The sequence below is a fragment of the Anaerotruncus massiliensis (ex Togo et al. 2026) genome, from assembly GCF_030825285.1.
Lineage (GTDB): Bacteria > Bacillota > Clostridia > Oscillospirales > Ruminococcaceae > Anaerotruncus > Anaerotruncus massiliensis.
Genome location: NZ_JAPJQF010000004.1, coordinates 1 through 113,052, shown reverse-complemented (window position 1 = coordinate 113,052; position 113,052 = coordinate 1). Strand labels below are relative to the sequence as shown.

Sequence of the window (113,052 nt, the reverse complement as noted above, 5' to 3'; positions counted from 1 at the left end):
CGCGGGAGGGAGCCGAGGGCGGAAAATCCCGTTCCGTCCTCCCCCGCGTAATCCGGGGACGCCGCTCCACAAAGCCTCCCTCTGAAATACAATGTCCTTTGTAGAAACACAACAAATGCAAACGTCTGAAATCCCCCGCCACCGGCAAAATGCAGCAAAAAAATATTTATTCATTTTTCCCGCGATTTTATGCAGGATTTCCTGCACGAAGCGGGCCCGGGACGGCTCTGCAAAGGACTTTTCCAAGCGGGCTTCGCGCCGCTCTGATCAGATGGGTATAAGTCGTACCATACGTTAAATTATTCAGTTTTCGGCCGCATCTATTCAAAATTTATTAACATCTTTCACAAAGATTTCACCACTTTTCCTAAAATTATCCCCCCTTGCCGATTGGGTTTTGTTGACATGTGAAGAAAATAAGGGTAAAATATAAATTGACCCGGCAAACATTTTTCTGCATGGACCCAAACGATTTATCCAGAATGAGAAAGGAAGAAAAAAATGAAAAAGTATTTTTCCCTATTCCTCGCGCTGGCTCTGGTTCTAATGATGTTTGCAGGCTGCGGCGGTTCCCCCGAGCCCGCTGCACCGGCCGCCCCTGCGGAGACCCCCGCGGACGGCAGCACCGCTCCCGCTGAAACCCCGGCGCCCGCCGGTGAAAAGCTGAAGGTCGCCAACGTCGTCAACGGCAACCTCGGCGACAAATCCTTCTTCGACTCCTGCGAGGCCGGCCTCTCCCAGCTCGCGGCGGACGGAATCATCGAGTACAAGACCTTTGAGCTCGGCCCGACCGACGCCGACCAGCCCAAATGGCTCTCCACCCTCGAGGAGCTCTCCGCCGACGGCTCCTACGACCTGATCGTCTGCGGCACCTATCAGATGCCCGACTACCTGACCCAGGTCGCGACCAACTACCCCGACCAGAAATACCTGATCTATGACTCCGCCGTCGATCTGCCCAACGTCGTCTGCGTCAACTACAAGCAGAACGACATGGGGTACCTCGTCGGCACCGCGGCCGCGCTGGCCACCTCCTCCGACCTGCCGAACATGAACCCCGAGAAGGTCATCGGCTTTGTCGGCGGCGAGAACGGCCCGGTCATCAACGACTTCCTCGTCGGCTATATCCAGGGCGCGCAGGCCGCCGACCCGGACGTCAAGATCGACACCCAGTATGTCGGCAACTTCTATGACACCGGCGCCGCCAAGGAGCTGGCCAACGTCATGATCGGCCAGAACAAGTGCGACATCGTCTGGGGCGTCGCGGGCGGAGCCGGAAACGGCGCCGCCGAGGCGGCCAACGAGCTGAAGGCCTGGTTCATCGGCGTCGACTCCGACCAGGAGGCCACCTTCTCGATCGCGCAGCCCGAGCTTGCCGCGGTCACCCTCTTCTCCGGGCTCAAGAACATCGGCGATTCCATCATCTGGGTCATCAATGAGCAGCTCGCCGGCAACACCCACTATGGCGAGACCCTGAACCTCGGTATCTCCGAGGGCGGCGTCAGCCTGGCCACCGGCGGCAACTTCCAGACCCTGCCCGACGACATCAAGAAGGCCGTCGAGGACGCCACCACCAAGATCACCTCCGGCGAGATCGTGGTCGACACCGCGTTCGGCGACAACGCCGCCGACGTCGAGGCCATCCGCGAGGGCGCCCGTCCGTAAATAAACCGTTGTCCGCTTCGCGCGGATGAAATCTGCAAAGGGGGAGCTTCCGCTCCCCCTTTGCAGTAATTTCCGGCAGGAATCCGTCCGTCCACCCACCACGTCCCAGGTTCCCGGACGCCGCGGCGCGTCCGACTGTATAGAGGGGAGGCAGGTATCCTACTATGGAGGATCGAAGCGAAGTTGTCCGGATGAAGGGCATCACAAAGGTCTATCCAAACGGTATTGCGGCAAACCAGAGCGTGGACTTTTCGGTCCGCAAGGGGGAAATTCACGCGCTGATGGGCGAAAACGGCGCGGGCAAATCCACGCTGATGAAAATCCTCTTCGGTCTCGAGCAGCCCGAGGAGGGGGAAATCGTGATCAACGGCGAGAAGGTCGTGCTCTCCTCGCCGAACGCCGCCATCGCGAAGGGAATCGGCATGGTGCACCAGCACTTCATGCTGGTCCCCTCCCTCACCGTGGCGGAAAACATCGTGCTGGGCATGGAGCCCCGCAAGCGCGGCATGTTCCTCGACTATGCAAAGGCGGTCTCCCTCACCGAGGAGTACGCCGAACGGTACAACCTCCAGGTCGACCCCCATGCCAAGGTCATGGACATTCCGGTCGGCATGAAACAGAAGGTGGAAATCCTCAAGGCGCTCGTGCGGGGCGCGCAGATCCTCATCCTCGACGAGCCCACCGCCGTTCTGACAACACAGGAAACGACCGAGCTCTTCCGCGAGCTCATTCATTTTAAAGAGCAGGGCCACACGATCATCTTCATCTCCCACAAGCTCAAGGAGATCAAGCAGATCACCGACCGGCTCACCATCATGCGCGCGGGCAAGTCGATGGGCGTCTTCGACACCGCCGACGTGTCCGAGCAGGATATCTCCCGCCTCATGGTGGGGCGCGACGTGGTGCTCAAGGTCGAAAAGGAGCCGCCCTCCCCCACCGACACGGTGCTTTCCGTCACCGACGTGCACTACCAGAACGAGTACGGCAAGCAGATGCTAGGCGGCGTCTCCTTCAGCGTGCGCAAGGGGGAGATCCTCGGCATCGCGGGCGTCGAGGGCAACGGCCAGCGGGAGCTGGTGGAGATGCTCTTCGACATGAATCAGCCCGATTCCGGCGCGATCGGGGTCGAGGGCCGCCCGGTCGCCGGGAAGGGGCAGGGCTACATACGGGGGCTGGGCGTCTCCCACATCCCCGAGGACCGGATGCTCTACGGCGTGGCCGCCGCCGGCACGATCGAGGAAAACCTCATCGCCGACCGCTTCCAGAAGCCGCGGTTCAACAAGGGGCCGCTCTTCAAGATGGACGCCATCCACGAGGAGAGCGACCGGCTGATCGAGGACTACCAGATCCTCTGCCGGTCGGGCGGCCAGCAGGTCAAGATGCTCTCGGGCGGCAACATCCAGAAGGTCGTCGTGGCGCGCGAATTCTCCTGCGCGCCCAAGCTGATCATCGCCGACCAGCCCACCCGCGGCATCGACGTCGGCGCGACCGAGTTCATCCGGCGCAAGCTCGTCGAGCTCAGCCGGGAGGGGGCCGCCGTGCTGCTCGTCTCCGCCGACTTAAACGAGATCATCGAGCTCTCCGACAGCCTGATCGTCTTTTACGGCGGCGAGATCGTCGCGTACTTTGAGGACACCTCCACCCTGACCGACCTTGAGATGGGCGAATACATGCTCGGCCTCAAGCGCCAGTCCCCCGAGGAGATAAGGAGGGTTATCCATGCGTAAAAGCCTCAAATTTGAGATCATCCGCGGGGCGGCGGCCATCCTCGTGGCGCTCGCGGTGGCGATGGTGTTCATCTTCATCATCAGCGACGTGCCCTTCCAGGCGCTCTACAACCTCATCGTCGCGCCCTTCATGCGGATGCGCTACATCTGGATCATCCTCGAGCGCATGATCCCGATCATCTTCACCGGACTTGCCACCTGCGTCATGTTCAACGCCAACCAGTTCAACCTCGCGGGCGAGGGCGCCGTCTTCTTCGGCGGGCTGGTCGCGGGCGCCTGCGCCATCTACCTGCGTCTGCCGCCCGTGCTGCACGCCGCCGCCTGCATCGCGGCCGCGATGCTCGTCTGCGGGCTGACCATGCTAATCCCCGCCCTGCTCAAAACAAAGCTCGGCGCGAGCGAGATGGTCTCCTCCCTGATGCTCAACTACATCCTTTTGCAGCTGGGCGTCTACATCCTCAGCTACCACCTCGCCGACCGCACCCAGGGCGCCACGATGTCCCACAAGTTCCTCGACACCGCGATCATCCCCACCCTCGTCCCCAAGACCAATCTGAGCTGGGGCATCGTGATCGCGCTTGTGGCCACCGTGCTCGTCTCGATCTTCATGTACCGCACCCGCTGGGGCTACGCCATCCGCATGATCGGCATCAACCAGAGCTTTTCCAAGTACTCCGGCATGAAGGTGGCCGCCACGGTCGTCATGTGCCAGGTCGTCGGCGGCATGCTCGCCGGCATGGGCGGCGCGGTTGAAATCCTCGGCTACTACGACCGCTTCAAATGGCGCCAGCTTCCCGGCTACGGCTGGGACGGCATCACGATCGCCATCCTTGCCAAAAACAACCCCATCTTCATCCCGCTGGCCGCCTTCTTCATGGCCTACCTGCGGCGCGGCTGTGATTTGATGCAGCTCAACACCGACGTGCCCGCCGAGATGCTCAGCATCATCCAGGCGGTCATCTTCCTCTTCTTCGCGGCGGAGCAGTTCCTCTCCAAATACCGCCACAAGCTGGTGGTCAGGGACGCCAAGGACGAGATCGCCGGGAAAGCCGCCGAGAAGGAAGCGAAAGGAGTGGAAGCCTGATGCTGGAAAACATTCTAGGCATTATCTTCTCCATCCCCTTCGCCTTTTCCATCCTGCGCATCACCACCCCGATCCTCTTCGCCGCGCTGGCCGCCGTCGTGGCCGACCGCGCGGGCGTCACCAACATCGGCCTCGAGGGCATCATGATGATCTCCGCCCTCACCGGCGTCATCTTCTCCGCCTGGACCCAGAGCGCCGGCGTCGGCCTGCTCTGCGCGATGGTCATCGGCATGCTCGTCGCGCTGATGATCGGCTTCTTCGCCCTCATTCTCAAGACCGACATCATCCTCGCCGGTATCGCCGTCAACATGCTCGGCAGCGGCGGCACCATCCTCTTCATGTACCTCGCCAGCGGCGACCGCGGCTACTCCGCCAACCTCGCCAGCAAGGTCATGCCGTCAATCGACATCCCGCTCATCAAGGACATCCCCGTGCTCGGGCAGATCCTTTCGGGGCACAACGTCCTGACCTACGTGGCGCTGCTCTGCGTCTTCCTCGTGTGGGTGCTGCTCTACAAGACCCCCCTCGGGCTTCAGATCCGCTCGGTCGGCGAAAACCCCAACGCGGCCGATTCGGTCGGCGTCAGCGTCAACCGCATCAGCTTCATCGCGCTGGGCATCTCCGGCGTGCTCGCGGGGCTGGGCGGCGCGTTCATGTCGATGGGCTACATGTCGAGCTTCAACACCAATATGACAGCCGGGCGCGGCTTCATCGCGCTGGCGGCCGAGGCGATGGGGCGCGGCGAGCCGCTCGGCACCTTCCTGACCTCCCTGCTCTTCGGCTTCGCCGACGCGCTGGCCAACAACCTGCAGAGCCTCGGCTTCCCCGCCGAGCTGGTCAAGATGACCCCCTATGTCTTCACCATCGTCGGCCTGGCGGTCTACGCGGCCAGCACGATGAACAAGGCGAAAAAGATCCGGCACCACAGCAAAGCCAAAAAAGCGGGCGCCGCGCAGGCGGGCGCGTAACTGAAAAATCCGGGCCGGGGAGAGGCGACGCTCCCTCCCCTTTCCCGCACAGGAGGGACTGCCATGAAAAAAATCCCCATCATCCTCGACGGCGACCCCGGGCATGACGACGCGATCGCGTGGATGCTCGCCAACGCGTCGCCCCTGCTGGACATCCGCGCCGTCACCTCGGTCTGCGGCAACCAGACGATTGAAAAGACCACCTACAACGCGCTGCGCATCATGACCCTCATCGGGCTGCGCGCGCCGATGGCGCGCGGGCGCACCGGGCCGCTCGTCTCCGAGCCGATCGTCGCGCCGACCGTGCACGGCAAGTCGGGGCTCGACGGGCCCGACCTGCCCGAGCCCGCCTTTGAGCCGCTGGAGATGAGCGCCGTTGAGCTGATGGCCAAGGTGCTCTCCGAAAGCGCGGAGCCGGTCACGCTGGTGCCCACCGGCCCGCTCACCAACGTCGCGGCCCTGCTACTGGCGCACCCCGAGCTGAAATCCAAAATCAGGGAGATCTCCCTGATGGGCGGCGGCATCCACCACGGCAACTGGACCCCCGCCGCGGAATTCAACATCCTTGTCGACCCCGAGGCGGCCGACCTCGTCTTCCGTTCGGGCATCCCGATCATCATGGCCGGGCTCGACGTCACCGAGCAGGCGCTCGTCTTCCCCGAGGATTTCGAGCGCATCCGCGCCCTCGGCAACCCCGTCGCGACGGTGGTCGCCGAATGGCTCGACTTCTTCTACGGCTTCCACCGCGCCAAGGGCTATCCCGGCGCGCCGGTGCACGACGCGGTGGCAGTCGCCGCCCTGATCGCGCCCGAGATTCTCACGATCGAGGAGCTGTACGTCGAGGTGGAGACGCAGGGCGACTACTGCCGCGGCGCGACCGTCGCCGACTACTACCGCCTGCACGACCATAAGCCGAACGCGCGCGTCATCCTCGGCATCGACCGCGCCGCCTTCGTCGACCTGCTGGCAGAGGCCGCGAAATCCTATGGGGAGGTATCGGCATGAACAGACGGCCCATCATCATCGACTGCGACCCCGGCGTCGACGACGCCATCGCCATCCTGCTGGCGCTGCGCGCGCCCGAATTCGACCTGCGCGCGCTCACGCCGGTCGCCGGCAACGTCCCGCTCGACCGCACCGCGCCGAACGCCCTGAGCATCCTCGAACTGGCAGGCGCGCGGGTGCCCGTCTACCGCGGCGCGGAAAAGCCGATGTTCTGCGAGCTGCACACCGCCGCCGAGATTCACGGGGCGGACGGCCTGCACGGGTTCACCCTGCCGGAGCCGAAAACCGCCTACGCCGAAGGGCACGCGTGGGACGCCATCTACCGCGAGGCGCGCGCCCTGGGGGGCGAACTCGAGATCATCGCGGTCGGGCCGCTCACCAACCTCGGCATCGCGTTTTCCAAATATCCCGACCTGCCCCGGTATCTCAAAAAGATCACCATCATGGGGGGCGCGGTCGCCTACGGCAACACGACCTCCGCGGCGGAGTTCAACATCTACGCCGACCCCGAGGCCGCCGAGATGGTCTTCCGCGCGGGCGTGCCCATCGCGATGTGCGGGCTTGACGTGACCCACCAGTCCTGCCTCCTGCCCGAAGAGATCGACGAGATCGCCGCCCTGCCCTCCCCGCAGGCGCGGTACGCGGCCAAGCTGCTCGGCTACACGCTCAGCTGGAAGGACCGCTACCACAGCATCGGCGCGGTGCTGCACGACCCCTGCGCGCTGATCTACGCGCTCGACCCGTCGATGTTCGAGTCGAAGCGCTGCTGGATCGGCGTCGAGACGAAGGGTCCCGTCACACGCGGCAAAACGGTGACCGACTGCTACAGCGACGCCAAAAAGGAACCGAACGCCGACCTCGTCACCGGGGTCGACCGGGCGCGTTTCGCCGCGAAGGTCCGCGAGCTGCTCGCGGCCTACTGACCGCATAGAAGCATAAAAAGCCGGCAGGCACGAAAGTGCCTGCCGGCTTTTTCTTTGGGTTCCGGGCGCGTCAGCCCTCGGGGGGCGTGACGACCCACTTAATGCAGTTGTCGAGATGGTGCTCAAAGACGCGGTAGCCCTCCATGATCCCGTTGAGAGGGCCCCGGTGGGTGATGAGCAGCGAGGTGTCGATCCGGCCCGCTTCGATCAGGCGCATCAGCTCGGGGCCGTGGCAGGCGTCCGCGCCGCCCGTCTTGAAGATGAGGTTTTTGCCGTACATCTCGGGCAGCGGAAGCACCTGCGCCTCCTCGTAGAGCGCGACAAGCGAGACGACCGCGTTGGGCCGCGCGATCTTCCACGCGGTCTGGAAGGTGTTCTTTCCGCCCGCGGCCTCGATGACCGCGTCGGCGCCCCGGCCCCCGGTCAGCGCGCGCACCGCCTCCTCGACGTCGGTTTCGGCGGGATTGACGAGGTCGTCGGCAAGGCCGCGCTCCTTCGCGAGATTCAGGCGGAAGGGGTTGACGTCAATCAGGACGGTCCGCCCCGCTCCGAACAGCCGCACGCACTCGGCGGCGCAGAGGCCCACCGGCCCCGCGCCGAGGATGGCGACCGTGTCGCCGAGGCGGATATCCGCGAGCTCCGCGCCGAAATAGCCGGTCGCGAGGATGTCACCCAGGAAGAGCGCGTCCTCATCCGAGACGGAATCTGGAATTTTCACAAGCCCCCGGTCGGCGAAGGGCACCCGCACATACTCCGCCTGGCCGCCGTCGATGCGGCAGCCGAGCTCCCAGCCGCCCTTTTCGCAGTTGTTGATGTAGCCGCGCCGGCAGAAGAAGCAGTCGCCGCAGAAGGTCTCGCAGGTGGCGGCCACCCGGTCGCCGGACCGGAGGTTCCCGACCCCCTCCCCCACCTCGGCGATCTCGCCGACAAACTCGTGCCCGAGGATGACCCCCGTCTTCGCGCGCGGGATGAAGCCGTCGCGGATGTGCAGGTCGCTCGTGCAGATGGTCGAGCGGGTTACCCGCACGATCGCGTCGCGCGGGTCCCGGAGTTTCGGAACGGGGCGCTCCTCCAGGCCGATCTCGTGGTTTCCGCGGTAGACAAGCGCCAGCATGGACTCTTTCATACTTGACCCCTCTTTCGTCCGGAATGGTTTCTGACAGTCAAATTATACCACGGACAGGTGCGCTCCGCCAGTCTTTACAGAAAGGAAATAAATATATTTCCAATATACATTGACAGGCGAGGTAGATTGTGTTTTAATATAACTAAAGTTTCAGGAAGGGAGTGGATGCTTTGTCCATCACATCCGATCTGATCCGCGGCAACACCGACACGATCATCCTCGCGCAGCTGCGGCTCGGGGACAGTTACGGCTATAAAATCAACAAAGCCATCCAGAGGAAGACCCGCAGCCAGTATGAGCTGAAGGAAGCCACCCTCTACACCGCATTCCGGCGGCTGGAGGAAAACGGATATATCTCCTCCTACTGGGGGGACGAGAGCACCGGGGCGCGCCGGAGGTACTACACGATCACCAACGAGGGCAGGCAGGCCCTCGAGCGTCTCAAAGCCGAATGGCAGACCGCCAAGGCGCTGATCGACGCGCTGATTACTGATGAGGAGGAAACGGACCATGCAGGATAAACTTCGCGCTTTCATCGACACCCTCTTTGAGGACGCGCCCGCCGGGAAAAAGGTGGTCGAGCTCAAGGAGGAGATGCTCCAAAACCTGAACGACAAATACAGCGACCTGCTCTCCGAAGGGAAAAGCGAGGAGGCCGCCTACAATCTCGCGGTGGCGAGCGTCGGGGACGTGAGCGAGCTGCTCCGCTACCTCAGGCGGGAGGAGGGGGACTCCACCCGCGAGCAGGAGGAGCTGATGCGTTACAGGCGGCGTTCCGCGGTGGTCGTTCCCATCGCCGTGATCCTCTACATCCTTTCGGTCATCCCCGTGATGCTGATCGACCGCCAGATCGGCGTCGTCTCGATGTTCGCCATGATCGCCGCCGCGACCGGCCTGCTCATCTGGAACAGCATGTCGAAGCCGGTCTATGTCAGGCGGGACGACACCGTCGTCGAGGAGTTCAAGGAGTGGAAGATGCAGAGCGGACACCGCAGGCAGGCGTTCCGTTCGATTTCCGGCGCGATCTGGTCCGCCGCCCTGGCGGTCTACTTCATCCTCAGCTTCATCACGATGGCCTGGCACATCACCTGGGTCATCTTCCTGATCACCGCGGCGGTCAATTCGATCATCAAGGCGATCTTCGATTTGAAGGAGTAAGGATATGAAAACGTCAGCAGTCATCCGGATCATTCTCTGGTCGATGGTCGTCGTGCTTTTGACCTGCATCCTCGCCGTCGGGCTTTCGGGCGGCGAACTTTTGGGCCGCCCCCTGCCGTTCGGCTTTTCCGGCGTCGGCTTTTCGGGCAGCGGCTTTTCCTACCCGGACGCCGGGCGCTATACCGCCGGAGGCGGCAGCTTCCCCGCCGACCAGGTCGACAGCATCGAAATCAACTGGGTCTCGGGCGGGGTGACCGTCCGGTCCTACGAGGGCAGCGAGCTCGCCTTCGACGAAACCATCCGCGGGCAGGTCGACGACAGCATGCGGATGCGCCACTATCTCAAGGACCGCACCCTCGTCATCCAGTTCTGCGCACCCCGCCAAAGCGTCTTCCGCTCCGCCAATTCCCCCGTCAAAACCCTGGAGGTTTTGGTCCCGGAATCCCTCGCGGCGCGGATGGATGAGGCGGAAATCTCCGTCGCCTCCGCCTCCATCCAGGTCTCCGGGATCACCGCCGACAAGCTCGAGATCGACAGCGTCTCCGGAAGCACCGATATCACCGACACCAGCTGCCGCAGCTTTGAGCTCGACACCGTCAGCGGGAGCGTCCGCTCCTCCGGCCTCACCGCCGGCAGCACGGAGACCGACAGCGTCAGCGGCCCGGTGCAGCTTGAAGGCTCCTTTGGCAAGATTCAGTACGACACCATCTCCGGCTCCTTCCGGGCCGGCTCGGCGATCTGCCCCGAGCGGATCGAAGGCTCCTCGGTCAGCGGGAGCGTCCACATCACGATCCCCGAAAACGACGGCTTCACCGCCGATTACGACCGGGTCAGCGGAGACTTTTCCTCCGACTTCCCGACGACCGGCGACAAGGGCCGCCGCGTCTACAAGGACGGCGGCGCCCGCTTCTCCTTCGATACCATCAGCGGCGACATCTCCATCCTCCGCGGATGACCACGGCAAAACGCCCGGCGCGCATAACTGCGCGCCGGGCGTTTTTTTGTTTTCAAAAAGGCCATCCATCGAGGGAGCCGGACGAAAGCCCCGCCGCCGTCAGTGCTTCCAGACCGGAAGCGCGCGCACCGCGGGCGCGCCGATGTATCCGCACCGGCGGAAATAGTTCAGGTAGCTTTTGAGCAGGGCGGCGTCGACCGGCGGGCAGGAGACGCCGGTCCCCCGCAGCATCCGGTCGGCGTTGTCCGTCCGGAAGCGCGGCTGGCGCTTCCCGAACCGGTCGACGAGGCTCTCCCCCTCGGCGCGCCGGTCGGTGAAGAGGCAGGAGAGAATCCGCAGCGCGTTCTCCTCCGCCGGGCAGGCGGCCAGCCGGACACACCACTCGTCGTACGGGAGGGTCTCGACCCGGTAGCCGGCCCTGCGCATCAGCCGGCCCACCTGGTTCATCGGCATGAGGTTTTGATTGATGATGTTGTACGCCCTGCCGTCGGAGCCGCTCTGGAAGGCGATCGCCACGACCGCGTCGCTGACGTAGTCCACCGGCGTCAGGTGGAGGTTCACGTCGATGTCGGGGACCGCGCCCATCTGGATGCAGCCGACGATCGACCGGCTGATCATGTCCTCCAGCTTCCAGACGCCGTCCCGGAGCGTCCCAGTGATGTCGCCGGGGCGGTAGACGGCGGCGCGCAGACCCCTTTCGCGCGCGATGCCCACGAGCTTTTCCGCGACCCATTTCGTCTCGGAATAGCCGAGGAAATACCCCTCGGGCGAAAGGAGCGGATCGTCCTCCGCCACGGTTTTCCCGAACTGGCCGGGCGTGTCGTAGACGCTGTAGGAGGAGATGTAGTGGAAGTACTTCGGCCTGCCCGTACAGGCGAACCGCAGGCATTCCGCCGTTCCGGTGACGTTCGTCCGCTTCATCTGCCGGTAGGGATAGACGAAGTTCAGCAGCGCCCCGTTGTGGATCACCAGTTCGATTTCATCCGCGAGCCGCCGGTAGGTGAATTTATCCAGCCCGAGGTTGGGCAGGTTCAAATCCCCCGTGACCGGGACGATGTGGTCGCGGTAGTCCTCCTTCCAGCAGCAGAAATCCTTCATGTTGGCGGCGATCCGCTCCAGCCCGGCGGCAGGGTCCTTCGCCCGCACATGGCAGTAGACGACCGGGTCGCTCCCCGCCCGCCGCTCTAGGATCGAGCGGATGAGGTACGCGCCGAGAAAGCCCGTCGAACCGGTCAGGAAGATGCTGCGGCATTCCTCCGGAGGCGTCGTGTAGGGGGCCTCGGGGCGGATCGATTCGTCCAGCGCGCACTCCTTTCGCAGGTCGGGCTTCTCCCCCGGCCCCTCGCCCGTGCGCACCCGGCGGAGGTAACCGGCGATGCCCGCCACCGTCGGGGCGGCGGCCATCTCGCGCAGGTCGATGGAGATGCCGAGATCCCGCTCGAGCCCGCAGAGCAGCTCCATCATCTGGAGCGAGTCGCCGCCGATCTCGAGGAAGCTGTCCTCGTCGGAAAACCCGACGCCCGGCGCCGCGCGGCGGAAGGCCGCGCGCACCACCGTCCGCAGCTCCTCCTCCGACGCGTCCGCAGAAGCAGCCTTCGGCCGGTGCGCGGGCGGTTCCTGCTCTGCGCCGCTCCGGCGGGTGCTGTAAAGGATTTTCAGCCCGCCCGCCTCATACGCCTCCTTGATGGCGTGGGTCTTGATCTTGCGGTTGTCGGTGCGCGGGAGGGAGCCCGCCTCCACAAACACCGTGTCGTGGAAGGAGAACCCGAACGACCCGGCCACGGCGCGGTTGATCTCTGCCGCGAGGGAACGGAAGTCCGCCTCCCCGCCGCATTCCGTGCAGAGCACCGGCCGCTCGCCGCCCTCCGACTCCACCGAAAAGACGCCCACCGCGTCGACGGCGGGGGCGAGCCCCTGCTCGTGCAGCAGCAGCGTGATGTCGCTGGGGTAGATGTTCTTCCCGCTGACCACGATCATCTCCTTGATGCGGCCGGTCAGGTAGAGCTGCCCGTCGTAGAGCGCGCCCATGTCCCCCGTCCGGTAAAAGCGGCCCGGGTACCCGGGGATCTCCGCTTCAAACCGCTTTGTCTCCTCCGGGTTTTTCCAGTAGCCGCCGCAGACGTTTTCCCCGCTCAGGCAGATTTCGCCGATCTCGTCCGGCCCGCAGGGGGACCCGTCCGCGCGCACCGCGACGATCCGCATCCCGGAGGGCACGCGCCCCACGCCGACGATCGCCTTTCCATCCGACGGCACCGGGGCAAAGCGTCCCTTTGCGTACCCCTCCCGGTCGATCTCCACCGACCGGAATTCGCCGCTCGCCAGCGTGGCGATGCAGACGCACTCCGACAGCCCGTAACCGGGCGCGAAGGCGTCGGGGCTGATGCGGAAGAGGCCGCAGAACTTTTCGACCGTGCGCAGGTTGACGAACTCGGAGCCGTTGACGAGGTGGGTGACGTGGGAGAGGTCGTAGTTTTTCGCGTCCTCTTCACCGATCAGCCGGGTGCAGACGTCATAGGCGGAGTTGGGTGCCGCCGTGATGTTGACCCGGAAGTCGGAGAGCACCTTCAGCCAGACGGTCGGTTTCGCCAGAAACTGCAGCGTCGGAATCAGGTAGGAGACTCCGTGGTCGGGGATCAGCGGGATGAAGAGGGCGGCGATCAGCCCGATGTTGTGGTAGAAGGGCACCCAGGAGGCAATGTTGTGGTTGCCCACGGTGAAGTCGAAGAGCTCCCGGCACTGGTCAATGCAGGCGGTCAGGTTCCCGTAGGAGACCATCACGCCCTTTGGCTCGGAGGTGGACCCGGAGGTGTACTGCAGATAGACGAGATCGTCCGCGCCGTAGCCGCAGAAGATCTCGGGGCCCTCGTACCGCTCCGTCCGGTCGGTATAGACGCGTCTGAGGGCCACCGCCTGGAAGAAGGCCTTCCGCAGCAGCGGGGCCGTCACCTTCGTGTCGGAGGATCGCTCCATCCCCTCGTTGGAGATGAGAAAGCGCGGCCCGCACGACTTGAGCACCGAGACGAAGCGCGCGAACTTGCCCGCGTCGATGGGCGGCGGAATCACCGTGAACACCACGCCCGCCAGCATGCAGCCAAAGATCGCGTAGACTGTCCCCGCGTCCTGCATCGACAGGATGATCGCGCGGTCCCCCCGCTTCGCGCCCTTGCGCTTGAGGTCGGCGGCGATGTCCGTGGCGCGGGCATGGAGCTGTCCCATCGTCACAACGTTCTGCCCGAACGGCTCGGTTTCGCAGTCCAAAAAATTGTAGACGGCGCGGTTGGGGTTTTCCCGCGCGTCACGCCGCAGTTTTTCCAGGATTCCCTGCATAGGCATTTCCTTTCCACTATCGGGATGTCCGTATTTTTGCCTCACGCAAACAGGGGCCCGCTCATCAGACCCCTGTTTGCGGCGCTCGTCAGCGCTGGGCTATGGAAGTGTCGGGTTGAACGATGAATCAGCCGAGAAGCTCAAACAGACGTTCCTCAACGTAGGGTCCCCACCACTCGAGGTAGCCCTTCTTGGTGGGATGGATGGCGTCGCTCATGTAGGAGCGCCAGAGGGTGTCGCCCGTCACGACGTTCTCATACATGACGTCGTTGTGCCACAGGTCGAGGACGGAGAATTCGTCTCCCCACTTTTCGTCGAGCTCGTGGCACCGCTCGATCATCAGCTGGTAGATGTCCTTGTTCTGTCCGCCGGAGTAGGTCATTTCATCCTCGAACTGGGTGCCGGTGATGACCAGGACGGGCGCGCCCCACGTCTCCTTGGAGTAGGCGGTGATGGCTTCCAGCGCGCCGACCGTTGTGGTGAGCTCAAAGTCGTCCATGTCGAAGCTCGCGCTGACCTCGCCCGTCTCGCACTGGCCCTTGGAGTCGTTGGTGGAGAGCTGGACCACCACGAGGTCCACGACCGGGTCGGTCTCCGCGGTGTGGTTCATCAGACGGGGCAGGTAGGAATCGGACGAGGAGACGCTGCCGAGCCCGCTGCCGATCGAGGCCTCCACGCCGGCGAGCAGGGTGCCGCCCTTGACCTCGACGATCGAGTTGGTGCCGTCGATCGCGTCGATCCACGCGGCGGGAGAGGTCTTGCCCGCGCCGAAGCCCTGGAACACGGAGGAACCGAGCCACAGGAGAGTCTTGCCCTTGATGGGGCTGTCGGGGTTGGCGGCCTGCACCTCGGGGGCGTACTTGTCGCTGTTGCCCTCGTTCTTCATGCCGGTGACGGTGACAAGCTGCTGCACCGTGCTGGCGCCGACCACGATCAGGATCGCCAGGATCACCGCGAGAACGCGGAGCACGATCTTTTTGACGCGCCTGCCGTTGACCTTCTTTTTGAGCGCCTCCCCGGAGAGCGCGCCGCTCTTCTTGGGCGCGGGCACCGCCTTGCCGGTCAGGACGCAGGCCAGCGCGGCCTCAACGGTGGGGGTCATCGCCTGATAGCCCTTCTTGGTGGGATGGATCTGATCGTTGCGGCAGCTGCCCTTTTTGCAGAGCTCTGAAATCTCGCCGTCGTTCCAGAAGTCGATCACGGAGATCTCCCATTTTCCAGCGATCTCCTTCAGCGCGGAGACCATCGCGGCGTATTTCTCATCGGCGTAGAAGGGATTGGTGTAGAAGACGACCGGGCAGTCCCAGGTCTCCTTCGCATAGGCGATGATGTACTCGATCGCGCCATAGACGGTCTTCGTGTCGAAGTCCGCCAGCCCGGTGCCCGCGGAAAGTTTGCCGAGCGGCAGCTTTTTGGTCGCGTCGTTGGTGGAAAGCTGGCAAACGAACACGTCGCAGGGGGTCTTGGCGTCGATGGTTTTCAGGCGGCTTATGTAGGATTTGGGGCCGTTGTCGACCAGCGTCGTGCCGGAGACGGCCTCCTTGACGCAGACGGCGCCGTTGCGGGCGGCGACCATATCCACGAAGGACTTCCCAAAGGACGCGAAGCCCTTGGTCACGGAAGAGCCGAGGAAGATGAACCGCTTGCCCTTGAGGGGGCTGTTTTTGACCTGGTCCATGTTTCCGGGGTTATACTTCGGGAGGTTGCCGGGGTTGAGCAGGCCGAACAGCCGGATCAGGACGATCGCGGCGATCACGATCAAAACGATGATCGTGAATTGCAGGCCGTACATCATGACGCCGCTGGTGCAGTACTCCTTGCAGACCTGCGGGGTCACGCCCAGCGCGGTCGCGACGGCTTTAAAGACCGGGGCAAGCAAATCCGAATAGAAAATCGCGCGCCAAAAGTTTAACATGATATCCTCCTCCTGTTGCTGTTTCTGACAGCAGCCGCTGTTTTGAAATGATGAAATCTCCTGCGAAGCAGCCGGGTCCTTCAGGGACCCGGCGTCGGCTCACACAGCCCCTTTCGTTCGTTCCATTCCTCCAAAATCCTGCACAGGTTTTCCTCGATCACCGGAGTCCACCACTCCAAATAGCCGGCCTTGGTGGGGTGGACGCCATCGTTCATGTAGAATTTATAATCATCCGGGCTGACCCGGTTCATTTCGCGGTTGTGCCACAGGTCGATCACTTCGATCCCCCACTTGTCCCGCAGCTCGAGCAGCAGATTGACCAGCCGGTGGTAGCGGGGGTTGTCGTACTTCGTCCCGGTGAAAAAGACGACCGGGCAGTCCCAGGTCTTTTTCGCGAAGGCGATGATGTATTCCATCGCGCCGACCGTCGTCCCGGTGTCGAACGACGCGATGTCGAAGGAATCGCTCACGTCCCCGGGGTCGCTTTTGAAGGTGGCGTCGTTGGTCGACAGCTGGCAGAGGAAGCAGTCGATCCCGCGGTTTACCGCGGGATGGCGCTCAAGGCGCGCGATGTACGACCGCCGGCCGCGGCCCGCCAGCGTCGAGGCGGACACCGCCTCCTTGATGAAATTGCAGCCGCTGCGGCGGGCGATATAGTCCGCGAAGGAGACGTTCCCGGCCGCCAGTCCGCGGGTCACCGACGAACCGAGGCAGAGGACGGTCCTGTCCGTCAGCGCGTTGGGCGTTCCCCGCTTTACCCCGCCGAGGCTGTACCTGCGGTGGTTCCCGGCCCGGAAGGGCCCGGCCAGGCGAATCCAGACAACCGCTCCGATCACCAGTCCCAGGATGAGAATTCCAACCAGCAGCTTCATTTTCCCATCTCCTATTTTACGGCCCAAAATCGATTGCATCGTTTTGAAATCATGGTATAATGAAATCGGAATAAAATTTATTTGTTGACTAACCAACCAATCTATTTTATATTATAAGCACACCGTTTGAGGAATGTCAATAAAAAAATCTCTGATTTATAAAAAAATTTAGGGGAGTAGTCCATGGGAAGACAATCAATCGCCGAGCAGCGCCGCATCCAGATCGGGCGCGCGCTGCAGGCCTGCATGCTGGAAAAGGGTTCCTACGAATCCACCTCCGTCAAGGACATCGCGCAGCGCGCCGACATGGCGGCCGGGCTGATCCACCACTATTTCAAGAGCAAGGACGAAATCCTCATGCTGGTGGCGCGCATGCTCTTCGAATCCATCCGCAATGATATCGACGAGCTCTACCTCGCGCGGGACGAGGCGGGAAAGCGGGAGCAGCTGCACGAGCTGGTCGGCAGCTGCGACCGGAACCGCTTCGTCATGATGCTCTATTCCCTCTCCCTCTCGATGCCCGAGGTTAAGGAGCTGGTCGCCGAGGAGCGCGCGCTGCTTTTTAATGCGCTGGCCTCCCGCCTGAAGCGGGGCGCCAAAGCCGTCCCGAACCCGGAAAAATCGGCCGCGAGCCTCCTCTTTTTCTTTGAGAGCGCCATCATGCAGTCGGCGCTTTTCGACCAGGCGCCCGCCGAGGACCTGCTGATGGAGGTCCTGGTGGACCAATTTTTAAGCCTCTGAGACGCAGAAAGGCCGCCGGCGGAAGTTCCGCCGGCGGTCTTTTCCCGGTATCAGGCATCATTTGCGGTCAGCCCGGCCGCTTCGCGTAGATCTCCGCGATCTTCATGAGCAGCTCCACGTTGCGCTCGAGCGACTGGACGGTGATGTGCTCGTACCGCCCGTGGAAGCACTGCCCGCCCGTGCCGAGGTTCGGGCAGGGCAGCCCCATGTAGGAGAGCCGCGCCCCGTCGGTGCCGCCGCGGATGGGGATCACGTTCGGCTCGATCCCCACCTCCTCCATTGCGCGGCGCGCGTTGTCGATCAGGTGGAAATGGGGCAGGATCTGCTCCTTCATGTTGCGGTACTCGTCGACCAGCTCGACCGAAACGAGCTTTTTCCCGTATTTCCCATTGATGAACTCGCCCGCCGCGCACATCACGCGCTTTTTCTCCTCCAGCTTTTCGGCGTCGTGGTCACGCAGGATGTATGCGAGCCTTGCTTCCTCCACCCCGCCGTCAAACCGCATCAGGTGGATGAAGCCCTCGTATCCCTCGGTGTTCTCGGGCGTCTGGCGCTCGGGCAGCATCGACTGGAACTCGACCGCCACCCGGCTGGCGTTGATCATCCGGTCCTTCGCGTCGCCCGGGTGGATGCCCTGCCCCGTCACCGTTACCTTCGCGGTCGCGGCGTTGAAGTTTTCAAATTCCAGCTCCCCCACCGGGCCGCCGTCGACGGTGTAGGCGTAGTCCGCGCCGAACGCCGCCACGTCGAAGTGGTCGGCCCCCCGGCCGACCTCCTCGTCGGGGGTGAAGCCGAGGCGGATGGTCCCGTGCGGACGGCCCGGGTCCGCGAGCAGCCGCTCGGCGGCGGTCATAATCTCCGCCACGCCCGCCTTGTCGTCCGCACCGAGCAGCGTGTTTCCGTCGGTCACGATAAGGTCCTCCCCCACCGCGTCGCGGAGCATCCCGAACTCGGACACCTTCATCACGATCCCGCGCTCGGCGTCGAGCGGGATGTCCGAGCCGTCGTAGCCCTCGATGACGCGCGGCTTCACATCCGTGCCGGTAAGCGCGGGCGACGTATCATAATGGGCGATCAGCCCGAGCACCGGCGCGTCCGGCGCATTGCCCGGAACCGTGCCCGTCACGATGCCGTTTCCATCGACCGCCGCGTCGGTGATCCCCATCTCCCGCATCTCCCGCACGAGCTCGTTGGCCAGCACAAGCTGCTTTTCCGTGCTCGGCGCGGCGAGGTTGTCGTCGTCCGACTGGGTGTCATAAGAGACATATTTCAAAAACCGATCCTTGACCTGCATTTGTGATTCCTCCTGTCAGTACTTCCCAACAAGGATAACACAAAAGCGCCCGGGATTCAATTCCCGGGCCCAGAGACGCTCCCGCGCAAATTGCATTTTCGCCGCCCATCGGCTATAATAAGCGCAGACAATTGGCGTTCCAAGGCATGAAACAGGATGGGAAAGAGGGGTTCTTATGAGACATCAGATTGAAAACGGCAGTTTGACCCTTGAAGCCGACACACACGGCGCGGAGCTCTGCTCGCTGCGCAAGGCGGGCGGGCCCGGCGAGCTGCTGTGGAGCGCGGACCCGGCGGTCTGGGGGCGGCACGCGCCGCTCTGCTTCCCCTGGTGCGGCCGCATGCGGGACAACTATTTCGAGGAGGGCGGCCGCCGCTATGAGGCGGGGTCCCACGGCTTCGCCCGCGACATGGAGCATATGCTGTCCGCCTCGGGGCCGGATTTCCTCACCTTCCGCCTCGGCTGGAACGGAGAGACCCTCGCCCTCTGGCCGTGGAAGTTTTCGCTCGAGACCACCCACCGGCTGGAGGGGGATTCGGTCGTGACCGTCTGCCGCGTCCAGAACGAGGACAGCCGCCCGATGCCCTTCCAGCTCGGCTTCCACACCGCGCTGCGCTGCCCCTTCACGCCGGGAAAGGCCGCGACCGGCTACCTCGTGCGCTTTGAGCGGGAGGAATCCCCCCTGCGGGTCCGCTGCGACGAAAACGGGCTTGCCACCGGCGAGGAGACCCCCGTCTTCCCCGGGCAGTCCGCCGTCCCGCTCACACCCGGGCTCTTCGACGACGACAGCATCTGCATGAAGGGCCTGCGCTCCTCCTGGGTCCAGCTCGAGGAAGCGGAAACGGGCCGGTATCTGCGCATTTCCTGCGAGGGGTACCCCTATACGCTGCTCTGGAGCAAGCCGGGCATCCCGGGCTTCCTCTGCATCGAGCCGTGGCACGGCCTGCCCGGGCGGGCCGACCTGGGGCACGCGTTCTCCGAACGCCCCTGCCTCACCACCCTCGCGCCCGGCGAAAGCTGGTCGTGCACCCACATCCTCACCGCCGGCGTGTGACCGGCCGGAGGCCCCTGTGAAAGAAGAGCCGCGTGGACGGATTCGTCTGCGCGGCTCTTCTCGATTCAGTCCTGGTCGTCCTTCAGGAAAACGCCGAATTCGACCGGTTTCAGCGGGAAACGTGCGGTGTCGGGCAGTGGATTTTCCCCGCCGTTCGCCTCCTTGAGCATCCGGGAGATTATTTTCGAACAGGTACGCCCCTGGCAGAGGCCCATCCCGGCGCGGGTCCGGCGCTTGACCGCGGAGACGGTGGCGGCGCCCTCCGCGATGGCGCGGCGGATTTCCCCTTTGGTCACTTCCTCGCAGCGGCAGACGATCACATCGTCGTCATCCGTGACCGGACAAACGGCGGGACGTTTTGCAGCAGCGTTTTCCGGTTCGTCCTCCCGCCGCCTCATCCCCCGCACCACGTCCGCGAACTCCACTGGGACAGCCACCATCACCACGGGAGTGTGATCGTTCGCCGGAGGATTCGTCACGCGGATCACTTCGGCTTTGCAGACGTTCTCACCGTCCCGACCGACCGCTGTGACCTTCTGCCCCTTCCGGGGCAGGGGAAGGTATTCGTGTGGAAAGCTCACGGCCGCCCGGTCCGCGCTGAAAGTCTTATCGACCACAAAGATCGCAAGCCCCGAGCAGTGCGCGATACAGGTCCCACATCCCACGCATTTATCAAAGTCCAGCCGGGGAAGGTTGGTGATCGGCTCCCCAATCGTAATGGCCCCAAAAGGGCAGCATGCTTCGCAGGGGTTGCAGGGGATGTGCTCCACGCATTCGATGATTGCTACCGGGCCTTTCTGAAACCGCTCGTCTGACGGGACCTGTCTGCTGTTTTTCAGTTCCTCCCACGACGGGAAGCCTTCCGTTCTAATTCCACAGCTCATAAGACACCTCGCGCATGATCTGTTCTTTCGCCTGCAGCCGTTTTTCGCCGAACGGACCCAGCCGCAGCGCACGCAGCCGATCGCGGATTTCCCGCTTCCTAGCGTCGGCTTCTGCCGAGGTCAGGCGGCCCAGTGATTCCGCGATCGCGATCCCGGCCAGCCTTCCCTCGTCCATGGCCGTATTGGCCTCCTCCACGCCGGCCAGATCGCCTGCCACATAGAAGCCTCTGGCCGGGGACTCCATGTTTTCATCATGAATGGGCAGCCACCCGCCCAGCGCGGGCACAAAATCCATGCGCAACCCGCACATCTGAGCGAGCTTTGACGAAGGCGAAAGGCCGACCGCCAGACAGATCGTATCTACCTCCAGGATTATTTCGCTGCCGGGAAGAGCCCGGCCGTCCGGGCCGAGTTTCCCAATGACCGCCCGCTCGACGCCCTGGCCGGCCCCCTCTGCGCGTATGATCGTATGGCTCAAGTAAATCGGAACCCCGGCCCGCCGGATCTTGGCCGCGTGCACACCGTACCCGCCGATATGATCCGCCGCCTCTACGATGCCCACCACGTCAGCCCCAGCCTGCATAAGCTGATAGCTGACGATCAGCCCGACGTTTCCCGAACCGACGATGAGTGCCCGCCTGCCGGGAAGCACCCGGTTCACATTGATCATCGTCTGCGCGCATCCCGCGCCCATCACGCCCGGCATCGTCCAACCCTGAAAGGGAATTGACGACTCCTGCCCCCCGGTCGCCAGGAGAATCCGCTCGGCCGAAACCGTCCGGAGGCTTTTGCCGGACGCGTCCTCCCGCACGATGTGAATCCGCTTGTCCGAAAGGATACCGGCCACCGTGCTTCTGAGCCACACCTCGACGCCCGCCGCCTCCGTCTGTTCCAGCAGCTCCTTGCCGATGTCGATCCCCCGGATACCCGCCCGGTGATTCCGGGAGCCAAAGAATTTGTGGATCTGCTTAAAGAGCTGCCCGCCAGGCCGCGCATTTTCATCGACCAGCAGGGTCTTTGCGCCGGCACGCCCCGTTTCAATCGCTGCGGCCAGACCCGCCGGACCGCCGCCGATGATCACGACCTCATAATTTTCAGTCATCCGCTATTCCTCCCGCGCGCGCCGAACGCTGCGTCCTGATAACCATTCCCTCCCGAACGGGCGTGATGCAGGTCCGGACGTTGGGTTTTCCGTCCACGACCATGACGCAGTCCGTGCACTGCCCGATCCCACAGTAGATTCCACGGCTTTCATGCCGCTCGGAGGTATAGCGGTTTACCCGGATTCCCTCCGCCAGCAGCGCCGCGGCGATCATCCTGCCCTCCGGCACCCATAGTTCTCGGTCGTCCACCGTGATGCGGACCGTCCTGCCTTCCTCTTCCGCCCCCAGAATGGGATGCTCTTTCACATACATGGCCGTCACCTCCCGTCCTTTTGCCCACTCTGTGCAAACCGGTCGAGAGAAAACAGGTTTTCCTCAAAATCGACCGGTTTGCCGCAGATCAGGTCGTCCATGAATTTTCCGGTTGCCAGACTCAGCGTGATGCCTGCACCTTCATGCCCCGCCGCCACATACAGCCCCTCCGTTCCCGTCCGGGATAGGAAAGGCATCTGGTCCGCCGTATAGGGACGCAGCCCCGCATAGGAACGGATCATGTTGATGTCGCGCAGGACGGGGAAAAACCGACAGGTGCGCCGCGCCATCTCACGGATCACCTGATAGTCGTTTTGTACGTCGTATCCGGCGAACCGTCTGCTGCTTCCGATCAGCAGGTTTCTCCCGTGGCGCGGCTCTACCAGCATTGCAATGCCATTTTTCTCCACTGCTTCCGGTACGCTGCGCCGATATTCGCTCCCCGCGTACTTGGCCATGATATATCCGAACTCGGTCGTGGGATAGCGAACGACGTCTGATACGTTCTCGCTCACAAGCAGCTGTCCCTGCCGGGGCTTTATTGGGATATCCAGCCCGACCAGCCTGCCGATGAAGGGCGACCACACACCCGCGGCGATCACGACGTTCGCCGCCCGGAAGGCGTCCTCCGCGGCCTTTACCACAAAGCCTCCCTGCTGCCTTACGATCTCTGACACCTCATGGAAGGGGAAAATCTCAGCTCCACGCTGTCTCGCCTTTTCCGCCAGGGCGAAGGTCAAAAGCATCGGATCGACCTGTGCGTCGCTCATTGTGTGGATTCCACCGACGATGTCCTCCGCCAGGTTCGGCTCCAGCTGGTGCGCTTCGTAGGTATCCAGCTGTTTCAGCTCGATGCCCAGCGCCCGCTTTTCCAGGACCAGCTTCTTGCCTGCCTGAGCCTCCGCGTCCGTCTCAAAGACGAAGAGGCTGCCGCTCACCTCGTATTTCACATCGCAATCCAGATCCCGGACCACGCCGGGAAACATCGCCATGCTCGCGCCGGAAAAGGCGGTGGCCAATCCGGGCTTGCTGTCCACATTCTGCACGTCGCCGTCACACTTGCCCGAGGAACCGGACGCCAGAGTGTTCCGCTCCAGCACGGCCACCCTTTGCCCGCTTTTCGTCAGGAAGTACGCAATGGAAACGCCGATGACCCCGCCGCCGACAATGATCGTGTCATACCCGAATTTCATGCTGCTTTGCTCCCTCAGTTACTATTTCTTGAAACAACGGCTCCATCTCCCACTGTTCCGCGGAAATCCGTTCGTACAGGTACCGCCAATCCAGCTGTGCTGCGATGCTGTCTGCGGATTCAATCGAAATTCCCGAAAAAAGAATTCCCATCTCCACCGCGCTTCCCAGCGGCGTTTCCGCCCATCGCACCTCGTCTCCCTGCTTGCAGAAGGGCAGGCCGAGACTGAGCCCGCATAGAATTCCCGCTAGCCCGGCGTCTCCCGCTCCCGCTGTGCTGCGGATTTCCGGGACGGACAGCGCCTCCTGCCATTGGATGCGTCCTTCCTCCGCCGTAAGGCTGCCCAGCTTGCCAAGCGTCATCCAGATTTTTGTTTCGGGCCATTTGCGCGCCAGCTTCTCCAGGCAGCGCCTACCCGCTTCAACCGTAGGGATTCCCTCCACCCCACAGAGCGCCGCCGCCTCGTCGATATTGATCGCCAGCAGGTCGCAGAAGGAGAAGCCCCCCTCGCGGATAAACCGCTGCGCGTCCGCGCTGGGGACCGTCGTGACGCAGAAGCCGCCCGCTTCCCGTCCCAGCTTTAAAAGCAGCTGCCTGGCCTCAAACGGCACCTCCGGCAGTGCTACGGCCGCGAACGGTTCCCGCAGATCGAGGCCGGCAAACACCCGTTCGATATATGTCGTGTCCACCTGATTGCAGGCGCTGTTCTCCGCCGTCACGTTGCATCCGGCGTTATCGGGATAGATCAGGCACATGCTCTGCATGGTCGGCGCCGAATCCGACCGTTTGATGCAGCCGGTGTGGATGCCCGCCCGCTCCATCATCGCAATGCAGCTATCTCCTGCCTCGTCCTCTCCCACGATGGACGCCGCGACGATCTTTGCGGCAGGGGAAAGCATTTTCCCAAGATAGTGGAACACGATGTGAAGTTTGCAGTAGTCCCTGACGTCCGTCAGGCTGGCAAGCCTCGATTCGTTGCGGCCCAGCGTGCGGTTGCTGCCGGAACGGAAAACTAGCCCTGTCCCCACGCCGCCCGTTCCCACAATCGTCCGAAACCGGGAGGCCATCATTTGGATACCCCCGGGAAATCCCACTCTGGATGCAGGCTGATCGGATGCTCTGCCGTCTCCTCAGTGGCGGTCAGCAGCGCGTCCGGATGCTCCTGCAGCAACGTGATGGGATATTCCGGCGTCGGTTCGGAGAAAAGCGCCACGCGGAGGGCCGTCTGCTTCCATGCGCCCGTATCGCTGTAGAGCCGCACCTTTTTGGCCGACAGGCATTCTTTGACGCCGAGCGTCACCGACATGGGCGGCGCGAACTGGTAGGCTACTCCCAGCACCCGGTGCGCCAGTGCGATCACGGTGTCCGGGTTGTTGTACTGGATGCGGACGGTCGCGCTGCGCAATTCGTCCAGACCGACCTGGCTGTACGGTTCCCGGCGCGACTGGTTGTAGGCGATGTGCCCATCCTGACCCCAGCCGCCGAGCGTGTAATCGATGGGCACCTCCGCGATCCTATCGGCGACCTCATACATGTTTTTCGGCGACAGGAACACACGATTCTCCGGCAGGACCTCCAACTCCGGGTCGATCCCCTCGTAAAAATGCTTTTTCATGAACGCCGCGAAGTTGTACGGATGCGTTTCAGGCAGTTCGCGCCCCTGCCAATCGAGACATTCATCCATATGAAAAACCACCATGTGCCGCAGGGAAATCCTGCGCAGGTTCACCTGGCGCACGAAGGGCTCGTACCAACAATTGGGGCCGCAGGGGACGATAGCGCGAAACACGCCTCCCTCCTTTCCCGCCCTTTCGATCTCCTCGATGAAGTCTCGCGCCATCACCTCGCCCATTTCGGCCGAATCGGTCACAAGTCTCAGCGGCACCCGCCTGCCTGGATGCTTAGGCAGATCCTCTTTTTTGATCCGGCACCATTCGTACAGTTTTTGGTTGTTCATCGTATTCTCCTCGTTTTTAAGCGTTACATCACCGTTTTGTACACTTCCTGCAGGGCCAGACTGATGGCCCCGAACAGGTTCGCGTCCTTCCCGAGCAGGGAGGCAGTGACCCGCGGCAGATAGGGCACGTGCGCCCCGATGATCTCCAGCAGTTCCTCACGGTAGGACTCCATGAGCTTGCCGCCCGTGCCACCGGAAACGATCACGATTTCTGGGTCCACGACGCAGATTGAGTTGATCATGGCGCTGGCGTAGTAGCGCAGGATCCGCCCAACCGCCCGCCGTGCCGCCCGTCCGCCTTCCTCGCAGAGCTGGAAGAGCTTCTGCATCGAGCCGTCCGTTCCGGGCACCCGTGCGCACTCCTCCCCGATCATCTGTTCGAGCAATCCCTCATCGCTGTATTTTTTGCGCATTCGGCCAGCGTTCGCCACCGAATAGCCGATCTCCCCCGCCGCGCCGTTGGTACCGTAGTAGAGCTCGTTGTTCAGGATGGCAGCGCTGCCGATGCCGACGCCGATATCCATATAGAGAATGTTGTTGTAGCCCTGCGCTGCACCGCGCCATTTTTCCCCGATCGCGCCCATGTTGATGTTGTTCTCGATCAGCACCGGCATCCCGAGGGCCTGCCTCATCGTCTCGGCCGGGTCGACTTCCTCCCAGCCGTCTACGAAGGGGGCGAGGCGAACCGTCCCGCATCTCGCGTCGATGATCCCGGGAATCCCCATCGCCGCGCAGAGCAGGTCCCCCTTCCTAAGAGACACCTCCTCCAGCAGGGTGTCGACCGCCGCGGTGACTTCCCCCATCAGCTGTTTTGCCGAAAGACCGGAGTAGGGCCTGGTCGTGTACCGCCCAAGGGGATGCCCCGACAGGTCGGCCACCAGCGTGGAGGTTTTGGAGCGCCCCAGGTTAACGCCCAGGACATACCCGCGCGTGTCATTATACTTGAGCAGCGTGGATTTCCGCCCCAGGACGTTTTCGCCCGAACCGACCTCCGTGATGATGTTTGCCTGTAACAGGCTCTTCACGTTTGCCGAAACACATGGGAAGCTCAGGTCAAGCCTGCGCGTGAGCTGCGCCCGCGACAGCGGTCCCTCGCTGCGCAGCAGCTCCAAGATCAATATCTTGTTGATCTCCTTTAATAGCCCCGGCTTTCCGCCGCGGGTCACGCCCCGCACGTAATCCATATGATTATCCAAGCAAAAATCCCTCTGCGAACGGGTCGTCCGGGTCCAGCATCAAGGTGGACATCCCCATGATGTAGCTCTTACCCGTCACCTCCGGAATCACCGCCGGCAGAGAGCCGACCGTGGCCGTATCTACGACCTGGCAGCTGTACCGGCTGCCGATGATGCTCTCGTGGATGAATGGCTCCCCGAGTTTGATCTCGCCCTTTTGAAAGAGAAGCGCGCTCCGGGCGCATGTGCCGGTTCCACAGGGGGAGCGGTCGATGCCGCCGGGTGTGCAGACCACCGCGTTTTGGGAATGGGCATCCGGGGATTTTGCCGGTCCGGTGAATTCGATGTGGCTCACGCCCCGGATGTTTTCATTTTCGGGGTGCACCACGGTGAACTGCTCGTTGATGTAGGGCTTGATAATATCTCCTGCCGCAATCAACGCGTGGTAGTTTTCGGGGCAGATGTCCAGATCGACCGCGCTTACGGGGATGATCGCGTAGAAATTGCCGCCGTAACTGACGCTGAAACGGATGTCCCCGTATTCCTTTGTCCTGACGATCCCGTCCTCAAGTGCTACAAAGGCCGGCGCGTTCGTAAAGCTGACCTCGACCGCTTTCCCGTTCACCACATGGATTTTCAGGCTGACGACGCCCGCGGGTGTGTCGAGCTTCGCGTATGTATAAGGCTCCTCTACCTTGATCATGCCCGTTTCCACGAGCAAAGTACCCATGCCGATGGTGTCGTGCCCGCACATGGGAAGCCAGCCGTTTGGCTCGAAATAGAGCACGCCCACGTCCGTCCCCGGTGTGCAGGGCGCGGTCAACAACGTTGCGGCCGCCACCCGGCTGCCGCGGGGCTCAAAGGTCACGAACCGCCTGATCCAGTCATGATGTTCCTTCATGTAGAGCATCTTTTCCATCATTGTCCCGCCGGGAACCGCGGGGATCCCTCCCACGACATGCCTTGTCGGGGCGCCGACCGTATGTGTGTCAACGGTCTGCAGGGTACGGCGAATCTCCATAGTATCCTCCCATTTCCGGGGTCACGGCGCCGCGGCGGTTTTGCCGCGGTGCCGTGCCGCGTGTGTAATCCGGTTATCCGATCAGCGTATAAACGCCGTCAATCACCTTGAGTATGTAGGTCTTGGCCTTTACATTCTCTCCCTTATCATCGAACTTGATGCCGCCGGTTGGGCCGGTGTAATCCGTATTCTCCCGCATCCAATCCATCAGATTATCCTTTGTCGCGCCTCCTTCATAGGCCTGCGCGATGGCGTTGATCGTCTCGTAGGACCAGGCGGCCACGTCGTTAGGGTTGATGCTGAACTTTTCGGAATATTCCTTGACAAAATTCTGCACCCCTTCGTCCGGGTTCGTGGGGTCGAAGGCGCTGGTGCACATGATTCCCTCCGCCGAATCCCCCGCCAGCTCGATCAGCGCGGGGTTGGACACGCCGCCGAGTCCAAGTAGCGCGACCTTGACGCCGGCGTTGTCCAACTGCTTGGCCAGCAGCGCCGCGGGCGAATACTCGCAGGACATCAGCACGATGTCCGCGTCGGCCGCCTTCATCTGCGCGATGTGCGAAGAGAAGTCGCGGTCGGTGTCTGGCGCGAAAGTCGAGCTTCCCGCCACGTCGATCCCGTGCTCACTCTTGAGATAGTCGGTCATGATCTCAAACGCGCTCACTTCGTTCGCGCCGTTCTGGTAGAAGATGAAGGGCCGCTCATAACCCTCGGCGGCGGCGTAGTCGACCATGGCCATGATCGCGTGGAGATCCGCCGGGCAGAGGCGCGCGTAGTTGCTCCAGCCCTGTTCGGTCAGGTCGGTGCGGCTGTTGCCGGGGCCGAACACGGAGATGTTCTCCTTGACATAGGTCGGCATCGCCGCCATGGTGCAGCCGGAAAAGATGGGGGCGAGCACAAATTCGATCGAGTCGTCCGCGACGATCTTTTCCGCGACGATCGTCGCCTGGTTGGGATTGCCCATGTCGTCCATGGCGACCAGCTCGAGCAGTTTCCCGTTGACGCCGCCCGCGGCGTTGATCTTATCGACCGCCATCTGGGCGCCGTTCACCTCCTGGAAGCCCTGTTCCGCCATGTCGCCGGTCAGGGGGCTGCTCACCGCAAAACGGATCGTCCCGCCGCTCTCTTCCGAGGGTACCGCGGCGTCATCCGCCGAGGCCGCCGGCGCGGCGGGTGCCGAGGACGCAGGCGCCGCCGGGTTGGAACCACAGGCCGTAAATACCAGAAAAACCGCCAAAACCATCAATACGGACAGCGCCCGAAGCAAACTCTTTTTCATTTTTATCCTCCTTTATTCTCAGGTGTACCGTCGTTTCCGCCCCGCACGGCGGTCCGTGCATACGCACTCCATTCCCGCCGCTATGCACCTCCCAGATACGCTTTTTTGACCGCCTCGCTTTTCAGCAGGTTTTCTGCTCTGTCAGAGATCGTAACCTTCCCGATCTCAATGATATACCCCATATCCGCCACCTTGAGCGCCTGCCGGGCGTTCTGCTCGATCAGCAGGATCGTCGTCCCGTCCTCCTTCACCCTTTTGATGATCTCGAACACCTCCTGTACGATCAGCGGCGCGAGACCCATGGAGGGCTCGTCCAGCATCAGCAGCTTGGGCCGCGACATCAGCGCACGGCAGATCACCAGCATCTGCTGTTCCCCACCTGAGAGAAAACCCGCCTTCTGATTCCTGCGCTCCCTGAGGATGGGGAACCACTCGTAGTAGCGCTCGATGTCCTTTTCCACCTCGTTGTCCCGCCTCGTATACGCGCCGATTTTAAGATTTTCATATACCGTCTGACGCGGGAGCACCTTCCGGCCCTCGGGGCACTGGGAGATTCCCCGCTTGACGATTTCGTCGCTCGGCAGCCGGGTGATCTCCTTCCCCAGAAAGATGATCTCTCCGGAAGCCGGCTGCATCAAACCGGAGATCGTTTTGAGCAGGGTGGATTTGCCCGATCCGTTCGCACCGATGATCGTCGTCAGCTTTCCTGTCTCCACCGTCATGGAGATCCCCTTCAGCGCGGATATCTGGCCGTACTTAACATCGAGGTTTTTGATTTCAAGCATTGCTCTCCTCCTCCCTGCCAAGGTAGGCCTCGATCACGGCGGTGTTCCTCTGGATGCTTTCGGGGGAGCCCACCGCCAGCAGTTCGCCGAAATTCAAGACCGCGATCCTGTGGGAGAGGTCCATCATGAATTTGATGTTGTGCTCGATCACGAGAACCGCCGGGCCCTGCCTGTGGATGTCCGCGATCAGCTCCATGAGCTCAAACGTCTCCTGCGGGTTCATGCCGGCCGTCGGTTCGTCGAGCAGCAGCAGCTTCGGATCGCTGGCCAGCGCACGGGCGATCTCCACCTTCCTCTGCTTGCCATAAGGGAGGCTGCTCGCCATGCTGTGCGCGTCCCCCGCGATCCCCAGAAAATCGAGAATCTCCATCGACCGCTCCACCGACCGCTTCTCCTCCTCCCGGTTCCTGCGGGTGTGAAGCAGGATGTCGGCCAGGTTGGAGCGCATATTCTTGTGCATGCCGACCATGGTGTTCTTCAGTACGCTCATTTCCCCGAACACCCGGATATTCTGGAAGGTCCGCGCGATCCCCTTGAGGCAGAAGGCCGTCGTGTTCTGCCCCGTCAGATCTTCCCCGTTGAAGATCACCCGGCCCGCCGTGGGGGTGTCGAAGCCGGTGATCGTGTTGAAGAGCGTCGTCTTCCCCGCCCCGTTCGGCCCGATGATCCCAAAGACCTCGTCGTCATGGATAGTCAGGCTGATGTTGTCCAGCGCCTTGAGCCCGGCGAAAGATTTGGACAGCCCTTCGATCCGCATGATTTCAGCCATCCTTTTCACCCGCCTTCCTCCGGAGCCCGGAAAACCCGACAACTTTTTCGCCGATTCCGTTCTTGCCGAGAATCCCGTTGGGCGCAAAGAACATGAGCACCACCATCAGAACACCCATGATGAGCAGGCGATAGTCGTACACCGTGCGCGAGACCTCTGGCGCGATGATCAGGATGGCCGCGCCTAAAATGCAGCCCGGCAGGCTGCCCAGCCCGCCCAGGATCGCCATCTGCATCATGATGAGCGATTCGTCGATGGTGAAGTTGTAGGGGGAGGCGTAGTTGGTGTAGCTCACCATAGCCGCGCCCGCGATCCCGGTAAAAAAGGAGGCCAGCGAAAAGCAGAGCGCCTTGAATTTGGGCACGTTGACGGCCGAGTAGGCGGCTGCAATCCCGTCGTCCCGGATGGCCTCAAAGGCGCGCCCATAGTGGGAGCGGGTGATCCGGAAGATCAGAAGGTAACAGGCCGCGAGCAGGGCGAGGGCGAAATAATAAAACCGGGTGTGGGTATTGAACTGGAACCCAAAAAGGCTGGGGGACGGCACACCCATGATGCCGATGCCGCCGCCCGTGACCAGCTGCCAGTTCAAAAAGATGATCCGCACGATCTCGTTGACGCCCAGTGTGATGAGCGTCAGGTAATCGAACGCCGTTTTCTGGCAGAGGAGTCCGAGCAGCCAGCCAACTGCGGCGGCAAAGAGCCCCGCGCCGAGAAACGCGGCGAAAAACGGGACCCTTGCAAACCGTGTCAGCGTAATCGCCAGGAAGTAGGTACCCAGGCCCACGAAGGCCGACCGACCGAAATCGAGCAGCCCGCAGAATCCGACGATCAGGTTGATCGACAGCGCGACAATGGAATAGAGCATCACATTGTTGACGACCTTCAACATATAGGAGTTGGTCACCACGAGTGGGAGCAGAAGCAGGCAGACGCAGCAGGCGGCCAGCAGAAAGCCCTTCAGAGGATGGCCTTTTACAGTTTTCATTCCTGACACCTACACTTTCTCGGCTATCTGCGCCGGGAACATCCCTTTGGGACGGATGAGGATGAACACAATGAAGATCGCCCAGACGACTGCGTCCTTGTAGGCCGAGGATATGTAGGCCGAGATGAACGTTTCGCTGAGTCCCATGACGATCGCGCCGATGACAGCGCCCTTGAGGCCCCCGATCCCGCCGATGATCGTCGCCTGCCACGCCTTCATCGTGCCAAACATGAAGCCGATGCCCATGTAGATGAATTCGTAGTAGCTGCAGAAGAGCAGCCCGCCCACGACGCCCAGCGCCGCGCCGAGGCCGTACACCAGCGCAATGATGCGGTTCACCTTGATGCCCATCATGGCGGCGGTGGGAATGCTCTGGGAGATCGCGGTAATCGCCTGGCCGATCCTGGTCTTTTTCAGCACAAGCGTGATGGCCAGCATCAGCAGGATCGCGATCAGCAGGATATAGATCTGCAGCGTCCCAATAATCGTATCGCCGACGACAAAGTTCTTTTTCTGGAAGATGCCCAGATCGAACATAAACGTCTGGGGGCCCCATACCAGCTGTACGACATTGCGCATGATGTAGGCAATGCCCACGGCGGAAATGGTTGGGGCAATGCGGTTCGCGCCCTTTTTACGCAGGGGGCGGTAGGCGAACCGCTCGACCCCAAGGTTGATGAGGCAGCCTGCCGCCATACCCAGAAGAATGCAGAGAAAAGGGTTGATGCCCGCGAGCAGACCCGAAAAGGTGATAAAGCAGCCGACTGTATACACATCTCCGTGGGCGAAATTCAACTGTTCCAAGATGCCGTAAACCAGGTTGTAGCCAATGGCGATCAACGCGTAGACGCTGCCAACGCTTAGACCGTTGATCAGGATTTGAACCAGCAAAGCATTCACTTCCTTATCCTTGCGGTAGTCGGTTCCGGTTGGTGGCTTTTTCGTTCGGCCGGGAGCGGTATTCAGTCATGCCGCCCCTATTTCTCGACGCCGTGCTTTTTTAGGATTTCCCTGATCTTTTCCATATCCCCGTCGGAAACGCTGGTCATCGGATGCGCCATCCAGCGGCCGCAAATGCCGAAGAGTTCGAGGACCGCCTTGATTTGGGGGGTCAGCGAGGGATAGGGCAGCGAAAAATAGAGGTCGTACAGGAAGCTGATCATCCTCATATAGCCGTCCCGGGCCGCATCCTGCCTGCCCGCCAGGAAATCCTCCCGGATCTGTAAGCATTGGGTCGGGATCATGTTGCCGGGGCCTCCCATAATGAAGCCCTCCACCCCCAGCGCCAGCGAGGGATAATAGATGAACTCCTCGCCGGACATCACCAGGAAGTCGTTCTTCTGGTCGAGTCCCAGCAGCATACGCTGCATCTTATCAACGTTGGAAGTCTCCTTGAGCGCGATGATGTTGGGGTGCGCAGCCAGCGCGTTCATGCAGTCGGGCTCGATGTAGTGCTGATTTTCCGGGCAGTTGTAAATGAGGATGGGAAGCGGGCTCTGGTCCGCGAGGCGCAGGAATAGGCCCTTTTGCTCCTCCGTCGTGAGGTGGTAAAAATTGGTCGGGGTCGTAAGTGCGATGTCCGCGCCGCTTTCCTTTGCGTCCCGGATGTGCGCGGTGATCAGCTCGGTGCTGTCGTCCATGACTCCCGCGATGATGACCGTGCCGGGTGCGGAAGATTCACGCACCGTACGGATGGCCGCCTTTCTCATCTCCCGGTCAAAGGAGAGGCACTCTCCGGCATATCCCAGAACAAAAAGGTGCGTCAGCCCCTTTCCCTGAACATATCCGACGAGCCGTTTCATGCCCTCCGCGTCAAAGGAGCCGTCCTCCTTAAGCGGAGTTACCAGTGCAGGGATGACCGTTTTCAGTTTTTCAATCATATTGATGACCTCCTAAAAGTAATAGAATTACTTAATAAAGTTTAATTTATTTTGTGAGACTAGCATAACACGCTATCTTTTCGGTTTCTTGTTGTTCCGTTTGTTTTTTTTCCTGAAATATTGGAATTCAATTTTATCTTGGCGTTTCTTTAATTGGCCAAACACATTTTGGAAAATAGCGGAAATCTTTATAAAACCCTTTATTTGGACAAAAGATTAAATTTTTCCTCCAATTTTGTATCAGATCATCCAATTCACAAATTTTTGATTTGTTATTTCAGCCTATGGTTGAAACACCCGCATCCCCCGTGCTATACTGGAATCAGGAACAGGTGGTAATAGATTCGGCGTGAAAATGCGGGAGAACGGTTATGATGCAGAACAGGCTGATCCAGCAAAAGCTCTTCTATAACGACGATGCCCCTTTTAAGGCGGCCGTCACACAGTCCCCGGTCGCCAGCACCTTCCACAGTTGTGACATTGCACAGGAGAATTACCCTGGAAGGTATCTGAGCAAGGTGAACTGGGAGAAATCCGATCTGGATCGGCTGCTGCACGCCCCAGATCATGCTGCGCTCGGAGAAAGCTGGAGCGCTCCCCTGCCCGAACAATATGAATTCCATGTACACGACCACTGCCAGATCGTGCAAAATGTCTCGGGCAGAATCGCCTATATCATAAACGGGAAGGCGGTCGTCCTCTCAGAAAAGGACATTCTGCTGATCAACTCCAACATCCCGCATACTTGGATGGCGGAGGACAAAACGGTTTGCACCAGTATCGCCTACTATCCGCACATGCTGCTGCTGAACAATTACTGCACGCAGTTTCTTCCCTATCTGAAGGTGCTGTACAGCCACTCCTTCCCCTCCCTGTATATACCGGCCTCTGATTACTACTGGCAAAGCATGCAGTCGGTGCTCAAAGATATTCTTGACATCTATGAAAAGCAGGATAAAGGATACGACGCGTTCATTCACAACCGGGCAGTGGACCTCTCTCTGCTGTTCGTCCAAAAACTGTTCCGTGAAGGTCGTATGGAAATATTTTCAAATTCAGGCACAACCCTTCTGCATGCCGTGGACTATATCAGAGAACATTTTACAGAGGATATCGGCGTACATGACGTCGCCGTACACATTGGATTGAACAGCAACTATTTTTCGCACTATTTCAAATGCAGGCTGGGCATGTCCTGCAAAAGATACATCAACATCCAGCGGATTGAAAAATCCGCAGCCCTTTTGGTGAATTCGGACCAGAGCATCCTCCAAATTGTCTATGACTGCGGGTTTAACAGCGTCTCCGCCTTCTATAACGCATTTGTCAGCTATTACGCAATGTCTCCGGCAAAATACCGCCGCCTTTTCATCAATCCGAAAAGACTGTAAACAAGATTGGAAAGAGAACCGTGAAACCATCCGGTTTCGCGGTTCTCTTTTTGACGGAACAAACAGGAAAATGCAGGATACGCTTTGACTTTCCAATACCGATGCCGCATAATGAACATGACACTACTGCCGGGCGCAGACAGGAGGATAACCCATGCCGAACATTTTTCTGGTCGAGGACGACCGGGCGATCGCAAAAAACCTGACGCTTTTGCTCCGCTCGGAGGGCTTTTCGGTCATCCACGCTCCCACGCGTGAGGAAGCCCTCACCGCGCTCTCCGGGGACCCGTTCGACCTGGCGCTCATCGATATTTCCCTGCCCGACGGGAACGGTTTCACGGTTTACACGGAGATCAAGGCGGCGCGGGAGATCCCCGTCATCTTTCTGACGGCCTCCGGGGATGAGGCGAGCGTGGTCACCGGGCTGAACATGGGCGCGGACGACTATATCACCAAGCCGTTCCGCCCGCGCGAACTGGTCGCGCGGATCAAAACGGCCCTGCGGAAAACCGGGCGCTCCCCCGCCGCGTTCAATGTGTGCGGGCTCCGGGTCGACCCGTCCAGCGGCGTCGTGAAAAAAGAGGGTCGGGAAATTTTCCTATCCGCGCTGGAATACCGCCTGCTGCTGGTGTTTGTCAACAACCCCCAAAGCATCCTCACGCGGGACCGCCTGCTGGACGAGCTGTGGGACGCCGCCGGCGAGTTCGTCAACGATAACACCCTGACCGTCTACATCAAGCGCCTGCGCGAAAAGATCGAGGACGACCCCGCCAACCCGCGGATCATCCTGACCGTCCGCGGGACGGGATACCGCCTGGGAGGCAGCCATGTTTCGGAATAGGGAGGTTCGGCGGTTCGCTGTTTTGTTTGCCGCGGTCGCCGTGACGGCCGCCGTGATCGGCTTTCTTATCCGCCCGGCGGCCGGAATCCTCTCCCTCCTCTCTTCCGCGGTCTTTGGAGCGGCGTTCTACGCGTTTACCCGCGCCCGCTATCAAAAAATCGCGGAGGTCTCAGAGCAGATCGATCTCGTGCTCCACCATGCCGACCGGATCTTCATCGGCGGATTGGACGAGGGCGAGCTGTCGATCCTGCAAAGCGAGGTCACGAAAATGACGCTGCGGCTCCGGGAGCAGAACGACGCGCTGAAGCAGGAGAAGGCGCACCTTGCCGATTCGCTGGCGGACATCGCCCACCAGCTCCGTACCCCGCTCACATCCGTGAACCTGGTGCTCTCCCTGTTGGCGAACCAGCCGGACGCGGGCGAACGCAAGGCGCTGCTGCGGGAAGCGGAGGAGCTGCTTACACAGATGGACTGGCTGCTCACCTCCCTGCTCAAACTGTCCCGGCTGGACGCGGGCATCGTGGTTTTTCAAAGCGAACAGGTCGACGTGGCTAGCCTTGTCGACGCCGCGCTCCGTCCGCTCCAAATCCCCATGGAGCTGCATGACGTCTCCCTGCGGGTCGACGCGCCGGAAGGGATCGAAATTGGGGGCGACGCCGGGTGGCTTTCGGAAGCGCTCCGGAACATCCTCAAAAACTGCATGGAAAGCGCGGGCGACCACGGGAAGATCGAGGTCGTCTGCGAGGATAACCCCCTGTATGCCGGAATCGTCATCCACGACAGCGGCGCGGGCTTCGAGCGGGAGGAGCTGCCCCGCCTCTTCGACAGGTTTTACCGCGGGAAAGGCACAAACGCCGCGGGCTGCGGGATCGGGCTGGCCCTCTGCAAGACGATCATCACGCGGCAGGGCGGGACGGTGACCGCCGGGAACCATCCGCAGGGGGGCGCGGTCTTTTCGATCCGTTTTCCAAAGTGACGGATCTCTCACCCGAAAGTCACCGGGATGTCAGCCAAATGTTCTATGATATGGGTAAGCCATGGGAAAGGAGGCTCCCATCATGGAGCTTTTAAGGATCGAAGACCTGTGCAAGGTCTACGGAAAGGACGTGAACCGCGTCGTTGCGCTTGATCACGTTTCGCTGACCGTTGAAAAGGGGGAGTTCGCCGCCATCATCGGCCCCTCCGGCTCGGGCAAATCCACGCTGCTCCACATCGTCGGCGGCGTGGACGTGCCCACCGGCGGCAAGGTCTATCTGGACGGGCAGGACGTCTACGCCCAGAACAACGAAAAACTGGCGGTCTTCCGCAGGCGGCAGGTCGGGCTGATCTACCAGTTCCACAATCTCATCCCCACCCTGAACGTGGTGGAGAACATCACCCTGCCGATCCTGATGGACCGGCGCCGGGTCAACGGGGAACGTCTGGAGGACCTGCTGCGCCTGCTCGGCCTGCAGGACCGCAGGTCCCACCTGCCCAACCAGCTTTCCGGCGGGCAGCAGCAGCGCGTCGCCATCGGGCGCGCCCTGATGAACGCCCCGGCGGTCATGCTGGCCGACGAACCCACGGGCAGTCTGGACAGCCGGAACGGGCATGAGATCGTCAAGCTGCTGAAGGAGAGCAACCGGAAGTACGGGCAGACCCTGCTCCTCGTCACGCATGACGAAAACATCGCCCTGCAGGCGGACCGCATCATCGGCATATCGGACGGCAGGGTCGTGAGAGACGAGCGGGTGCGGCCATGAATATCTTGCATAAAGTGGCCCTCCAGGGGCTGAAAAAGAACCGCACGCGCACGGCCGTCACCATCATCGGCGTGATCCTGTCCGCCGCCATGATTACGGCCGTCTCCACCTTCGGCGTCTCCCTGCTGGACTATATGGCAAAGGGCGCGGCCCAGAGATACGGCGGCTGGCATTTGGCGTTTCTGGACGCCGACCCCTCCTTTGCGCGGGAACGGACGCTCGACCGGGACGTTCTGGAGACCGTGTCCTTTGAAAACATCGGTTACGCGGCGCTGGAAGGCGGCAAAAACCCAAACAGGCCGTACCTTTTCATCGCCGGTTTCAACGCGGAGACCTTCGACGCCCTGCCCTTGACCCTGCTGTCCGGCAGGCTTCCCGAAAACAGCGGGGAGGTCCTCGTTTCAGGGAATGCCTCGACGGACGGCGGCGTCTCCTGCGCGCCGGGCGACACGCTCTCCCTCGCGGTGGGAAGCCGCGTGCGGGACGGCGCGGCGCTCGGACAGGGCGACCCGTACGAGGCAGGGATGGAAACGCTTCTGCCGCGGGGCGAAAAGACCTACACGGTGGTCGGTATCTGCGGGACGCCCGCCTTTGAACCGGATTCCGCGCCGGGGTACACCCTAATCACGCGGACGGACGCGGCGGAAGGCGCGGACAGCTCCGCCCTCTTCGTCAAGCTGAAGAATCCGCGCCGGGTGCACGCCTACCTGCGCGGCGCGGCGGACGGCCGTCCGTACATCCTGAACCACCATGTCCTGCGCATGATGGGCCTCTCAAACGACCCAGGCGACAGAATCTTCAACGCCTTGCTCTTTTCGTTCGGGTGCATCGTGGTCGTGATCATCATGGTCGGCTCGATCTTTCTCATTTACAATGCCTTCAGCATCTCCCTGAACGAGCGCACCCGGCAGATCGGGATCCTCGCCTCCGTGGGCGCCACGTCGAAACAGCTGCGGAATTCGGTGCTCTTCGAGGGGCTCTGCATCGGCGCGGTCGGCATCCCGGCCGGCGTTCTTGTGGGGCTCGGCGGGATCGGGCTTGTGATCTCCTCCGCCTCCCGTCAGTTCGGGGATATCTTCCACACCGAGATTCCCCTGACTATGCATGTGTCCGCCCTCGCGATTGCCGGCGCGGCAGCGGTCAGCCTCGTCACGATCCTGATTTCGGCCTATATCCCGGCCAGGAAGGCCTCTAACACGCCGGTGATGGAGTGCATCCGCCAGACGAACGAAGTCAAAATGGAATCCCGGGCGGTGAAAACGTCGAGGCTGGCGGAGCGTGTCTGCGGTTTGGAGGGCACCCTTGCGCTGAAGAATTTCAAGCGGAACAAAAAGCGGTACCGCAGCATCGTGATGTCGCTCATCCTGAGCGTCGTGCTGTTTATCTCAACGAGCGCCCTTGTCGCCGACTTGAAGCGGATGTCGGAAGACGCGAAAGTGGTCACCGACTACGACGTGGGCTTCGGCGCGCAGGAGCTGGACGACGGAGAATTGCTGCGGCTCTATGACAGCCTCGAAACCGCCGGGGGCGTCACCCGGAGCACCTGCCAGTCGGTGGTGGAATACGCCTGTACCGTCCCGGCCGGCATCCTCTCGGACGATTACCGGGAATATGCGGGGGTGGATCCCGCGGGGGAACCGGTGAAGCTGCCGATGGAGCTCCAATTCCTCGACGACGACGCCTACCTGGAAATCATCCGCGGGCTGGGCCTGCCGGCCGAAGAATACGCAGGGGAAAACGCCAGGCTCATCGCCGTCGCGAAGATGCAGGACCGACGTGCGGAATCCTTAAGCCAGCTTCGCGGCCTGTTCGCCGCTCCCGCCGCGGACGTAACCATCATTCCCCTGTCGGGCGGGACGCCGAAGACGGAGCTCGGGCGGGAGGTAAGCCTTACCTTTGTGGAATTCGTTCCTCCGGATACGCCCCCGGTGATGGGGGCCTCCCCGCAGCAGCCGTATGTTTTCCAAGTGATGGCCCCCTGGTCGCTCAAGGAGGCGTTCATTCCCTCCGGCGGCCCGGTGGACGTCAGGGTCAAGGGCCTGACCTTTCAATCGGAAAACCCGTCCCGGTCGGCGGCTGAAATGAAGGAGATCATCCGGGCGGAGGGGTTGACGGTCCCCTATCTGCTGCTCAACGCCTCCGAAATGCTCGAGGAAAACCGGAGCTACATCTTCGTCGCCAACATGTTCGCCTATACGTTCATCATCATGATCTCGCTGATCGCGGTCGCCAATGTGTTCAACACGATTTCCACGAACATCAAGCTGCGCAGGCGGGAGCTCGCCATGCTCCGCTCCGTGGGGATGTCCGACCGGGATTTCAACAGAATGATGCGGTTTGAGTGCGTGTTCTACGGCGCGAAGGCCCTGCTTTTCGGGCTTCCCCTGGCGGCGGTGTCCTCCTGGCTCATCCACAAGGTGATGGTCGTGGACCGCGTGAAGTTTACGCTGCCGTGGACGAGCATCGGGATCAGCGTGTTCAGCGTGCTGCTGGTCATATTCGTAACGATGGCTTATGCCGTCGGCAAAATCAAAAAGGAAAACATCATCGACGCGCTCCGGGACGACATAACCTAAACGGATGCGAAAATCGGGGGACGGCTTCTGCCGTCCCCCCGGTTTAATCTTCCGCCCCGAAAAATGGGCCGAACACTACACAAAAGTCCGCAACGAAACCGTTGCGGACTTTTGTGGAATTGTAAGAAGCACCGGGATATCGGTTCTTTTTTCCATATGGATCACCTGACCTGCTCCTGAAATCGTTTGTCCGGAGCGGGACGCTCGAATGGATATGCGACTGCGCCGCCCCATTTCGCGTCCTTTCCGCGTCCGATTTTTCACCTCCATCATAACCCAACCCCGTTGGCATTGCGACGGGAAACCCGTGGCAGAAGTGTGTCAGCCCTTTACCATTTTCCCGGAATGCTTTATGATAAGAGCATCGGTATTTAAAGGGGTGCTTTTTATACCGCAGACCATCTCCCTTGCGGATGACGAAAAAAAGATCCGCGACCTGATTGAAACCTTCCTTACGGAGGAGGGTTTTGCGGTCAGGACATTCCCGGACGGGGCCGCCCTGCAGGCTGCCTGCCGGCAGTCGATGCCCGATTTGGTGATCCTCGACATCATGATGCCCGGCGTAGACGGGTTGAGCCTCTGTTCCCAACTGCGCCAGGGCGAAGCCGTTTTTGCCGCTCGAACTGGTGGCGCGGGTACGCGCTGCTGCGAAGGGCAAAGAAAGCGCCGTCCGCTGCCGGCCCTCTCCAGGAGCTTCACTTCGGGCCGCTCTGTCTCTCGCCCGCGTTCCGCACCTCCACGCTCTGTGGTGAGCCGCTGCCGCTGATGGAATCTAGCTTCGATAAGAGCCCGGATGACGATCTTTCGGAGCAGGCCGCCGTTTTTCTGCGAAGCGTCAGCCCATTGGTAAAGAAAATAGGCGGCAGCGCCAACATTCTGGTTTTTCAATCCCGGATGCGGGTGGTCTATGCCGCGACGAACAGGAGCGCGAAGTGCTCACGCCGCTCTCCAACGCCTGTGCCCAATACATCCGGTCCAGCGCTTCCCTTAGCAGGCGAGGCGGTTCCACTGGAAACGGCGGATGGCGGCGACTACCTGGTCTGCTTCTATGGAGTACCGAGCGGGTCCATGCTGGTAAAATATCTGATCACCTACTGCCCGATTTCCGAGATCGGCGGCTGGGTCCGGGATGCGTCGGTCCTGGTGCTCGTCATTTCCTCGCTCTTTGCCCTGCTGGCCCTTGCGGCGCTTTGGATCACCGCCCGCGGCATTACACGGCCGCTTCAGCGGCTTTGCCGGGAGTCCGAGCGGATCGGAGGCGGCGGTTTTGAGGAGATTGCGCAGTCTTTCCCGCTGTTGGAATTGGAGGAGTTGCGGCTCGCCATGAACCGGATGGTGCAAAAGCTGAAATTGTCGGACGAGGCCCAGCGAGACTTCTTCCAGAACGTATCTCATGACCTGCGCACCCCTTTAATGTCCATCGGCGGATATGCGCAGAGGATCGAACGCGGACTTTTCCGCAGCCCTGGCGAGGCCGCCCACACCATCCTCGAGGAGAGCGCCCGTCTCACCGACAGGGTCAACAGCCTGTTGACCCTGTCGCGCCTTGAAAGCGGGCAAAACGGTGCGCTCGGCCCTGTGCGGATTGCCGGCCCGGTGGAGGACTGCCTCGACCGGGTGAACGGCCTCGCGATTGAGGAGGGGATTACGCTTTCCTTGCCTTCCTTTGACCACAGCCTTTATGTGGAGGGTGAATACGAGCTGGTCTGCAAGGTGCTGGAAAATCTGCTGACCAACGCAATCCGCTACGCGAAAAAGACAGTGACCATGTCGGTGACCGCTAAAAAGGGCCTGATCTCCATTACGGTATCCGATGACGGCGAAGGTATTTCCGAAAAGGATTTGCCGCATCTGTTTGACCGCTGCTACAAGGGGAAGGGCGGCAACTTTGGCATTGGGCTGACCATCGCGCGTTCCGCCGCGCAGAATATGGGCGGGGAGCTCAGGGCGGCGAACCTTCCGGCCGGCGGCGCCGTTTTCACCTTGGTTTTGAACGCCGCCAAACGGGATGAGCATGGCTGGCCGCAGTAAATACCGCGTTTTTGGGGCGCCGGATGTTTGGTAAATGGCTACCGCAGAATGGCCACAGTTATGCCGTCGTTTTTCCAGGGGCGGCTCCTGTATGATAAAAACATCATAAAAGGAGGCTACCCGCAATGAAGAAGAAACGGATTTCCTACCTGTTGGCAGCGTGTATGACCATATGCCTGTTTTTCTCAGTTGCACTGACAGCATGCGCATCGTATGAAAAAAGCGCGTTGATCGAAAAGGAACAACCGGAACTCACAGAAGAAACGAAACAACTGATTTCGCTGTATCAGAAAAGCCCGACAGAAGAAAATTATCTGAATCTGCGGGACGTTGTCATCAAAAATTACAACGCTGTTCTCGCGAGAAAAGAAGAAAAGCTGTCCGAACTGCGGGGCGAGGCCGCGGGCAAGCCGGGCGGTGAGAAAATCATCTCTGAAATGGAAGAAATCGTCCGGATATGAGGACGTGGGATTCCGTGTGATCCAGGTGCTGCATGGCAAAGAACCGGAACAAAAGGTGGAGCTTGCAACCCTGGCGGCGCCTGTTGTAACGGCAGCAGCCGTATCCTCTGGCGCGATCGAGCTCTCCTGGCAGCCGGTGGATGGAGCGAACGAGTACCAGATTTTTGAATATGTGAAAGACACGGGATTGCTTCGCATGCTGGAACGGGTACATCGGCCACGGTGGTAACCCCTCAGTCCACCATAAACTGCGCGGCGGTCCTGACAGAACGCAACGCCGATATCCAAGTTACGGAATATGAAGGGGCGGCGCACACAGAGGTTCCTGAGAAGGCGTATCTGGAAGACGGCTTGATCAACTGGCTGATTAACGGGTTAAACAGATGCTGTTTATGCAGGATATGGCTTGCATAGCGGAAACATGGAATGGGCTTAGGAGTCATCAGAATCAGGCATAGCAATACAGGGCGCCGATCCCCCAAGCTGGTACCTTGGGGGGCGGCGCCCTGCTTTATCCGCTCAAAATAGGTTCGGCAAAGAGCTGCCGGACGAAGGCCAGCACGGTCTACAACATCTCGATTTCCAGATCCTCGGGCCGGATATAAATATCCCCGGCGGTGTGATAGCTTTGACAGTCGGGCGGGCTCTGCTTGCAGAACAGCCAGTCGATCGGATTGCGGATCGTCTCATCGTTTGCACCTGCCGACCGCCCATGGAGAAAGCTGGAGCGCAGGACGGTGGGGCTGAAAAGAGGGTGCGCGGTATCCGCGTCGGCTTCCAGGTGCAGGTGGGGAGCCATCTTCAACAACCCGGTGTTGCCATAGCGGCCAATCTGCGTGTCCTTGTTGACAGCATTCCCTTTTTTCACAAGGATACGCTCCAGATGGAAATACCGCAGGACGAGATCGACGCTCCCGCCGTCACGCCCCTGCGCTTGGGGATACACAACGGCGACGACGTTTCCCACCACCGAATCCGTCCCGGTATCCAAAACCGTCCCCTCCCCCGAGGCGTAGACGGTCCGCTCCCCTCGGCTGCTCACCAGGTCCACGCCATAGTGGACGAAATGGAATCTGTCCAGATATGCCTGCGTCTTCATGCTCGCGGTGAGCAGCGCCTGATTGATCGGCAGAATCAATTTCTGGCTCAAAGCGTCCCCTCGCTTTCCGGGATGGGCTCTTTAGGTGCAAGGGCCTCCAACGCGTCAGAATAGAGGTTGGGATCCAGCTCGCGGTATGGGGAGGCGTTATCCGCCGGCGTGAGTTCGAGAAACCAGCCTAAAATCTGCGGTCCGGGGATGCGGATATAGAAATAGTTGGCCGAACTGCCAAAATAGGCCGATTCGCTCTGGCTCCTGCTGGAATTGGATGAGTTATGGCGGAAACCAAAGATGCCGCCCCCGCTGGCCTCGTGGTTTTCCATATACTGCCGGCTGGACTCGGATTCCTCCTTGCTCGATTGGATCCGGATGGTGACGTCCTTGGCGACCACAAAGCCGGTGGGGAAAGCGGGCAGCACATAATCGAGCTGCTTGTTCGCGCCGTCCACCACGGCGTCATAAGTGACCAGCGATCGCAGACGGCTGGCCACATTCTGCCCCGAGGCGCTTATCGCGCGGATCTGATCCTTGGTCAGGCCGCTGCTAACCCGGATGTCCGCCAGACGGAAATAATGATCGCTGAGCTTAAAGAGGGTGGGATTAAACCAGCCTCCCCGGTCAAATGTAACTTTCTTAATCCGAAAACCAATCTCAAGTTTTTTGTTCATGTCCAGTTTTTTCTGGTGTTCCTCCGCGCTCTGCTGGGAGTGCGAAGCGCTGGCGGACCAGAACCAGCCGCCCACGCTCCAGCTGCTCTGGCTGGCGCTGGAGGAGCTGCCGCCGCTGGAAAAACTGCCCGTCTCGTCGCTCTTAATGACGACGTCCATGAAGTTCTCGTCCGCCGCCCCATCTGTCGCCGTCATCAGGGATGCGTCCGGCACCTGGTCGCCCTGCCTGTCGGCTTCGGAAATGGTGCCGGTGACCAGCGGGGCGAGAAAGTCCAGATCCGCCTGGACGTTTTGGATCTGCTCCTCAAGCCGCATCTTTTGCAGGCGCAGGTCCTTGACCTTGGATTCCGAGTAGGCCATGCGGGCGTCGTTGAGCTGCTTCATGTCCTGCTGGATCTTTTCCTGCGCCTGACAGGATTTGAGGACCCCGTTCACCACCTCCCCGGCAATCCCTTCGATAAGCCCGTAAATGCGGCTCTCGGTGGGGCTCAGGTTTCCCTCGCCCGCCTTTTGGATCTGTTCGATCACTGTCCGGGCCTTGGAGATTGGATCCACCGCTTCCTTGTAGACGCTGACGACCGCTTTGATTGCTGAGACCGCCCCCTCGCCGTACTGGGCGATCAGCTGCTGCTGGGATTCGGAAAGCCGATGCTCGCAGGTTCTGATCTCGTTTTGTAACCGTTCCTGTTCCTCCGGAGGCACCTCAACGACAGTTTGTTCGCCCAGCTGCTCTTTAAGGCTGCGCAGGTGCTTCTGCTTGGCGCGGTAATCCGCGACGAGGCTGTCGGTGGCCATGGTCAGGTCCTTGGGACTCAGGTTGGGACGCAACGCCCTGAACCAGTCGCTGGGCTGAAACTGTACCGGATAAACGTCCGTGGATCCGTCCAGAGAGCGGCGCAGGCTGGAGCGCATCTTCTGTTTTGTGCTTTCCAGCGCTTCAGAAGGCGATGAGACATTGAGGAAGCCCAGAATGGTAAGCACCTCGTGGTAGTGCCCGCGCACCACGGCGTCGTTGTAAAAGTTGCTGACGATCTCCTCCTGGACCAGCCCCTCGGAGGAAAGCCACCGCGCGTAGCCATCCAAATCGTCCCGCGCTTTGTACTCCTCATAGGTTTGATTCTTGACGCTGTACCACTCGTTGCGCCGCTCGAGGAACTCGTCGTAGAGTTCTCTGGCCATCGCCATGCGGGAGAGGGTTTTGCGCTCGCCGCGCACCTCGTCCTCCACGGGGGTCATCAGCCATTCGCGCAGGTTCTTCTGGTCGTGGACGAAGCTCCTCAGCGCTTCCAGCCGCGGCACATAGTTGTTGATCACCGTGTTGAAAACGGTGGAGAGGCGTTCCCCGTTCGGCCCCTGCACCACGGGCGAGACGTCGAAGAGCTGGTCGCTGAGCAGAAATTCCGCCTCCTGCACCGGGTAGGGCTTTGTCAGGGTGCTGTAGCAGTCGTCGGTGTTGTATTCGTAGGTGTGGGCGTTGAGCGGGCGGGCCGGGAATTCCATGACAAAGAGCTGGTTCCCCGCCCCCAGCAGCCTGTTGACGTTGTCGTAGATGACGTTCATGACATCGGCGGACGAATTCTCCTGCAGCGACTGCAGGATGCTTTTTTCAGCCATATTTACGCTCCTTTCAACAGGGGGAGGACAACATCGGTTCGATGATACTTTGGATATAGTCGAATGCGCTTTCGGCATTCTTATAATTCTGGAGCTGACTGCCGCCGGTTCCCGCCGCCTGCTTTTTTATGTAGTCTTCCAAATTGGTTACGCTGATTGGAGTGGTCACTTCTGTAATTCCTGATTCTTCGCGGATTTTTTCCCACAGGCGGAGCAGCGGAAGGATCTTGTTCCAAGAGAATTCCGCGCCCTGTGTCGTCCAATACAAAACACTTCTGAGCAGTGAGAAGCGCGCGGCCTCGCTGACGGTGAAAACCGCAAGCGCTTTGCATTTCTTATCTGCGTGCTCCCCGTTTTTAATCAAGTTGTTAATGGCGTCTATCAAGTTAATCATGGTAATTTTCACTTCAGTGTCCACGGGGATTATACTGTATGATATCGCCGCATTTTTGCTTACGACATAGAGGGTCTTGGGGTCAATCTCCAGGCTGACGGATAATTTATCGCTCTTGAGCTGCACCTCGAAAGTCCCAGTCTGCGTTTTCGCCATGTTCATCAGATCGTCCCACTGTTTGCAGAAGTCTTCTTTTGAGACTTCTTTATCTTTTACCACTGTATCTAGGCAAATCACGACCATACTCAAAGAATGCCTCCTTATCTCATTTCCGGTGGGCCCATCGGTACCTTTATCGTAATTTGGTCTCCATGTTTTGTCAATTATGAACTTATTTGTCAAATTGTTTCCAAAAAATATGAACTTTGTCAATAAATTGACACCATTTTAAAACCTCGTTAAATTAAAAGAACCCGGAGTGGAAGGCCCCGGGTGAAACGAGAAAAGGAGACGAATTTGATGAGAGACATGCTGACGAATTTTGCACTTCTGATGGAATTGGCCCGTGTGGATCCGGAGAAGCTCAGCCGCGCGCTGGAAACAGACCCCTCGCTCATTTCTCGCTGGCGCACCGGTTCACGCAGGCCAAACGCCCGTTGGCGGCGCAAGCTGGCGGACTATTTTCTCGACGCGTGCGGTAATGAAGTCCGGACGCTGCTGGCCGAGGCCGTTCCGCTGGGCCTGGCACAGGGTATCCCGCCGCTGCAGCTCTTGGAGCAGTGGCTCGGAGAAACGGGCGGATCGTGGGAGCACCGGGAGGAACTGCTTTTTTTGTGCCGGAGCGGGCGCTTACGTAGGAAAAACCAAGCGCGTCCCCAGCACCTTTTGGGTGCGGGAATGCGCTCTGGGGACGCGGTGGTGCGCAATCTTTTGGGGGAGTTCCTTGACTATGCGCTCACGCAGACGGGTTCTGGACGGATCCTGTTTGCCTGCCCAGAAGGGCTGGAGCTATTTACGAGGGACGAGGGCTACAACCTCCCCTTGCAGGAACAGCTGCGCCAGGTACTGGAACGCGGCAAGCAACTGCAAGTTGTGCTGCGCACCGACTACCGGCCCAGCGACGTTGCGTCTGCCTGCGGCCCGTGGCTGTGGGCGCATCTGATGGGATACATCCAGAGCTATTATTACGACGACTTTCGCCTGCTGGAGCATGAAAAAATCCTGATCGGCCTGCGCGGTAGGCTCATGATCCAGGTGCGGGTGGAGGATAACGGCCCAACGGCCATCATCCGCACCGACCCCGCCGGCGTGGCCGAGGTGGAAGCACACTTTGACGCCTGCTTAAAACGTTCCAGGCAGCGTTTTCGCTACAATTTTTTCTCCGAGCCGCAAGACTTCCTGCGCGGCGCGGTGTACAACCGGGAAAAACCGATGTACCTGATTCAAGCGCTTCCGGATCTGGGGATTCGGTGGGAAACCGTCGCTTTGCGGCTGGAACCGTGCGAACTGGCGCTGCTGCAGCGCCAGTTTGGGCTTTTAACGATCTCTCTATGGGAAATAGACAAGGAGGCTGAGGTTCGCCATATCTTCTGCGCGGAGAGCATTGACGAGACTTTGGACAATGCGCGGCACCTCTGCCGGCCCTTGAGCGCCGTCTGCAAAAGGCGGATCTACCTGGATACGCAGGAGCTGGTGGATCAATTGGCAGCGATCCGACGCGCGCTGGAACAGCGTCCCCAATACAAGGTCTGTTTTATCCCGCGGGAATGGTTCGTCCGTATCAGGATGGAGATCGTGGTATGGGGGAACGAGGCCGCCGTCGCCTGGATTGCCGCCCGGCAATCCGCAGCCTGCCGGGATTATCCAAACGTCGCCGCCCTGCACGGATTCTGCGCGACCGTATGGGAAAAGATCCCGCCGTCGCACCGTACCCGACGGGCGGCGGAGAAGCGGCTCGATCGTTGGCTTGAACGTGCGCGAAGATTTGGTTTCCGTATCGGCCTTTGATGTGCATCAAGGCGATTGCAGTACAAGACCTCTATCCCGCGATTTAGGTTGGCCTTTGCCTTAAGCAGCACGGAACACCTCATCAGAAATAACGGCTTTATGGATGCCGGCATACAGATGCCGCCCCATGAAGCCATTATTTTTGATTTACAAAGCGCTGGTACCGGCTGTTTCCAATCTTGCATCAAACCTGATGCTGCTGCATGCCATTTCCCTAAATCATCGTTTATTACTTGCCACAAATTGCGAAAGTTGCACCCACAAGAAACGGGGTTTCCAGTTTCGAAACTGGAAACCCCGTAATCCCATTTTGTTGCCCACTTTGATGCCTACGCATCCAAATTGGGCTAATGAAAGAGGATCGGACTCTCGACCTTACGGATGCGAACCGTACGCTCTCCCGAGTGGTCCGCAAAGCGGGCCCTTTTATGAACATACCGTGCTGCTGTAACGTACGGAACAACACAAAGGCTGTAGATACCGCCCGCGCATTCCTACGCCAGTATCGTGACATTCGGTTCGGGCTTCTACATGCCGTCCTTGCGGTGCAGAGCGGGCATCCCGTCGCTGATGCACTGTCGCTTTCGACTGGCTGGATAAATTGAATCGCCATCTCGGCAAAGGTGACGCTATTTTCCTGCTCCGCCGTTTCAAGCCTGTTTGACTCAAATTATTTTTGCTTTCTTTTATTATTCGTCCAAAGCTGAATCGCCCCTATGAGCTGGTCCACGTCGATTGGCTTCGAGATGTGGTCGTTCATGCCGGCGCTGTGCGCCCTGCCCACATCGGCGGCGAAGGCGTTGGCCGTCAGGGCTAAGATGGGGATGGCGCGCGCGTCCTCACGCTCCAGGCGCCGGATGGCTTCTGACGCCTGATAGCCGTCCATCACCGGCATTTGGATATCCATCAGGATGCAGGCGTACTCCCCGGGAGCGGATGCCTGGAACCTTTCCACCGCGATTTGCCCGTTTTCAGCCGTGTCGGCCAAGAGGCCGTGCATCGCCAGCAGCTCCACCGCAATCTCACGGTTGAGCTCGTTATCCTCCACCAGCAGCAGCTTTTTGCCCTCCATGCGGGGGCGGCATTTCCCGGCGGGGGCGGCCTGGACGCCCAGGCGGTCCTGGCGGCAGAATTTGTGGAAGGTATGTATCATTTTGGATTTGAACAGCGGCTTTGTAATAAAGGCGTCGGCGCCCGCAAGCCGGAACTTCTCCTCTATCTCCGAGTAATCATAGGCGGAAATGATGACGATGGGCACATCCGGGCCTACCTTCTGCCGAATGAGCCGGAGCGTCTCCAGCCCGTCCATGCCGGGCATCATCCAGTCCAGTATCACGGCGAAAAAGTCATCCGCCGCCTCATGGGCCGCGACCACCCGGCTGACGGCCTCCCGGCCGGACAGCACCCAGCTGCTGCGCATGCCCAGTTCATTGAGTATTTCGCAGGCGCTTTCACAGATGATCGGATCATCGTCCGCCATCAGGACCGGCAGCCCGGAAAGCGCTGCGGTATCCGCCGTCTCCTCCTCACACAAATCGAAGGAGATGGTGACGATAAACTCGCTGCCCTCCCCCGGCTTGCTCTTGACCTCGATGGTGCCGTTCATCATGCGCACGATGTTCTGCGTGATCGCCATGCCCAGGCCCGTGCCTTGGATATCGCTGGTTTTCACGTCGTCCGCCCGTGAAAAGGGTTCAAAAAGATGCGGGATAAAGTCCCGGGACATCCCGATGCCGGAATCGGTCACACTGAAGGAATACTGCCCCTTGCCCTTGGCAAAGGATGGCATCTCCTGGATTCGCAAGCCCACCGTCCCGCCATCGGGGGTATACTTGACGGCGTTGGACAGCAGGTTCACCAGGACCTGCTGCAAGCGCCCGCCGTCGGTCACCACCTTCTCATGTCGGACCCGTTCGGCGTTGACCTGGAGCGTCTGGCGCTTCTCCGTGGCCAGGGGCCGGAACACCTCCATCACATCCTCGATCAAATCGGCGAGGGAAACCGCCTCAGGCTCCAGGTCGATTTTCCCGCTCTCAATTTTGGACATGTCCAAAACCTCATTGATGAGGTTTAACAGGTGACGGCTGGCGATGTTGATTTTCCCCAGGCAGTCCCGCATCTTTTCCGGGGAGTGCAGGTTGGCCTGCGCTATGACCGACATGCCGATGATGGCGTTCATGGGGGTGCGGATATCGTGGGACATGGAGGCTAGGAAATTCGTCTTGGCGTCGTTGGCGACGCGGGCCGCCTGGCAGGCGGCCTCCAACGCCTGCCGCTGGCGGGATTGCTCCTGCCGCTCGGTGGTCATGTCCAGGCCCACGCTGTAATAGGAGGGGACACCGTCCCAGCTATCCTCCGCGCTGACATACCGGAAGGTGACGGACACAATCTTGGTCACCCCCGCGCGGGTGACAATCCGCCGCTCCACCGCTGTGGCCTCGCCGGTTTCCCGGGACTGGCGCATGACTTCCTCGGCATAATCGATGTCATCTGGATGCACATAGGTGCATTTGGATTGCAGTTCCTGCTCAAACTGCTCTTTTGTATAGCCGATGATGTCCAGGTATTCGCCGCCGTACCAGAGGATTGTCCGCAGATCCCGGGCGTCCACCCGCGCAAACCCGCCGTGGACGCTGTTGAGCAGCGCGTCCCGCTCCTGATCCTTTTTCGCCAGCTTATATTCGGCGCTGAAGCTGTCATGGGACAATTCCAGCCGCGCCCGATGGCCCTCCCAGTTGATCTCCAGGTCCTTGATGATAAAGGTGCGCTCCAGGTTCGGGTTGTAGAATTCCCAGGTGTAAAACGTCTCGCTGCACAATTTGCCGTTGGTGCAGAACGGGCAGGGGGAAGTACGCCCTTGGATCATTTCATAACATTTGCGCCCCACCAGCTGGTGGGCCTGGGCTCCCAGCACCTTGCAGGAGGTTTGGTTCACATACAAAAGCTCATAGGTTTCCATGTCGCTCACATAGGCGTTGCCCTCATAGATGTCCAATACCGAACGAAAACAATGCCGCTGCTGCCGGTACAGCCGGGCCTGCTCCTCTGTCTGCGCCACCAGATCGTCAACGCCGGTGAACTCAGCCTGGAGCACCTGCGCCCCCATCGTCTCCTCATTTGCTATCGTCCCCAAAAGCCGCGCATGGCAAAAGCCGCCTCCCCGCTGGGGCAGACGGACGGTCAAAGACATGCCGGGGCCGCTGTGCGCGGCCTGCAACGCCGCCCGGCGGATTTTTGCAAATTCGCCGGGCAGCGGCTCATATAGCTGCTTTAAGCTGCCAAAGCCCTCCCCCGCGGATGCCGCCATACAAAAAAAGCTGGAGTTTCCCCATAAAATCGTCAGGGGGTCATCCAGCAGGCAGCGGATTACGCCGGCCTTCAAAGATTCAATTCCCGCGGGGCAGCCCGTGGGCGCGCCTTTTGTGCTTCTCGCCCTTTTATCCACTTTTCTAACCACCTATTTGGGAGCAACGCCCGTTTGAGCCATTGTGTTCACATACCGTTTTATTCTGTTTTGCTATCAGTATAGCAAAAAAAACCGGCAATCGCAATGGGTTTTGGAGATTTCGGACGCCGCGCCCCCGCGTGGCCAGAGCAATGGGCAGCTACCCTTTCAATAGGACCTTGAAGGCCGAACCAGCCCCCGGCCGACTTTGCACCTGGATTTCCCCGCCATGGCGCTCCACAATCAGTTGGACCACGGCCAGCCCCAAGCCGGAACCGGGGATCTGCTGGGAGCGGGAGGGGTCGGCCCGGTAAAAAGGCTCAAAGATGTGGGGCAGCGCGTTTGCCGGGATACCCGGGCCGTCGTCTTTCACCGTGACGCTGACTTCGCGTCCCTCCCGCCCCAGCGTCACGGTGACCGCCCCGCCGGGGTGGTTGTACTTGACGGCGTTCTCAATCAAGTTGGCGAACGCCCGGTATAGGAGGTCGGCATCCCCCCGCACCGGCGGCGCCTGGCCGCCGACGGACAGCGTTACCCCGCATTCCTCCGCCCTGCCGGAAAGCTCCCGCACCGCCAGATCCAGCACCGGGCGCAATTCCACCGTCTCGTCCATCGGCACCTCCTTTGGGTTCGCCAGGGACAGGAGCCCGTCCACCGTCTTGATGATGCGCTCCAGGCTCTCACCGGTGTCCGCCATGAATTCCCGGTAGTCCGCTTCCGACGGGTGGGGGGCCATCTCCAGCACCTGAAGGGCGGATTTTATGACGGCAAGCGGGGTCTTTAGCTCATGGGCCGCGCTGGCGGCAAATCGCTTCTGGATGAGGAAAGACTCCTCCAACCGCCCCAGCATCCCGTTGAAGGATCGGGTGAGGGCCAGCACCTCCCCCTGGGCGCCCGCTTCTGGGACACGCCGATCCAGGTGCCGGCCATCGATTACCCCCGCGGACGCCGTCAGGTTTTTGAGCGGACGCAGCACCTGCCCCGTGGCCAGATAGGTGGAACCCACGGCCAACAGCGCTATCAGCGCCATGGCCAAAAGGGATTGGGCGGAAAACTTTTGGGATGCCTCCCGATAGAATTCAATCGGGGAGGCCAGCGCGTCGTCCGGCCCCGCGCCCTCCTCCCAGGCGGGATCCACCTCCACCAGACCGGACTCGAGCAGCGCGGCATAGTCCCCGTAATAGGCGCGCGCGGCGAACAGGGAGTTGGTGGTCAGCAGTAGACAGGCCGAAAGCAGGATGGCGGCCACAATGGCTGTCAAACGGGCCTGCAAGGTCCATGTTTTCAAGATGAAGCCTCCTCCGGGTTTTGGATGCGGTAGCCTTGGCCCCGCTGGGTGATGATATAGTCTCTGGCCCCCGCCTCGTCCAGCTTTTTGCGCAGCGAGTGGATGTGGAAGCGGAAGGCATTGGAAAAGGGGTCGGCCTCGCTGTCCCAGGCGTGCTCGATCAGCTCTTCCGCGCCGATCACCCGCCTGGCGTTTGTCAGCAGGTATTCCAGCAGCGCGTACTCCTTGCGGGTCAGTTCCACCGGCGATTGGCCGCACCAGACTCGCCGGGACGCCGTGTCCACCCGCAGGCGCCCGCAGCGCAGTTGGGGATCGGCGGTGGTGAAGCTCCGGCGCAGCAGCCCACGGATGCGGGCCTCCAATTCCTTGAACTCGAAGGGCTTGGTCAGGTAGTCGTTGCTCCCCCCATCCAAGCCGCTGATTTTGTCCTCCAGCGTGTCCCGGGCGGAGAGGATGAGGATGCGAAAGTCGGCGTCCTGTTCCCGGATGCGCTGCAACACCTCCATGCCGTCCAATTTGGGCAGGTTCAAATCCAGAATCATCAGGTCATAGTCGTTTAGGCTGTAAAGTTCCAGAGCCTCCTCGCCGTCAAAGGCGCAGTCCACCGCGTACCCCAGCAGGCGCAGTCCCTTGGCGATATTCTTCGACAGCAGGGCTTCATCCTCCACCAAAAGCAGTTTCATGGCTCCACTCCCTTTTTCCAGCGCACTGGACTTTTCCAGGCTTGTCAATGGCGGAGGCGCTTCCAACGCCTCCGCCAATTAGTATTACCAGATCACGATGCGATCCTCAGGGGCGACATACATCCCGTCGCCCGGCTGGATGCCGTAGGTGTCGAAAAACTCCTGGAAGTTGGAGAGCACCCGGTTGGTGCGCAGGATATTGGGGGCGTGCACATCCGACTGGGCCAGCCCGGCCAGCGTCTCATAGCTGCCCGCGCGCAGCCATTGGCGGGCGAAGCTGCGGAAGAAGGCGTCGTAGTCGGGGTTTTCCATGGTGGAGAGAACCTCCAGGCCGCAGGCAACGCCGCCGATGTCAGAAATGTTCTCGCTCAGGGTCTCCTTGCCATTGGCGGGGATGCCGGGGGCGGCCTCATAACCGTCGTAGAAATGCTCCGCCTTTTTGCACAGCGTTTGGAAGTGGGTGTAATCGCTGTCCGCCCACCAGTTGCGCACGGTGCCGGTGGCGTCGTACTGGGCGCCGCCATCGTCAAACATATGGGTAATCTCGTGGGCGATGGTGCTGCCGATGGCCCCCAGGTTGGCCTCAAAGGAGGCATTCTTATCATAGAAAGGAGCTTGGAGGATGCCCGCGGGGAAAATGAGGGTGTTGGTGTTCCGGCTGGCTGCGGCGTTGACGGTGAAGGCCGCCATAGGGAAACGCCGGGGATTCACCGGCTCGTCCAGGCCCTGAACGGCTTTCTGCCACTTGTCCGCCTCAGAGGCGGACACATTGGCAAAGTAGCTGCCGCCGTCGGCAACGCTCTTGATATCGGCATTGTTAAAATCCCACTGGTCGGGGTAGCCGATCAGGACCGTGATGTTGTCCAGCTTCTTCATGGCCTCCTGCTTAGTGGATTCCTCCATCCAATCCAGCCGGCTGATGCGGGTCTTAAAGGCTTCAATCATCATCCGCACCATCTTCTCCACCTCGGCCTTGGACTCGGCGGGGAAGTAGCGCTCCACGTAAAGCTGGCCCAGTTCCTCAGAGAGGAAGGACTGCACAGCCTCGTTGGCGGCCTCCTCGGGGGCGCCTGTTTCATAACCAAACTTCTCCGCCAGCTCCTGGCTCAGGTACCGGCTGAAGCCGGAAATCAGGGCGCTCTTCTGCATCGCCTTGAATAGCTCCAGGTTCTCTTCGGTAAACCATGTGGCGTAGGCTGCGAACTGCTTGTCGTCGAAGACCTGCATCCGGGCGTCGGCCTTGAGTCCGATGGCGACAAGCAGCTCGGAGGGCTTGGCCTGGGGCATCAGCTCGTCCAGAGACGTGGGGGTGTAGCGGTTGGACTGGCTCTGGAGGCTGCCCATCTCCTCGGCGCTGGAGGCGTTTTCCGCCAGGGCCTTCTCCATACGGAGGATGCCGTCAGCCAGCCGTTCCGCCTCGGGCCGGCCTTCGCCTGCCGCCATGAGCTGGGAGATCATGCCCTCCCGGTATTCCTTCACCATCCCGTTTTCCGGGTCGGCATAGTCCCCGGGAGTAAACATGGGGTACATGGTCATGAGCTGCATGACCTTTTTGCTGCTGTCCTGGGTGTCGGTGACGGCCACCATGGGGAAAATGCCGTTGCCGAAGTTGCCCAGTTCCTTGACCGCCAGGGCGATGGCCGCGTTGAGCTCAGAGAAATTTTGGGCCGCGTCTACTGCGTCCAGATACTTCCGCAGGGGCTCTACGCCCGCGGCGTTGCGTTCCTCCAGCGCCAGAACACTCTGGTAGAGGTCCCGGATTTTCTGCCGGGCACTGCCCTGGGGGTAGTCCTCGCCGCTGTGGACGATCTCCAGAATCAGGTCGTGGAGCTGCTTGTCGGTGTTGGCCACCACGGTGCTGGAGCCGCCCATGGTGGAACCGTCGCCAGGGAGCTCCAGAGCGTCCAGCTCACCCTTGTTGACGGCGGCGTAGAAGTTGTCCTTGAGATTGGTGCCGAAGACCTGGAAAAACCGCTGGGCCACGATTTCCGCGTCCTTGCGGGTTACGAGTGCGTTCATCTTGTCATTGCCGTCCTCGCCGGAGGAAGCGTCTTTGGTGTCGGCGAGCTTGGCGGGGTCGCTCTCCATATTGTCCGTCATGTCGGTCTCCGGGGCAGGCATCCCCTCGCCATCGGAGGTAGGAGCGTCCTGGTCCGTGGTCTCGGGCGCAGTCTCCAGCTCGGGCAGGCCCAGGTCGGAGGCGGCCAGCACGCCCCCATTGGACAGGTTACGCAGCGCACTCCAGGCCCACTCGGGCGCGTCGGTCAGATCGACGGGGGGCGGTGCGGTGTTTTTACCGTTGCCTGTGGGAGCGGGCAACTGGCCGAACGCCCGGCTGGCTATGACAAACATCTGGAGCCAGGTGGCCTGCTCCGCCTCGTCAAAGCCCTCCAGCACCCCGACGCGATCGGCGCCGGGATGGTAGTCGTCCGCGGCCTGGATGAAATAGTCGGCAAGCGCGCCAACGGTCATCGGCTTTGTGACGGTCTCGATGGGAGTGGGCGTGGTGCTGGAGGTGTTTTTATTGGGGGATGGACCCATGCATGCGGTCAGCGCCAGGAGCAAACTAAGCGACGCCGCCATCAGTTTCGCATAAAGAGTTGTCTTCATAAAAAAATCCTTTCCACTTCCGCAATGCCTTGGCAGCGCGGGATACTGTGGAAAGGATATCATACTCTTTGTTAGATTTTCGTTAGGATCACTTTATTTCTCCATTTCCCAGAATTCTCCTTTCACGGGGATCAGGATATTTTCCGCGCCTCGGATCCCTAACTGCACCAGTTGATTAACCGTAATGCACAACTCACGAACCACCAGTTCTTCCAGCACGGTGGAAAAGCCGAAGACATCCCGTTCGTCCAATGCCTGGAGCATCCGGTTCAGGAACGGTGCGGCGACACGGTTTATTGTTTCGGGGGTCCCCCTCAATCCACGCAGCGGATGCCCCCAGAAGAGAAGCCGCAAGAGTTCAGAATAGATGGTCCGAATCGTCTGGCTGGGGGTGTGCTCAGAGATCAGTCCCATGGACACATAGGTCATTAATTCAAGGCGCCGGCTGTCCCGGAGCTCCAGCAGGCGTTCCTTCCACAGGCGGAGCCCGCCGCAGTCCAGAGAAGCCAGAGTGAGTTCAGACACGGCCCGGGCGGACAGGGCGTATATTTGTAAGCATTTGGCCATATCCAGCAGCCGATTCTGGATATCCGGCTGTGTGAGGTCGGCATTCTCCGTACTCTCCATGGGGGATAGGACCTGAGCGCCGCGGGATTTGAACGATTTCACCGCTCCGATGCCGCCCAGCAGGCTGAGTGTCCGGCGGACCGTACTGATGGAAACTCCCTTTTCGACGGCGAGCCGGTGGGCCGGCGGGAGGAAACTGCCCACTGGATAGATCCCACGACTGATGTCGGTCAGAAGCTCGACGGCCAGGGAATACCGAAGTTGGGCAGACTTTTTATAGGCGTTCCAGCAAAAGCCGATCTGCGGAACTGGTTCTGCGATCCGATCTTCATAAAATCGGGACAACGCGTGCGCGAGGTCGTCCTGTGCGGTCTTCAGAACGTCTCTCAGCGTGGCCCAGTTTCCGTTGCGGCTGAGGACCGCCACGTTTTGCTGCCAAAACAGACCCTTTTCAAAATAGGGCGTGTTCTCCTTTACACTGTAGAACGGCCCTTGGAAAAAGAGGTAGAGGTATCGCATCAACCGCATCAGCAGTTCGTTTCCCAGCGCGCCGTACTGCTGCTCCAGGTAATGCCAAATGACGGTGGGTGGCCTCTCCTCATCACGGGTCAGATGCACCATCCGCTCCGCAGCCTCCGGCGGCGAGTGCTTCAGGGACAGCCACAAAGCCCAGCCGAACAGCGGCCAAATAGACCAGCTCAGGTCGCGAAGTGCGGCTTCACGCTGTGCGAAATAGTGCCGTACATGCCCGTCGATCTCCTCCTGAGAATAGGAGACAGACACCTTGGCCCCGGCTTTTTGGGTCAGTGAGATAACTCCCTCGCGGCGCAGACGGTGATATGCCTGGGCAACGGTATCGATTGAAATATGAGACTGCCGGCACAACTCCTCCATCCTGGGAAGGCTCTCCCCACAGCGATAATATCCAAACTGAATTTGGGCAAGCAGATATGCGTATATGACCTGATGCAGTTCCAGTTCGCTTCCCACCATGACATCTCCTTGCCGTATTTCACATTATAATAATTATAACATTTCCACCCTTTAATTTCTATAAAGCATTGCTATCGTTTGGTTCACTTGCTATATAGGCACGGTCATGCGCGATTTGGCGGCAATCAAAAAGGACGGACCTCGAAAGTCAAACTGCTCACCGAGCACCCGTTCACCAAAAGTTTTGGTCTATCGAGCCAAGCACAAACCTGGATTCGTGATAAAGAATATGTTATGACACTGAAACAACCGTGGACGGCCGCAGACGCGGGAGACGGGGAGGCTCGCAGCATTGAGGAGGGTTCGGACGCAAACGCAGGGGTTCAACATGGAAGTGATTCACCGGGATATCTTGAATCGCTGAGTCGAGCACTCTGACGGCTCGGCGTGCTTATTCCGCAGGCAAAAAAACAACTGCTATCTGATTCGATGGCAGTTGTTTTATTGGTGGAGACGAAGAGGATCGAACTCTCGACCTTACGGATGCGAACCGTACGCTCTCCCGAGCGGTCCGCAAAGCGGGCCCTTTTCCCCGAAAATCCGTGTACCTATCTACAGTGTATTGATAAACGCTGTACAGTTCCAAAGGGTTACCGCGACTTACACCGACATCCGGCATCCATGCCATGGTACGCCGTATCAATTTCGTCCCAAATGGACTCCCGCGTTACAGATAATACATATCCGCCGGGTCCTTCTGCGCGGTGCGGCGATAGTGAACGTTCGGATATCCCAATACCAGCGTGGTCACCGCTTTCGCATGGGTCAGATGCAGCTGGCGGCGAAGGGTGGGGAAAGTGTTTACAATCCGGGCAAAAAAGCCGCTGTACAGGACGCCCAAGCCAAGGGCCTCGGCCATCAGCTCCATATTGGAGGCGGCCAACGAAGCGTTGATCTCATCCTTTGAAACCACAACAATGGCAACCGGTGCGTTCTTGAAGAAAAAATGGTCGTCGATGACGGCGTTTCGCGCGGTCGTGCTCATCAGCTTCACCACAGGCAGCAGCCTTTTCGCAAACCGCACCGCGATCTGCTCATAACGGCGGATTTCCTTCTGAAGCACAATGTAGGAGACATTCTGCGCGTTGCCGCCGCTTGGCGTCAGACGGCCGGCCTCGATGATCTGCGCAAGGACCTCCGGGGCGACGGGCTTCTCTTTGTACTGCCGGATGCTTCTCCTGGTGCGGATGGCCTCCAGAAGCTGATGCGGGTCCAAAGCCACCGGTTTCTCTATTTCGATTGGCGGCTCATCAAAGCCTGTGATGGAAACGGCGGCTTTGGGACATATGGCGACGCAATGCCCGCACATCAGGCAGCTTTGCGACCTTACCACCGCTTTTTTATCCTTCAGCTCAAGGTTGTAGGCGGGGCAATCCCGCACACACATCCTGCATCCGATACATTTGTCATGGCTGATTTCAATTGTGTGCTCTCTCATACTGTTTGGCTCCTTCAATCCGTGTAAATGGGGTCACTGCAACGCGCGCGCCGACGTGAAGGCGCTGCGGGTGGCGTTACCGATGCGTCCGGGCGTGACCGCGTCGCCGATGGAATAAAGCCGCTCGAAGTGCCCGGTGCATTCTTTCTCCAAGGCGCTATTGCTACGCACACCGATGGCCAGCACTGTGGCGTCGGCCCGGATTTCTTCCAGCACGCCGTCCTTGCGCCTCAGATAAAGCATCCCGTCGCCGATGCGCTCCAGCCTCCGGCCCGGCAGGAACCGCACGCCGCCCTTTTCCAGCCGCCCGATCACGTCGGAGGCGTTGATGGGGTAAGCGCCGGGGGCGATCTGGTCCGCCATCTCGATGATGGTAACGGTGTTCCCCTGCCCCATCAGAAGCTCCGCCGTTTCAAGCCCGGTCATGCCGGAACCGATGACGGCAACCTCCTTTCCGGCGTAGGTCCTTTCGCCTGTCAAAATCGGCGTGACCGTGGTCACCGTGTCCGAATCGGAGCCGGGAATCCGCGGCGCTGCCGCTTCCGCGCCGGTGGCGAGGAACACCGCGTAGGGGCGAAAACTTTCTATGACCTCTTTGGCAGCCCTGGTGTTGTATCGGATGTCCACGCCCTGCTGGAGGGCCTGATGGGTCAAATACTGGATGAACCAGTCCATTTTCTCTTTGAGCGGTGGGGCCGCCGCCAGGATGAGCTGTCCGCCAGGGGCGCCGCCCTGTTCCAGCACGGTCACCTTGAAGTCCCGCGCCGCCAGCTCGTTGGCCGCGGTGAGTCCCGCCGGGCCGGCGCCCACCACTACGACCGGCCGCTGCCACCCATCCTTCGGCGCGGTGCGGGGGAACTTGCTCTCCCGGCAGGCACGGGGATTGACCGCACACTCCACCGGCTTGCCGTTCATGATGTTCTCCTGAAAAGACTCCATACAGCGCAGGCAGCAGATACAGCGGTTGATCTCCCCGCTCCGTCCCTCCATTGCTTTTTTGGCCCATTCGGGGTCGGACAGATAGGAACGGCCCATGGCGATGAAATCCTGCGTCCCCTCATTGAGCTGCGCCTCAGCCTGCTCCGGTGTGCGGATCAGGTTGGCCGCAATGACGGGGATTCTGACCTGCTCCTTGACCGCTTTCGCCAGATACTTGCGCCAGCCTGGGGGGAAACTGATGGGCTCGCAGGAAGTCTGCGCCGTGTCGTAGTTGCCGCTGCTGATGTTGAGCGCATCGACGCCGAAGCGTTCCAGCCGCTTTGCCATCTCCACGCCCTCCTCCAAGAGGATGCCCTGGCCGGGATAACCGATCGTGTCGTAAAATTCTTCCACCGAGAGGCGCACACTGATGGGAAAATCCGGTCCGCATTCGGCCTTGACGCCCTCGATGATCTCCTTTAGAAGCCGCATCCGGTTTTCCAGCGAGCCGCCGTAATCGTCCTCCCGGCGGTTGGTGTAGGGGCTTAAAAACTGCTGGAGCAGATAGCCGTGGGCTGCATGGAGCTCCACTCCGTCCGCCCCGGCCTTTTTCACCCGCCCCGCGGCGGCGACAAATTGGCCGATCAGGGTTTTGATCTGCGCGATGGTCATGGGGACGGTTTTCTGATTGCGGATGGGGTTGTCCCCCAGTCCGCAGGGGACGTCGCTGGGGGCCAGAAGCGGCTTCATGAACTTTTCCATCCGCTTCGCGGTTTTGGGATCGTCGATCATGGAGGCGTCGAACCTGCCAGCCATCTTGAAATACCAATCCCAATAGGACGGGAAGATCCGCGCCATCCGTTCGTTAAACCGCCAGATGGTCGGAAAGAGCACCACATTTTGCCGTCCGGGGTGGTAGAGCTGCATAAACAGCTTGGCTCCATGGGCGTGCACCCGTTCCGCCGCTTTGTGGAGCGGCTCGATATACCGGTCGTGGGACATGGACAGCATGCTGGGGTAAGCCACGGCGTCCGTCTCGTTCACGCGGGTGCATTCGGTGATCATGAGCCCCACGCCTCCGGCGGCCCGCTCCTCGTAATAGGCGGCGAGCGCGTCGCTGACCGCGCCGTCGTGGTGGGCGAGCCCGACACACATGGCGGTCATGACCAGCCGGTTTTTGACCGTCACCGGGCCGATCCTCCCGGGTGTAAACAAATTGGGATATTCCATATTTGAAACCTCGCTTTGATTTGTAACTTTGGCGGAACAGACCATTTCCGCATCCAGACACTTATAATTTCAAATGTTCATATTTTTGCACTTGTCTGGATTTCGTCTTTAGTCTATAATAATCTTTATGGAAAGGCAAGCGACAGAATCAAACGGACGTAGAATTTTAGACAAAATCAAAAATTTGTCAAAGGAGCTGCAAAATTTGAAATATGACTTGACGAAAAAACTGACCATTGGAGCAAGCCGCACCCTTTATTCTCTCCAGCAATCGCTGCTTTCTCTGCTCTCTGAAAAATCTTTTGAGGAGATCGCCGTGGGAGAGCTGTGTGAAAAGGCCATGCTGCCCCGGGCTACCTTCTATAATTATTTTGACGACAAATACGACCTTCTGGAATACTGCTTCAAGACCGCACGCGACCGGTTGGACAGCGGCTGCCGGGACACAGGGAGTTGCGTGGATCGGATGAATGTGTTGATGGAGAACTGCTTCGATTTTTTAGATCAGAACATTGAGACGGTGGGGGCGATCTTAAAGACTAACCCGCCCAACCTGTATCTCATCAATCAGGTCCGGTTTTACCTGTTCTCCAATATGGCGGCGGCTTTTCAGGAGAAGGCGGAATCCCACCGCTTTCAGGTGCCCCAGGAGATGGCGGCGAACCTGTACAGCCAGGTGATCCTGATTATTTTGGAGTGGAAATACCTGGACAAAAAGGAGTGCTCCAAGGAGCAGGCGAAAGAATATCTGAAGCAGATGGTCAGCGGGATCGAACCTGAATAAGAGAAGGAGTGTATGGGAATGGTTTTTTATTTCAGCGGTACCGGCAACAGCCAGCGGGCGGCAAAGCAAATTGCGGAACTGCTCGGAGATGAGCTTGTCTCCATCAATGCTTGCCTCAAAAGAGGCGAAAAAGAGGCGTTCCATTCGGAACGCCCACTGGTGGTCGTGGCTCCCACCTATGCCTGGCAGATGCCAAAGGTGGTGGAGCGGTGGATTCGTGAGACGGAGTTTGAGGGAAATCGAAACATCTATATTGTCCTGACCTGCGGCGGGAGCGTGGGCAACGCCGCCGCCTACGCAAAGAAGCTCTGTGGGGAAAAGGGACTGCGCTTCTCGGGTCTGGCGCTGGTCGCCATGCCGAATAACTATGTGGCACTTTCCAACACGCCGGATAAGGCGGAATGCGCGGCGATCCTGGAAAAAGCCGGGGAGCGCATAGTATCATTGGCCGCGCTGATACAAAAGGGGGAACCGTTTCCCGAAGCCGCCATCTCGTTCAAGGACCGGATGAACAGCGGGCCGGTCAACGGGCTGTTTTACGCCCTTTTTGTCCATGACAAGGGCTTTGCCGCGTCGGAAGCCTGCGTTTCCTGCGGCAAATGCGCCCAGCGGTGCCCGCTGAACAATATCCGCATTTCGGACGGAAAGCCGGTTTGGAACGGAAACTGCACTCATTGCATGGCTTGTATCGGCGGCTGTCCCACCGAGGCAATCGAGTATAAATCCGCTTCCAAGGGTAACCGCAGATATTACATCATGAAAGATTGACGCGGAGGTACATGATCAATGGTCTTTTATTTCAGCGGCACCGGCAACAGCCAGCTTGCGGCGAAACAAATCGCGGCGGAGCTGGGCGATGAACTGGTTTTTATCAATGACTGCTTGAAAAAGGGAGAAAAAAAGACGTTCCATTCGGAACGTCCGCTGGTATTTGTCGCACCGATCTATGCCTGGCGTGTGCCGAAGGTGGTGGAGCAGTGGATTCGGGAGATGAAATTTGAAGGCAGCCGGGACGCCTATTTTGTCCTGACCCGCGGCGGCGGCACCGAGGGGAACGCGGCGGCCTACGCCGCGAAGCTGTGCGGGGAAACCGGATTGACTTACCGGGGGCTTGCATCGGTACAGATGCCGGAGAACTATATTGCCCTGTCCGCAGCGCCCAGTGAGAGCGAATGCGCAGCCATGATCGCCCGGGCGAAACCGGTTCTTTCCGGACTTGCCCGGCAGATCGAGCGGGGTGGGCCGTTCACCAAGACACCGGTTTCTTTGGGGGGCCGCTTTATCAGCGGGCCGTTCAATCCGCTCTATTATCGGTTTTATATCAAAGACAAGGGTTTTACAGTCTCGGACGCCTGCGTCTCCTGCGGCAAGTGCGCGAAGCGATGTCCACTAAACAACATCGACATGGTGGATGGGAAGCCTGTCTGGAAGGGGAACTGCACCCACTGCATGGCCTGCATCTGCGGCTGTCCCACCGAGGCAATTGAGTATAAGTTCATTTCCAAGGGGAAACGGCGTTACTACATGATGGAGGAATAAGGCGGCGTTTGCCGTCCAGAATCCGCTTATATTCGATGACGGCACGCGCACGAGAAATTTGTCTCACAGGCAAAAAAACAACTGCTATCTGATTCGATAGCAGTTGTTTTTTTGGTGGAGACGAAGAGGATCGAACTCTCGACCTTACGGATGCGAACCGTACGCTCTCCCAGCTGAGCTACGCCCCCAATTTTTGCGGCGGTCCTAATTCAGACCGCGAGATTTATTATAGCATCCAATGGGGGGCTTGTCAATATAAAATTCCCAATTACGGAGGAAATTTTGACGCGTCCGGTCGAACGGACAGTCCGCTCAATGCGCCGCGCGCCAGCGCAGCGCCTCTTCCCCGGTCTTTACCAAAACGCGCATCGCCGCGGCGGGGTGCTCCCCCACCGCCGTCTCCCCCGTCAGCATGAGGGAGGACGCGCCGTCGAGCACGGCATTGAAGATATCACACACCTCGGCGCGGGTGGGCACCGCGCTGTGGTGCATCGAATGGAGCAGCTGGGTGACCACCATGAACGGTTTTCCCGCCGCGCGGCAGGTTTCCGCCGCGGATTTCTGCGCCGCGGGCAGCTCCCAGAGGGGCAGATCGTTGCCGAGGTCGCCGCGCGCGATCACAATGTGATCCGCGTGGGGCAAAAGCTCCGGCAGCATTGCGAGGCCCTCCCGGTTTTCGAGCTTGGCAAAGACGCGCGTGCCCTCCGCCCCCGCCGCCGATAGCGCGTCCCGCAGGGCGGTCAGGTCGTCCGCGCCCCGCACAAAGGGGAGCATCACGCCGGTCACGCCGCATTCCCCGATGCGCGCGAGGTTTTCGCGGTCGCTCTCCTGCAAGGTCGGCGGATGCAGCGCCGCCCCGGGCAGGGCGATGCTTTTGCGGGATTGCAGAGTTCCGCCGCGCAGCACCTCACAGTCCGCGCTTTTTTCATCGCAGCGCAGGGCGCGCAGGAGAAGCGCGCCGTCGTCGAGCAGGATCTCCTGCCCCGGGCGCAGCGCGGAGAAGATCAGCCCGGGGACCGGCAGGCCGCCTTCGCCGAGCACGGCCCTCTCCCCCCGCGCTAGCCGCACGGGGACGGCCAGCTCCCCGATCCGCAGCTCGGGGCCGCGCAGGTCGATGAGCAGCTCGGGGCGCGCACCCGCGCGGGAGGAGGCCTCCCGCAGGCTGCGAAGCCAGCCGCCGCACCGGTCAAGCGAGGTATGCGACAGGTTGAGCCGCACCCCCGTCATCCCCGCCTCGAAGAGCTCCGTCAGAATGTCGGGGTCGGCGCAGGCGGGGCCGAGCGTCCCGAAATATTCCAGCCGCGCGGGCTTTTCCATCACAAACGCCTCTCTTTCCTCCGTCCATTGTACCCGATCGGCCGGCGCAATGCAACAAGGGCGCGCCCCAAAGCGGGGCGCGCCCTCAGGATACCGCCTGATTCAGATGATATAGGCCTTGAGCGCCTCGGCGTAACGGGCTTCGTTGTCGCCGTGGACGATTACTTCGATCGGCTTGGCCAAATCGATGCTGAAGATGCCCATGATCGATTTCGCATCGATGGTATAGCGGCCGGAGACGAGGTCCACGTCCTCCTCGAATCTGGATACGGTGTTGACAAACTCCTTGACGTCGTTGATCTCCTTTAAGCGGATGGTAAATTTTTTCATAACTGACACCCCTTCCTGTTTGGTTACCTCTATTGTAACACCCGCGCCCCCGGTTTGTCACCTGCCGGGAGCCGTTTTTGTAAAAAAACGGCATAAAATTCTATTGCCCGTCCCGGAATTTCGGCAGGGTGTTTGCGCCGTGGGGCAGCAGGGTCGTGCGCAGTTCCAGCGAGCCGCCGTTGAGCTCCTTCGCGAGCGCGAGCGCCTCCCCGAGCGTTTTGACCGCGTGGATCTTCGTATTGGCGAACTTCTCCTTCGGGATGTCTGTCACCATGATGAACCGGTACCGCTCCGCGCTCTCGCAGAAGAGGAACCCGACATACGCGCCGATCGAAAAGTTCTCCCGCAGGTCGCGCTCCCGGTCGAGCATGTTGTCGAATCCGCAGATCTGGCGCGCGCAGTCCGCGTCGCCGAACGATTCGCGGCACTCGGACAGCAGGATCATCGTCCCGCCGTCTGCGACCACCGCCCGCGCGTTGCTGAGCGTCTTGGAGGTCTGGTAGAGGTTGATGTCCTTGGGGTAGCCCCCCGCCGACGCGATCACCAGCGGGGTGCGCTCCTCCACGTAAACCCCGTCGATGTCGTCCACCAGCTTGCAGGCCGCCGCGTGCGCCTCGATATAGTCCCCCGCGAAGGCGCGGATGATGTTGAAGTCCCCGTCCGCGACGACGTTCAGCAGAAAGCAGGGCTTTGCCAGCTCCGCCGCCTCCGCCATGTCCGCGTGGAAGGGGTTCGACCCGGTCAGGTTCGCGCTGCGCACCATCGGGTTGGAACCGCTCCCGAAGCCCTCGTTGAGCGCGAGGTTGTGGTTTTTCATGATCGTCTCCCGCCCGGCGATGCCCGGCAGGACATATTTGCGGCCCCCGCCGTATCCCGCGAGAAAGTGATAGACCGCGCCGCCCGTCAAAATCAGCTTGTCGCAGGCCATCGCGTGGGCGTTGAGCCACACCGGCGTGCCGCGCGAGGTGACGCCCATGAATTTGAGGTTCGCGTCGTCGGTGCAGACGTGGTCCTCGCACCGAACGCGGCCGAGAATCTCCTCCCCCACGAGGCCGGCCCACTCCTCGCGGGTCTGGCGGCGGTGGGTGCCCGTCGCGCTGACGATGAGGATGTCCTCGTCCCGCACGCCGCAGGCGTTCAGCTCCTCCACGAGAATCGGCACGTAGATTGCCGGGGACTGCCATTTGCGGGTGGTGTCGGGGATAACGACGCAGACCGTCTCCCCCGCCTCCACGACCGTGTCGAGCGTGCCCGTGCCGATGGGATGGGCGAGCGCGTCGCGGATGTGCTCCTCCGGGGTCATCTTCGGCAGCGGGACGCGGTTGCTTTCCAGCTCCGCCGCGATCAGCTCCTCGCGGATGGGCACGTCGAAGGCGATGCTGCTGTATTTCATCTGGTGCATTGTAAACTCTCCTTCATCCATGAATTCCACGAGATAAAATACCACCGCGGCGGACGGATGTCAATGCGGATTTTGCGTCACAGGGTCATCCAGCCCCCGTCCTGCGGATTCTGGCGGAACCGTTCGAGCCGGGGCACATCCTCCCGCGCGATCACGCCCTCCTCCACAGCCGCGGCAAGCAGCGCGTCGTAGCAGGAGAGGGAGGCGTTTTGGACTCCCGCGTCGGCGAGGCGCTTCACACCCTTCTCAAGCCCGTAGGTGAAGATCGACGCGATGCCGAGCACCTCGCAGCCAGCCTGCCGCAGCGCGTCCACCACCTCGAGCACCGAGCCGCCCGTCGAGATGAGGTCCTCGATCACGACGACCTTCGCCCCCGGTTCGGCGCGTCCCTCGATGCGGTTCCCCCGTCCGTGGTCCTTGGCCGCGCCGCGCACATAGCACATCGGCAGGCCGAGGATTTCGCTCACGTAGGCGGCGTGCGCGATGCCCGCCGTGCTCGTCCCGGCGAGCAGCCCGCAGCCTGGATAGCGTTCCTTCACGAGCGCCGCCAGCGCCGCCTCCACCTCCCGCCGGACGGCGGGATGGGAGAGGATGATGCGGTTGTCGCAGTAGATGGGCGAGCGGATACCGCTCGCCCAGGTGAACGGCTCGCCGGGGCGCAGGAATACCGCCCCGATGGAAAGCAGGTCCTTTGCAATTTTCGTCTCTGTCCGCATCCTCATCACTCCCCCAGAAAATCAAATCTGACGCGGCGGTAGGCCCCCACCGGGTCGTCCGCCGCCGTGACCGGCCGCCCGGCGACGATGTAGTCCGCGCCGAGCTCCCGCGCCCGGGCGGGGGTGGTCACGCGGGCCTGGTCGTCCGCGCGCGCGTCCGGATAGCGGATGCCGGGCGTCACCGCCAGGAAGCCGCCGCTAAAGCTCCCCTTGACGAGCGCCGCCTCGAGCGGGCTGCACACCACCCCGTCGAGCCCCGCCGCGCGGGCGTTGGCGGCGTAGCGCGTCACCACCTCGCCCATCGGGGCCGGGATGAGCAGCTCCTCCCGCATCCGCGGCTCGCTCGTCGAGGTGAGCTGCGTCACCGCGATGAGCAGCGGGCGGCGGCCCGCCGCCCCCTCCTCGAGGCCCGCCTTCGCCGCCTCCATCATCTCGATGGTGCCGGCGGCATGCACGTTCGTCATGTCCACCCCGAGCTTTGCGAGGTTCTTCATCGCGCGGCGCACCGTGTTGGGGATGTCGTGCAGCTTCAGGTCGAGGAAGACCCGGTGCCCCCGCGCCTTCACCTCCCGCACGATCTGCGGGCCCTCCCCGTAAAAAAGTTCCATGCCGATCTTGACATAGGGCTTTTCCGCCGTGAACCGGTCGAGGAACGCGAGCGTCTCCTCCCGGGTCCCAAAGTCGCAAGCGATAATCACGTCTTTATTGGCCATTTCCCGTCCTCCCGATGATCGATTTTAAATCGCGGATCCCGTATTCCTCCATCCTTTTCGGAAGCTCCTCCACCACGCGCAGGCAGGCGTATGGGTCGACGAGGTTCTGCGCGCCGATCTGCACCGCGCTCGCGCCCGCCGAGAGGAATTCCAGCAGGTCGTCCGCGCTGGCGATCCCGCCCACCCCGACGACCGGGATCTTCACCGCCCTGCACACCTCAAAAACCATCCGCAGGGCGACCGGCTTGATCGCGGGGCCGGAAAAGCCGCTCGTGACCGTCGAGACGAGCGGGCGGCCGGTGCGCGGGTTGACGCGCATCCCGAGCAGCGTGTTGATGAGCGTCAGCCCGTCCGCGCCCGCCTCCTCGCACGCCCGTGCGACCGCCGCGATGTCGGCCGCGTTGGGGGAGAGCTTCATGTAGACCGGCTTTTTGACCGCCGCTTTGACGGCGGCCGTGATCGCCGCGGCCGCCTCGGGCGAAGCGCCGAACGCAAGGCCCCCGTGCCTCACGTTGGGGCAGCTCACGTTGATCTCGAGGATGTCCGCGCCCGCCTCGTCGAACCGCCGCGCGACCTCCACGTATTCCTCCGCCGAGAAGCCGCAGACGTTCGCGATCACCGGCCCGGAGTAGACCGCGCGGAGCCTGGGCAGCTCCTCCCGGACGACCGCCTCCACGCCGGGGTTTTGGAGCCCCACCGCGTTTAAGAGCCCCGCCTCGCATTCGGCGACGCGGGGCGTCGGGTTGCCGAAGCGCGCCTCCCGCGTCGTCCCCTTGAGCGCGACGGCGCCGAGGCGGTTGAGGTCGTACCACTTTGCCATCTCATGGCCAAACCCGAAGGTCCCGCTCGCCGGGATGACCGGGTTCCGAAGGGTAAGCTCCCCGAGCTTTACCGAAGTGTCCATCAGAACCGCACCTCCCCTGACCGGAGCACCGGTCCCTCGACGCAGATGCGCCTGGGGCCCGCTAGCGTTTCGCAGGAGCAGCTCATGCAGGCGCCGAACCCGCAGCCCATCCGACGTTCGAAGGAGAGCTGGCCCTCCGCGCCCTTTTCGCGCCCGAGCGCGTGCACGGCGGCGAGCATCGGCTCGGGGCCGCAGGCGAAGTAATAACCGTAATCGAGCCGGGAAAGCGGCTCCGTGACGAAGCCCCGCTCCCCGAGGCTGCCGTCCGCCGTGGCGACGAGCACCTCGCAGCCGAGCGTCAGGAAGCTCTCCGCCAAAAAGGCGTCGGCCGCCGTCTGAAAGCCGAGCGCCGCGGCGGGCGGCTCGCCGGCGAGCGCGAGCCGCCTGGCGAGGCCGTAGAGGGGCGGCACGCCCACCCCGCCGCCGATGAGGACCGTCCGCCTCCCCCTCGCCGCCGAAGGGTCGTAGCCGTTGCCCAGCCCGGTCAGCAGGTCGAGCATTTCGCCGGGGAGGGCTCGGGACAGCAGGCGCGTCCCCTTCCCCACCGCCTTGTAGACGAGGGTGAGCCCGCCGCCGTCCCAATCGCAGACGCTGATCGGACGGCGCAGGTAGCACCCGTCCACGCGCACGTTCACGAACTGTCCGGGGGCCGTGATCCAGCGGGTGTCGCCGAGAAGGCGCATCCGGAAGACCTCCCGCGCGATGGGGCGGTTTTCCGCCACCCGGTAGAGGGCGTTTTTATACATCGGCGTCCCCCCTCCCCGCATCGATCGTCGAAACGCCGACGGTCAACTCCTCGAGCACGTCGAGCAGCACGGCCGTCGTGTCGAGGGATGTGAAGATTGTGACGTTATGCTCCACCGCGAGCCGGCGGATGCGGTAGCCGTCCTTGGCCGGGTTTTCCCCGCAGCCGGGGCCGAGGGTGTTGACCACGTAGGTCACATGCCCGGCGCGCAGACTGTCGGGAATCTCCTCCGAGCCCTCGCTGATCTTGTGGAGCAGGCGGGTCCGGATGCCGTGCTGCTTTAGAAAATTGGCGGTGTCCTGCGTCGCCTCGATGTTGAAGCCCAACTCGTAGAACCGCCGCGCGAAGGGCAGCGACTTCTCCTTGTCCCGGTCGGCGATCGTGAAGAGGACGGTCCCGTAGTTGACCACCCGCTGCCCCGCCGCCTTGAGCGCCTTGTAGAAGGCGCGGTAGAGGGTTTTGTCGCACCCGAGCGCCTCGCCCGTGCTCTTCATCTCGGGCGAGAGGTAGGCGTCCGCGCCCCGGATTTTCGAGAAGCTGAAGACCGGGCATTTGACGTACCAGCGGTCCCGCCTCGGCGCGATTCCGGCGCCGCAGCCCTGCTCCTTGAGGGACTGGCCGAGCGCCACCTTGGCGGCGACGCCCGCCAGGTTGATCCCCGTCGCCTTGGAGAGGAAAGGCACGGTGCGCGACGAACGGGGGTTCACCTCGATGACGTGCACCTTCTCCTGCGGGTCGACGATGAACTGGATGTTGAAGGGGCCTTTGATGCCGATGCCGAGCCCCAGCTTCACCGTGTAGTCGACGATCGTCCGGCAGGTCGCCCCGCTCACCGAGAAGGTCGGATAGACGCTGATCGAGTCGCCCGAGTGCACCCCCGTGCGCTCGACGTGCTCCATGATGCCGGGGATGAAGACGTCGGTCCCGTCGCACACCGCGTCGACCTCGAGCTCCTTGCCCTCGACGTACCGGTCGACGAGCACCGGCGCGTCCTCGCTCGCGCGCACCGCCTCGGAGAGGTAGCGGCGCAGGTCGTCGTCGCAGACGACGATCTGCATCGCCCGCCCGCCGAGCACGAAGCTCGGCCGCACGAGCACCGGGTAGCCAAGGGATTTCGCGGCCTCGAGCCCCTCTTCGAGCGTCGTCACCGCGCGCCCCTCCGGCTGCGGGATGCCCAGCCGCTCCATGAGCGCCTCGAAGCTGCCGCGGTTTTCCGCCCGGCCGATCGCCTCGCAACCGGTCCCGGCGAGCGGCACCCCCAGCGCGTCGAGCCGCGCCGCCAGGTTGATCGCCGTCTGGCCGCCGAGCGTCACGACGACCCCGTCGGGCTTTTCGAGCGTCAGCACGTTCATGACGTCCTCGACGGTGAGCGGCTCGAAGTAGAGCTTGTCGCTCACCGTGTAGTCGGTCGAGACCGTCTCGGGGTTGTTGTTGATGATGATTGCTTCGTACCCCGCCTCCCGGATGGCCCAGATCGCGTGGACGGTCGAGTAGTCGAACTCCACCCCCTGCCCGATCCGGATGGGGCCGGAGCCGAGCACGACGATCTTTTTGCGGGTGGTCACAACGCTTTCGTTTTCCTCCTCGTAGGTCGAGTAGAAGTAGGGGACGTAGCTCTCGAATTCGGAGGCGCAGGTGTCGATCATCTTGTAGACGGGCAGAAGGCCGTTTTCCTTCCGCAGGAGGAAGATCTCCGACTCGCTCCTCCCCCACAGCCGCCCGACGCAGCCGTCCGAAATCCCCATCCGCTTGGCGCGGCGCAGGAGCTCGAGGTCGCCGGGGCGCGCCGCGAGCTCCCGCTCGAAGGAGACGACGCCCGCGAGCTTTTCCACAAAGAACCGGTCGATCTTCGTCGTCCGGCAGATCCTCCGCACCGGCGCGCCCCGCCGCAGCAGCTCGGCGATGGCGAACAGCCGCTCGTCGGTCGGATTGCGCAGAATTTCCCACAGCTCCGCGTCGGACGCGGCGTCGAACTTTTCAAGCCGCAGGCAGTTCGCGCCCGCCTCGAGGCTGCGCACCGCCTTGAGCAGGCTCTCCTCGAAGGTGCGCCCGACCGCCATGACCTCGCCCGTCGCCTTCATCTGTGTGGAGAGCAGGCGGCTGGCCTTGTCGAACTTGTCGAAGGGGAAGCGCGCGATCTTGGTGACCACGTAGTCGAGCGCGGGCTCGAAGCTCGCGGGGGTGTTGGCGAGGGCGATCTCGTCGAGGGTAAAGCCCACCGCGATGAGCGCCGACACCCGCGCGATCGGGTAGCCGCTCGCCTTGCTCGCCAGCGCGGAGGAGCGGGAGACGCGGGGGTTCACCTCGATCACGTAGTAGCGGAAGGAGCCGGGGTCGAGCGCGAACTGCACGTTGCAGCCCCCCTCGATGCCCAGCGCGCGGATGAGCCGCAGGGCGGCGTCCCGCAGCATGTGGTACTCCTTATTGGTGAGGGTCTGGCTCGGGCAGACGACGATCGAATCCCCCGTGTGGATGCCCACCGGGTCGACGTTCTCCATGTTGCAGATGGCGAGCGCCGTGTCGTTTCTGTCCCGGATGACCTCGTATTCGATCTCCTTGTAGCCCTTGATGCTCTTTTCGACGAGCACCTGCCCGGCGGGCGAAAGGCGCAGGGCGTTTTCCGCGAGAGGACCGAGCTCCGCGTCGTTTTCCGCGAAGCCCCCGCCCGTGCCGCCGAGGGTGAAGGCGGGGCGCAGGACCACCGGATAGCCGATGGCGCGCGCCTTCTCATACGCCTCCGCCACCGTCGTGGCGACGTCGCTCGGGAGGGTCGGCTCCCCCGTCGCCGTGCAGAGCTCCTTGAAGAGCTCGCGGTCCTCGGCGCGCTCGATCGCGTCGAAGCCGGTGCCGAGGATTTCGCACCTGCACTCCCCCAGCACCCCCTTTTTGGCGAGCTGCATGGCGAGGTTGAGCCCCGTCTGGCCGCCGAGGGTCGGCAGGAGCGCGTCGGGGCGCTCCTTGCGGATGATGCGCGCCACGAATTCCAGCGTGAGCGGCTCGATGTAGACGCGGTCGGCGACGTCGGTGTCGGTCATGATCGTCGCCGGGTTGGAATTGACGAGCACGACGGTGTAGCCCGCCTCCCGCAGCGCGAGGCAGGCCTGGGTACCCGAGTAGTCAAACTCGGCCGCCTGGCCGATGACGATCGGCCCCGAGCCGATTACGAGAATTTTGCGGATATCAGTACGCTTCGGCATCCCGGTCCCCCCTCTCTGCCAAAAACGCCTCGATCGAGGCGATGAACTTGTCGAACAGGTAGGCCGAATCCTGCGGGCCGGGCGCGCTCTCGGGGTGGTACTGCACCGAGAAGATGCGCTGGGCCGCGTTTTCCAGCCCCTCGACCGTACCGTCGAGCAGGTTTTGGTGCGTCACCGTAAGGCCGGTCCCCGAAAGGCTCTCCGGGTCGACCGCGAACGAGTGGTTCTGGCTCGTGATCTCGATCCTGCCGGTCAGCAGATTTTTAACCGGGTGGTTGCCGCCGCGGTGGCCGAATTTGAGCTGATAGGTGCGCGCGCCGTTCGCAAGCGCGATGAGCTGGTGGCCGAGGCAGATGCCGAAGATGGGCAGCCTGCCCTGGAGCGCCCGCACGAGCGCGGCGGCCTCGGGGACGTCCCGCGGGTCGCCCGGCCCGTTCGAGAGGAAGAGCCCGTCCGGTTCCATCGCCAGCACCGCTTTGGCGGGGGTATCGTAAGGCACGACCGTCACGTCGCAGCCGCGCGCCGCCAGCGAGCGGACGATGTTGTGCTTGACGCCGCAGTCGACCGCCACGACGGAATAGCGCGCGTTGGCGGTGCGGCAGCGCCAGGGCTTTTTGCAGCTCACCCGCGCGACTTGGTCGCGCGGGACGGGCGTGCCGGCCAGCTGTTCAAGCGCCGCCGCGTCGGGCGTGTCAGCGTCCGTCAGCAGCGCGCGCATGCTCCCCTCGCTGCGGAGCATCCGGGTAATCGCCCGGGTGTCCGGCCCCGCGATGCCGGGGACGCCGTACTCCTCCATCACCTCCGAAAGGGTCCGCGCCGCGCGGAAGTTGGAGAGGCTGTCGTTATATTCCCGCACGATGAAGCCGCCGATGCGCGGCGTCTTCGTCTCGTAATCGTCCGCCGCGAGCCCGTAGTTGCCGATCAGCGGATAGGTCATGCAGACAAACTGCCCGCAGTAGGACGGGTCGGAGAAGATCTCCTGATACCCGACCATCGAGGTGTTGAAAACAGCCTCGCACACCGCGTCGGCATCCGCGCCGAACCCCTCGCCCGCGAATACCCGGCCGTTTTCAAACACCAGCTTCTTCCGTGGTCTTTCCATCCTGTCACCCCTCTGTCTGAATTCCCGGCCAGCGCCGGTAGACCTCTTTTCCGCGGTAGAGCGTGAGCGCCGGCCAGCCCCGCAGCGTCCGCCCCGCGAAGGGGGTCGCCCTGCCGCGGCTCAAAAACCGCTCCGGCTCCACCTTTCGCGCCGTCCGCAGGTCCAGCACCGTGAGGGAGGCCTCCTCCCCCGGCGCGAGCGTCCGCCGCTCCCCCAAAATTTCCTGCGGCCCCGCCGTCAACAGCTTCAGCAGCCGCCCGAGCGGCAGTAGCCCCGGCTCCGTCAGCCCGGTGTAGAGCGCCGGGAACGCCGTCTCGAGGCCCACGACCCCAAAGAGGCTCCCCCGGAAGCCGCCCGACTTCTCCTCCGCCGTGTGCGGCGCGTGGTCGGTGGCGATTGCCGTGATCGTGCCGTCGAGCAGCGCCTCGACGAGCGCGGCGCGGTCGTCCGCCGCGCGCAGCGGCGGGTTCATCTTGAACCTCCCCTCGTCCGCCGGGATCTCCCCGTCGCAGAGGAGCAGGTTGTGGGGCGCCGCCTCGCAGGTGACCGGCAGGCCGCGTTTTCGCGCCTTGCGCACCAGCGCGGCCCCCTCCTTCGTCGAGAGGTGGCAGATGTGCAGGCGGCACCCCGTTTCGGCGGCAAGCCGGATGTCCCGCGCGATCTCCGCGTATTCGCTCTCCGACGGGATGCCCGGGAAGCCCTGTGCCCGCGCGAACGCCCCGTCGTGGCAGCAGCCGCCCGCCGGGATGAGGGCTTCCACCTCGCAGTGGGCGGCGACAAAGCTCCCCGCCGCCGCGACACGCTCCATCGCCGCGCGCATCGTTTCCTCCGACCGCACCCCGCGCCCGTCGTCCGAAAAACCGGCGACGTGCGGGGCAAGCGCGGCGACTTCGGAGAGCGCCTCCCCCCGCCGCCCGCGGGTGATTGCCGCGTAGGGAACCGCGCGCACCCGCGCGTCCCGCGCAATCCGGCGCGCCTGCGGCAGAAGACGCGCCGGACTGTCGGGCACGGGTGAGACGTTGGGCATCGCGCATACCGTCGTGAACCCGCCCGCGGCGGCCGCCGCGGTGCCCGAGGCGACCGTCTCCTTGTGGGAGAAGCCGGGCTCGCGCAGGTGGACGTGCAGGTCGGTAAAGCCCGGCGATACCACACAGCCGGAGGCGTCGAACACCCGCGCGCCCGGCGCCTGCGGGAGGCCCTCCCCGACCGCCGCGATCCGGTCCCCCTCGACGAGCAGGTCGGCACGTTCCAGCCTGCCCTCCCTGAAGACGCGCCCGTTTTGGATGAGCAGCGCCATCAGCTCTCGAGTGCGCGCACCAGCGCGGCCATGCGCACGAAGGCGCCGTTTTCCATCTGCTTGAAGATGCGGCTGCGGCGGCACTCGACCACCTCGTCCGCGACCTCGACCCCCCGGTTGACCGGCGCGGGGTGCATGATGATCGCGCCCTTCTTCATCGAGGCGGCGCGTTTGGCCGAAAGCCCGTACTCCCTGTGGTAGCGCGCGGGATCGAAGGGGGTGCCGTCGGGGTGGCGTTCCCGCTGCACCCGCAGCATCATGACCACGTCGCTCGTGGCGACCGCCTCGTCGAACGGCTCGTAGGGGTAGCGGTCCTCCATGTATTCCTTCGGGCCGCTCATCACGACCTCCATCCCCAGGCGTGTCATGATGTCATAGTTGGTGTGCGCCACCCGCGAGTGGGCGATGTCCCCTGCGATGACCGCCTTGAGCCCCTCGAAGCCGCCGAATTCCTGCCGGATCGTCAGCAGATCGAGGAGGCTCTGGGTTGGATGGCTTCCGGTGCCGTCGCCGCCGTTTAAGATCGCGGCGCGGACATGCCCGACGAGGTCGTTGTAGTATTCGTTCTCGCTGTGGCGGATGACCAGCGCGTTCACGCCGAACGAGTCGAAGGTCTTGACCGTGTCGTAGAAGCTCTCGTTTTTCTGGAGCGACGAGGTCTCCGGGACAAAAGAAATGACCCGCATATTCAGTCTCTCTTCCGCCGTCTGGAAGGAATACTGAGTGCGGGTCGAATTCTCAAAAAATAAATTGGCAACAATAGCGCCGCTGCAATCGGGAAGCGGGCCCCCGTCCCGGTAATGCTGCGCCAGGTCGAGAAGATCATTGATTTCCCCAATGGAAAGCTGCTGCAAATCGAGCAGATGCGTCGCCATACTCGAAAACCTCCACCTCCGGTCCCCTGCATCCGAAAGGTCCCGGACAAATTTTTTCTATTATATCATTGGATTCCCCCTTTCACAAGTCAAATTTATCCACAAACTTTTTCAATTTTTATGCCTTCTATTTGTGATTACACAATAATTACACGAAAAAACTTCACAAATGACAGAGCGGCATCAAAAAGCCCCGCCGAATGGCGGGGCTCTTTCATCAGGTGGTTACCGGCTCGGTCTCGCAGCAGGTCAGCAGGAACGCGCGCCGCTCCCCCGACCACGCGACCTCCTCCATGCGGGCGGAAAATCGCTTCCTGAGCAGGGGGCTGTACACCTCGGCGCCCGCGGGGGAACCCTCCAGCAGCACGGGGCAGCCGGTGCAGGGCTCCGGGCTCCCGAACAGCGCCATATGGCACCGCTCCCCGACACGCAGGCCGGGAAGAAGCGCCCGCGCCCGCGCGTTGGCGTAAAGGATCTCGAAGCTGTCCCGGTCGACGACGAATACCCATGAATCCCGGTGGTTGAGGACCGCCTCCAGGCTGCCGACCAGCCGGTTCGCACGGCTCTGCGCCCGCTTTTTGAGCAGGAAGGCGCTTACGATCTCGGAGACGAAGGTGAGGGTGTCGACCTGCTTCTGCGTCCACAGGCGGTTGCTGCGGCACTCGTCGAAGCCGAGCCCGCCGTGCAGCTCCGCGCCGTCGTGGATGGCGCACTGGAGGGCGGAGCGCACCCCCCGCCGCTCCATCAGCTCACGCACGGGACCGGGCAGCAGCGAGATGTCGCGGCAGTAGAAGACGCCCGTCTCGCGGAGCATGTCGAACTGGCGGGAAAAATCCCCGCAGGCGAACGTCTCGCCGGCCGTTTCGCCGAATTTTTCGCGGGCCTCCTCGCGGCACCACTCGAAGGTGTTGCGGAAGCTGCACCCGTCCTCCGAAATCTCGAAGAGATAGGCGCGGCAGACGTCGAACTGCCGCCCGACAATCTCGAGGATCAGCGGGATCGCCGCCTCCACGTCGGCCGCCCGGTAGAGCACGTGGAACACATATTCCGCGAGCCGGTCGTCCATGACGCCGGCGTTGCGGTCGGAATCGATCGGCGCGCCCACCGAGGTCCTCGGCATCAGCCGCACGCTGTCCCTCCGTCCCCTGACCGACGCTTCCGAATGGAAGGCATAGCCGTTCTTTCCCCGTTCCTTCGCACGGTAGAGCGCCCGGTCCGCGTTGCAGAAAAGGGTGTTGAAATCCGCGCCGTCCTGGGGATAGAGCGCGATCCCGACGCTGCAGGAGAGGTTCTCCCCCGCCGCTTCCTTCCGGCTCAGGTCGCTGAAGACCTTCAGGATGTCCTCCGCCTTGCGCGAGACGATCCCGGCGTCGCGGATGCCGCGCATCAGCACGCAGAACTCGTCGCCGCCCACGCGGCCGACCACGTCGCCCGAACGGAACATCTTCTTGAGCGCGCTGGCCGCGTCGGAGAGCATCGCGTCGCCGCTCAGGTGGCCGTAGAGGTCGTTGACGAGCTTGAAATTGTCCACGTCGATGATCATCAGGGCGGAACTCGTCTCCCCCGCGTCCTCCGCGAGGTATTTTTCCACCAGCGTCTGGGTCGTGCCCTTGTTGTAGAGCCCCGTCAGCGCGTCCCGCTCCGCCTTCTCCTGGAGCTTCTGGGTCCTGCGCTTCTCCCGGTCGATGTCGATGATCACCCCGACCGCCTTTGCGGGGCGGCCGTTCTCGTCCACCTGAAGGGTAGCGCGGATCCGGCACCAGATATAATTCCCCGCGGCGTCCGCGATGCGGAACTCCGTCTCGCTGTAGGGGGTCCCCTCCCGGACGTTGCGCACCAGCAGGCAGAATCGCTCGGTGTCGTCCGGATGCAGGTGGGAGCCCCCGGCGATCGCGACGCTTGCGTTTTCCTTCAGCGCGTGGTAGCCGAATTTTTTGTGGTAGTTGGAGGAACAGCTGAGATAGTCCCGGCTGATGTCCCATTCAAAAATGATGTCGGTCGTCTGGTCCATGATGATCTGGTGACGCTCGAGGCTCAGGCGCAGCTCCTCCTGCGCCTTCTTGGTGCGGGTGATGTCGATGAGGATGCAGTAAAACCATTTCCGGCCGCGCTCGTCCTCCACCAGCTGTCCCCGGTCGAGCACCCACACCAGCCGCCCGTCCTTGCAGCGCACCCGGTATTCGATCTCCTTGGTATTGCTCTTCGCAAGCTGCCGGAGCGCCGTCTCCCAGACGCCGCGCAGGTCCTTTTCATAGATCATCCCGGCGAAATTGTTATGGAACCGGGTTTGCAGCTCCTCCGCCGTATAGCCGAACATCGAGAGGAACCCCTCGCTGTACTGGATCAGCTTGAGGGTCTCGCCGTATTCGCAGCAGATGACGCCGCCCGGGATATTGTTGGTCAGCGCGTTGAGGTCGCGGTTCATCTCCTCCAGCTCGGCGGTGCGCTCGTTGAGCATCCGGCGGAGACGGCCGGTCCCCTCCTCCGAGACGGTGTGCGGGAAGAATTCCCCTTCGAGCTGTTCGCTGCTCGGCGTCGACAGGTGCAGCTGGCGCAGCTTCAGGCCGTCCGCCTCCCGGCGGCAGATGCAGGACACCCGCAGCAGCAGATCGGGCTGCCCGGCGGGCATGTCCTTCTCCCGCAGGCAGATCTCCCCCGTGACAAGGCAGAGCTCCTCCGTAAGGGCGGCGGCCTCGTAGCCGTCCTCCTCGAGGGAAAAGGAGCCGTGGAACACGCGCCGTTCCATCTCCAGCATCTTTCGCGCTTCGCGGATGCCGCGGCAGCCGTCCTGGCGGCCGGTGCCGATCCATTCCACGTCGTCCGTCATCCGCGCGAGCACGCCCTCGAGATCGCGTTCTGCAAAGTACATCCTCGAAAGGAGGGCGACAAAACGCAGGGAATCCTGTTCCAGCTGGTTCATGCTCTCCTTCTTTCCGGCCGTCTGCGGGCCTGTGATCGTTTTGTGATTCGTAATTATTATTTTATCCCATATATTTCTAAAAAACAAGTGGATTTGCTATACAGTTCCCACAGAAGTAAACAAAGAAAATCTAAGATTTCCAGTATTTTTGCCCCGGGCAGTCACAAAAAGGGCGGGGCCCGCCTTCCGGCGGGCCCCGCCCTTTTCCGCTTCCAGAGTTATCTTTCCTGTTGCCCGTAGTAGGCGTGCGCGCCGTGCTTGCGCAGGTAGTGCCTGTCCAGCAGCACCCGCTGCATGGGCTCGAGGGTGTTCCCTGAGAGCGCCTTGCAGTGCCAGGCCATCATGGCGACCTCCTCGAGCACGACGGCGTTGTGCACCGCCTCCATCGGGTCCTTCCCCCACGCGAAGGGGCCGTGGCTGTGGACCAGCACGCCGGGGACCGCCGCGGGGTCGAGCCCCGCGAACCGCTCGACGATGACCGCGCCCGTCTCCCTTTCATACGCCCCGGCGATCTCCTCCGCCGTCATCCGGCGGGTGCAGGGAATCTCCCCGTAGAAGTAGTCGGCATGGGTGGTGCCGTAGGCGGGGACGCCCATCCCCGCCTGGGCGAAGATGGTCGCCCACCGGCTGTGGGTGTGCACCACTCCCCCAAGTCCGGGGAACGCCCGGTAGAGCTCCAGATGGGTCGGCGTGTCGGAGGAGGGGTTGAGCGTCCCCTCCACGCGTTCGCCCGTCCCGAGCGAAACAACCACCATGTCTTCCGGACGCATCGCCTCGTACTCGACGCCCGACGGCTTAATCACCACGAGCCCCTTTTCCCGGTCGACGCCCGAGACGTTCCCCCAGGTGAAGGTCACGAGCCCGTGGGCGGGCAGCCGCATGTTCGCCCGCCAGACCTCCTGTTTCAGCGCTTCCAGCATGTCTTTATCCCCCTCAACAGTCCCCGCACCGCTCAAACTGGCGGCGCAGGAACCGGTTGTTTTCCAGAAGCCGGGCCTTCCAGTCCGGTTCCCCCGTATACCAGAATTCGGCCGTAAAGGCGCGCACCCCGAGATCGAGCGCCCTTCGCACCGCGCCGGGGAAATCCACATGTCCGGTCCCGTAGGGGACCTCGCGGTAGACGCCCGGGCGCGTCTCCTTGAGATGCATCGCCGCGATGTGCCCGCCCGCGCTGGCGAGGTCGTCGAGCACGTCGGTGCGGTAGAGCTTCGCCGCGTTGGTCATGTTGCCGATGTCGGGATAGACGGACAGATAGGGCGAACCGATCTGCGCGACGTAGCGCATCGCCTTTTCGCAGGTGTCCATAAAGGGCGTCTCCATCGTCTCGAAACCGAGCTGCACCTTGTGCGCGGCGGCAAAGTGCACCGCCCGGCGCAGGTTCCGGAGAAAGTTCTCCCGCGTGCGCGCGTTCGATTCGCGGTAGTATTCGTCGTATCCGGCCAGCTGGATGAGCCGCACCCCGACCGCTTCGGCCAGCAGCACCGCCCCCTCGAAAATTTCCATGCCGCGCCCGGCTGTTTCGGGGTCCTCGCTGCCCAGCGGGTATCGGCGGTGGGCGCTCAGGCACATCGTCGCCACCGGGCAGCCGGCGCGGGCGGCGCTCTCCACGAGGCGCAGCCGCTCCTCTTCGCCCCAGTCCAGCCGGGCGAGCTTCTCATCCGTCTCATCGATGCTGATTTCGAGACAGTCGTAACCGGCCTCACGCGCAGCCGCCAGCTTTTCGGGGAGGGACAGGCTCCCGGGCATCGACTTCTCGTAGAGTCCCAGCGTGTACCCGTCCATCACAGGCACCCCCAGACCGGCTCGAGCGCCTGCGCGACCTTCCGGTAGGCGCGGCGCTTCTCCCGGTAGGCCGCCGTCTTTTCCAGATCGGATTCCACCCGTTCCCTGACCCGCACCATGCCGTCGGCCGCCGCCCGCAGGTCGGGATAATCGCCCGCCATCACGGCCGCGGCCATCGCGCAGCCGAGCGCGCCGAGTTCGGCGGTGTCGATCACCTCGACCGGCAGGCCGGTGACGTCCGCGAACAAACGCACCCACAGCGGGGATTTCGCCGCCCCGCCCGCGAGACGGATGGCGTCCGGACGGGGGCGGTTGGCCAGCAGCCGGTCAATGTGGTCCATGTGGCAGAAGACGATTCCCTCGAGCACCGCGCGGATGATCTGCCCCTTGGTGTGGGAGCTGTCCATGCCCACCAGCGCCGCCCGGGCCCGGGGATCAAAGTTGGAGCCGAACAGGTAGGGCAGGAAAACGATCCTTTCCCCGCCGTCCGGCGCCTCCGCCGCGAGCCGGTCGGCGTATTGGTAGACCGACAGGCCCGCGGCCGCTGCCTCTTCGCGCAGCTCCTGCAAAAACATTCTGGTAAACCACTCGTGATTTCCCGCCGAGGTGGGGCTGCTCTCTTCCACAAGATAATATCCCGGCAAACAGAATATCGAATTCATCAGCACCGAGCCGTTTTTGACCGGCTCGCGCGCGACGTATTCATTGATGCCCCAGGTTCCCGCGATCACGCAGAGGTTTTTTTCATCGGTGACGTCCATGGCGACGGCGCAGGCGTCGATGTCGAACATGCCGCCCGCGACCGGCGTGCCCTCCTTAAGCCCGGTGAGGCGCGCGGTCTCCGCCGTGACGCGCCCGCAGCGGTCGCACGAGCGGCGAAGGGGCGGCAGGCGGTCGAAAAGCTCCTCCAGCCCAAACAGGGCGAGCAGCTCGCGGTCGTAGCCGCAGGCGTCGAGGTTGACGAGGTTGGCGCCCGAAAAATCGGTGAGCTCGGCGTATGCCTCCCCCGTCAGGCGAAAGCGTATGTAATCCTTGACCGAAAAGATCCATCGAATGTTGTCAAGCAGTTCCGGCCGGTGGTCCTTCATCCAGGCGAGCAGGCTGACCTGCTGGCTGGCGAGCACCTGTTGGTAGGTCTTTCGGAAGGCGCGGTCCGCCGTCCCGTCCTCCCGCCACCGCCGCGGGTATTCCCACGCGCGCGTGTCGGTCGAGACGATGCCCGGACAGACGGGGCGGTCATCCCTCCCCCAGAGGTAAAGCCCCTTGCCGTGCCCGGTGCAGGAGATCCCCGCAATCCGCGCGGCGGGCACGCCGCTCTCCTCCGCCACGCGGCGGATGCAGCGGCAGTTGGCGGCGTAAAGCGCCTCCATGTCCCGCTCGGTAAAGCCCGGCGCGGGGGTCAGCAGGGGGACGCTTTCGGACGCCTGCGCGACCTCATGCCCCGCCGCGTCAAAGAGGACCGCCTTGGTGAGCGTTCCCCCGTTGTCAATTCCCAGATAAAAGCGCTGTTCCATTGGTTTCTCCTTCCCTGCGGGTCAGGTTTTCTTGTACTCGAAGAACTTGCCCTCCGCACGGGGCGCCTGCGACGACTTGGAGAAGACGACGAGCGCCAGCATCGTCACGACGTAGGGGAAGACCTTGAGGGCCAGCGGCGGCACGCTTGCGAAGGAGGGCAGCAGCATGGAGATCTGCGCCATCGTCACCGCAAAGCCGAAGAAGAGGGTGGCCGCCAGGATGCGGAAGGGCTTCCACTGGCCGAAGATGAGCCCCGCGAGCGCGAGGAAGCCGAGTCCGTCGACCGAGCCGTTGCACTGGCCGGCGGTCGTCACCGTGTAGATCGCGCCGCCCAGCCCCGCGCAGGCGCCCGACAGCAGCACGCCCGCGTAGCGGATGCGCGCGACGCTGATGCCCGCGGCGTCGGCCGCCTCGGGGAATTCGCCGCAGGAGCGCAGCCGAAGTCCGAAGGGGGTGCGCTCGATGACGAACCAGCTGACGATCAGGATCGCCAGCACGAACCAGGTGGTCGGGTAGGTGTCGGTCAGAAAGAGCTTGCCGACCACGGGGATGTCCTTGAGCACCGGAATGTCCACGCGGGTCATGCTGTTGACGACGATGTTGCCGGTGCCGACGAACCGCCGCGAGATGTAGAGCACGAGCGCGCCAGCCATCAGGTTGATGGCCGTTCCGCTGATCGTCTGGTCGGCGTTGAGGTTGATGCTCGCAAAGGCGTGCAGCACCGAAAAGAGGGTGCCCGCCAGCATCGCGAGCAGGATGCCCAGCCAGGCGGCGCGCGCGTTGCCCATGATCGGCCCGAAGTAGTAGACCGAAACGCCGCCGACGAAGGATCCGATGACCATCAGCCCCTCGAGGCCGATGTTGATGATGCCGCTGCGCTCGGAGAAGAGGCCGCCCAGCGCCGTGATGAGGATGGGGACGGTATAGCCCACCGCGTAGGGGGCCATCTGTTCAATGGTGTTCCACATGTTCCCCGCTCCCTTCCGATTTGGACGGGCGTTTGCGCCCGAAGAATTTTTTGATCCGGTCGAGGTTCATCTCGATCAGCTTGCTGGTCGCCGCGAAGTAGATGACCGTGGCGATGATCGTGTCGGCAATCTCGGGCGGGATGGGCATCATGGCGTTCATGAACCCCTTGCCCGTCTGGAGGATCGCGAAGAAGATCGCGGCAAAGACAACTCCCACCGGCGCGCAGTTGGCCAGCAGCGCGACCGCGATGCCGTCAAAGCCCTGGGAGGGCATGACGCCGATGCGCATGTTGGAGAGGTAGCCGCAGTAGAAGGTGAGCCCCGCCAGCCCGGAAAGCGCGCCCGAGATGACCATCGCGAGCACCGCGTTCTTCTGGACGTTGATGCCGCCGTATTCGGCCGCGAAGCGGTTGAAGCCGACTGCTTTCATCTCATAGCCGAGCACCGTCCGGTTGAGGATGAAGATGACCAGAGCGGTGGCGATGATCGCGATGAAGATGCCGAGGTTGAGGTTGGAGCCCTTGGTCAGCAGGGTGATCGCCTCTGTTTTCAGCGAAGCGGCCGCCGGGATGACCTGTGACTCGGTATCGATCGTGGTGGATTTGAAGTGGTCGGAGATGACGATGTAGACCACCCAGTAGGCCACCCAGTTCATCATGATGCAGGAGACGACCTCGTTGACGTTGAAGCGCGCCTTGAGAAAGCCGGGGACCGCCGCCCACACCATGCCGCCGACGATCGACGCGGTGATGACGAGCGGCAGCAGCAGCGGCCGGGGCAGGCCGGCGGTGAGGGCCAGCACGTTGGCGAGCAGGCCGCCGATCAGCATCTGGCCGGGCGCGCCGATGTTGAAGAGCCCGGTCTTGAAGGCGAAGGTGACCGAAAGGCCGGTCAGCATGAGCGGCACCGCGTAGGCGATCGTGTTGCAGATGCGGGTGACGCTCTTGAGCCCTCCCTGAAAGAGGTAGGAAAACCCGGTCAGCGGGTTCGCGCCGCTCGAAAGCATGAGCAGGGCGCCCGCGACGAACCCGAGCAGGATCGAGATGACCGAAACGAGGATCTTCATCCCGCTCTTCTGTCTGGAGCTAGCGTTCAACGCCGCCACCGTCCTTTCCCACGCCGGCCATCATCAGGCCGACCTCGTTTTCATCGGTATCCTTCGCGAGCACTTCGCCGATCACCTGCCCGGCGTTGATCGCGACGATCCGGTCGGAAAGCTGGAGCACCTCGTCAAGCTCCAGCGAGACGAGCAGGACCGCCCGCCCGAGGTTGCGCTGTTCGACGATGCGCTTGTGGATGTACTCGATCGACCCCACGTCGAGGCCGCGGGTCGGCTGCACGGCGATGAGCAGGACGGGCTGCTTTTCGATCTCGCGGCCGATGATCGCCTTCTGCTGGTTTCCGCCGCTGAGGCTCCCCGCCCGCGAGAGGACCCCCTCGCCCGCACGCACGTCGAAATCGTCCGCGATCCTCGCGGCGTAATCGTGGATCGCGCGCTTGTTGAGCAGGCCGTGCTTCGAGAAGGGCCGCTGGCCGTAGACCTCGAGAACCATGTTTTCCTCGACGGTGTAGTCGAGCACCAGTCCCCGCTTCTGCCGGTCCTCCGGGATGTGGGAGACGCCGCGGCGGATGCGCCGCGCGATCGTCTCGTGGGTGATCTCCTCCCCGTTCAGGAGGATTTTTCCCTTCTCCGCCCTGCGCAGCCCGGTGATCGCCTCGACCAGCTCGGACTGGCCGTTGCCGTCCACGCCCGCGATGCCGACAATCTCCCCGCCGCGCACGGTGAGGGAGAAGTCGCGCAGGCCGAGGCTCCCGTGGCTGTTCTTGACCGACAGGTCCTCTATCTGCAAAACCGGGTCTCCCGGCGTCTTTTCCTCTTTATCGATCACAAAGGAGATCTCGTGCCCGACCATCATCTCCGCCATCTCCTGTTCGCTCGTGGCGGCGACGTCGACCGTTGCGATGTGGCGGCCGCGGCGGATGATCGTGCAACGGTCCGCGACCTCCTTGATCTCCTTGAGCTTGTGGGTGATCAGGATGATCGATTTGCCCTCGCTGATGAGGTTTTTCATGATCGCGATGAGCTCCCGGATCTCCATCGGGGTGAGCACCGCGGTGGGTTCGTCAAAAATCAGCACCTCGGCGTCGCGGTAGAGCATCTTGAGGATCTCCACCCGCTGCTGCATACCGACCGAGATCTCCTCGATCTTCGCGTTGGGGTCCACCTCCAGACCGTACTGCCGGGAGAGCTCCGCGATCCGCGCGGCGGCGGATTTGAGGTCCATCGTAACGCCCCTGCGCGGCTCCAGGCCGAGGACGATGTTCTCGGTCACGGTGAAGTTATGGACCAGCTTGAAGTGCTGGTGCACCATGCCGATGCCCAGCTCGTTGGCGACGTTGGGGTTGGTGATCTGGACCTCTTTGCCCTTCACCAGGATCTGCCCCTCATCCGCCCGGTACAGCCCGAACAGGATGCTCATGAGCGTGCTTTTGCCCGCGCCGTTTTCTCCCAGCAGCGCGTGCACCTCGCCCTTTTTCAGCTGTAATGTGATGTGGTCGTTCGCGCGCAGCCCCGGGAAATCCTTCACGATGTCGCGCATTTCCACGACGTATTCCGCCATCACGGGTTCCCTCCTCCCAAATAAGGGCGGGGCGGCGGAAAGCCGCCCCGCCCGTCCGTGGTCTTGGTGTGCCGGTCTTTTAGTTGTACGCGGAGACGTCGGTCGGCTCGGCCGAAACGACGATCTCGCCGGTCTTGATCTTCTCGAGGACGGCGTCCGCCTCCTTCTGGACCTCGTCGGAGAGGTTGGGGTTGGTCTCGGGGATGCCGACGCCGCCGTTCTTGGCGTCAAAGATGATCTGCTGGCCGCCGACGAATTCGCCGTCCAGCTCCGCCTTGATCATGTCGTAGGTGGAGTTGGCCAGGTTCTTCATGGTGGAGGTCAGCGTGACGGAGCGGCCGTCCTCAAGCAGGCCGTCCTCGTACTGGTCGACGTCGCAGCCGACGACCCAGACCTCCTCGCCCTTTTCGGCGCGGGCCTTGGCCTCGTTGAAGCCGCCGAGCGCGGTGGTGCCGCAGGCGCAGTAGACGAGGTTGCAGCCGGAGTTGAAGAGCTGTGCGGTGATCTGCTGGCCGAGGGCCGCGTCGCTGAAGGAGCCGGACCAGACAAAGTTTTCTTCCTTCATCTTGATGTTTGTGCCGAAGTTCTCGTTGGCGTAGATGACGCCCTGCTGGAAGCCGGTCTTGAAGAGCTTCGTCGGGGGAATCTCCTGGCCGAAGAGGGCGCCGAACTCGCCTTCCTTGAGCTGGAGGGCGCAGGCGAAGCCCGCAACAAAGCCGGACTCCTGGGCGGCGTAGTCGATGGCAGCGGTGTTCGCGGCGATCTCGGGCGCCTCGGCGCCGTCGTCCTGCGGGGCGCTGTCGAGGATGACGAATTTGCAGTCGGGATAGATTTTCTGGGCGTCAAAGATCGCCTTGGAGAAGGTGTAGCCCGGGGTGATGATCATGCGGAAGCCCGCGTCGTAGAGGTTCGCAATCTCCTGCAGGAAGCCCGCGGCGGACTGGTCGGCCGCGATGAGGTACTTGGTCTCGATGCCGAAATCCTCGGCCGCGCGGGTGATGCCCGCCCAGGTCGCCTGGTTGAAGGACTTGTCGTCGATCGTCTTGGCGTTGCAGACCATGCCGACCTTGAGCGCGGGCTTATCGGCGGGCTGCTCCGCGGGCGCCTCGGACTGCGCCGCGGAATCGGCGGGGGTCGAGGGGGTTTCGCTTCCCTGCTGGGAGCCGCAGCCGGCCAGCATGGACATGCCGATACAGATTGCCAGGACTGTTGCAAGAATCTTTTTCATCTTTTTTCCTCCCTGAAACGGTTGTTATTTAAGCAAACAGCTTGAACAGGCGTTCCTTATAGAGCTTGCTGTTTACCTGCTGACAGATTTTGGCGTTGCTCTCCCGGTGGAGCTGGCGCTGCTTGTCGATCGAGAAGTACCCGTAGGTCATCTCCGCCTTCGTCTCGATGTCGCAGTAGGCGTCATAGACCGGGCCCATGACCTCGGGATAGACGACCGCCATCATGATGACGCTGTCGATCACGCCGTAGCTTTCGTCGCCGTATTTCTTCTTTTCATAGGCGCGCAGGCCGGCGGTGCAGTCGACACAGAAATCCGCGACGCGGCTGTGCAGGCCGCGCAGGTATGCGATGTCGCCGGGAGTGATCGCCGTGTCGCCCCGGCAGACGTCCCACGTCACCCAGGTCGCGTCCATGCCCGAATCGAGCACGATCTTGGCCGCCTCGGCGTCGACATAGACGTTGAATTCGGCGGCGGGGGTCGCGTTGCCCTGGTCCATGCCCGTCGCGCCCATGATGTAGACCCTTTTGACGTTTTCGGCGATACGCGGCTCCTTGAGGTACGCCATCGCCAGGTTGGTCAGCGGGCCGAGGGTGACGATCTCGATCTCGCCGGGATTCTGCATCACCGTGTCGATGATCGCGTCCATCGCGTGGCCCTTCGCCTCCGAAAGCGGCGGGTAGGGCAGGTTGAGGTCGCTCAGCCCGTCCTTGCCGTGCACGTAGTCGGCGGTGAAGAGCTTGGGCCGCACCAGCGGCCGGGCCATGCCCCGGTAGACGGGCGGCGCGTAGGTGCCCGCCACGTCGACGGCGATCAGCGCGTTCTTGACGCACAGGTCGAGCGGCACGTTGCCGCAGACGACGGTGATCGCCTCCACCTTGACCTCGTCCACCGCGCGTAGCGCGGCGATGAGCGCCCAGACGTCGTCCGAGCCGGTATCGGTGTCGATTAGAAGCCTTCTCATAGTGTTCCTCCTTTGTTCTGCCGCTCAGCGCCTGCCGAGCACCTCCCGCTCGTAGCGCTTGACCTCGTCGAGCCACTGCGCGCCGACCGGTTTTTCCTTCGTCATGCAGTAATAGTCCCACACCGCGGAGAAGGGCATCGACTTGGTCTCCTCCCACAGCGCCAAGCGGCTGGTGAAGTCCCCCTCCAGCTCGGCGCGCTTGATCGCGCCGATCGGGTCGAGCGCCGCCTTCAGAAGCGCCTTGCGGGTGTTGCGCATCGCGATCGCCCAGCAGGCGATCCGGTTGATCGACGCGTCGAAATAGTCCTGCCCGATGAAGACGCGGTCCTCGTAGCCGTTGTGGATGACCGCGTTCATGATCCGCTGGAGCTCGTCGTCCCACAGTACGACGTGGTCGCTGTCCCAGCGCACCCCCCTGCTCAGGTGGAGCAGGACGCTGTCCAGGAACTGGAGCACCGCGCTGATCTTGTCGCTGATATACTCGGTGGGATGGAAGTGGCCCGCGTCGAGGCAGTAGATCTTGCCGCGCGTGATCGCGTAGCCGAGGGAAAACTCATGGCTGGCGGCGGTGTAGCTCTCCACCCCCATGCCGAACAGCTTGCTCTCGACCGACTCCCGCACATACCGCACGTCGAGCGGGCGCTCAAAGATCTCGTCGAGCGCGGAGACCATCCGCTCCCGCAGCAGCTTGGTGTCGGCCGGGAGATCCTTGTAGCCGTCCGGCATCCAGTAGTTGACCACGCAGGTCTGCCCGAGCCTGCGGCCGAATTCCTCGCCGATCTCCCGGCAGCGCCTGCCGTGCTCGATCCAGAATTCCCGGACGCCCGGGTTGCCGCTCGTCAGCGAGAGGTTGCCGTCCATCCTCGGGTGGGAGAAGAAGGTGGGGTTGAAGTCGAAGCCGAGCCCGCGCTCCTCTCCCCACGAGAGCCAGCCCTCGAACTGCTCCGCCGTGTAGGCGTCGCGGTCGAGCTTTTTGCCGCCGAGCTCGGCGTGGCAGGCATGCAGGCTGAGCTTCACCTTCCCGGGGATGAGGCGCAGCGCCTCGTCGATGTCCGCGCGCAGCTCGTCCGGCGTGGCGGCGCGCCCGGGATAATTGCCCGTCGCCGCGATGCCGCCGGTCAGCTCGCCGATGCCGTCGAAGCCGATCAGGTCGTCCCCCTGCCAGCTGTGCATCGACACGGGGATCCGGTCGGCCAGCTCGATCGCGCGGTCGACGTCGACGCCCGCCCGGCCGTAGATATCTTTTGCATATTGGTAGCCTTTTACTATGGTTGCTTCGTCCATTGTGACCCTCCTGGTTTCCGGCGGGATTCCCCCGTCCGGAGTGCTGCCCATGCAGCGGTTTTTGCATCCGTGTTTTATTAAAAAATATCGCATAATTTACTAAATATCAAGCGAATGTCAATACATTCTCCTTTTTACACAAAATATTATGCAAAAATCCGGGGATTACCACGATTTATCTGTATGAAATTTCCATCTCTCAGCTAAACTTTAAATAATTTAATAAAATCACTTGTTTTTTTGAACGAATCTGATATAGTATAAATAGAATCCACAAAAGTTTTGAACAGAGGAGAGGTGTCCTTGTGAATCTGAAGGAGATCGCCAAAGCGGCAAAGGTATCCCCGTCCACCGTCTCGCTTGTCCTCAACGACAAGGGAGGCGTCAGTCCCAGGACGCGGGAGCACGTTGCCACCCTCCTCTGTGAAAACGGGTACAACATCAACCACCACAAGCCGGAGGTGCAGCAGAAGAGCATCCGGTTTTTGAAGTACAGCCGCCACTCCCACCTCGTCAACGGCAACGCGGGCTTCGTCTCCGCGATCATCGACGCGGTCGAAAAGGAGACCCGCCTGCTCGGCTACAACCTCGTGATGACCGTGTTCGGCGAGAACAACATCAGCGAGGTCTTCGACCTTGTGCGCAACCAGCCGCTCTGCGGCATCATCCTGCTCGCAACCGAGATGGAGGAGGCGGACTACGCCTACCTGCACGACATCCCCGTGCCCATCGTCGTGGTGGACAACTATATGGACTTCCACAGCTTCAACTGCGTGGATATGAACAATACCGAGTCCACCTTCGCCGCCGTGCGGCACCTCGCCGGACTCGGGCACCCGCGCATCGGCTACCTCTATAATAAAATGCCCAGCAGCAACTGCCGCGCGCGCCGCGCGGCCTACGAGGCGGCGCTTCGCAGCCTCGGCATCCCCTACGACCCGGCGCTTGTCTACCCGATGCACCCCACCCTTTCGGGCTCCTATGAGGACACCCTCAACATGCTGCGGCAGGGCGTTTCCTTCCCCTCGGCGCTGGTGGCCACCAACGACAGCATCGCCATCGGCGCGGTCAAAGCGTTCAAGGAATCCGGCATCCGTGTTCCCGGCGACGTCTCCGTCATCGGGTTTGATGATATTCCCTTCTCCGCCATCGCGGACCCGCCGCTCACCACCATGAAGGTCTCCTGCAAGGACATCGGCATGTGGGCGGTGCGGCTGCTCTGCGACCGGATCGATTACCCCGACTCCCCCGTCGCCAAAATCCAGATCGGCGCACAGCTGATCGTGCGGGAGAGCACCGGGCCCTATCGAAAAAATACGACTGATGAATGAGGTTATACTGCCATGATCCAATCCATACGGCCCGTCGGCTCCGACGCCTTCGGGCCTTACGGCAGGGTCGTCGCCGGCTACCGGTTCGACGGCCTGCTTCAGGTACTGCGTGAACACACCCCCAGGCCGTCCGACGGCACGGTCTACGTCGCCTCCGACCCACGGCTCGAGCGCCTGCCCGTCTTCGGGGAGGTGCAGGCGGGCTTCTTCGGCGGCCTGCCCGCCCAGTTCGGTTACTGCAACGGCGTGAACACCCGGCTCGCCTGCTGTGAATACCACCAGTGCAGCGAGCTGCTCGTCGCGGCGGACGACCTCGTGCTGGTCGTCGGGCCGCGCGGCGGCATTTCGGGCGGCGTCTGCGACACCGCCCGGTTCGAGGCGTTTTCCGTCCCGGCCGGCACGGCGGTCGAGCTCTACGGCACGACGCTCCACTACGCCCCCTGTTCCGCGCGCGCCGGGGAGGGGTTCCGGGCGCTTATCGCGCTCCTGCGGTTCACGAACTTCCCCCTGGCGGCGGGCGGAGACCCCTCGCTCGCGGCGGTCAACAAATGGGTGCTCGCGCATCCCGATTCCCCCGAGGCAAAGCAGGGCGCCCATATCGGACTTTCCGGCGAGATCGTCGACATTGCTCCGCTCATCGCCTGATAATTTCCCCATGTAAAAAGCGGGGGCCGCACCTTCCGGTGCGGCCCCCGCTTTTTTATATCCTATTTGTGCTGCCTGCCCGTGTGGTCGATCGTATAGGGCGGCCCGTAGACGAGCTCCCCCACCGGCGCAAAGCGGTAGCCCTGCGCGGCGAGCGTGTCGATGACCCGGCGGAGCGCCTCGGCCGTGTTGGGCTTGCCCGCGTGGAAGAGCATGATGTCCCCCGGCCCGGCGGCGCCCGTCACCCGCGCGGTGATCTCCTCCACCGACAGCCCCTTCCAGTCGAGGCTGTCGTTCGACCATTGGATCACCTCCCAGCCGAGGGCGCGCGCGGTCGAGACGACGAGGTTGTTGTAGGCCCCCGACGGCGCGCGGAAGAGGACCGGCTTCTGCCCGGTGAGCGCCTCGAGCTTGTTTCCCGACGTGTCCAGCTGCTGCGCGATCTCCTCCCGCCCCAGCTTCGTCATGTCGGGGTGGGTGTTGGAGTGGCTGCCCACCTCGTGCCCCGCCGCCGCGATCCGCCTGACCGCGTCCGGGTAGTGGTCGGCCCAGGTGCCGACAACGAAGAAGGTCGCCTTTACGCCGCGCTCGTCGAGCAGCTTCAAAATTTCGTCGATGTCGCTGTCGTCCCACGCGCAGTTGATTCCGAGGGAGAGGACCTTCTCGGGGGTCTCCACCGAATAGATCGGCAGCTCGCGCGGCGCGGCGGACACCCCCATCACATTCCCCGCCACTCCCATCAATATCAGCACCACGATCAGGATGACCAGCAGCGCGAAAAGCGTCTTCCTGGTAAACACGCCGTACATGTTACATCACCTCATGGTATGTTTATGTGCGGCGCGCCGGGTTCATTCAAAAAAAGGGGGTCGCGGCCCGCGGCCGCGCCCCCTTTTTATTATACGATTGCCTCAGCCCTGCATGAGGTAGCTTCCCGCCTCGGAGGCCGCCACCGCGCCGTCCCCGGCGGCGGTGATGATCTGGCGCAGCGCCTTGGTGCGGGTATCCCCCGCCGCGAAGACGCCCGGCAGGTTGGTGCGGGTGTCCTCCCCCGCCGCGATGTAGCCCGCCGGGTCGAGGTCGACCTGTCCCTCAAAGACCTTGTTGTCGGGCACGAGCCCGACCGCGACAAAGACGCCCTGCGCCGGAATCTCCGTCTCCGCGCCCGTCTTGACGTTTTTGACCTTCAGCGCGCCGACGACCTTGCCGCCCTCGTCGGGCAGCACCTCGACCGGCACGGTGTCGTAGTGGATGACGATGTTCTCCCTGCTCAGGAGAGAGTCGACGAGCACCTTGCCCGCGCGGAAGGCGTCCCGCCGGTGGATGAGGTGCACCTCCTCGCAGATGTTCGCGAGGTAGAGCGCGTCCTCCACGGCGGTGTTGCCGCCACCGATCACCACGGTGGTCTTTCCCTTATAGAAGCCGCCGTCGCAGGTGGCGCAGTAGGAGACGCCCCGCCCGGAGTATTCCTCCTCGCCGGGGACGCCCAGCTTGCGGCGCTTGGCGCCGTTTGCGATGATGACCGCGCCCGCCGTAATCTTCCGGCCCGACTGGGTAACCACCGACTTGACCTTGCCGGTCAGGTCGGCCGAGGCCACGCCGTCGAATTCGACCTGCGCGCCCTGCTCGAGCACCTGGTTATAGAGGTTCATCCCCAGTTCGACCCCGCTGATCTTGCCGACGGCGGGGTAGTTTTCCACCTCGGGGGTATTGGCCATCTGGCCCCCCGCCACATACTCCTCGAGCACCACGCTGCGGTAGCCCGCACGCTGCACATAGATCGCGGCGGTCAGTCCCGCCGGGCCCGCGCCGATGATAATTACGTCATAGTCGTTCATAGCAGCCTCCAATAGTATACAAAAACGGTCTTTTTCTTAGTTACAGTCTACTGCAAATCCCCGCAATATGCAACAGTTTCTCTGTGATCTTGTCACATTTTATCGAACAAATCGGCACTATCATTTTGGTCCGTCCTCTGTTATAATATGACACATCATCAGGCTTCTATCCATGAGGAGGGAATTCCATGTTCGGGCTGAAACGCGAGCGGACCCTCTGCGTCGGCGTCGTTGGGCTGGGGCTCATCGGCGGTTCGATGGCAAAGGCGCTCAAAAAATACACCGGGCACCTCGTCTACGGCTGCGACATCGACGAGGGGACCCTTTCGGAGGCGCTCGCGGACGGCGCGATCGACGAGGCCGTCGCGGAAAACGACCTGTCGATGTGCGACCTGGTCTTTTTCGCCCTCTACCCGCAGCAGACGGTCGCCTTCGTGCGGGAGAACATCCGCCAGTTCCGGCCCGGCGCCCTCTTGGTCGACCTGTGCGGCGTCAAGCGGTTCCCCGTGGAAAACCTCACCGATTTCTGCGCGGAAAACGGGCTCTGCTTCATCGGCGGGCATCCGATGGCCGGGCGGGAATGCTGGGGCTTTTCCGGCTCGGACGCCGACCTCTATAAGGGCGCGAGTATGATCCTCACCCCCGGCGAACACGCCCCCGCCCCCGCGCTCGAACTGCTCGAGGGGCTCTTCGCGGACCTCGGCTTCGGCAGCATCACGACCACCACCCCCGCCGCGCACGACAGCATGATCGCCTTCACCTCCCAACTCGCGCACGTCGTCTCGAGCGCCTACATCAAAAGTCCCCGCGCCCGGGAGCACGAGGGCTTCTCGGCGGGCAGCTACAAGGATCTCACACGGGTGGCGAAGCTCAACCCTCAGATGTGGACCGAGCTCTTTCTGGAGAACGCCGACGACCTCGTGGAGGAGATCGACACGATCACGGCGCACCTTGCGGAATACCGCAAGGCGATCGCGGGAAACGACGCCGAAACACTCTTCCGGCTGCTCGACGACGGCCGCCGCATCAAGGAGGAACTGGACCGATGAAAACAATCCATGTGGCCGCCGGCCGGCCGTATGACATCCGGATCGGCGGCGGTCTGCTCGGGGAGCTTCCCGCGCTCCTGACGGGCATCTGCGGGGAACGCCGCCCCCGCCTCGCGCTCATCACTGATGACCGCGTAAACGCGCTCGCGGACGGCGCGCGCCGTCCCGTCCCCGATTTGCAGGCCGCGCTGGAGGCGGCCGGATACCCCGTCTGCAAATTCGTCTTCCCGAACGGCGAGGCGTCCAAGACCCTCGACACCGTCCGGGAGGTCTACGGCTTCCTCTCGGCAAGCAGCATCACCCGCACCGACCTCATCCTTGCGGTCGGCGGCGGCGTGGTTGGCGACCTCGCGGGCTTCGCGGCCGCGACCTGGCTGCGCGGCGTCTCCTTCGTGCAGGTTCCGACCACCCTGCTTGCGATGGTCGACTCCTCGGTCGGCGGCAAGACGGGCGTCGACATCCCCGAGGGCAAAAACCTCGTCGGCGCCTTCTGGCAGCCCTCCTTTGTCGCCTGCGACACCGACATGCTCTCCTTCCTGCCCGCCGAGACCTTCGCCGACGGGATGGCGGAGGTGATCAAATACGGCGCGATCCTCGACGAATCCCTCTTCTCCCTGCTCGAAGCGGGCGCGCCCGGGGACCGCCTCCGGGAGATCATCGCCCGCTGCGTCGACCTCAAGCGGCGGGTGGTCGAGGAGGACGAGCGGGACCGGAGCCTGCGGCAGATCCTCAACTTCGGCCATACCTTCGGCCACGCGATCGAAAAGGAGTCGGCCTTCTCCGTCACCCACGGACAGGGGGTCGCCATCGGCATGGCGCTGATGGCGCGCGCCTGCGAGCGCGCGGGGCTCACCCCCGCCGGCACGGCGGACCGGATCGCCCGCTGCTGCGCGCTGCACGGCCTGCCCACCCGGACGGACTACCCGCTCGAAACCCTCTGCGCCCACGCGATGGGGGACAAAAAGCGGGCGGGCGACCGCCTCACCCTCGTCACCCTCGAGCGGCTGGGGAAAGCGGCCCTGCACCCGGTCGACGCCGCGGCGCTGCTCGACTTCATGAAGGGCGGTGCGGGAAGATGAGCCGCGCCGTCATCCACCCCGCGGCGCTTTCGGGGACGCTGGCCGCGCCCCCCTCCAAATCTGCGGCCCACCGCGCGCTCATCTGCGCCGCCCTGGCAGACGGGAAAAGCCGCGTCTCCCCGCTGGCAGGCTCGGCGGACATGGCGGCCACGGCGCAGTGCTTGTGCGCCATGGGCGCACAAATCGCCCGTGAGGGCGACGCCGCCTTCGTCGAAGGCGGCCGCTGCGCCGCGGGCGCGGAGGTCACGCTCGACTGCGCGGAGAGCGGCTCGACCCTGCGGTTCCTGCTGCCCGTCGCGGCGGCTTACGGCCTGCACGCCACCTTCGTGGGACACGGGCGGCTGCCCGAGCGGCCGCTCGGCGCGCTCGCGGATCAGATGAAGGCGCACGGCGTCTCCTTTTCCGCCGGGGCCATGCCCTTTACGATCGGCGGTCGGCTCTCCCCCGGGCGGTACGAGCTGCCGGGCAACGTGAGCTCCCAGTTCGTGACGGGGCTGCTCTTCGCGCTGCCGCTGCTCGACGGGGAGAGTGAAATCGTCCTCACCTCCCCGCTCCAGTCGGCGGGATATGTCGAAATGACCCTGCGCACCCTTCAGGAGTCGGGCGTCGCGGTTACGCCCACGGAAAACGGCTGGCGGGTGCCGGGAAACCAGCGCTTCCGCGCCTTTGACCGCACGGTCGAGGGGGACTGGTCCAACGCCGCCTTCTGGCTCTGCGCCGCCGCGATCGGCGGGACGGTGCGGATTACCGGGCTTTCCAACGACTCCGCGCAGGGGGACCGCACCGTCTACGAAATCCTCGAGCGGTTCGGCGCCGACATCACGCGGGACGCGCACGCCGTCTGCTGCGAGGCCGCGCCTCTGCGCGCCCAGCGGATCGACGCGGGGCAGATTCCCGACCTCGTGCCGGTGCTCGCCGTGACAGCGGCGTTCGCCGAAGGGGACACGGAGATCTATAACGCCGCCCGCCTGCGCATCAAGGAGAGCGACCGGCTCGCGTCGACCGCGGCGCTCCTGCGCGCGCTCGGCGGCTCGGCGGAGGAATACCCCGACCGGCTCGTCGTCCACGGCGGCGGGCTGCGCGGCGGGGATGCGCAGGGTGCGAACGACCACCGCATCGTCATGGCGGCTGCGGTCGCGGCGCTGGGGTGCGGGGAAAAAGTGTGCGTCACCGACGCACATGCAATCAACAAATCCTATCCGGATTTCTTTGACGAACTCAATAAGCTGGGAGGCCGCTGCAATGTCGACATGGGGTAACGATCTGAAAATTTCCATCTTCGGGGAGAGCCACGGTCCGGGCATCGGCGTCGTGATCGACGGGCTGCCGGCGGGGCTTCCCATCGACCGGGAGGAGCTGGCCGCCTTTATGGCGCGGCGCGCGCCCGGCCGGGACAAGGCCTCCACCCCCCGCCGGGAGACCGACCGTCCCGAGTTGCTCTCGGGCGTCCGCGGCGACGTTACGACCGGCACGCCGCTGGCCGCCCTCATCCGCAACAACGACACCCACTCGTCCGACTACGGCGAGCTCGCCTTTACCGCGCGGCCGGGCCACGCGGACTACACCGGTTTCCTGCGTTACGCGGGCTGGGGCGACGTGCGCGGCGGCGGGCATTTTTCCGGCAGGCTGACAGCGCCCCTCGTCTTCGCGGGCGGGATCGCAAAGCAGCTGCTCGCGCGGGAGGGCGTCTACGTGGGCGCGCACATCGCGCGCTGCGCGGGCGTCGCGGACCTGCCCTTCGACCCCGTCGCCCTCGACCGGGAGACGCTTTTGCGCCCCGGCGCGTCCGCGTTCCCCACCCTCGACGCGGCGGCGGGCGAACGGATGCGGGAGGAGATCGAAGCCGCGCGCATGTCCACCGATTCGGTGGGCGGCGTGGTGGAATGCGGCGTGATAGGCTTCCCCGCCGGGGTCGGCTCGCCGATGTTCGACGGGCTCGAAAACCGCATCGCTTCGATCGTCTTCGGCATTCCGGCGGTCAAGGGGCTCGAATTTGGCGACGGCTTCGCCGCCGCGGAGCTGCGCGGCAGCGAACACAACGACCCCTTCCGCCTCGCGGACGGGAGGGTCGTCACCGAAACGAACCACGCGGGCGGCATCCTCGGCGGCATCTCGTCGGGCATGCCCATCCTGCTGCGCGCCGCCTTCAAGCCCACCGCGTCGATCGCCAAGCCCCAACGGACGGTCGATTTCCGAGAAAACGCCGAGCGGGAGCTGGTCGTCAAGGGCCGGCACGACCCCTGCGTCGTGGTGCGCGCGGTGCCGGTCGTCGAGGCGGCCGTGTCGCTCGCGCTGGCCGACGCGCTGCTCGGAGCCAGGGGCTACGAGGGCCTCCAGAACCGGAAATGACACCTTTTCCCCCGCCGGCGCATAGGATTTGTTGACCGGATTTTTCGCCGGGGCTTGACAACCCGGGCGGATTGTGCTTTAATATTTGTCATAAACCAGAGACGGAGAGATAAAACCGCAGGCGCACGCACAGAGAGCCGGGGCAGGCTGAGAGCCCGGCCGGAACGCGGGGCGGACAAATGGACTCCCGAGGGCGCGATGAAAGGCGAGAGCCGAGTATCCCGCGACGCAGGCCAGCGTTAACCGGCAAAGGGCGTGTTGGCGCTCTGATTGAGTGGATGTGTTTCACGGCGCATCAATCAAGGTGGTACCGCAGGTTTGACACCTGTCCTTGCAAGAGGACGGGTGTTTTTTGTTGCTTTCCGGAAAGCGGCAAAACGGTCAAACCCCCGGCAGGGTCCCACCCCAACATAAAATTTTTCACCAAATTTTATGTGTAAGGAGAAATCATCATGAAAAAGCTGTTCGCAATGCTGCTCACCCTCGCCCTTTCCCTTTCGCTCCTCGCGGGCTGCGGCTCCGCCCCGTCGGAATCCGCCGCGCCCTCCGATAACGCCGCCCCCTCCGAGGCGGCCCCCGCCGGAGACGCCGCGCCAGAAAGCGGCAAAAAGCTCCAGATCGGCATCGTGCAGGTCATGGAGCACCCCTCCCTCGACCAGATCCGCACCTCCTTTTTGGATGAGATGGCGCGGCTCGGCTACGGGGACGACAAGGTCGACTACGACTACCAGAACGCCTCGGGCGACACCTCCAACCTCAACACGATCTGTCAGAAGTTCGCGGGCGACCAGAAGGACCTGATCGTCGCGATCGCAACCCCGTCGGCGCAGGCCGCGGCCTCCAACGCGCCGGAGATCCCGCTCGTCTTCTCCGCCGTCACCGACCCGGTCGCCGCCAAGCTGGTGGCCGACCCCGACAAGCCCGACGGCATCATCACCGGAACCTCCGACGCGATCCCCGTCGACCAGGTGTTCGCGCTGATGCAGCAGCTCACCCCCGGCGTCGAGACGGTCGGCATGCTCTATAACCTCGGCGAGGTCAACTCGGTGTCGGTCATCGAGGAGGCCAAGGCCTACTGCGACGCGAATAACCTCAAATACGTCGAGGCGAACGTCACCAACTCGGGCGAGGTCCAGCAGGCGGCGCAGGCGCTCGCCGGCAAATGCCAGGCGCTCTACTCCCCCATCGATAACACCGTCGCCACCGCGATGCCCGCGCTGGCCGAGGTCGCCAAGGCCGCCAAGATCCCCGTCTACGTCGGCGCCGACTCGATGGTCATCGACGGCGGGCTCGCGACGATCGGCGTCAACTACGTCCAGCTCGGCAACCAGACCGCCGCCATGGCCGTTAAAGTGCTCGAGGGCACGCCCGTCTCGGAGATCCCCGTCGAGACGCTCACCAACTTTGCGACCGTCGTCAACACCACCACCGCCGAGGCGATCGGCGTGACCATCCCCGACGACCTTCTTGCCACCGCGCAGGTGGTCGAATAAGCACTGTCCGCGGAATCTGTGATCGTGCGGGGCGAAAGCCCCGCACGGTTTTGCTCGCCCAGGGCGACCCCTCCGCCCCACGCGCGGCAGCCATCTTATCATTCCCCTGCTTCGCGTGATAAGGTGTCGCGGCTCCCAATGATTTTTGCCGACGCGAAGCGGCGGAATGGAGGATCCTTATGACCCTGTTCGCCCTACAGGGCGCCGTGGAGCTGGGGCTCATCTACGCGCTTGTCGCGCTCGGCCTCTTCGTCTCCTACCGCGTCCTCGATATCCCCGATCTGACGGTCGACGGCAGCTTTACCCTCGGCGCGGCCGTCTCCGCCGTATTCACCGACGCCGCCCACCCCTATCTCGGCATCCTGTTCGCCGTCGCGGCGGGCTGGTGCGCCGGCATGGTGAGCGCCTTTTTGCAGACCAAGCTGAAAATCCAGCCGATCCTCGCGGGCATCCTCGCGATGACCGGGCTCTATTCCATCAACCTGCGGGTGATGGGCGGGCGTTCGATGGTCTCCCTGCTCCGGGTGGACACCGTCTTCTCCCCCGTCTCCGGCCTCTCCCTCGGCAAGCTGCTCGTCGCGCTCTGCGTCACCCTGCTCGTCTGCCTCTTCCTCGTCCTCTTCTTCCGCACCTCGACGGGGCTGTGCATTCGCGCCACCGGCGACAACGAGACGATGGTGCGTTCCTCTTCGATCAACACCGACCGGATGAAGTTCCTCGGCCTCGGCCTCGCCAACGCCCTCGTCGGGCTTTCGGGCGGGCTGATCGCCCAGTACCAGAACTCCGCCGACATGAATACCGGCGTCGGCATGGTCGTCATCGGGCTTGCCTCCCTCATCATCGGCGAGGCGATCTTCGGCAAGCCCAGCGTCCCCCGCAACATCCTCGCGGTCGTGCTCGGCGCGATCATCTACCGCATCATCTACGCGTTCGTCATGGCGCGCGGCATGGCCGCATCCGACCTCAAGCTGATCTCGGCGGTCATCGTCACGCTGGCGATCTCCTATCCGGTGGTGACGGACCGCTACCGGCTCCATAAACTGATGAAGGAGGCGGCCAAGGATGTTGGAGCTTAGAAAGGTCAGCAAATCCTTCTTCCCCGGCACCCCCAACGAGCGCCGCGCCCTTGTGGACGTCGACCTCACGCTTGCGTCGGGCGACTTCGTCACCATCATCGGCGGCAACGGCGCGGGCAAGTCCACCCTCTTCAACGCGGTCGCCGGGAACTTCCTTATCGACGCGGGCAACATCCTGCTCGACGGCAAAAACATCACCTTCCTGCGGGACTACAAGCGCGCGCGGCAGATCGGGCGGCTCTTCCAGGACCCGCTGGCGGGCACCGCGCCCAACATGACGATCGAGGAAAACCTCGCGATGGCCTACCTGCGCGGCATCAAGAAGGGGGTGAGCCTCGGCCTCAACAAGAAGGACGAGGAATTCTTCCGTGAAAAGCTCTCCGAGCTGGGGCTCGGGCTGGAGGACCGGCTCAAAACCAAGATGGGCCTGCTCTCGGGCGGCCAGCGGCAGGCGGTGACGCTCATGATGGCGACGATCGTGCCGCCCAAGCTGCTGCTGCTTGACGAGCACACGGCGGCGCTCGACCCGGGCACCGCCGAGAAGGTCTCCGAGCTCACCCGAAAAATCGTCGAGCGGGACCACATCACGACGATGATGATCACCCACAACATGCAGCAGTCGCTTGAGATGGGCAACCGCACGATCATGATGGACGAGGGACGCATCGTCCTCGACCTCAAGGGGGAGGAGCGCGCCGGCATGACGGTCGACGGGCTGCTCGCGCTCTTCCGGGCCCACAGCGAAAAAGAGGGGGACAACGACCGCCTCCTGCTCTCCTGACCGCATCCGCCCGGACAAATGATCAGAATAAAAAACAACCGCCCGGCGGGCGGTTGTTTTTTTATGTAGGTCAGCCGGCGGGCGGGTCCCCGGGCGTGCCGGAGCTCTGCGGGGCGGCGGGCGGCTGCCGGCGCGCGTGTTCCTCGAGCGCGTCCCGGACAGCGCCGCGCAGGACGCGGTAGAGCCAGTCCCCCGAGGCGGGGTCCATCCGCGCGTCCCGGATGCCGTTTTTGACCGCGGTTTTGATGATGAGGTACATAATCCACAGAACGAGCGCATAGAGGCCGACGGCCAGGAGCATCGGGAACAACAACGTGAAGAAACTCATCGGATTCTCCTTTCCGGTGTGCGGTCAGAGCTCCCCGATCGCCGCGTCGAAGCGCGGGACAAGCCCCAGGCGGTCGGGGCCGAGGTGCACCTGAAACTGGTAGATGTCGTGCCCGGGGAAGTGGTTCGCCTCGATCATGACGGGGCGCTCCTCCGTAATTGCCACGTCCCAGCCGATATAGCCGAGCTCGGGGATGTGCAGCGCCGCCTTCTTGACCAGGTCGACCGCCTCGCGGTACATCGGGATTTCGCAGCCGATCAGGTCGACGCCCGTCATCGGGTGCTGGAAATACGCCTTGCCGTCCTTGTCGGCGCCGGGGGTACAGATTTTACCCGTCTCTTCGTCCACCAGCACCGCCATGCCGCCGCTGTTGAGGTTGTCGACCCGCTTGCCGTTGCCGATGCGCATGCTCGAGAAGACGAGGCGCACCTTCCCGCCGCGGCTGATCGTCACGAGGCGCAGGGTGTTGACCGACAGCGGATAGATGCGGCTGATGTCCGGGTGCTGGACGATAAATTCCTCGACGAGGTACTGCTTGCCCTCCCGGAGCATATCGTAGAGCCCGACGATCCGCGTGCCCGTCTCGATGAATTCGATGCCGCGCCCGCAGGTGCCGTCAAGCGGCTTTGCGACGACGCGGGGATGCGCCTCGCAGAACTGCTCGAACCCGGCGCGGTCGACCTCCCGCAGGTCGATCCAGTCACGCCCGTGGAAGCCGTCGAACCGCTTGAGGAACTCAACCTTGTCCTCGAGCAGGTGCCAGTGCTCGCGGGGGTTTAAAAGGCGCACATATTCGTTGTTTTTGCCGCGCGTGATGTAGGTCTTCCGCTGGTCGGCGGTGAGGTGATAGAATTCGAACACGAGGTAGTCCATATAGCCCGCCTGGTACTTGAAGCCGCAGGCGGCCATATCCACGAGGGTGGGCAACACGCCCCTGCCCGTACGTTCCTTCACGGTGCGCGCGGTGTCCAGCATCGCGCCGAAATTCATTCCCGCGATGCGCTTTGCCACATATTTGAGATTCGGCATGGCCTCACACGTCCCTTCCCTTGCCGGGCTGCATACTGGGGCAGCGGCCCCGCCCGCCGGCGGCGGGCACGGAGTCCGCTCACGGCGCGCCAGGCCGCGCCAATTAGAAAGTGTGCTAATAATACCACAAAAACCGTCATTTTTCAACAGGCGGTTTTCCTTGCAGTAAAATGAAAGTCGCCGCGCACTGTTTGTTTGCAGGCGATTCCCGCCAACAAATTACGAATGAATGAGGTAACTATGAAAAAATTATTGACGCTTTTACTCGCCCTCACCACCGCCGTCTCCCTCGCGGCCTGCGGCGCGCCAGAAGCGCCCGCCGAGCCGAGCGAGCCGGCGCCGTCCGCTTCCGAACCCGCGGAGGAGTCCTCGAAGCCGGAGGAAAATGAAGCGGAACCCGCCGCCATGCCCGGGCAGGAGCGCCTCTCCGTGGCGGACGCCTCCCGCTTCCTCGGCACCGTCGAGGACTTCGCGGTGGACGACGCGGGACAGACCGTCCTGCTGATGCGCCGCGCCGCCGGCTCCGACCTGCCGCGGGAGCTGAAGGTGACCCTTACGGAGGACACCAATTACAGCTTTGACGGCGCCCAGCTGGGCAACGGCGCGTTCCTCGAGGTCTATTACGGCGGGGAGCCGGACGAGACGGGCGCGGTGGACGCCATCGCGGTCAACGACCTGATCTCGGAGGACCTCGTCGTCTACAACGGCACGCTCGTCGAAATCACCACCGACCCTGAAAAGGAAGAGGGCTGTTCCCTGCTGCTCGACCCGCTGACGGAAGACGGGATGCAGTATGTCTTCCACGTTGACGAAAGCACCCAGTTTTACCTCGACTTTGCCTCCCTCAAGGTGGGCGACAAGCTGCATGTGATCCACAGCCCCGCTTCGACCCGCAGCCTGCCGCCTCAGAGCGCCGCGTGGGAGATCTCCCCCTACACCGAGCCCGAGGCGGGCGAGCTGCCCGCGCCCGCGGCGGAAGCCCCGGCGGACGGCGGAGACGCGCTCGTCGAGGCGCCGCTCGGCTCCCCTGAAAATCCCATCGCGTCCGAGCCCGCCGCGGAATAATCCATCCCAGAGCGCCCGGCAGGCGCGCGGAGCGGCCGCCGTTTTTGGCGGCCGCTTCGGTTTTTATACGGATACAGCCGGTATTAGCATTTCTGTCCGCGCGCCGATTATACCGCGTGCCAGCGTCTGGCAGACGGGTTTCCTGATTTTGGCCGGGCCTTCCGGCCGGTGCGCGTCATTGACTTGCAGATGCCAAAATGGTATAATTTTTTTATTGCAAAGCAATAAAAAAATTGGCCATGCGGCCCGTCCTCGGGCCGCGGCCATGAAATGCGCATGTACCCGCTTCGCGGGTACATGCGCAAAAAATAGCCGCCCCGGCAAGACTGTATAGTTCCATATCATCCTTGATCGGGCGGCTATTTTTTATTGTGAACCAAATTTCGCGCGGGAAAACCGTCAAATATCGGAGGCTTACTGATGAAAAAAGTCGTTTCCCTGCTCCTTGTTACGGCGCTGCTGATCGGCGCGCTCTCCGCCTGCAAACGGAACGAACCCGAGCCGGAGCCCGCTCCGCCCGAGCCCGTGACGCCGACCTACGACTACCAGGACGGGGAATACGCCGTCTCCTACGCCGTCCCCGCGCTCGACCGCACGCTCGACTACCTGACCATCTCGATCAAAAACGACGAGATCACGATCGTCGAGGCGGGCTGCAAGGAGGACGTTTCGCTGCCCGCCCCGTCGGAGGAAACCTCCGGAGACGCGGCCTCCGCTCCCGCGGAACCGGCCGCGCCGTCGGAACCGGCCTCCTCCGACGCGTCCTCCGAAGCCGCCCCCGCCGGGGAATCGGAGTACGAGGCCAAGGCCAACGCCCAGATGAAGGACATCGTCGCCGAATATGAAGCGGTGGAGGGCGATCTCGAACGGATGGAGCCGGTCGAGGGCGCGGAGGAACACACCTACCGGTTCATGCGCATGATGCGCACCGCGCTCAAATTCGCCAAAGCGGGCGACCATACCCCCGTCGAGCTCGGCAAATATGAGGACGGCAGCTATGAGGCGGTCATGCCCTCCTTCAGCGCGAGCGGCTGGAAGGATTACGTCCGCCTCACCGTCAAGGACGGCCTGATCACAGACATCGATTTTAACGCCCAGAAGGAATCGGACCCCTCCGTCCTCATCACCGACGATCCCGACCTCAACAAGGAGGGCGCGACCGACTCCCCTTCCGTCTACTACCCGGCGATCGCCAAGGCGTTCACCGACTCGAACGAAAACCTCGACAGCCTCTCCGTCCCGACGGGCGGCGCGGCGGCCGCGAAATCCTTCCAGAAACTGATGAAGCCGCTGCTGGCCAGCATGATTTCAGGCGGCGGCACCCAAGTCACCGCCCCGCGCTATGTCGACGGCACCTACAAGGCGCAGATGAAGGAGTTTGACGAGCACGGCTGGAAGGACTACGTCGTCGTCCAGATCCGCAGCGACAAGGTCTCGGTCAAGGAGTTCGACGCGGTCTCCAAGGAGGATGAGAACAAACTCAAATCGCAGGACGCGGAAATGGCCGCGCAGATGGAGGAAAAGACCGGCACCGGCCCCGAGGCATATACCAAGGAGCTGCGCTCCAACCTGGACGCCGCCGGCGGCGACCCGGTCGAGATGGACACCGTCGCGGGCGCGACCGTCTCCTCCAACAACTTCCGCCTGCTGGTCGGACAGATCCTGGCCACCGCCGCCGTGAACGGCGACACCGAGAAAACCCTCGAGGTCGAGTCCTTCCCCGCCGATCTCGGCCCCGCCGAAGAGGAGGCGTCCTCCTCTTCGGAAGCCGCCGCGTAAATTACAAGGCAATGGAAAAAGCCGCCCCTGCGGGGCGGCTTTTTTGATGGGGCGCGGCGCGAATCCGGGGACGGGGCGGCGGAGCCGCGCTTCGCGCGGGCGGCGGTCCTTCGGACCGGCGCAATCTCGTCCCGCCTCCGGCGGGGCGCGATTCTCCGCCGCCCGCCCCGCGCGAAAACGCCGCCGGTTTCCCGGCGGCGTTTGTATCTCTCTCAGAGGTCGAAGGCGTCGTGGATGGCGCTGACGGCGCGTTCGCCGTCGGCGAGCGCCACGAGCACCGAAATCTTGATCTCGCTCGTGGAGATCATCTGGATGTTGACGTTCGCTTCCGAGAGCGCCTCGAACATCTTGGAAGCGACGCCGGGATTGGACTGCATCCCCGCGCCCACGATCGAGACTTTGGAGATGTTGTCGTCGCAGATGATGCCCTTACCGCCGCAGCGCTCGTTGATGTCCTCCATCAGTTCGAGCGCGAGCTGCTTGTTGGAGCGGTTGACGGTAAAGCTGATGTCCTTGGTATCGTCACGGCCGATCGACTGGAGGATGATGTCGACGTTGACCTTTTTCGCGGCAAGCTGGGAGAAGATTTTGAACGCGATTCCGGGCTGGTCGGGCACCCCGATGATCGAAATGCGGGCCACGTCGTTATCGCGCGCCACCCCTCTGATGAGCATCTTTTCCACTTTGACAGCCTCCTTAATCTTGGTGCCGGGGTTCTTGGTATAGCTGGAGAGCACCTCCAGGTTGACATTGTATTTTTTCGCCATCTCCACCGAGCGGTTGTGGAGCACCCCCGCGCCGAGCGTCGCGAGCTCGAGCATCTCGTCGTAGGTGATCTCGTCGAGCTTGTGCGCGCCGGGAACAAGCCGCGGGTCGGCGGTGTACACGCCGTCGACGTCGGTGTAAATCTGGCAGAGGTCCGCGTGCAGCGCCGCCGCCAGCGCGACCGCGCTCGTATCCGAACCGCCGCGCCCGAGGGTGGTGATATCGTCATATCGGTTGATCCCCTGGAATCCCGCCACGATCACGATGTTGCGTTTGGCAAGCTCGTTGTCGAGCCGCTCCTTGTTGATGCGGCGGATGCGCGCCGCGCCGTGGGTGGAATCGCTCAGGAAACCGGCCTGCCACCCCGTCAGCGAGATGACCGGCAGCCCCATCCGCTCGATGGCCATCGCCAGCAGCGACATGGAAATCTGCTCGCCCGTGGAGAGCAGAACGTCCATCTCCCGCTTGGATGCCATCGGATTGATCTCCTGCGCCTTGGCAATGAGGTCGTCGGTCGTGTCGCCCTGCGCGGACACCACCGCCACCACGTTGTTTCCCGCGCGGTAGGTGTCGGAGATGATCTGCGCCACGTTGAAGATGCGTTCGGAATCCTTCACGGACGACCCGCCGAACTTCTGTACAACCAGGTTCATATGGTTTTCCTCCAGATCTATGTAGTACGCCCGGGGGAACTTTTGAAAAAGTTCCCCCGGGACCCCTTCAAAACTTTACGTCAGGCCGGCCGCCCTGCCTCAACAGCAGGCGCTGCCCGTGCTGAAAGCCGAAAGAAGCGCAACGCCCACAAAAGTCCCCCCCGGGACCCAAATCAGGCCGGCCGCCCCGCTTCGGGACGGGCGCCGCCCGTGTCCAAAAGCGATTACACCCGTTCGATAACGGTTCCGGCATTATCTATAGACAGTGTATGCACCTGCCAGCCGTCCAGTCCCAATTCCGGGAGCCGCCGGGCGATGCAGTCGCCGAAATCGCGCAGGTTCGCGTCGACAATCGCCATGATGGTGGGCCCCGCGCCGCTCAGGTAGGCCGCGTAGGCACCGAGTTGAAAGCAGGCGTCCATCACTTCCCCGCCGCCCTTCACGAGCCCCATGCGGTAGGGCTGGTGCAGGCGGTCGTCCGCCGCGACGCGCAGGTTATGGTAGTTTCCGCTGTAGAGGGAGACGGACATGAGCGCGGCGCGGGAGAGGTTGAAGACCCCGTCCCGGCGGGGCACCGTGTCGGGCAGGACGCCGCGCGCCTTCGCGGTCGACAGCTCGAAATCGGGGATGATCGCGACAAAGCGCAGGTCGTTTTTGATCTCCTGCTTGACGTACCACACCTTTTTTCCGTCGAAGACGGCGGTGACAAGCCCGCCGGTCAGCGCGGGGGTGGAGTTGTCGGGATGCCCCTCGATCCCGGCGGCGAGGTTCAGCAGCTCGTCGTCCGAGACGGGGTTCCCCATCAGGCGGTTCGCGCCCTTGAGCCCGGCGATCACGCAGGCGGAACTGGAGCCCAGCCCGCGCGTCAGCGGGATATTGTTAATCTGGCCGATTTTGAGCCCCCGGAAGGGCACGCCGCACAGCTCGTAGAGCCGTTTGGCGGTCGTATAGACGAGGTTCGTCTCGTCGGTGGGAATCTCCTTGCCGTCGAGCGATTCGATGGCAAGCCCGTCGTACTCCTCCAGCGTGACATAGTTATAGAGGCCGACCGCCAGCCCGATCGAGTCAAAGCCCGGCCCGATGTTGGCGCTGGTGGCCGGAATCCGCAACTTCAGCATCAATAGTCGAGCACCCGGATCTTGCTGAGGATCGTCACGCCCTTCTCCTCGAGCTTTTTGCAGGCGGCGTCGATCTCCCGCTCGGTCGCGGCGGGGGTGATGAAAGCGGCCTCGTTGGAGGGCTTGCCGTCGCGGGAGAGCGCCTTGACCTTGCCGAAGAGCTCCACCGCGTCCTCGAGCGAATTGCTCTCGAAGGAGCGGCAGCGCAGGTACATCGCGGTGACGTTGTCCTCACGCGGGGCGACGTTGCCGCCGTTCGATTTCTCCCAGCGCAGCGAGGGGCTGGTATCGGTGGCCTTGGCGCACTCGATCACGTCCCCGACCACCGCCGAGGCGGTCGGGTATTTGCCCGCGCCCTTGCCGTAGAAGACCACGTCGCCCGTCGCGTCGCCGCGCACGAGGATGCCGTTGAAGACGTCGTCCACGTTGCCGAGCTGGCTGTCGTGGCTGACGAACGCGGGCGTCACCATGGCGGTGATGGGCGCGCCATTCACCCCCCGTTTGGCGCGGCCGATCAGCTTGATGACGCTGCCGCACCCGGCCGCGTAGGCCACGTCCTCCTGGGTGATCCGCGTGATCCCCTCGGCGTAGACGTCCCGCGGATAGACGTGGGAACCGAACGCCAGCGAGGCGAGGATGCAGATTTTGCGGCAGGCGTCCTTGCCCTCGACGTCGTCGGCGGGGTTGCGCTCGGCATAGCCGAGCTTCTGGGCGAGCGCGAGCGCGCTGTCAAAGGTGACGCCCTCGCGGAACATCTTGGTCAGGATGAAGTTGGTGGTGCCGTTGAGGATGCCGGCGATCTCCTCGATGCGGTTGGCCGCCAGGCACATGTGCAGCGGGCGGATGATCGGGATGCCGCCGCCGACGCTCGCCTCAAAGAGGTAGTTGACATGGCGGCTGTGGGCGATGTCCAACAGCTCCGCGCCGTACTGCGCGACCAGCTCCTTGTTGGAGGTGACCACGCTCTTGCCCCGCTCGAGGCAGGCACGGGTATATTCGTGGGCGGGCTCGAGCCCGCCGATCACCTCGACGACGATCGAAATGCTGTCGTCGTTCAGGATGACGTTGAAATCCTTGACGAACCGGTCGGCATAGAGGCTGTCGGGGAAATCGCGCACATCGAGGATGTACTTGAGATCGAGCTCCTGTCCCGCCTTCCTTTCAAGACTCTCCTTATTTTTGAAAAACACGTCGACAACGCCGGAACCGACGGTGCCGCAGCCCAGAACCGCGATATTGATCATGACATGGTACCTCCAAACGTATTTTGACGGGAAAGGGATCAGATCGTCTTGGCCTCGACGATTCCGTCGAGCGCGCCGAGCATTTCGATCATCTCCGAGCGGGAGAGGCTCGACTGGTTGGTGCGCACCGACACCGTCGCGATCGCCACGCCGTCGACCGGGATGTTCTGGTTGACGGTGATGATGTTCGCGCCGGCCTTGTAAAAGGAGCTCAGCAGCGAGGAGAGCACGCCGGGGCGGTCCTCGAGCGTCAGGTAGAAGGTCACGAGGTTCTCGTTCATCCGCTCGTCGTACAGATAGATCGCATCCTTATACTTATAGAACGCGCTGCGGGAAATGCCCGCCATCTGCGCCGCCTGCGAGGAGCTTTTGGCCTTGCCCTGCGCCAGCAGCATCTTCGCCTGCACGACCTTAAGGAATACATCCGGCAAAACCTGCGCGTCGACCAGCAGGAATTTCAAATTTTCGGACAAAGCGTCCACCCCTCGCATACTTTTGTATTACAGACAAATACACTATACCACACCTACCCGCCAAAGTAAACCGTCACTTTGTCACAGATTCGCAGATTTTGCAGATCGGTTCTGGTGAAGATGTCCATGGGAAACTGCCTGGCTGGATTTTTTCCATTCCGGCAGCAGTCCTGCCAATGTTTTCGCACCGTCCGAACCGGTGTTTTTTCGCCGCCGTCTGCATACCCTTTATAGGGACCATTTTGTTGAAGGGAGGCGGCGGCGTGCAGGCGGACGACAAATTCCGTGTCGTGGTGGATATCCTCTATTATGCGGCGCTCGGCGCGGCGGTCTATTTTGCTGTGCGCTACCTGCTTTGCTGGACGCTGCCCTTCTTCCTGGGCGCGGGGGTGGCGGCGCTGCTGCGCCCCGCGACGTTGAAATTCGCAAAAAAAACGCGCATGAAGGAGTCCTGCGCCGCCGTCCTCGTGCTCCTCTTTTTTTACCTTGTGGCGGCGGGGATGCTCGCCCTCTTCCTTACCATCCTGCTCGCCCAGCTCTACGAGCTGCTGCTCCGCCTGCCCGAGCTCTACGCCGAAAACGTCGCGCCGCTGTTCGACCAGCTCAGCGGCTGGTTCTACGGGCTCGCCGGGCGCTTCGGGGCCTCGGCGGAGGGCGGACTTGAGCAGTTTTCGGGCGCGGTGTCCGACACCATCCGCCAGGCGGCGGTCGACGGCTCCACCCACCTCGTCAGCTGGGCCGCCGGGCTGGCGGCTAAATTGCCCATCCTGCTGATCGCGGCGGTTTTCACCGTCGTGATCAGCATGCTCACCGCGACCGGCTACCGGCAGGTGGGCGCCTTCCTCTGCGGGCTCTTCCCCGGCAAATGGGAGGAACGCCTGCGCGGGCTCCAGCGGTTCGGGCGGGAGACGGTGTGGAAGATGGTGCGCGCCTACACGATCATCGTGGCGGTCACCTTCCTGGAACTGCTCGCCGGACTGTGGCTGCTCGGTTTCCAGTATGTGCTTCCGGTGGCCGCCGCCATCGCCCTGCTCGACATCCTGCCCCTCATCGGCACCGGCACCATCCTCGTCCCGTGGGGAATCGTACTGATCGCGGGGGGCGACCTTGTGGGCGGCGTGGGGCTCATCCTGCTCTTCGCGCTCATCGAGGTGCTGCGAAACATCCTCGAGCCGCGCATCGTGGGCAACCAGATCGGCCTGCACCCCATCGTGACGATCACCGCCATGTACGCGGGACTTAAAATCGCGGGATTCTGGGGGATGCTTGCCGCGCCGGTCGCCGTGCTGCTCGGACGCTACCTGTGGACGGGAGCGGCCCCCGAACGGCGGGCCGAGGCTTAAAGGGCGGTCAGCCGTTCGATCGCTTCGGGCAGCTCGCCCGCGCTTTTGACCTCCGCGTCCGCGCCCGTGACCTCCGCGGGGAACAGCCCGTAGAGGCAGCCGACGAAGGGAACTCCGTTTTCCCGCGCGGCCGTCCTGTCGAAGTGCCGGTCGCCCACCATGACGGCCGCACCGGGGCGCTCGGTTTCGAGGATGTGGGCCAGCAGCTGCGGCTTGTCCCAGCCATCCCGGCCCTCGGGCGTGCCGTCGAAGAGGGGCAGCAGCCCGATCTGCCCGAGGACGAGATCGGTATATTCGCGCCGCGCGTTGGAACAGAGATAGATTTTATAGCCGAGCCTCCGGAGTTTCCGGAGGCTCTCTTCCACCCCCGGATAGGCGCGCGCCAGACCGGGGATCGTCCCCCGGATCGCCTGGACGACGTGGAAATTGAATTCCTCGTATGTCTCCATCGAGCCGTCGGGTGAGATCACCCTGGCGTTGTCGGCGGCGGTCCCGCCGATCAGCGTCATCAGCAGGCTGTCCGGCAGAGGGTCGCGCCCGGTAAGCGTAAGCGCCTTGCGGTAGGCGGGCAGCAGGAACCTGTCCGATTGGCTCAGGGTCCCGTCGAGATCGAATGCGGCCAGTTTTTTCATCCATACATCCTCCATCCATATGATACCTGTTTTAGTATATCACACAAAAAATCGGAATCATATTGTGCAACATCGAGAAATATTGCCGCGAAGAAAGGAATTTTTTGCCCACCCTCCCACGGATTTCCCCCGCGTCGCTCCAAGAAAATATTCCTTTGTTTTTTTGGGTGATCATGATATACTGATAATATCTATCAGACCATTCCACGAACCATCGGAAAGGATGTCGAATTATGGGAGAAGCGGGGACTTTTAAGACCACCACTTTTGGCGGCTTTGATAAGAAATCGGTGCTCAGCTATATTGATGCGCTCAACGAGCAGTTCCACGCCGCGGAGGCGGACTATGCCGCAAAGCTGGAGGAATACGCGCGCGCGCAGGACTCGCAGGTCGCGCACATCAAAAAGCTGGAAGCCCAGCTCGCCGACCAGGAGGGCAAGCTGACCGCCGTGGCCGAGCAGCTGGAAAAGGAACGCGGCATCGCGCGGCAGGCGCAGGAGATGATCTCCGAGCTCGACACCCAGAACAAGGCCCTGCAAAAACAGCTTTCCGACAGCGAACGCGAGCTGCAGATCCAGATCGAACGCGGCCGCCAGCTTCAGTTCAAGGCGGAGAGCCTCGACTATAAGAGCAAAAAATACGACGAGCTGTCCGGCCAGATCGGCGACGCGATGATCGAGGCGAAGCGAAACGCCGACCAGATCATCGCCGAGGCAAACGGCAAGGCCGCGCAGATCACCGACCAGGCGCACGCCTACATGCGCAACTTCTACAGCGAGCTCGGCAGCTTCAAGGGGGACGCGGCGCGCCTGCGCAAGTCGATCGAGGAGATCCTCTTCGTGCTCAACGACCGCATCGACGTGATGCAGGAGGTCGTGCGGCAGGTCGAAAAGAAGTTTGGCGACGACACGCGGCTGGATTACACTGAGGAGCAGCCGCCCTTCTCCGAGCCCGCGGACGAAGCGGGATACCTGGGAGGTGCCGTGGATGAACACCTTCCGGATTGATGCCGCCTCGCTCTCCGAAAAGGCCCCGGAGCTGCGCGCGGGCGACCGCGTCCTGCTGTCGGGCACCATCTACACCGCGCGCGATGCGGCGCACAAACGGATGATGGCCGCGCTCAGGGCCGGGGAGCCGCTCCCCTTTCCGCTTGAAGGCGCGTGCATCTACTTCGCGGGGCCGACCCCCGCGCCCGCCGGTATGGCGATCGGCTCCTGCGGGCCCACCACCTCGGGACGCATGGACCCCTACACCCCCGCGCTGATGGACCGGGGGCTGACCGCCACCATCGGCAAGGGCGGCCGCTCGCGGGAGGTCTATGACGCGATCGTCCGCAACCGCGGCGTCTATCTCTGCGCGATCGGCGGGGCCGGCGCGCTCGCGGCGCAGTGCATCACCTCCTGCGAGGTCATCGCCTACGAGGATTTGGGGTGCGAATCGGTCAAGCGCCTCACCGTCCGCGGCTTCCCCCTCATCGTCGCGGCGGACTGCGCCGGTCAAAACCTCTTTGACGCGGGGCGCGCCGCATACCGCAAAGAAGCGTAGCGCACGAGCGCCGGAGACGAAAGTCTCCGGCGCTCTTTTTGCGTCCTGAAGCCGCGAGGCGTGCCGCTGGGGGCGAGGCTCGGGGGGCGGGACGCGCCGTCCCCCGGACGGCGCGGGCGGGCTCCGCCCGCCGCGCCCTGCC

General features: G+C 62.4%; 97 protein-coding genes and 2 tRNA genes. 38 read left to right on the top strand and 61 right to left on the bottom strand.

All coding sequences use genetic code 11. The features are described 5' to 3' along the window. Nucleotides 1–501 precede the first annotated feature (501 nt). The 6 genes from RCI06_RS03165 to RCI06_RS03140 all read left to right on the top strand — a co-directional run bounded on the left by RCI06_RS03165 (nt 502) and on the right by RCI06_RS03140 (nt 7,372). The gene (locus RCI06_RS03165) at nt 502–1,665 is read left to right on the top strand and encodes a BMP family ABC transporter substrate-binding protein (protein ID WP_101551017.1); all 1,164 of its coding nucleotides are present in this window, start codon (nt 502–504) and stop codon (nt 1,663–1,665) included. Nucleotides 1,666–1,829: 164 nt separating this feature from the next. Next, nucleotides 1,830–3,392 (top strand): ABC transporter ATP-binding protein, encoded by a 1,563-nt coding sequence (locus RCI06_RS03160; RefSeq protein WP_306574181.1) that lies wholly within the window; start codon nt 1,830–1,832, stop codon nt 3,390–3,392. Continuing rightward, complete coding sequence (locus tag RCI06_RS03155) at nt 3,385–4,476, top strand: ABC transporter permease (RefSeq protein ID WP_306574178.1); 1,092 nt, start codon at nt 3,385–3,387, stop codon at nt 4,474–4,476. Before RCI06_RS03160 ends, RCI06_RS03155 begins: the two co-directional genes overlap by 8 nt. Beyond that, entirely contained in the window at nt 4,476–5,444 is a 969-nt protein-coding gene (locus RCI06_RS03150) for an ABC transporter permease (RefSeq protein ID WP_256151372.1), read from the top strand. Before RCI06_RS03155 ends, RCI06_RS03150 begins: the two co-directional genes overlap by 1 nt. 63 nt (nt 5,445–5,507) lie before the next feature. Then, complete coding sequence (locus RCI06_RS03145; protein ID WP_101551025.1) at nt 5,508–6,449, top strand: nucleoside hydrolase; 942 nt, start codon at nt 5,508–5,510, stop codon at nt 6,447–6,449. Then, nucleotides 6,446–7,372, top strand: coding sequence for a nucleoside hydrolase (locus tag RCI06_RS03140; protein WP_121585794.1), 927 nt, complete (start codon nt 6,446–6,448; stop codon nt 7,370–7,372). The genes RCI06_RS03145 and RCI06_RS03140 overlap by 4 nt, the downstream gene beginning before the upstream one ends. 70 nt (nt 7,373–7,442) lie before the next feature. Here RCI06_RS03140 and RCI06_RS03135 read toward each other — a convergent pair whose 3' ends face one another. Then, on the bottom strand, nt 7,443–8,498 hold the full coding sequence (locus tag RCI06_RS03135; RefSeq protein WP_306574172.1) for an alcohol dehydrogenase: 1,056 nt from the start codon (nt 8,496–8,498) through the stop codon (nt 7,443–7,445). Nucleotides 8,499–8,668: 170 nt separating this feature from the next. On the opposite strand from RCI06_RS03135, the gene RCI06_RS03130 reads away from it, so the two are divergent. The 3 genes from RCI06_RS03130 to RCI06_RS03120 are packed head-to-tail and all read left to right on the top strand — an operon-like array spanning nt 8,669 to nt 10,611. After that, nucleotides 8,669–9,019, top strand: a complete 351-nt coding sequence (locus RCI06_RS03130) for a PadR family transcriptional regulator (RefSeq protein ID WP_101551031.1) — start codon at nt 8,669–8,671, stop codon at nt 9,017–9,019. Further along, nucleotides 9,009–9,656, top strand: a complete 648-nt coding sequence (locus tag RCI06_RS03125; RefSeq protein ID WP_306574169.1) for a permease prefix domain 1-containing protein — start codon at nt 9,009–9,011, stop codon at nt 9,654–9,656. The genes RCI06_RS03130 and RCI06_RS03125 overlap by 11 nt, the downstream gene beginning before the upstream one ends. A gap of 4 nt (nt 9,657–9,660) precedes the next feature. Then, nucleotides 9,661–10,611, top strand: coding sequence for a DUF4097 family beta strand repeat-containing protein (locus tag RCI06_RS03120; RefSeq protein WP_306574167.1), 951 nt, complete (start codon nt 9,661–9,663; stop codon nt 10,609–10,611). 99 nt (nt 10,612–10,710) lie between these two features. Here RCI06_RS03120 and RCI06_RS03115 read toward each other — a convergent pair whose 3' ends face one another. The 3 genes from RCI06_RS03115 to RCI06_RS03105 all read right to left on the bottom strand — a co-directional run bounded on the left by RCI06_RS03115 (nt 10,711) and on the right by RCI06_RS03105 (nt 16,725). Continuing rightward, entirely contained in the window at nt 10,711–13,938 is a 3,228-nt protein-coding gene (locus RCI06_RS03115) for a thioester reductase domain-containing protein (protein ID WP_306574164.1), read from the bottom strand. A gap of 127 nt (nt 13,939–14,065) precedes the next feature. Then, the gene (locus RCI06_RS03110) at nt 14,066–15,853 is read right to left on the bottom strand and encodes an SGNH/GDSL hydrolase family protein (protein ID WP_306574161.1); all 1,788 of its coding nucleotides are present in this window, start codon (nt 15,851–15,853) and stop codon (nt 14,066–14,068) included. 80 nt (nt 15,854–15,933) lie between these two features. Beyond that, a complete protein-coding gene (locus RCI06_RS03105) occupies nt 15,934–16,725 on the bottom strand; it encodes an SGNH/GDSL hydrolase family protein (protein ID WP_306574159.1) in 792 nt (263 codons plus the stop codon). A 183-nt stretch (nt 16,726–16,908) separates the two neighbouring features. On the opposite strand from RCI06_RS03105, the gene RCI06_RS03100 reads away from it, so the two are divergent. Continuing rightward, nucleotides 16,909–17,466, top strand: coding sequence for a TetR/AcrR family transcriptional regulator (locus RCI06_RS03100; protein ID WP_121585806.1), 558 nt, complete (start codon nt 16,909–16,911; stop codon nt 17,464–17,466). Between the two features lie 67 nt (nt 17,467–17,533). Here the strand turns inward: RCI06_RS03100 and pepT are convergent, their stop codons facing one another. After that, nucleotides 17,534–18,760: a peptidase T gene (gene pepT / locus RCI06_RS03095; protein ID WP_276871150.1), complete on the bottom strand. Its 1,227-nt coding sequence runs from the start codon at nt 18,758–18,760 to the stop codon at nt 17,534–17,536. 175 nt (nt 18,761–18,935) lie between these two features. Here pepT and RCI06_RS03090 point away from each other — a divergent pair, with 175 nt between their 5' ends. Next, nucleotides 18,936–19,814 carry an aldose 1-epimerase family protein gene (locus RCI06_RS03090; protein WP_306574154.1) on the top strand — a complete coding sequence of 293 codons (879 nt, stop codon included), beginning with the start codon at nt 18,936–18,938 and terminating at the stop codon, nt 19,812–19,814. 65 nt (nt 19,815–19,879) lie between these two features. Here the strand turns inward: RCI06_RS03090 and RCI06_RS03085 are convergent, their stop codons facing one another. From RCI06_RS03085 to RCI06_RS03020, 14 genes are all read right to left on the bottom strand, one after another. Further along, entirely contained in the window at nt 19,880–20,698 is an 819-nt protein-coding gene (locus tag RCI06_RS03085) for a (2Fe-2S)-binding protein (protein ID WP_306574151.1), read from the bottom strand. After that, nucleotides 20,682–21,800 carry an NAD(P)/FAD-dependent oxidoreductase gene (locus RCI06_RS03080; RefSeq protein WP_306574147.1) on the bottom strand — a complete coding sequence of 373 codons (1,119 nt, stop codon included), beginning with the start codon at nt 21,798–21,800 and terminating at the stop codon, nt 20,682–20,684. Before RCI06_RS03080 ends, RCI06_RS03085 begins: the two co-directional genes overlap by 17 nt. Then, entirely contained in the window at nt 21,793–22,113 is a 321-nt protein-coding gene (locus tag RCI06_RS03075; RefSeq protein WP_306574145.1) for a (2Fe-2S)-binding protein, read from the bottom strand. The genes RCI06_RS03080 and RCI06_RS03075 overlap by 8 nt, the downstream gene beginning before the upstream one ends. Before the next feature lie 5 nt (nt 22,114–22,118). Further along, nucleotides 22,119–23,306: an FAD-binding oxidoreductase gene (locus RCI06_RS03070; RefSeq protein WP_306574142.1), complete on the bottom strand. Its 1,188-nt coding sequence runs from the start codon at nt 23,304–23,306 to the stop codon at nt 22,119–22,121. Further along, a complete protein-coding gene (locus RCI06_RS03065; protein WP_306574140.1) occupies nt 23,290–24,372 on the bottom strand; it encodes a PfkB family carbohydrate kinase in 1,083 nt (360 codons plus the stop codon). The genes RCI06_RS03070 and RCI06_RS03065 overlap by 17 nt, the downstream gene beginning before the upstream one ends. After that, complete coding sequence (locus tag RCI06_RS03060) at nt 24,372–25,262, bottom strand: 6-phosphogluconolactonase (RefSeq protein WP_306574137.1); 891 nt, start codon at nt 25,260–25,262, stop codon at nt 24,372–24,374. The genes RCI06_RS03065 and RCI06_RS03060 overlap by 1 nt, the downstream gene beginning before the upstream one ends. A gap of 23 nt (nt 25,263–25,285) precedes the next feature. After that, on the bottom strand, nt 25,286–26,458 hold the full coding sequence (locus RCI06_RS03055) for an ROK family protein (RefSeq protein ID WP_306574134.1): 1,173 nt from the start codon (nt 26,456–26,458) through the stop codon (nt 25,286–25,288). After that, nucleotides 26,451–27,458: a proline racemase family protein gene (locus RCI06_RS03050; RefSeq protein ID WP_306574131.1), complete on the bottom strand. Its 1,008-nt coding sequence runs from the start codon at nt 27,456–27,458 to the stop codon at nt 26,451–26,453. The genes RCI06_RS03055 and RCI06_RS03050 overlap by 8 nt, the downstream gene beginning before the upstream one ends. A gap of 73 nt (nt 27,459–27,531) precedes the next feature. Then, on the bottom strand, nt 27,532–28,737 hold the full coding sequence (locus RCI06_RS03045) for an ABC transporter substrate-binding protein (protein WP_306574129.1): 1,206 nt from the start codon (nt 28,735–28,737) through the stop codon (nt 27,532–27,534). Nucleotides 28,738–28,817: 80 nt separating this feature from the next. After that, the gene (locus RCI06_RS03040; protein WP_306574127.1) at nt 28,818–29,522 is read right to left on the bottom strand and encodes an ABC transporter ATP-binding protein; all 705 of its coding nucleotides are present in this window, start codon (nt 29,520–29,522) and stop codon (nt 28,818–28,820) included. Then, nucleotides 29,515–30,291, bottom strand: coding sequence for an ABC transporter ATP-binding protein (locus RCI06_RS03035; protein ID WP_306574126.1), 777 nt, complete (start codon nt 30,289–30,291; stop codon nt 29,515–29,517). The genes RCI06_RS03040 and RCI06_RS03035 overlap by 8 nt, the downstream gene beginning before the upstream one ends. Beyond that, nucleotides 30,284–31,276, bottom strand: coding sequence for a branched-chain amino acid ABC transporter permease (locus tag RCI06_RS03030; RefSeq protein WP_306574123.1), 993 nt, complete (start codon nt 31,274–31,276; stop codon nt 30,284–30,286). Before RCI06_RS03030 ends, RCI06_RS03035 begins: the two co-directional genes overlap by 8 nt. Before the next feature lie 9 nt (nt 31,277–31,285). After that, on the bottom strand, nt 31,286–32,167 hold the full coding sequence (locus tag RCI06_RS03025) for a branched-chain amino acid ABC transporter permease (RefSeq protein WP_306574122.1): 882 nt from the start codon (nt 32,165–32,167) through the stop codon (nt 31,286–31,288). Nucleotides 32,168–32,253: 86 nt separating this feature from the next. Further along, complete coding sequence (locus RCI06_RS03020; protein ID WP_306574119.1) at nt 32,254–33,156, bottom strand: dihydrodipicolinate synthase family protein; 903 nt, start codon at nt 33,154–33,156, stop codon at nt 32,254–32,256. A 374-nt stretch (nt 33,157–33,530) separates the two neighbouring features. Here RCI06_RS03020 and RCI06_RS03015 point away from each other — a divergent pair, with 374 nt between their 5' ends. The 9 genes from RCI06_RS03015 to RCI06_RS02975 all read left to right on the top strand — a co-directional run bounded on the left by RCI06_RS03015 (nt 33,531) and on the right by RCI06_RS02975 (nt 42,427). Continuing rightward, nucleotides 33,531–34,547 (top strand): AraC family transcriptional regulator, encoded by a 1,017-nt coding sequence (locus RCI06_RS03015; RefSeq protein ID WP_306574117.1) that lies wholly within the window; start codon nt 33,531–33,533, stop codon nt 34,545–34,547. A gap of 154 nt (nt 34,548–34,701) precedes the next feature. Beyond that, entirely contained in the window at nt 34,702–35,388 is a 687-nt protein-coding gene (locus RCI06_RS03010) for a response regulator transcription factor (protein WP_306574115.1), read from the top strand. Further along, the gene (locus RCI06_RS03005; RefSeq protein ID WP_306574113.1) at nt 35,375–36,364 is read left to right on the top strand and encodes a sensor histidine kinase KdpD; all 990 of its coding nucleotides are present in this window, start codon (nt 35,375–35,377) and stop codon (nt 36,362–36,364) included. Before RCI06_RS03010 ends, RCI06_RS03005 begins: the two co-directional genes overlap by 14 nt. A gap of 82 nt (nt 36,365–36,446) precedes the next feature. Beyond that, entirely contained in the window at nt 36,447–37,130 is a 684-nt protein-coding gene (locus RCI06_RS03000) for an ABC transporter ATP-binding protein (RefSeq protein WP_306574112.1), read from the top strand. Then, on the top strand, nt 37,127–39,706 hold the full coding sequence (locus RCI06_RS02995) for an ABC transporter permease (protein WP_306574110.1): 2,580 nt from the start codon (nt 37,127–37,129) through the stop codon (nt 39,704–39,706). Before RCI06_RS03000 ends, RCI06_RS02995 begins: the two co-directional genes overlap by 4 nt. Nucleotides 39,707–39,914: 208 nt before the next feature. Further along, a complete protein-coding gene (locus RCI06_RS02990) occupies nt 39,915–40,472 on the top strand; it encodes a response regulator (RefSeq protein WP_101551055.1) in 558 nt (185 codons plus the stop codon). Continuing rightward, nucleotides 40,472–41,737, top strand: a complete 1,266-nt coding sequence (locus RCI06_RS02985) for a cell wall metabolism sensor histidine kinase WalK (protein ID WP_306574107.1) — start codon at nt 40,472–40,474, stop codon at nt 41,735–41,737. Before RCI06_RS02990 ends, RCI06_RS02985 begins: the two co-directional genes overlap by 1 nt. Before the next feature lie 125 nt (nt 41,738–41,862). Beyond that, on the top strand, nt 41,863–42,198 hold the full coding sequence (locus RCI06_RS02980; RefSeq protein ID WP_276871171.1) for a hypothetical protein: 336 nt from the start codon (nt 41,863–41,865) through the stop codon (nt 42,196–42,198). Between the two features lie 16 nt (nt 42,199–42,214). After that, on the top strand, nt 42,215–42,427 hold the full coding sequence (locus RCI06_RS02975) for a hypothetical protein (protein WP_276871173.1): 213 nt from the start codon (nt 42,215–42,217) through the stop codon (nt 42,425–42,427). A gap of 336 nt (nt 42,428–42,763) precedes the next feature. Here the strand turns inward: RCI06_RS02975 and RCI06_RS02970 are convergent, their stop codons facing one another. The 3 genes from RCI06_RS02970 to RCI06_RS02960 are packed head-to-tail and all read right to left on the bottom strand — an operon-like array spanning nt 42,764 to nt 46,222. Beyond that, complete coding sequence (locus RCI06_RS02970; RefSeq protein ID WP_306574105.1) at nt 42,764–43,348, bottom strand: M23 family metallopeptidase; 585 nt, start codon at nt 43,346–43,348, stop codon at nt 42,764–42,766. Beyond that, a complete protein-coding gene (locus tag RCI06_RS02965) occupies nt 43,345–45,579 on the bottom strand; it encodes a hypothetical protein (protein WP_306574103.1) in 2,235 nt (744 codons plus the stop codon). Before RCI06_RS02965 ends, RCI06_RS02970 begins: the two co-directional genes overlap by 4 nt. Nucleotides 45,580–45,592: 13 nt before the next feature. Beyond that, nucleotides 45,593–46,222 carry a hypothetical protein gene (locus RCI06_RS02960; protein ID WP_276871183.1) on the bottom strand — a complete coding sequence of 210 codons (630 nt, stop codon included), beginning with the start codon at nt 46,220–46,222 and terminating at the stop codon, nt 45,593–45,595. 210 nt (nt 46,223–46,432) lie between these two features. Between RCI06_RS02960 and RCI06_RS02955 the strand changes: the two genes are divergently transcribed. Further along, nucleotides 46,433–47,920 carry a hypothetical protein gene (locus RCI06_RS02955; protein ID WP_306574100.1) on the top strand — a complete coding sequence of 496 codons (1,488 nt, stop codon included), beginning with the start codon at nt 46,433–46,435 and terminating at the stop codon, nt 47,918–47,920. A 670-nt stretch (nt 47,921–48,590) separates the two neighbouring features. Here the strand turns inward: RCI06_RS02955 and RCI06_RS02950 are convergent. The 8 genes from RCI06_RS02950 to RCI06_RS02915 all read right to left on the bottom strand — a co-directional run bounded on the left by RCI06_RS02950 (nt 48,591) and on the right by RCI06_RS02915 (nt 61,092). Continuing rightward, nucleotides 48,591–51,110: a hybrid sensor histidine kinase/response regulator gene (locus tag RCI06_RS02950; protein WP_306574098.1), complete on the bottom strand. Its 2,520-nt coding sequence runs from the start codon at nt 51,108–51,110 to the stop codon at nt 48,591–48,593. Between the two features lie 415 nt (nt 51,111–51,525). After that, on the bottom strand, nt 51,526–52,626 hold the full coding sequence (locus RCI06_RS02945) for a cell wall metabolism sensor histidine kinase WalK (RefSeq protein ID WP_306574096.1): 1,101 nt from the start codon (nt 52,624–52,626) through the stop codon (nt 51,526–51,528). Between the two features lie 23 nt (nt 52,627–52,649). Then, complete coding sequence (locus RCI06_RS02940; protein ID WP_306574094.1) at nt 52,650–53,336, bottom strand: response regulator transcription factor; 687 nt, start codon at nt 53,334–53,336, stop codon at nt 52,650–52,652. 84 nt (nt 53,337–53,420) lie between these two features. Beyond that, on the bottom strand, nt 53,421–55,946 hold the full coding sequence (locus RCI06_RS02935) for a M13-type metalloendopeptidase (RefSeq protein WP_306574093.1): 2,526 nt from the start codon (nt 55,944–55,946) through the stop codon (nt 53,421–53,423). Between the two features lie 93 nt (nt 55,947–56,039). Next, nucleotides 56,040–57,503, bottom strand: a complete 1,464-nt coding sequence (locus RCI06_RS02930; RefSeq protein WP_373690838.1) for a GntR family transcriptional regulator — start codon at nt 57,501–57,503, stop codon at nt 56,040–56,042. Nucleotides 57,504–57,951: 448 nt separating this feature from the next. Beyond that, nucleotides 57,952–58,019: transfer RNA gene (locus RCI06_RS02925), tRNA-Ala, on the bottom strand. A gap of 154 nt (nt 58,020–58,173) precedes the next feature. Further along, nucleotides 58,174–58,944: a nitroreductase family protein gene (locus tag RCI06_RS02920; protein ID WP_306574089.1), complete on the bottom strand. Its 771-nt coding sequence runs from the start codon at nt 58,942–58,944 to the stop codon at nt 58,174–58,176. Nucleotides 58,945–58,977: 33 nt separating this feature from the next. Beyond that, nucleotides 58,978–61,092: an NAD(P)/FAD-dependent oxidoreductase gene (locus RCI06_RS02915; protein ID WP_306574087.1), complete on the bottom strand. Its 2,115-nt coding sequence runs from the start codon at nt 61,090–61,092 to the stop codon at nt 58,978–58,980. A gap of 205 nt (nt 61,093–61,297) precedes the next feature. Here RCI06_RS02915 and RCI06_RS02910 point away from each other — a divergent pair, with 205 nt between their 5' ends. The 3 genes from RCI06_RS02910 to RCI06_RS02900 are packed head-to-tail and all read left to right on the top strand — an operon-like array spanning nt 61,298 to nt 63,415. Then, entirely contained in the window at nt 61,298–61,876 is a 579-nt protein-coding gene (locus tag RCI06_RS02910) for a TetR/AcrR family transcriptional regulator (protein ID WP_306574085.1), read from the top strand. A gap of 18 nt (nt 61,877–61,894) precedes the next feature. Continuing rightward, entirely contained in the window at nt 61,895–62,644 is a 750-nt protein-coding gene (locus RCI06_RS02905) for an EFR1 family ferrodoxin (RefSeq protein ID WP_306574082.1), read from the top strand. Between the two features lie 18 nt (nt 62,645–62,662). After that, nucleotides 62,663–63,415 (top strand): EFR1 family ferrodoxin, encoded by a 753-nt coding sequence (locus RCI06_RS02900; RefSeq protein ID WP_306574080.1) that lies wholly within the window; start codon nt 62,663–62,665, stop codon nt 63,413–63,415. Nucleotides 63,416–63,527: 112 nt separating this feature from the next. On the opposite strand, the gene RCI06_RS02895 is transcribed toward RCI06_RS02900, so the two are convergent. The 22 genes from RCI06_RS02895 to RCI06_RS02790 all read right to left on the bottom strand — a co-directional run bounded on the left by RCI06_RS02895 (nt 63,528) and on the right by RCI06_RS02790 (nt 89,295). Beyond that, nucleotides 63,528–63,603: transfer RNA gene (locus RCI06_RS02895), tRNA-Ala, on the bottom strand. Nucleotides 63,604–63,727: 124 nt separating this feature from the next. Beyond that, nucleotides 63,728–64,732, bottom strand: a complete 1,005-nt coding sequence (locus tag RCI06_RS02890) for a pyruvate kinase (protein WP_306574079.1) — start codon at nt 64,730–64,732, stop codon at nt 63,728–63,730. Nucleotides 64,733–64,834: 102 nt separating this feature from the next. Then, nucleotides 64,835–65,062 (bottom strand): HPr family phosphocarrier protein, encoded by a 228-nt coding sequence (locus tag RCI06_RS02885; protein WP_256151303.1) that lies wholly within the window; start codon nt 65,060–65,062, stop codon nt 64,835–64,837. A gap of 100 nt (nt 65,063–65,162) precedes the next feature. Further along, complete coding sequence (gene larA, locus RCI06_RS02880; protein ID WP_306574077.1) at nt 65,163–66,464, bottom strand: nickel-dependent lactate racemase; 1,302 nt, start codon at nt 66,462–66,464, stop codon at nt 65,163–65,165. 77 nt (nt 66,465–66,541) lie between these two features. After that, a complete protein-coding gene (pyrE, locus tag RCI06_RS02875; RefSeq protein ID WP_306574074.1) occupies nt 66,542–67,180 on the bottom strand; it encodes an orotate phosphoribosyltransferase in 639 nt (212 codons plus the stop codon). Between the two features lie 5 nt (nt 67,181–67,185). Next, nucleotides 67,186–67,893 (bottom strand): orotidine-5'-phosphate decarboxylase, encoded by a 708-nt coding sequence (gene pyrF / locus RCI06_RS02870; protein ID WP_306574072.1) that lies wholly within the window; start codon nt 67,891–67,893, stop codon nt 67,186–67,188. Beyond that, complete coding sequence (locus RCI06_RS02865) at nt 67,883–68,797, bottom strand: dihydroorotate dehydrogenase (RefSeq protein ID WP_172439225.1); 915 nt, start codon at nt 68,795–68,797, stop codon at nt 67,883–67,885. Before RCI06_RS02865 ends, pyrF begins: the two co-directional genes overlap by 11 nt. Next, the gene (locus RCI06_RS02860; protein ID WP_288234975.1) at nt 68,797–69,543 is read right to left on the bottom strand and encodes a dihydroorotate dehydrogenase electron transfer subunit; all 747 of its coding nucleotides are present in this window, start codon (nt 69,541–69,543) and stop codon (nt 68,797–68,799) included. Before RCI06_RS02860 ends, RCI06_RS02865 begins: the two co-directional genes overlap by 1 nt. Next, nucleotides 69,536–72,739, bottom strand: a complete 3,204-nt coding sequence (gene carB, locus RCI06_RS02855; RefSeq protein WP_306574070.1) for a carbamoyl-phosphate synthase large subunit — start codon at nt 72,737–72,739, stop codon at nt 69,536–69,538. Before carB ends, RCI06_RS02860 begins: the two co-directional genes overlap by 8 nt. Continuing rightward, the gene (gene carA / locus RCI06_RS02850; RefSeq protein WP_306574069.1) at nt 72,723–73,841 is read right to left on the bottom strand and encodes a glutamine-hydrolyzing carbamoyl-phosphate synthase small subunit; all 1,119 of its coding nucleotides are present in this window, start codon (nt 73,839–73,841) and stop codon (nt 72,723–72,725) included. Before carA ends, carB begins: the two co-directional genes overlap by 17 nt. 4 nt (nt 73,842–73,845) lie before the next feature. Beyond that, nucleotides 73,846–75,138 (bottom strand): dihydroorotase, encoded by a 1,293-nt coding sequence (locus RCI06_RS02845; protein ID WP_306574067.1) that lies wholly within the window; start codon nt 75,136–75,138, stop codon nt 73,846–73,848. After that, nucleotides 75,138–76,013: an aspartate carbamoyltransferase catalytic subunit gene (locus RCI06_RS02840; RefSeq protein ID WP_101551109.1), complete on the bottom strand. Its 876-nt coding sequence runs from the start codon at nt 76,011–76,013 to the stop codon at nt 75,138–75,140. Before RCI06_RS02840 ends, RCI06_RS02845 begins: the two co-directional genes overlap by 1 nt. A gap of 217 nt (nt 76,014–76,230) precedes the next feature. Next, the gene (locus RCI06_RS02835; RefSeq protein WP_306574065.1) at nt 76,231–78,933 is read right to left on the bottom strand and encodes a diguanylate cyclase domain-containing protein; all 2,703 of its coding nucleotides are present in this window, start codon (nt 78,931–78,933) and stop codon (nt 76,231–76,233) included. A gap of 218 nt (nt 78,934–79,151) precedes the next feature. Continuing rightward, nucleotides 79,152–79,853, bottom strand: coding sequence for an L-ribulose-5-phosphate 4-epimerase (araD, locus tag RCI06_RS02830; protein ID WP_306574063.1), 702 nt, complete (start codon nt 79,851–79,853; stop codon nt 79,152–79,154). 13 nt (nt 79,854–79,866) lie between these two features. Next, a complete protein-coding gene (locus RCI06_RS02825) occupies nt 79,867–80,715 on the bottom strand; it encodes an L-ribulose-5-phosphate 3-epimerase (RefSeq protein WP_121585831.1) in 849 nt (282 codons plus the stop codon). Next, entirely contained in the window at nt 80,715–82,229 is a 1,515-nt protein-coding gene (locus RCI06_RS02820; protein WP_306574060.1) for an FGGY-family carbohydrate kinase, read from the bottom strand. The genes RCI06_RS02825 and RCI06_RS02820 overlap by 1 nt, the downstream gene beginning before the upstream one ends. 21 nt (nt 82,230–82,250) lie before the next feature. Then, a complete protein-coding gene (locus RCI06_RS02815; RefSeq protein WP_306574057.1) occupies nt 82,251–83,198 on the bottom strand; it encodes an ABC transporter permease in 948 nt (315 codons plus the stop codon). After that, nucleotides 83,182–84,264 carry an ABC transporter permease gene (locus RCI06_RS02810; protein WP_306574056.1) on the bottom strand — a complete coding sequence of 361 codons (1,083 nt, stop codon included), beginning with the start codon at nt 84,262–84,264 and terminating at the stop codon, nt 83,182–83,184. Before RCI06_RS02810 ends, RCI06_RS02815 begins: the two co-directional genes overlap by 17 nt. A 19-nt stretch (nt 84,265–84,283) precedes the next feature. Next, the gene (locus tag RCI06_RS02805) at nt 84,284–85,819 is read right to left on the bottom strand and encodes an ABC transporter ATP-binding protein (RefSeq protein WP_276870859.1); all 1,536 of its coding nucleotides are present in this window, start codon (nt 85,817–85,819) and stop codon (nt 84,284–84,286) included. Between the two features lie 79 nt (nt 85,820–85,898). Beyond that, entirely contained in the window at nt 85,899–87,047 is a 1,149-nt protein-coding gene (locus RCI06_RS02800) for a BMP family protein (protein ID WP_306574055.1), read from the bottom strand. A 28-nt stretch (nt 87,048–87,075) separates the two neighbouring features. After that, nucleotides 87,076–88,011, bottom strand: coding sequence for a nucleoside hydrolase (locus RCI06_RS02795; RefSeq protein ID WP_306574052.1), 936 nt, complete (start codon nt 88,009–88,011; stop codon nt 87,076–87,078). Between the two features lie 24 nt (nt 88,012–88,035). Continuing rightward, nucleotides 88,036–89,295, bottom strand: coding sequence for an L-rhamnose isomerase (locus tag RCI06_RS02790; protein ID WP_306574051.1), 1,260 nt, complete (start codon nt 89,293–89,295; stop codon nt 88,036–88,038). A 305-nt stretch (nt 89,296–89,600) separates the two neighbouring features. Between RCI06_RS02790 and RCI06_RS02785 the strand changes: the two genes are divergently transcribed. Together RCI06_RS02785 and RCI06_RS02780 are read left to right on the top strand one after the other, a co-directional pair. Further along, a complete protein-coding gene (locus RCI06_RS02785; protein ID WP_306574050.1) occupies nt 89,601–90,626 on the top strand; it encodes a LacI family DNA-binding transcriptional regulator in 1,026 nt (341 codons plus the stop codon). 12 nt (nt 90,627–90,638) lie between these two features. Continuing rightward, nucleotides 90,639–91,271, top strand: coding sequence for a DUF4867 family protein (locus RCI06_RS02780; RefSeq protein ID WP_101551134.1), 633 nt, complete (start codon nt 90,639–90,641; stop codon nt 91,269–91,271). A gap of 62 nt (nt 91,272–91,333) precedes the next feature. Here the strand turns inward: RCI06_RS02780 and RCI06_RS02775 are convergent, their stop codons facing one another. Continuing rightward, the gene (locus RCI06_RS02775; RefSeq protein ID WP_276870868.1) at nt 91,334–92,080 is read right to left on the bottom strand and encodes a polysaccharide deacetylase family protein; all 747 of its coding nucleotides are present in this window, start codon (nt 92,078–92,080) and stop codon (nt 91,334–91,336) included. Nucleotides 92,081–92,182: 102 nt separating this feature from the next. Next, a complete protein-coding gene (gene trxB, locus RCI06_RS02770; protein WP_101551138.1) occupies nt 92,183–93,109 on the bottom strand; it encodes a thioredoxin-disulfide reductase in 927 nt (308 codons plus the stop codon). A gap of 188 nt (nt 93,110–93,297) precedes the next feature. On the opposite strand from trxB, the gene RCI06_RS02765 reads away from it, so the two are divergent. The 7 genes from RCI06_RS02765 (at nt 93,298) to RCI06_RS02735 (ending at nt 100,936) form a co-directional block, all read left to right on the top strand. Further along, nucleotides 93,298–94,158 (top strand): prephenate dehydrogenase/arogenate dehydrogenase family protein, encoded by an 861-nt coding sequence (locus tag RCI06_RS02765; protein WP_256151285.1) that lies wholly within the window; start codon nt 93,298–93,300, stop codon nt 94,156–94,158. Beyond that, the gene (aroB, locus tag RCI06_RS02760) at nt 94,155–95,237 is read left to right on the top strand and encodes a 3-dehydroquinate synthase (protein WP_306574046.1); all 1,083 of its coding nucleotides are present in this window, start codon (nt 94,155–94,157) and stop codon (nt 95,235–95,237) included. The genes RCI06_RS02765 and aroB overlap by 4 nt, the downstream gene beginning before the upstream one ends. Beyond that, on the top strand, nt 95,234–96,496 hold the full coding sequence (gene aroA / locus RCI06_RS02755; RefSeq protein WP_101551144.1) for a 3-phosphoshikimate 1-carboxyvinyltransferase: 1,263 nt from the start codon (nt 95,234–95,236) through the stop codon (nt 96,494–96,496). Before aroB ends, aroA begins: the two co-directional genes overlap by 4 nt. Then, nucleotides 96,480–97,586, top strand: a complete 1,107-nt coding sequence (gene aroC, locus RCI06_RS02750; protein WP_306574044.1) for a chorismate synthase — start codon at nt 96,480–96,482, stop codon at nt 97,584–97,586. The genes aroA and aroC overlap by 17 nt, the downstream gene beginning before the upstream one ends. 452 nt (nt 97,587–98,038) lie before the next feature. Further along, entirely contained in the window at nt 98,039–99,079 is a 1,041-nt protein-coding gene (locus RCI06_RS02745; RefSeq protein WP_306574041.1) for an ABC transporter substrate-binding protein, read from the top strand. Nucleotides 99,080–99,258: 179 nt separating this feature from the next. After that, a complete protein-coding gene (locus tag RCI06_RS02740; protein ID WP_306574040.1) occupies nt 99,259–100,155 on the top strand; it encodes an ABC transporter permease in 897 nt (298 codons plus the stop codon). Continuing rightward, a complete protein-coding gene (locus RCI06_RS02735) occupies nt 100,142–100,936 on the top strand; it encodes an ABC transporter ATP-binding protein (protein WP_306574037.1) in 795 nt (264 codons plus the stop codon). Before RCI06_RS02740 ends, RCI06_RS02735 begins: the two co-directional genes overlap by 14 nt. A gap of 70 nt (nt 100,937–101,006) precedes the next feature. Here the strand turns inward: RCI06_RS02735 and RCI06_RS02730 are convergent, their stop codons facing one another. Beyond that, a complete protein-coding gene (locus RCI06_RS02730) occupies nt 101,007–101,264 on the bottom strand; it encodes a hypothetical protein (RefSeq protein ID WP_146021709.1) in 258 nt (85 codons plus the stop codon). A gap of 24 nt (nt 101,265–101,288) precedes the next feature. Beyond that, nucleotides 101,289–102,293 (bottom strand): sugar-transfer associated ATP-grasp domain-containing protein, encoded by a 1,005-nt coding sequence (locus RCI06_RS02725; RefSeq protein ID WP_306574035.1) that lies wholly within the window; start codon nt 102,291–102,293, stop codon nt 101,289–101,291. Nucleotides 102,294–102,533: 240 nt separating this feature from the next. On the opposite strand from RCI06_RS02725, the gene RCI06_RS02720 reads away from it, so the two are divergent. After that, nucleotides 102,534–103,358, top strand: a complete 825-nt coding sequence (locus tag RCI06_RS02720) for a hypothetical protein (protein WP_306574033.1) — start codon at nt 102,534–102,536, stop codon at nt 103,356–103,358. Nucleotides 103,359–103,778: 420 nt separating this feature from the next. Further along, nucleotides 103,779–105,137 (top strand): hypothetical protein, encoded by a 1,359-nt coding sequence (locus RCI06_RS02715; RefSeq protein ID WP_101551159.1) that lies wholly within the window; start codon nt 103,779–103,781, stop codon nt 105,135–105,137. A 212-nt stretch (nt 105,138–105,349) separates the two neighbouring features. On the opposite strand, the gene RCI06_RS02710 is transcribed toward RCI06_RS02715, so the two are convergent. From RCI06_RS02710 to RCI06_RS02695, 4 genes are all read right to left on the bottom strand, one after another. After that, on the bottom strand, nt 105,350–106,555 hold the full coding sequence (locus RCI06_RS02710) for an aspartate kinase (protein WP_101551161.1): 1,206 nt from the start codon (nt 106,553–106,555) through the stop codon (nt 105,350–105,352). Nucleotides 106,556–106,779: 224 nt separating this feature from the next. Continuing rightward, complete coding sequence (thrB, locus tag RCI06_RS02705) at nt 106,780–107,673, bottom strand: homoserine kinase (protein ID WP_101553233.1); 894 nt, start codon at nt 107,671–107,673, stop codon at nt 106,780–106,782. Then, nucleotides 107,673–108,917: a homoserine dehydrogenase gene (locus RCI06_RS02700; RefSeq protein ID WP_101551162.1), complete on the bottom strand. Its 1,245-nt coding sequence runs from the start codon at nt 108,915–108,917 to the stop codon at nt 107,673–107,675. The genes thrB and RCI06_RS02700 overlap by 1 nt, the downstream gene beginning before the upstream one ends. 38 nt (nt 108,918–108,955) lie before the next feature. Beyond that, nucleotides 108,956–109,399 carry an ACT domain-containing protein gene (locus tag RCI06_RS02695; RefSeq protein WP_242970844.1) on the bottom strand — a complete coding sequence of 148 codons (444 nt, stop codon included), beginning with the start codon at nt 109,397–109,399 and terminating at the stop codon, nt 108,956–108,958. A gap of 254 nt (nt 109,400–109,653) precedes the next feature. On the opposite strand from RCI06_RS02695, the gene ytvI reads away from it, so the two are divergent. Continuing rightward, on the top strand, nt 109,654–110,733 hold the full coding sequence (gene ytvI / locus RCI06_RS02690) for a sporulation integral membrane protein YtvI (RefSeq protein ID WP_158595525.1): 1,080 nt from the start codon (nt 109,654–109,656) through the stop codon (nt 110,731–110,733). Here ytvI and RCI06_RS02685 read toward each other — a convergent pair. After that, the gene (locus RCI06_RS02685; RefSeq protein WP_306574032.1) at nt 110,730–111,365 is read right to left on the bottom strand and encodes an HAD family hydrolase; all 636 of its coding nucleotides are present in this window, start codon (nt 111,363–111,365) and stop codon (nt 110,730–110,732) included. The two genes, ytvI and RCI06_RS02685, sit on opposite strands and share 4 nt — an antisense overlap. A 233-nt stretch (nt 111,366–111,598) precedes the next feature. Between RCI06_RS02685 and RCI06_RS02680 the strand changes: the two genes are divergently transcribed. Together RCI06_RS02680 and RCI06_RS02675 are read left to right on the top strand one after the other, a co-directional pair. Further along, a complete protein-coding gene (locus RCI06_RS02680) occupies nt 111,599–112,372 on the top strand; it encodes a hypothetical protein (protein WP_101551169.1) in 774 nt (257 codons plus the stop codon). Continuing rightward, nucleotides 112,353–112,910, top strand: coding sequence for a FumA C-terminus/TtdB family hydratase beta subunit (locus RCI06_RS02675; protein WP_306574030.1), 558 nt, complete (start codon nt 112,353–112,355; stop codon nt 112,908–112,910). Before RCI06_RS02680 ends, RCI06_RS02675 begins: the two co-directional genes overlap by 20 nt. The last annotated feature ends 142 nt before the right edge of the window (nt 112,911–113,052 follow it).

Coding starts and splice junctions, on each gene's coding strand:
- RCI06_RS03010 (WP_306574115.1), top strand. CDS start 34,702: ATGCCGAACATTTTTCTGGTCGAGGACGACCGGGCGATCGCAAAAAAC.
- RCI06_RS03155 (WP_306574178.1), top strand. CDS start 3,385: ATGCGTAAAAGCCTCAAATTTGAGATCATCCGCGGGGCGGCGGCCATC.
- RCI06_RS02680 (WP_101551169.1), top strand. CDS start 111,599: ATGGGAGAAGCGGGGACTTTTAAGACCACCACTTTTGGCGGCTTTGAT.
- RCI06_RS02775 (WP_276870868.1), bottom strand. CDS start 92,080: ATGTACGGCGTGTTTACCAGGAAGACGCTTTTCGCGCTGCTGGTCATC.
- RCI06_RS03115 (WP_306574164.1), bottom strand. CDS start 13,938: ATGCAGGGAATCCTGGAAAAACTGCGGCGTGACGCGCGGGAAAACCCC.
- RCI06_RS03135 (WP_306574172.1), bottom strand. CDS start 8,498: ATGAAAGAGTCCATGCTGGCGCTTGTCTACCGCGGAAACCACGAGATC.
- RCI06_RS02845 (WP_306574067.1), bottom strand. CDS start 75,138: ATGGCGCTGCTCATCCAAAACGGGCGCGTCTTCAGGGAGGGCAGGCTG.
- RCI06_RS03015 (WP_306574117.1), top strand. CDS start 33,531: ATGCAGAACAGGCTGATCCAGCAAAAGCTCTTCTATAACGACGATGCC.
- RCI06_RS03110 (WP_306574161.1), bottom strand. CDS start 15,853: ATGTTAAACTTTTGGCGCGCGATTTTCTATTCGGATTTGCTTGCCCCG.
- RCI06_RS03005 (WP_306574113.1), top strand. CDS start 35,375: ATGTTTCGGAATAGGGAGGTTCGGCGGTTCGCTGTTTTGTTTGCCGCG.
- RCI06_RS02710 (WP_101551161.1), bottom strand. CDS start 106,555: ATGAACCTGGTTGTACAGAAGTTCGGCGGGTCGTCCGTGAAGGATTCC.
- RCI06_RS02685 (WP_306574032.1), bottom strand. CDS start 111,365: ATGAAAAAACTGGCCGCATTCGATCTCGACGGGACCCTGAGCCAATCG.
- RCI06_RS02700 (WP_101551162.1), bottom strand. CDS start 108,917: ATGATCAATATCGCGGTTCTGGGCTGCGGCACCGTCGGTTCCGGCGTT.
- RCI06_RS02955 (WP_306574100.1), top strand. CDS start 46,433: ATGAGAGACATGCTGACGAATTTTGCACTTCTGATGGAATTGGCCCGT.
- RCI06_RS03125 (WP_306574169.1), top strand. CDS start 9,009: ATGCAGGATAAACTTCGCGCTTTCATCGACACCCTCTTTGAGGACGCG.
- RCI06_RS03150 (WP_256151372.1), top strand. CDS start 4,476: ATGCTGGAAAACATTCTAGGCATTATCTTCTCCATCCCCTTCGCCTTT.
- RCI06_RS03020 (WP_306574119.1), bottom strand. CDS start 33,156: ATGATTGAAAAACTGAAAACGGTCATCCCTGCACTGGTAACTCCGCTT.
- RCI06_RS02790 (WP_306574051.1), bottom strand. CDS start 89,295: ATGGACGAAGCAACCATAGTAAAAGGCTACCAATATGCAAAAGATATC.
- RCI06_RS03165 (WP_101551017.1), top strand. CDS start 502: ATGAAAAAGTATTTTTCCCTATTCCTCGCGCTGGCTCTGGTTCTAATG.
- aroB (WP_306574046.1), top strand. CDS start 94,155: ATGAAAACAATCCATGTGGCCGCCGGCCGGCCGTATGACATCCGGATC.
- RCI06_RS02860 (WP_288234975.1), bottom strand. CDS start 69,543: ATGTATAAAAACGCCCTCTACCGGGTGGCGGAAAACCGCCCCATCGCG.
- carA (WP_306574069.1), bottom strand. CDS start 73,841: ATGGAAAGACCACGGAAGAAGCTGGTGTTTGAAAACGGCCGGGTATTC.
- RCI06_RS02805 (WP_276870859.1), bottom strand. CDS start 85,819: ATGGCGGAATACGTCGTGGAAATGCGCGACATCGTGAAGGATTTCCCG.
- RCI06_RS02825 (WP_121585831.1), bottom strand. CDS start 80,715: ATGGACGGGTACACGCTGGGACTCTACGAGAAGTCGATGCCCGGGAGC.
- RCI06_RS02795 (WP_306574052.1), bottom strand. CDS start 88,011: ATGAGAAGGCTTCTAATCGACACCGATACCGGCTCGGACGACGTCTGG.
- RCI06_RS02995 (WP_306574110.1), top strand. CDS start 37,127: ATGAATATCTTGCATAAAGTGGCCCTCCAGGGGCTGAAAAAGAACCGC.
- RCI06_RS03065 (WP_306574140.1), bottom strand. CDS start 24,372: ATGGCCTCCCGGTTTCGGACGATTGTGGGAACGGGCGGCGTGGGGACA.
- RCI06_RS03145 (WP_101551025.1), top strand. CDS start 5,508: ATGAAAAAAATCCCCATCATCCTCGACGGCGACCCCGGGCATGACGAC.
- pyrF (WP_306574072.1), bottom strand. CDS start 67,893: ATGGCCAATAAAGACGTGATTATCGCTTGCGACTTTGGGACCCGGGAG.
- thrB (WP_101553233.1), bottom strand. CDS start 107,673: ATGCTGAAGTTGCGGATTCCGGCCACCAGCGCCAACATCGGGCCGGGC.
- RCI06_RS02780 (WP_101551134.1), top strand. CDS start 90,639: ATGATCCAATCCATACGGCCCGTCGGCTCCGACGCCTTCGGGCCTTAC.
- RCI06_RS02815 (WP_306574057.1), bottom strand. CDS start 83,198: ATGTGGAACACCATTGAACAGATGGCCCCCTACGCGGTGGGCTATACC.
- RCI06_RS02865 (WP_172439225.1), bottom strand. CDS start 68,797: ATGGACACTTCGGTAAAGCTCGGGGAGCTTACCCTTCGGAACCCGGTC.
- aroA (WP_101551144.1), top strand. CDS start 95,234: ATGAGCCGCGCCGTCATCCACCCCGCGGCGCTTTCGGGGACGCTGGCC.
- RCI06_RS02765 (WP_256151285.1), top strand. CDS start 93,298: ATGTTCGGGCTGAAACGCGAGCGGACCCTCTGCGTCGGCGTCGTTGGG.
- RCI06_RS03090 (WP_306574154.1), top strand. CDS start 18,936: ATGAGACATCAGATTGAAAACGGCAGTTTGACCCTTGAAGCCGACACA.
- RCI06_RS02940 (WP_306574094.1), bottom strand. CDS start 53,336: ATGAAACTGCTTTTGGTGGAGGATGAAGCCCTGCTGTCGAAGAATATC.
- larA (WP_306574077.1), bottom strand. CDS start 66,464: ATGCACCAGATGAAATACAGCAGCATCGCCTTCGACGTGCCCATCCGC.
- RCI06_RS02890 (WP_306574079.1), bottom strand. CDS start 64,732: ATGGAAAAGCCCGCGCGGCTGGAATATTTCGGGACGCTCGGCCCCGCC.
- RCI06_RS03040 (WP_306574127.1), bottom strand. CDS start 29,522: ATGCTTGAAATCAAAAACCTCGATGTTAAGTACGGCCAGATATCCGCG.
- RCI06_RS03060 (WP_306574137.1), bottom strand. CDS start 25,262: ATGAACAACCAAAAACTGTACGAATGGTGCCGGATCAAAAAAGAGGAT.
- RCI06_RS02725 (WP_306574035.1), bottom strand. CDS start 102,293: ATGCCGAATCTCAAATATGTGGCAAAGCGCATCGCGGGAATGAATTTC.
- RCI06_RS02905 (WP_306574082.1), top strand. CDS start 61,895: ATGGTTTTTTATTTCAGCGGTACCGGCAACAGCCAGCGGGCGGCAAAG.
- araD (WP_306574063.1), bottom strand. CDS start 79,853: ATGCTGGAAGCGCTGAAACAGGAGGTCTGGCGGGCGAACATGCGGCTG.
- RCI06_RS02840 (WP_101551109.1), bottom strand. CDS start 76,013: ATGGCGACGCATCTGCTCGATTTGCAGCAGCTTTCCATTGGGGAAATC.
- RCI06_RS02915 (WP_306574087.1), bottom strand. CDS start 61,092: ATGGAATATCCCAATTTGTTTACACCCGGGAGGATCGGCCCGGTGACG.
- RCI06_RS02740 (WP_306574040.1), top strand. CDS start 99,259: ATGACCCTGTTCGCCCTACAGGGCGCCGTGGAGCTGGGGCTCATCTAC.
- RCI06_RS03045 (WP_306574129.1), bottom strand. CDS start 28,737: ATGAAAAAGAGTTTGCTTCGGGCGCTGTCCGTATTGATGGTTTTGGCG.
- RCI06_RS03080 (WP_306574147.1), bottom strand. CDS start 21,800: ATGACTGAAAATTATGAGGTCGTGATCATCGGCGGCGGTCCGGCGGGT.
- RCI06_RS02745 (WP_306574041.1), top strand. CDS start 98,039: ATGAAAAAGCTGTTCGCAATGCTGCTCACCCTCGCCCTTTCCCTTTCG.
- RCI06_RS02980 (WP_276871171.1), top strand. CDS start 41,863: ATGAAGAAGAAACGGATTTCCTACCTGTTGGCAGCGTGTATGACCATA.
- RCI06_RS02835 (WP_306574065.1), bottom strand. CDS start 78,933: ATGAACCAGCTGGAACAGGATTCCCTGCGTTTTGTCGCCCTCCTTTCG.
- RCI06_RS02985 (WP_306574107.1), top strand. CDS start 40,472: ATGGAATCTAGCTTCGATAAGAGCCCGGATGACGATCTTTCGGAGCAG.
- RCI06_RS02800 (WP_306574055.1), bottom strand. CDS start 87,047: ATGAAAAAGATTCTTGCAACAGTCCTGGCAATCTGTATCGGCATGTCC.
- RCI06_RS03085 (WP_306574151.1), bottom strand. CDS start 20,698: ATGAGCTGTGGAATTAGAACGGAAGGCTTCCCGTCGTGGGAGGAACTG.
- RCI06_RS03120 (WP_306574167.1), top strand. CDS start 9,661: ATGAAAACGTCAGCAGTCATCCGGATCATTCTCTGGTCGATGGTCGTC.
- RCI06_RS02820 (WP_306574060.1), bottom strand. CDS start 82,229: ATGGAACAGCGCTTTTATCTGGGAATTGACAACGGGGGAACGCTCACC.
- pepT (WP_276871150.1), bottom strand. CDS start 18,760: ATGCAGGTCAAGGATCGGTTTTTGAAATATGTCTCTTATGACACCCAG.
- RCI06_RS03140 (WP_121585794.1), top strand. CDS start 6,446: ATGAACAGACGGCCCATCATCATCGACTGCGACCCCGGCGTCGACGAC.
- RCI06_RS02900 (WP_306574080.1), top strand. CDS start 62,663: ATGGTCTTTTATTTCAGCGGCACCGGCAACAGCCAGCTTGCGGCGAAA.
- RCI06_RS02935 (WP_306574093.1), bottom strand. CDS start 55,946: ATGAAGACAACTCTTTATGCGAAACTGATGGCGGCGTCGCTTAGTTTG.
- RCI06_RS02715 (WP_101551159.1), top strand. CDS start 103,779: ATGAAAAAAGTCGTTTCCCTGCTCCTTGTTACGGCGCTGCTGATCGGC.
- RCI06_RS02730 (WP_146021709.1), bottom strand. CDS start 101,264: ATGAGTTTCTTCACGTTGTTGTTCCCGATGCTCCTGGCCGTCGGCCTC.
- RCI06_RS02810 (WP_306574056.1), bottom strand. CDS start 84,264: ATGAAGATCCTCGTTTCGGTCATCTCGATCCTGCTCGGGTTCGTCGCG.
- trxB (WP_101551138.1), bottom strand. CDS start 93,109: ATGAACGACTATGACGTAATTATCATCGGCGCGGGCCCGGCGGGACTG.
- RCI06_RS03030 (WP_306574123.1), bottom strand. CDS start 31,276: ATGAAAACTGTAAAAGGCCATCCTCTGAAGGGCTTTCTGCTGGCCGCC.
- carB (WP_306574070.1), bottom strand. CDS start 72,739: ATGCCGAAGCGTACTGATATCCGCAAAATTCTCGTAATCGGCTCGGGG.
- RCI06_RS03035 (WP_306574126.1), bottom strand. CDS start 30,291: ATGGCTGAAATCATGCGGATCGAAGGGCTGTCCAAATCTTTCGCCGGG.
- RCI06_RS03075 (WP_306574145.1), bottom strand. CDS start 22,113: ATGTATGTGAAAGAGCATCCCATTCTGGGGGCGGAAGAGGAAGGCAGG.
- RCI06_RS03160 (WP_306574181.1), top strand. CDS start 1,830: ATGGAGGATCGAAGCGAAGTTGTCCGGATGAAGGGCATCACAAAGGTC.
- RCI06_RS03100 (WP_121585806.1), top strand. CDS start 16,909: ATGGGAAGACAATCAATCGCCGAGCAGCGCCGCATCCAGATCGGGCGC.
- RCI06_RS03105 (WP_306574159.1), bottom strand. CDS start 16,725: ATGAAGCTGCTGGTTGGAATTCTCATCCTGGGACTGGTGATCGGAGCG.
- RCI06_RS02990 (WP_101551055.1), top strand. CDS start 39,915: ATGGATATGCGACTGCGCCGCCCCATTTCGCGTCCTTTCCGCGTCCGA.
- RCI06_RS03050 (WP_306574131.1), bottom strand. CDS start 27,458: ATGGAGATTCGCCGTACCCTGCAGACCGTTGACACACATACGGTCGGC.
- RCI06_RS02965 (WP_306574103.1), bottom strand. CDS start 45,579: ATGGCTGAAAAAAGCATCCTGCAGTCGCTGCAGGAGAATTCGTCCGCC.
- RCI06_RS02920 (WP_306574089.1), bottom strand. CDS start 58,944: ATGAGAGAGCACACAATTGAAATCAGCCATGACAAATGTATCGGATGC.
- RCI06_RS02885 (WP_256151303.1), bottom strand. CDS start 65,062: ATGAAAAAATTTACCATCCGCTTAAAGGAGATCAACGACGTCAAGGAG.
- RCI06_RS03070 (WP_306574142.1), bottom strand. CDS start 23,306: ATGAAATTCGGGTATGACACGATCATTGTCGGCGGCGGGGTCATCGGC.
- pyrE (WP_306574074.1), bottom strand. CDS start 67,180: ATGCGGACAGAGACGAAAATTGCAAAGGACCTGCTTTCCATCGGGGCG.
- RCI06_RS03000 (WP_306574112.1), top strand. CDS start 36,447: ATGGAGCTTTTAAGGATCGAAGACCTGTGCAAGGTCTACGGAAAGGAC.
- RCI06_RS02735 (WP_306574037.1), top strand. CDS start 100,142: ATGTTGGAGCTTAGAAAGGTCAGCAAATCCTTCTTCCCCGGCACCCCC.
- RCI06_RS02950 (WP_306574098.1), bottom strand. CDS start 51,110: ATGTCTTTGACCGTCCGTCTGCCCCAGCGGGGAGGCGGCTTTTGCCAT.
- aroC (WP_306574044.1), top strand. CDS start 96,480: ATGTCGACATGGGGTAACGATCTGAAAATTTCCATCTTCGGGGAGAGC.
- RCI06_RS02720 (WP_306574033.1), top strand. CDS start 102,534: ATGAAAAAATTATTGACGCTTTTACTCGCCCTCACCACCGCCGTCTCC.
- RCI06_RS02675 (WP_306574030.1), top strand. CDS start 112,353: ATGAACACCTTCCGGATTGATGCCGCCTCGCTCTCCGAAAAGGCCCCG.